Source organism: Streptomyces sp. enrichment culture (assembly GCF_964273255.1).
GTDB lineage: Bacteria > Actinomycetota > Actinomycetes > Streptomycetales > Streptomycetaceae > Streptomyces.
In genome coordinates this window covers 5526161-5640307 of record NZ_OZ186835.1, presented here as the reverse complement: position 1 = coordinate 5640307, position 114147 = coordinate 5526161, and the positions used below count along the sequence as shown (strand labels likewise).

Sequence of the window (114147 nt, the reverse complement as noted above, 5' to 3'; positions counted from 1 at the left end):
CGGGGTCCCTGTCCCGCGAACCGGTCCCCGGCGCGGCACTTCACCGGGTACGGGGCACACAAGGACGGTGACGCATGGCCGACGGCGCCATGACCGCGACGTTCCTCGCCGTGATCGGCGGGGCGTCGCTGCTCGCCGTCACGGCGCGCCGGCTCCGGCCGAGCGACCGGCTGCCCTCGCTGGAGGGCTGGGCGCTCGCCGACCGCAGCCTCGGGGCCGGCTGGACCTGGCTGCTGCTCGGCGGCACCGTCTACACCGCGTACACCTTCACCGCCGTACCGGGACTGGCGTACGGCAACGGGGCGCCGGCGTTCTTCGCGGTGCCGTACACGGTGATCGTCTGTCCGCTGGCCTTCGTGCTGCTGAGCCGGCTGTGGAGCGTGGCCCGCCGGCACGGCTACGTCACCGCGGCCGACTTCGTGCGCGGACGCTACGGGTCGCCGCCGCTGGCCCTGGTGGTGGCGCTGACCGGGATCCTCGCGACGATGCCCTACCTGGCGCTGCAACTGCTGGGGATCCGCGCGGTGCTCACCGCCGGCGGGCTGTACCCGCACGGCGCCACCGGCGACCTGGTGATGGTGGCGGTCTTCGCCGGCCTGGCGGTGGCGACCTACCGGCACGGACTGCGGGCGCCCACCGTGATCGCGGCCCTGAAGGCGGTCGCGGTGTTCGTCTCGCTCACCGCGGTGTGCTGGCTGGTGCTGCGGCGGTTCGGCGGGCCCGGTGCCGTCTTCGACGGTGCGGCCCGCGCGCTCGGCGGGACGGACACGGCCCACTCGCCGCTGGTGCTGACCCCCGGGCAGCAGCCCGCGTACGCCACCCTCGCGCTCGGCTCCGCGCTGGCCCTGCTGATGTACCCGCACGTGCTCACCGCAGGGTTCGCGGCCGACGGGCCGCGCACCCTGCGCAAGGTGTCGGCGAGGCTGCCCGCCTGGACCGCGCTGCTGGCGCTCTTCGGCTTCCTGGGCATCGCCGCCCTCGCCGCCGGGGTGCGCGCCCCCGAGGGCGGCGCGGAGGCGGCCGTGCCGATGCTCGTCGACCGGCTGATGCCGGGACCGCTGGCGGGGCTGGTGTTCGGCGCGATCGTGGTGGGCGCGCTGGTCCCGGCGGCGGTCATGTCGATCGCCGCGGCGACGAGCTTCGTGCGCAACGTGTACGTGGAGTACGTGCATCCGACGGCCACCCCGAAGCGCCAGGTGCGCATCGCGAAGGCGGTGTCCCTCACCGCGAAGCTGGGCGCCGTGGCGTTCGTGTTCGGGCTGCGCGACCAGGACGCCGTCAACCTGCATCTGCTGGGCGGGGTGTGGATGCTCCAGGTGTTCCCGGCGGTGGCCGTCGGCCTGTACACACGCTGGCTGCACCCGCGGGCCCTGCTCGCCGGGTGGACCGCGGGCATGGCCGCCGGGACCTGGCTGGTGGTGCGCGAGGGGTTCTCCTCGATCGTGCCGCTCGGCCCCGGCGGCGGGCCGGTGGAGATCTACGCCGGGGTCGCCGCCCTGCTGCTGAACCTGACCGTCGCGGTGGCCTGCACCCCGGCGCTGCACCGCCTCGGCGTCCCGCGCGGCGCGGACGCCACCGACCTGCCGCCCCGCCCGATGGCCGGGCGGCGCCCGGAGACGGGAGCCGACACCACGTGAGACGCCGGCCGCAGTCCCCCGACACCCTGCCGCCCGCCCCGGCGGTCCCTCCCCCGGCGCCGCCCCCGACGGCGGTCCGCGGGCAGCCGCCCGCCCAGGCCGCCGATCCGGCCGACCGGGAGCGGGAGGCCGGGGTGGCCCGCCTCTTCGAGGCCCACTACTCCTCCATGCTGCGGCTGGCCGTGCTGCTGGGCGCCGACGACCCGGAGAACGTGGTGGCCGAGGCGTTCTACCAGCTCTACCGCAAGTGGCGGCGGCTGAAGGACGTGGGCGCGGCGGAGGCCTGTCTGCGCTCCACCGTCTGCGACCTGACCCGGACGCGGGTGCGGCACCTGCAGGTGGTGCGCCGCGTCGTGCCGCAGGCCCCGCCGGACGACACCGTCGCGTCCGCCGAGAACACCGCGCTGCTCCGCGACGACCAGCGGGTGCTGATCGACGCGCTCCGGCGGCTGCCCACCCGGCAGCGCGAGGCGCTGGTGCTGCGGCACTGGCTCGGGCTGAAGGAGAGCGAGATCGCCGCCGCGATGGGCATCACGCGCGGCTCCGTGAAGACGCACACCTCGCGCGGCATCGCCGCGCTGACCCAGGCGATGGAGGCCCGGCGATGAGACATCGAGACGCGACCGGGCCGCGTGGCACCGGTGCGGACCGTACGCACCACGACCGGCCCGAGCCCTGCCCGCCCGGCGCCGACCGCACCGAACGGGAGCTGCGCGACGCCCTCTCGGCGCTGGCCGGGGGCGTGCTGCCCGACCCGGACGCGTACCGCACGGCGCGCGGGGCGTGGCTGCGCCGGGAACGCCGCCGCCGGCTCGTCCTCACGGTGCTCGTCGCCGTCGTCTTCGCGCTGGCCGTCCTGATCGGGCTGTGGGTGCTCAACCAGGCGCCCGCCGAGCCCGGGGTGATCTTCTCCGGCGACGGCTCCCCGTCCGCCGACGGCCCGTCACTCCCCCGGCTCCCGACCTGATTGCGGCCCGGGGAGGCCGGGAACCCGCACCTCGTGCACCGTATCGAGGACTACGCGCTCATCGGCGACGAGCAGACCGCTGCCCTGGTGGGCATGGACGGCTCCATCGACTGGCTCTGCCTGCCCCGCTTCGACTCCGCGGCGTGCTTCGCCCGGCTCCTCGGCGACGAGGACAACGGGCACTGGCGCATCGCCCCCGTGGGGGCGGAGCGCTGCACGCGCCGCGCCTACCGGCAGGACACCCTGGTCCTGGACACCGAGTGGGAGACCGACGGCGGCACGGTCCGGGTCACCGACCTGATGCCGCAGCGCCACCGGGCCCCCGACGTGGTGCGGATCGTGCAGGGGGTGAGGGGGGAGGTCACCGTGCGCAGCGTGCTCAAGCTGCGCTTCGACTACGGCTCGGTCGTGCCCTGGGTGCGGCGGGACGACGGGCACCGGGTGGCGGTCGCCGGGCCCGACTCGGTGTGGCTGCGCAGCGAGCCGGGGGTGCGCACCTGGGGCGAGGACATGAGCACCGTCTCGGAGTTCACGGTGAAGGAGGGTGAGCGGGTCGCGTTCGTGCTGACCTGGCACCCCTCGCACGAGCCGCGCCCGCCGCTCGTCGACCCGTACACCTCGCTGCGGCACAGCCTGGCGGACTGGCGGGCCTGGGCGTCGCGCTGCCGGTACCGCGGCCCGCACCGGGACATGGTGGTCCGGTCGCTGATCACGCTCAAGGCGCTGACCTACGCCCCCACCGGCGGCATCGTGGCCGCGGCCACCACCTCGCTGCCGGAGGACCCGGGCGGGGTGCGCAACTGGGACTACCGGTTCTGCTGGCTGCGGGACTCCACCCTGACCCTGAACGTGCTGCTGGCGGCCGGGTACCAGGAGGAGGCGGAGGCCTGGCGGAACTGGCTGCTGCGGGCGGTCGCGGGCGACCCGGCCGACCTGCAGATCATGTACGGCCTGGCGGGCGAGCGGCGGCTGCCGGAGTTCGAACTGCCCTGGCTGTCCGGCTTCGGCGGCGCCACGCCGGTACGGGTCGGCAACGAGGCGGTCAACCAGCTCCAGCTCGACGTGTACGGCGAGGTGATGGACTCCCTGGACCTGGCCCGCCGTTCGGGCCTGTCCGCGCAGCCCGACGTGTGGGCCCTGCAGACCGTGCTGATGGACTTCCTCCGCACGGTGTGGCAGCAGCCGGACGAGGGCCTGTGGGAAGTGCGCGGCGGACGGCGGCACTTCGTGCACTCCAAGGTCATGGTGTGGGTCGCCGCGGACCGCGCGGTGCGCGCCCTGGAGGACGACCCGGACCTGCACGGCGATCTCGACGGCTGGCGCGAGCTGCGCGACCGGGTGCACCGGGAGGTGTGCGAGAAGGGTTTCGACACCGAGCGGAACACCTTCACCCAGTCCTACGGTTCGCGCGAGCTCGACGCGGCGCTGCTGCTCATCCCGCGGGTGGGTTTCCTGCCCCCCGACGACCCGCGGGTGCTCGGCACCATCGAGGCGGTCCGGGCGGACCTCGGGCGGGACGGGCTGCTGCGCCGGTACACGCCCGCCGCGACGACCGCGGTCGACGGGCTGCCGGGTGACGAGGCCACCTTCCTGGTGTGCTCCTTCTGGCTGGCGGACGCCCTGCACATGACCGGCAGGACGCGGGAGGCGCGCGAGCTGTTCGAACGGCTGCTGGGGCTCGCCAACGACGTCGGTCTGCTGTCCGAGGAGTACGACACGGTGGGCCGGCGGCAGCTCGGCAACGTGCCGCAGGCGTTCAGCCACATCGGTCTGGTGAACACCGCTCTCGCCCTGTTCGGCGAAGAAGCGGACGAGGCAGGATAGGGCCATGGATCTTGGACTGAAGGACCGGGTGTACGTCGTCACCGGGGCGACCCGCGGGCTGGGCCACGCCACCGCGCGCGAGCTGGTCGCCGACGGCGCGAAGGTGGTCGTCACGGGCCGGGAGGAGAAGAACGCCGCCGAGGCGGCCGCGGCCCTGGGGCCGAACGCGGTCGGTGTGGCCGTCGACAACGCCGACCCCGAGGCGCCTGGGCGGCTGGTGGCGACCGCCCGCGAGCGGTTCCACCGCCTGGACGGCATCCTCGTCAGCGTGGGCGGACCGCCGCCGGGGTTCGTCGCGGACACCACCGACGAGCAGTGGCGGGCGGCCTTCGAGTCGGTCTTCCTGGGCGCGGTGCGGCTGGCCCGCGCGGCCGCGGCGGAGCTCGGCGAGGGCGGTGTCATCGGCTTCGTGCTGTCCGGCTCGGTGCACGAGCCGATCCCGGGGCTGACCATCTCCAACGGCCTGCGTCCCGGGCTCGCCGGGTTCGCCAAGTCCCTCGCGGACGAGCTGGGCCCGCGCGGCATCCGCGTGGTGGGCCTGCTGCCCGGGCGGATCGACACCGACCGCGTGCGCGAGCTGGACGCCCTGTCCGCCGACCCTGAGGCCACCCGCCGGGCCGCCGAATCGCGCATCCCGCTGCGCCGCTACGGCACTCCGGAGGAGTTTGGCCGCACGGCGGCGTTCGTGCTGTCCCCGGCGGCGTCGTACCTGTCCGGCGTGATGCTGCCGGTGGACGGCGGCGTGCGGCACGGGTTCTGACCCGCCGCACCCTCCCCCGCGGCGGGCCCGGTCAACTCACCCGTTCCGCCCCGTGCTTGACGGCGCGCAGGCGGACCTCGGCGGGGAGCGCGGCCGTGCCCGCCGAGGTGCGGGCGTGGGTGAGGGCGCCGGTGGTCAGGGTGTCCAGGGCGGTGCCGGGGTCGACGTCGGGTTCCAGCAGCAGCCGTACCCGGGCGGCCGGCGCGTGGGGCCGGCCGGTGAGCCGCACCCGTGCCTGGTGGACGCCGTCCACCTGGCCGGCGTCCCGGACCAGGGCGTCCTCCAGGGCGTGCCCGCGCAGCGTCGCGCCCTCGCCGTCGCCGGTGTCGAGGAACACCTCGCCCAGCCGCCGCCGGCGCAGCGTCGCGACCAGCCACCACAGGGCGAGCAGGACGAGGACCGCGAGCGCGGCGATGACGGCCGGCCACCACCAGTCCTCCGCCCGCCACCGGGTCCGCTCCGACGCGTCCAGCAGCACGTCGTGCCGTCCGTCGTGGATCCACCAGGAGGGCGCCGGCGCTCCGAAGCCCACCGCCAGCACGGAGCCGCCGAGTGCGGCCAGCACGAGTCCCGCGATGCCCAGCAGCACCCGGTTGACGGTCGTGAGCACGGCTGTCACCCCTTCCGTCCGGGCCGTCGCACCCGCAGGGACAGCGCGGGCGGCCGGGCGAGCCCCAGCCCCCGGACCGCCTCGGCGAGCACCAGGTCCAGGTCGTGGCGGACGTCGTCCAGGGCGCGGAAGTGCGACACCGCGCGGACGTCGGCGCGGCGCCGCCCCACGCGGACCCGTACCGCCTGCACACCGGCCACCTCCATGGCGCGGTCCCGCAGGACCATCGCGGCCGCGTCCCGGTGCAGCGCGGCCCGCACGTCGGGGTGGGTGCGCCGCATCGGCAGCAGGGCGCGCAGGCCGGGGGTGAGTGCGAGCAGCAGCAGCCAGAGTCCGAGGGCCGCGGCGACCCCGGCGCCGATCCGCACCCAGAGGTCGTCCAGGGGGCGTTCGGCGAGCTGCCGGGCGAGTTCGCGGCGCCAGGCCATCGCGGGACGGCCGGCCCGCACCGCGGCCACGTCGTAGAGGAAGGCGCCCGCGACCACCAGCAGCAGGAGGGCCAGCAGGGCGGCCGGAACGCGGCGGGTGGACCAGAAGCGGCGGTGCCCGCCCGGCAGGTCCCGGTCCCCGGGGCCGGATCGTGCTCCCGGGTCGTGCCGTCCGGGGGTGACCGGGGCGGTGCCGGTGCCCGTCCCGGCGTCGTGGGCCCCGCTCACCGGGTCCTCCCCCGGGGCGCGCCGAGGGCCGCCGTCAGGTGCAACCGCTCCACCTGGACCGCGACCTCGGTGACGTGCAGGTCCACCAGGTCCGTCACCCGTTCGGTCACCCGGCGGCGCACCCGCGCGCAGCGGTCGCCGAGGTCGGCCGGGTAGTCGAGTTCGACGTGGACCCGGAAGCGGGCGGTGTCGTGGTGGACGACGACCGTGGCGTGGGGCGGGTCGGCGTCCGGCGGCAGCGGTCCGACCGCCTCGCGCGCCGCCCGGGAGGCGATCTTGGCGATCACCCGGTCGGCGATCCGGGTCGCACCGCGGTCGCCCGGGGCCACGGCGCCCGGGCCCCGGCCGAGCTCACCGGCGGCCGTGTTCGCGGCGGTCACCGGGGTCACCGGCGCCGTTCGTCACGGGGGCGGAAGAGGTCGCCCGGTTCCAGGTCTCCCTGGAGGAACCTCCCGACGACGAACCCCACCGCGCCCAGGGCCGCCACCAGCAGGAATGCTCCGAACCCGCCGAAGTATCCGGCGAAGCCCAGTGCCATGCCGGCGATCATGCCGACCACGGCCATGTTCATGGTGCGCTCCTCAGCTCCTCAGCCGTACCCCAGCCGTACCCGTCGCCGCCGCTCCCGTGAGCGCGGCCGTGCGTGTGCGCGCTGCCGCCGGGCGGGGCCGACGTGGCAGCGACCCTCGTGAACCAGCGCGCCCCGGTGACCACGCAGGGCCGGGGCCGCGCCCCGTCCCCGGGTGGGCGACCGTTCCCGCGTGCGCCCTCGGGCCCGCCCGCGCGGCCGACGCGCGTGCGCCGCCGTCAGCGGCCCGGGCCGGCCGCGCTCCGTCCCGCGTTCCTGCCCGGCCGCGGCCTCACTGAAGCCGGGACTCCGGCTCCTCGTCGTCCTCCTCGTCGGGCAGTTTGACGTCGCTCACCGAGATGTTGACCTCCACGACCTCCAGACCGGTCATCCGCTCCACGGCCGCCACGACGTTCTCCCGGACGTCCCGGGCCACGTCCTTGATGGACACCCCGTAGTCGACGACGATCTCCAGGTCGAGCGCGGTCTGCACCTCGCCCACCTCGGCCTTCACGCCCCGGGTGACCGACTTCGACCCGCCCGGCACCCGGTCGCGCACGGCCCCGAAGGTGCGGGACAGCCCGCTGCCCATGGCGTGCACGCCCAGCACGTCCCTCGCGGCCATGCCCGCGATCTTCTCGACGACGCCGTCCGCGATGGTGGTGCGGCCCCGGCCGGCCGGGTCACCGCCGCCTCGCCGGGTGGGCTGCCCCTTGCGGGAGGTCTCGCCCGACGTCTTCTCCAGCTCGGCGGTCCTCGTGGAGCCGCCCTCGGTCATGTCCGTCATGCCGCGCGTCCTTCCGGTCGTGGTCCTCACGACCACCGTAAGCGCGGTTGCGTGGTCGCGCGCCAGGGATGCGGCAGGCTGGAGGAATGACGGCACAGCAATGGACGCGGGCGGTGCGGGAGCAGGTCGGGCTGGGCCGGTTCCTGCCCCTGGGCGGGCCCCACGACGGGGCATGGATCGCCGAGCGGGCCGCGGCGGCGGTCCTGCGGTCGGCGGTGCGGGACGTGGGCGGCGTACGCCTGGGCGCGCTGCGGATCGGACTCGCCGCGCCCGGACCGGCCGGTGCGCCGGTCGTGCCGGCGCCGCCGAGTGCCCTGCCGCCGGGCCCGCTGCGGGTGACGGCTCAGTGCACGGCCACGGCCGCGGAGCCGCTGCCCGTGACCACGGAGCGCCTGCGGAGGGCGCTGGCACGGGCCTGCGCCGAACGGGTGGGCCTGGTGGTCGGGGAGGTGGACCTGCGGGTCACGGACCTCCTGGAGGCACCGGCCGGCCCCGGCGACGCGACCGGCCCGGACGCGGGGGAAGGGCGGGACGCGAAGGCCCCGCCGTCCGTGCCGTCCCCGCCCGGGGCGGCCGGGGGCACCGACGGCGCCGGCGACGCGGCGGACGCGGGCGGCCCGGACGACGGCGACGAGCGGCGGGTGGCCGAGGCGGCGCTGGCCGTGCCGGGCGTCGCCCGGCTGGCCGGCTCGCCGGGCCGCGCGGTGCGGCTGACCTCGGTGCCGGGCGAGGCCGCGCTGCCGCACCGGCAGGTGCGGGTGGACCTCGCCGTGGGCGCGGGTCACCGTGCCCTGGACGTGGCGCTGGCCGTCCGCGCGGCGGTACGGGCGGCGCTGCCCGACCGTCCGGCGGTGGCCGTCCTGGTCACGGCCGCCGACTGAGCGGCGGCCGGAACCGGACGGACGGAGGCGTGACGGACGGAGCCGTGACCGGAACGGACGGAGCCGGAACCGCCCGGAGCCGGGCGGTTCCGGGCGGCGTCAGTCGCCGAGGCCGGCCAGATCGCGCAGCCGGCGGCCCTGGGCGGCGCGTTCGGCGACGCGCTGTTCCTCGTACGGGCGCTCCTGGGCGCCCCGCAGCAGCGCCTTGGTCTCGATGACGGCGTCCCGGGGCGCGGCCAGCAGGGCCGCCGCCAGGTCCTGGACGGCGGCGTCGAGTTCGCCGCCGGGCACCGCCAGATTGGCCAGGCCGGTGTTCACGGCCTCCTCGGCCAGGACGAAGCGGCCCGTCGCGCAGATCTCCAGCGCGCGGGCGTAGCCGACGAGCCCGACCAGCGGATGGGTGCCGGTCAGGTCGGGGACCAGGCCGAGGCTGGTCTCGCGCATGGCGAACTGCACGTCGTCGGCGACGACGCGCAGGTCACAGGCGAGCGCCAGCTGGAAACCGGCACCGATGGCGTGGCCCTGGACGGCCGCGATGGACACCAGGTCGCTGCGCCGCCACCAGGTGAACGCGTCCTGGTACTCGGCGATGATCGCGTCGAGCGCGGCCTCGTCGCCGCGCGCCATGTCGACGAACGACGGTTCGCCCTCGATGCCCTCGGGCGAGAGCATCTGCCGGTCGAGTCCGGCGGAGAAGGACTTGCCCTCCCCGCGCAGCACCACGACCCGGACGGAGCCCGGCAGCATCCGGCCCGCCTCGGTCAGGGCCCGCCACAGGGCCGGGCTCTGCGCGTTGCGCTTGGCGGGGTTGGTCAGCGTCACCGTGGCGATCGCGTCGTCCACGGTCAGCCGGACGCCGTCCTTGTCGAGTACCGGACCGAGGTCCTGGGCGGGCGAAGCCATGGGGCGCCTCCGATGGGTGCGGTCGTCGTGCGTACCGGGACGGCGGGACCCCGAGGATCCCGGACCGCGGCACGCCTAAGTGACTGCACAGTAACCACCCGGCCGGTCAGTCGCCCGACCGGGTGGTCACCCTCGGAACCGTGGCGCCGGGATCAGGCCGACGAGGCCTTCTTGCCCCGGGTCGCCCCGCCACGCCCTCGGAGCGTGACGCCCGACTCGCTGAGCATGCGGTGCACGAAGCCATACGAGCGGCCGGTCTCCTCGGCCAACGCCCGGATGCTTGCACCGGCGTCGTACTTCTTCTTCAGGTCTGCCGCGAGCTTGTCGCGCGCGGCGCCGGTCACCCGGCTGCCCTTCTTCAGAGTCTCGGCCACCCGTGCCTCCTCATGGGAAGTGCGCTCTGGTCTTCTCATGATCACCCCTACCGGGCCCGATGGCCACCCATTCGGCAAGGTCGATGGGACAAGGTTGTGACGACGGGAGCACGTCCCCACAACCGGAGGAAGTGATTCCGGGCGGCGCCGACGGCACCGCCGAACGGGTTCCTCCGCGAAGTTCCTGGTCAGAAGGGCGCGCCCGCCGGACCCCGCCCCATGCCGGACGCGACCGGGAAATCCGTGTAGGACACACCTCGGGATGAGGAGATCTCACACAGATGGTGGATCACCGATGGGCCGAATGATCCATGGGGAGTGGATCACGACCGACGGCCGGCCCCGCACCCGCGGTGCGTGACCGGCCGCTCACCGGGGGTGGCTCAGGCGAGGGCGACGAGATCCGCGTAGTCGGCGCCCCACAGGTCCTCGATGCCGTCCGGAAGCAGGATGATCCGCTCCGGCTGGAGCGCCTCGACGGCGCCCTCGTCGTGGGTGACCAGGACCACCGCGCCCTTGTACGTGCGCAGCGCGCCGAGGATCTCCTCGCGGCTGGCCGGGTCGAGGTTGTTGGTGGGCTCGTCGAGGAGCAGCACGTTCGCCGAGGACACCACCAGGGTGGCGAGCGCCAGACGGGTCTTCTCGCCGCCGGAGAGCACCCGGGCCGGCTTGTCGACGTCGTCACCGGAGAACAGGAAGGAGCCGAGCACCTTGCGGACCTCGACCAGGTCCATGTCCGGGGCCGCCGAGCGCATGTTCTCCAGCACCGTGCGGTCCTGGTCGAGGGTCTCGTGCTCCTGCGCGTAGTAGCCGAGCTTGAGCCCGTGACCGGGGACGACGGCCCCGGTGTCGGGCTGCTCGACGCCCGCGAGCAGGCGCAGCAGGGTCGTCTTGCCGGCGCCGTTGAGGCCGAGGATGACGACCCGGGAGCCCTTGTCGATGGCCAGGTCGACGTCGGTGAAGATCTCCAGCGAGCCGTACGACTTCGACAGGCCCTCGGCCATCAGCGGCGTCCTGCCGCAGGGGGCGGGCTCGGGGAAGCGCAGCTTGGCCACCTTGTCGGACTGGCGGACCTCCTCCAGGCCCGACAGCAGCCGCTCGGCGCGGCGGGCCATGTTCTGCGCGGCGACCGTCTTGGTGGCCTTGGCGCGCATCTTGTCCGCCTGGGCGTTCAGCGCGGCGGCCTTCTTCTCGGCGTTGGCCCGCTCGCGCTTGCGGCGCTTCTCGTCGGCCTCGCGCTGCTGCTGGTAGAGCTTCCAGCCCATGTTGTAGATGTCGATGGCCGCGCGGTTGGCGTCCAGGTAGAACACCTTGTTGACGACCGTCTCGACCAGGTCGACGTCGTGGGAGATCACGATGAAGCCGCCGCGGTAGGTCTTGAGGTAGTCGCGCAGCCAGATGATCGAGTCGGCGTCGAGGTGGTTCGTCGGCTCGTCGAGCAGCAGGGTGTCGGCGTCGGAGAAGAGGATGCGGGCGAGTTCGATGCGGCGGCGCTGACCGCCGGAGAGCGTGTGCAGCGGCTGGCTCAGCACCCGGTCGGGGAGGTTCAGGGCGGCGGCGATGGTGGCGGCCTCGGCCTCGGCGGCGTACCCGCCCTTGGTGAGGAACTCGGTCTCCTGCCGCTCGTACTGGCGCAGCGCCTTCTCCCGGGTGGCGCCCTGGCCGCCGGCGATGCGCTGCTCGTTGTCCCGCATCTTGCGGATCAGCACGTCCAGGCCGCGCGCGGACAGGATGCGGTCCCGCGCGAGGACGTCGAGGTCGCCGGTGCGGGGGTCCTGGGGCAGGTAACCGACCTCGCCGGAGCGGGTGACGGTGCCGGCGGCGGGGATGCCCTGGCCGGCGAGGACCTTGGTGAGGGTGGTCTTGCCGGCGCCGTTGCGGCCGACCAGGCCGATGCGGTCGCCCTTGGCGACGCGGAAAGTGGCGCTCTCGAGAAGGACACGGGCACCGGCGCGCAGCTCGATGCCGGAGGCGGAGATCACGGTCAGACTCCTGGGCGTTGGGGCCCCGGCTCGGTCGGAGTCACGAGCGGGGAGGGTGGCGGTGGGCTGCTGAGGACGGTTCCGCCGTCTAATGCGCGAGGAGAATGGCCATGCGGGCCATTCTAACGGGGCGTGGCAACCGCTTTTTCTGCGTCCGGGTGTTACGGGAGGGCGCGCCCGGCGGGCCGCGGGGCGCTGTCAGTGACGGGTGTCACACTGGACGGCGGATCAGGAGAAGTGGCACAACCGGCAGCGAGACACGAGGAAGTGATCGCCATGGCAGGCACCGACGCAGCACGTCCGACCATCGTCCCGACCCTGCTGTACGCGGACGCGAAGGCGGCCGTCCGGCAGCTCACCGAGGCCTTCGGGTTCCGCGCGCTGGCGGTCCACGAGGGCGAGGGCGGCACGGTGACGCACGCGGAACTGGCCCACGGCAACGGCGTGGTGATGCTCGGCTCCAAGGGGCGGGGCGGCGCGTTCGACACCGCGATGAAGGACGCCGGACCGGCCGCGGCGTACATCGTCGTGGAGGACGTGGACGGGCACCACGCCCGCGCGGTGGAGCAGGGCGCGGAGATCCTCATGCCCCCGACCGACCAGGACTACGGCGCGCGCGACTACATGGCCCGCGACCTCGAGGGCAACATCTGGAGCTTCGGCACGTACGCGCCCGAGGTCACGCACTGACGCACCCCGCTCCCGGCCCCCGCGAGGGGGCCCGAGGACCGGCCGGCCGGGCCGGAACGGCCCGGTGGCGTCAGCCTCCGGTGTGCACCTGGAAGGCGGCGCGGCGGACGGCCTTGGCCAGCGCCGGGTCGGGGTGCGCGGCGGCGAGCGCGACCAGGACCTGCACGGTGCGCGGGTGTCCGACCGCCCGGACCTCCTTGAGCAGCGCGGGCACGGTCGGCTGCACCGCGGACTCCAGGTGCCGCACCAGCAGCGGCGCCTCACCGTGGTCGGCGACGGCGGCGGCGGTGTCCACCCACAGCCACGTCGCCTCCTCGCGGGTGAGGACCTCGTGGGCGTCCTCCGGGTCGGCGCCGTCGTGCTCGGCGAGCCACAGCAGCGCGTAGGGGCGCAGCGCCGGGTCGTCGAGGGCGGCGCGGACCTCGGGCTCCGCGGGGGCCCCGACCACGCGCAGCGCCTCGAAGGCGAGGCCGCGCAGCAGGGCGTCCTCGCCGCGGGCGGCGCCGATCAGCTCCGTGACAGCACTGCCGACGGGGCGGGCGGCCAGCCAGGCGCGGTACTCGGCGCGGGCGGCGTTGGGGCGCAGCTGGGCGCAGCCGCGGAGCATGTCCTCGGCGCCCTGCTCGATGTTGCCGGCGGGGCTCTGGGCGGCCACGCAGATCTGCTCCAGCTTGACCCAGACCGCCCAGCTGCCGAGGGCGGTGAGCGTGGCCTGTCCGTCGCCGTAGGTGAGGGCGCCCACGGAGGCGAGGGCGCGCAGCGCCCAGTCGAGGAGGGGCTCCAGCGGCGCGGGCGCGGCGGCGGGGGGTTCGGGTGCGGCGGGGGCGAGGCGGAGCCCGTGGGCCGGGGCACCGCCGGGCTCGTCCGGTTCGGCGCGGTCGGCGTAGTCGATCTCGCAGCGCGCGGTGCGCAGTTCGGTCACCCGCTGCTGGAGCAGGTCGAGCAGCTGGGGCACGGGGACGGGGCCGGCGGAGAGCTGGAGGAAGGAGAGCACCTGCGGCATGGCCGAGACGACCTCGGCGACGGCCGCGGGCTCCTGGTCCGCGGGCTCCGGGACGGCGAGCGACCAGGCGTCGAACAGCGCCACCCAGCCGCGCAGCACCGCGCTGTCGTCACGGTTCCAGGCGCGCAGCCGCCAGCCGGGGCGGGCGCTGCCGCCGTGCACCTCGACGAGGCCGGCGAGGCGGGCGGTGTCCCAGTCGGCGCGGACCTGGGCCGGGGTCAGGCCGAGGTCTGCGGCGGCGCGTTCGGCGCTCGCGTCGGAGAGGGTGGCCTTGCCGTCGTCGGTGGGGCTGCCCCGGCCGGGGCCGAGGGCGGTGTCCGCCCAGCGGGCCACGCGGGCCGCGCCGGCCAGACCGGAACGCGCCATTCCGGCCAGTTCCGAGCGGGCGGGCGTGCCCTCCGGAGGGCGCGGCGCGGGGCGGCGCGGGCGCCGTTGGTTCATCACTGCGGGGGCGGCGGCCAGGGGACGTGGGCCAACGAGTCGAAGCCTGGAGTCGCGCGGGATACGGGACGTCACGGATGCAGTCTTGCGGGTGACGGTCCGAAATCCCAAACGGAGGGCGGCGAGCGGTGCCGCGGGAGGCCGACACACGGGCGCGCGCGGGCGGTCGAGGGGCGATATCAGGCCAGTCGTACGGCTTCGAACGGTGTGGTGCGCACCGGCCGGGACGGGTCGCCCGGCCGGTTTGCCCGGCCGGGCGGCCGGCGCCCCGCGCGCGTCACGCGAAGGGGGTCATGAACGGGGTGAGGAAGCGGCGCAGGGACTCCTCGTAGGCGGCGGGGCCGGCGTTCCACATCGCGCCGTGGGGCGCGTCCGGGACGGTCCGCAGGGTGACCGTGTTCGGCTGCGCGGAGGCGAGCCGGCGGGAGAGCGACCAGGGGGCCACGGTGTCGCCGGGCCCGTGGAAGATCACGGTGGGCACCGTGACCCGGTCCAGCCGGACCGCTCCGGCGCGGCGGTCGCCGTAGAGGCCGGTGCGGCCCTGAGCGGCGCGGACCGCCAGCGGCAATAGGGCGCCGGGGGTGTGCCGGGCGGTGGCCAGAGAGCGCAGGGTCGTCTCCCAGCTGAGCACCGGGGAGTCCAGGACGAGCCCGGCCACCCGTTCGCGCAGGCCCGAGCGGGCGCCCGCGCGCAACGCCATGGTCGCGCCGGTGGACCAGCCGTGCAGCACGACCTGCCGGGCGCCGCGGTCCACGGCGTACCGGATCGCCGCGTCCAGGTCCCGCCACTCGGTCTCGCCGAGGTGGTTCAGGCCGTCCGGCGGGCGCGGGGCGCCGCGGTCGCCGCGGTAGGCCGGTACGAGCACGGGGAAGCCGAGGCGGTGCAGGAAGTCCAGCAGGTTCAGCGCGTGCTCCCGGCCGGCCCCGAGGCCGTGCACGGCGATCACCCAGGTGTCGCGGGGGCCGGGCACGAACCAGGCGGGCAGGGGGCCGAGTTCGCCCGCGAGCGAGACGTCGGTGTGGTCCAGTCCGAGCGCGGACCCGGGGTCGCCGAGGTGCAGGTGCGGGACGAGGCGCACCCGGTTGCCGGGTTCCAGGGAGCCGCGCGCGACGCCCTCCAGCCGCCGGACGACGGTGTCGGCGGTGTCCGACGCCCCGTCGAGCACGGGGCCTACGACGGCGTGGACGCCCTCCCCGGACAGGCCGTACCGGCCGGGCCGGAGTGCGGCGAGGTGCCGGGTGAGGGCGACGCGGCCCGCGGCCGTGCCGTGCACGGTGAGCCGGGGTTCGGTGGGCAGGGGTCTGCCCGCGGGTGTCCTCAGGGCGGCATCGCTGGCGAGTCGGCCGGCGGCCACCGCGGCGGCGCCGGCCCCGATCACGGCGGTGACGGCAGCGGCCGTCGCTCTGACAGTGCGCACCCGTCCAGTGTCCTGGCCGACCGCGCCCCGGGCCAGTGGGCGGGGCGTTGCGGGTGACCTCCCGCGGCCGACGGCCCGCCGGCCGGGCGGGTCGGCGGCCGGGCGGGTCGGCGGCCGGGCGGGCCCGTCGGCCCGTGCCGCCGGTGGCCGCCGCACCGGCCCCCGCACCGCCACGACCCCGGGCAGCCGTCCGGCCGGCCGCTCACCCCGGCTGCCCGTATCCCCGCAGCCGCTCCCCCACCTCGGCCACCTGCTCCGGGGTCAGCAGCGACGGGGTCAGGTGGGGGACGGACGAGGCGGTGAGCCACAGGCGGCACATCCACTCCAGCTGGGCGGTGCGGTCGTAGGCCTGATCGAGGGTGGCGCCGTGGGTGAGGGTGCCGTGGTTGCGCAGGAGGCAGCCGGAGCGGTCCCGAAGGGCCCGCAGCGCGTGGGCGGCCAGCTCGTCGGAGCCGTAGGGGGCGTACGGGGCGACGCGGACGGCGCCCCCGAGGGCGGCGGCCATGTAGTGGACGAGCGGGAGCTCGTCGACGAGCGTGGAGACGGCCGTCGCGTGCACGGCGTGGGTGTGGACCACAGCGCGGGCGCCGGTCGTCCGGTACACCGCCAGGTGCAGGGGCAGTTCGCTGGTCGGGACGAGCGAGCCGCGCACCTGGCGCCCGTCCAGGTCGACGCCGGTCAGGTCCCCAGGGGTCAGCCGGTCGTAGGGAACGCCGGACGGGGTGACGAGGACGATGTCGCCGACCCGCACCGACACGTTGCCGGAGGTGCCGACGACGAGCCCGTCGGCGACCGTCCGGCGGGCGGTCGCGACGAGTTCGGCCCACGCGCGGGCCTCGGTGTGACGCATGTCACCCTGCCGCTCGGCGTCCTTTTCATCCGTTGTGTTCCGTCCGTCACGCACCGGTTCCTCAGTCATGGCGCGATCCTGTCAGGCCCGCTCCGGCCCCTCGCCCCAGGCGGGACAACGGTCGACGAACGGCGTGCGGACGGAGGGCTTTCGGAGGGTCACGCAGAGCGGCCGTACGGCGGAGCGGCACCCCCCTCTTCCGGTCACCGCGGCGCCCGTCCCAGTTCATCTTCCGTTCACCCGGGTTACTTACGTTCGACGCGCCAATGACCTCGAACGATTGCCTGGGTAAATGGAAAGCTTCTCGCTGATCCTCGCGATTGTGGTGGTGACCGCACTCGCGTTCGATTTCACGAACGGTTTCCACGACACCGCGAACGCGATGGCAACGACCATTTCGACCGGTGCCATGCGCCCCAAGACGGCGGTCGCCATGTCCGCCGTGCTGAACCTTGTCGGTGCTTTTCTCTCGGTGGAGGTCGCCAACACGATCTCCAAGGGCCTCGTCGACGAGGCCGGCATCCGTCCCGAGGTCATCTTCGCCGCTCTGGTCGGCGCGATCCTCTGGAACCTCCTCACCTGGCTGGTCGGCCTGCCGTCCAGCTCCTCGCACGCCCTCATGGGCGGTCTGATCGGCGCCACCGTCGCCTCGGCCGGCCTGGGCGCGGTGCACGGCGACGTGCTGGTCACCAAGGTTCTGATCCCCGCGATCGCCGCCCCGATCGTGGCCGGTGTCGCGGCGATGTACGCGACCAAGCTGACCTACCGCATGGGCAAGAAGGCCAACGGCAAGGCGGCCGAGAAGGGCTACCGCGCCGGGCAGATCGCCTCCGCCGGCCTGGTCTCCCTGGCCCACGGCACCAACGACGCCCAGAAGACGATGGGCATCATCACCCTGGCCCTGGTCTCCGGCGGTGTGCTGGTCCCGGACTCCGACCCGCCCCTGTGGGTCATCGTCTCCGCGGGCGTGGCCATCGCGCTCGGCACCTACCTCGGCGGCTGGCGCATCATCCGCACCATGGGCAAGGGCCTCACCGACCTCCAGCCGCAGCAGGGCTTCGCCGCCCAGACCAGCGCCGCGACGGTCATCCTGGCCTCCTCGCACCTCGGCTTCTCCCTCTCCACCACCCACTCCGTCTCCGGTGCCGTGATGGGCGCGGGGCTGGGCCGCAAGGGCGGTGTCGTCCGCTGGTCGACCGCGACGCGGATGTTCGTCGCCTGGGGCCTGACGCTGCCCGCCGCCGCCATCGTCGCGGCGATCGCCGAGTGGATCTGCGGCTTCGGTGCCTGGGGCACCGGCCTGGTGGCCGCCTTCCTCGTCCTCTCCAGTGCGGCGATCTGGAAGATCTCCCGGCGCGAGGTCGTGGACCACACCAACGTCAACGACACCGACGACCCCGGCACCGGCGCCTCGGCCGACGAGCCGGCCGGTGTGGTGACCACGGCCATGGCCGCGGTGACCCCGCCCCCCGCGGGCGCCCTGGCCGAGGACCTCTCGGCCACCATCCCGGCCCAGGCGACCGCCTCCGTCGCCGACCCGGCCGCCCCCGCGGCCCCCGCGGCCCCGACCACCGTCTGACCGCGACCCGGTACGAAGGAAGTAGAGCACCATGGAAATCGACTGGGCGGCCCTCGGTTCCGTCTTCGGCGTCAGCCTCGTGGTCACCGTCGCCCTGGTGGGCCTGTTCACCCTCGGCATCGCCGGCCTGTCCCGCCGTGACCAGGCCGCCGAGCAGGGCCACTCCGCGGCCCTGGCGGTCACCGGCGCGTACACCTGCTTCGCCGCCTGCGCGGCGGCGGTGGGCTACGGCATCTACCTGATCATGGCGTGAGCACCGCCTGATCGCGCTGTTCCGCCCGGCGGGCGGTCGTGGGCCCCGGCCCGCGGCCGCCCGCCGTCGTGTTCCGCCCCGGGCCCCGGGGCGGGCGGCCGCGTCCCGTGTGTGCCTCGGCACACTTCAGTCCCGCAGGTCAGCGGCAAGTTGACGGGTGTTCGGGGCCCGTGGTGGACTGCCGGGGCCAACACGGCGGCAGGAGAGGAAGCCGGTGCGACTCCGGCGCGGTCCCGCCACTGTCACCGGGGGTCGACGCCCCCGGGAGCCAGGAACTCTCGCCGCCGGTCTCGTCGAGCCAGGGCGCGGACACCCTGAGTGAGGACACATCGCCATGCGCGGCTGCCAGTCGAGGTCGACCCTTCCCTCCCCGCCCCCTGCCGGGGCCGCCCCCTCCGGAACCGTCACCGGCTGAACCCGTGCGTGCCGATCGCGTGTTCGCGTACGGCGCCGCCGCCGGCCTCCTCGGCGACCAGCTCCTCGGCGATCCCCGCCGCGGGCACCCGGTCGCCGCGTTCGGACGGGCCGCGGCCGCCGTGGAACGAGTGCTGTGGCGGGACCACCGGGGCGCGGGCGCCCTGCACACCGCCGTCTGCGTGGGCGGGACCGTGGCCCTCGGCGGCCTCGCGGCCCGCCGCGTCCGCTCCTCCCCCGCCGCCTCCGTCGCCCTGACCGCCGCCGCCACCTGGGCCGTCGTCGGGGGGACCTCGCTGGCCCGGGAGGCGCGCGCCGTCGGGCGGGCGCTCCAGGACGGGGACGTCGAGGCCGCCCGCGCGCGGCTGCCGCACCTGTGCGGGCGGGACCCGCAGGCCCTGGACGCCGACGGGATCGCCCGCGCGGTGGTGGAGTCCGTCGCCGAGAACACCTCCGACGCCGTGGTGGGGGCCCTGGTCTGGGGCGCCGTGGCGGGGGTGCCCGGACTGCTCGGCTTCCGGGCGGTCAACACCCTGGACGCGATGGTCGGGCACAGGTCCCCCCGTCACCTGCGCTACGGCTGGGCGTCCGCCCGGCTGGACGACGTCGCCGGCTGGCCCGGCGCGCGGCTGACCGCCGCCCTCGCCGCGGCCGCCGGCCCCGACCCGCGGGGCGCCGTGCGGGCCTGGCGGGACGACGCCGGACGGCACCCGAGCCCCAACGCCGGGCCGGTGGAGGCGTCGTTCGCGGGCGCCCTCGGCGTCCGGCTCGGCGGGACGCTCTCGTACGCCGGGCGGGTCGAGCACCGGCCCGTCCTCAACGGCGGCGGCAGACCGGTGACCGTGCCGGACATCGACCGGGCGGTACGGCTGTCCCGGCGGGTGGGCTGGCTGGCACTGGGCGTCGGCGCCGCCGCACGGCTCCTGGTGAGGGGACGCAGGCCGTGAGCGGGCTCGGGGGCGGTCTGCTGGTCGCCGGGACCACGTCGGACGCGGGCAAGAGCGTGGTGACCGCGGGCATCTGCCGCTGGCTGGTCCGGCAGGGGGTGCGGGTGGCGCCGTTCAAGGCGCAGAACATGTCGCTGAACTCCTTCGTCACCCGCGAGGGGGCGGAGATCGGCCGGGCGCAGGCCATGCAGGCGCAGGCGTGCCGGATCGAGCCGACCGCGCTGATGAACCCCGTGCTGCTCAAGCCCGGCGGGGAACGGAGCAGCCAGGTGGTGCTGCTCGGCAGGCCGGTCGGCGAGCTGAGCGCCCGCGGCTACCACGCCGGGCGCCAGGAGCGGCTGCTCGGCACGGTGCTGGACTGCCTGGAGCAGTTGCGGGGCACGTACGACGCGGTGATCTGCGAGGGGGCCGGCAGCCCGGCCGAGATCAACCTGCGCCGCACGGACATCGTCAACATGGGCATCGCGCGGGGCGCGCGGCTGCCGGTGCTGGTGGTGGGCGACATCGACCGGGGCGGGGTGTTCGCCTCCTTCTTCGGCACGCTGGCCCTGCTGTCCCGCGAGGACCAGGACCTGGTCGCCGGGTTCCTGGTGAACAAGTTCCGGGGCGACGTGTCGCTGCTGGAGCCGGGCCTGGACATGCTGCACGGCCTGACCGGGCGGCGGACGTACGGCGTGCTGCCGTTCCGGCACGGGCTCGGCATCGACGAGGAGGACGGCCTGCGGGTGTCGCTGCGCGGTGCCGTGCGGGAGTCCGCGGTGTCCGCGCCGGTCGGCGAGGACGTGCTGCGGGTCGCGGTGTGCGCGGTGCCGCTGATGTCCAACTTCACCGACGTCGACGCGCTGGCCGCCGAACCGGGCGTGGTGGTGCGGTTCGTGGACCGGCCGGAGGAGCTGGCCGACGCCGACCTCGTCGTGGTGCCCGGCACCCGCGGCACGGTGCGGGCCCTGCGCTGGCTGCGCGAGCGCGGCCTGGCCGACGCCCTGCGGCGGCGTGCCGCCGAGGGGCGTCCGGTGCTGGGCGTCTGCGGCGGCTTCCAGATCCTCGGCGAGCACATCGAGGACGACGTGGAGAGCCGGGCCGGGCGGGTGGAGGCGCTCGGGCTGCTGCCGGTACGGGTGCGGTTCGCGCGGGAGAAGACCCTGGCCCGGCCGTCCGGTGAGGCCCTGGGCGAGCGGGTCGAGGGGTACGAGATCCACCACGGGGTCGCCGAGGTCACCGGCGGCACGCCCTTCCTGGACGGCTGCCGCTCCGGGCAGACCTGGGGCACGCACTGGCACGGCTCGCTGGAGTCGGACGGCTTCCGGCGGGCCTTCCTGCGCGAGGTGGCGGCAGCGGCGGGGCGGCGTTTCGTGCCCGCTCCGGACACGTCGTTCGCCGCGCTGCGCGAGGAACAGCTCGACCGGCTGGGCGACCTGATCGGACAGCACGCGGACACGGACGCCCTGTGGCGGCTCATCGAGTCGGGCCCGCCCGGCGGGCTGCCCTTCGTCCCGCCGGGAGCACCCGCGTGAGCGCGGCACCGGGCGGGGGAACACACCCGCACGCGCACCCGCGACGGCACGAGCAACAGCAACGACTCCCGTACGGACACGGACCCGACGGCGGACGCGTCGGCGACTCGGAGGGCGAGGACACGTGAGCATTCCCTTTCCGTTCACCGCGGTGGTGGGGCAGGACGACCTGCGGCTGGCGCTGCTGCTGAACGCCGTCTCCCCGGCGGTCGGCGGTGTGCTGGTGCGCGGGGAGAAGGGCACCGCCAAGTCCACGGCGGTGCGCGCCCTTTCGGCGCTGCTGCCGCCCGTGGCGGTGGTGCCGGGCTGCCGCTTCTCCTGCGACCCGGCGGCGCCCGCCCCCGACTGCCCGGACGGCCCCCACGAGGCCGGCGGCGGCAGCCGGCGGGCCGCGCGCATGGTGGAACTGCCCGTCGGCGCCTCCGAGGACCGGCTGGTGGGCGCCCTGGACATCGAGCGGGCGCTGGCGGAGGGCGTGAAGGCGTTCGAGCCGGGCCTGCTGGCGGACGCGCACCGCGGGATCCTGTACGTGGACGAGGTGAACCTGCTCCACGACCACTTGGTCGACCTGCTGCTGGACGCCGCCGCGATGGGCGCCTCGTACGTCGAGCGGGAGGGCGTGTCCGTGCGGCACGCGGCGCGTTTCCTGCTCGTGGGGACCATGAACCCCGAAGAGGGCGAGCTGCGGCCGCAGTTGCTGGACCGGTTCGGGCTGACCGTCGAGGTGGCCGCCTCCCGGGAGCCCGACGAGCGGGTGGAGGTCGTACGGCGGCGGCTCGCCCACGACGACGACCCTGCCGCCTTCGCCGCCCGGTGGGCCGACGAGGAGGCGGCCGTGCGGGCCCGGATCGTGGCGGCGCGGGAGCTGCTGCCGTCGGTGCGCCTCGGGGACGGGGCGCTGCGGCAGATCGCGGCGACCTGCGCGGCCTTCGAGGTGGACGGCATGCGGGCGGACATCGTGATGGCCCGCACCGCGACCGCGCTGGCGGCCTGGGCGGGGCGGACGGACGTGCTCGCCGAGGACGTGCGCCGGGCGGCGCTGCTGGCGCTGCCGCACCGGCGGCGGCGCAACCCGTTCGACGCGCCGGGGCTCGACGAGGACAAGCTCGACGAGACGCTGGAGGAGTTCGGCGACGACGAGCCGGATCCGGGCCCGGACGGACCCGACGGCGGCGGGGGCGGTGGAGGCGGCGGGCAGCCGCCGGCCGGTGACGGTCCGCAGGACGGTGAGGTCCCCGCGCAGGGCGGGGCCGGTGACGGCGAGGACCCCGCCGGGCCGCCGCCCGGTGGTGCGGGCGCCGGCGAACAGGCCCCGGCGACGGCGTCGGAGCCGTTCCGGACGAAGGTGCTGAGCGTGCCCGGCATCGGCGAGGGGACCGCCGGGCGGCGGTCCCGGGCGCGCACGGAGCACGGGCGCACGACCGGGGCCCGGCGGCCCCGGGGCGCGCTGACGAAGCTGCACCTGGCGGCGACCGTGCGGGCCGCGGCCCCGCACCAGCGGGCCCGGGGCCGGTCGGGGCCGGGGCTGGTGGTACGCCGGGACGACCTGCGGCAGGCGGCGCGCGAGGGCCGGGAGGGCAACCTCGTGCTGTTCGTGGTGGACGCCTCGGGGTCGATGGCGGCCCGGCAGCGGATGGGCGCGGTCAAGGGCGCCGTGCTGTCGCTGCTGCTGGACGCCTACCAGCGGCGGGACAAGGTGGGCCTGGTGACCTTCCGGGGCTCGGGGGCGGACGTCGCACTGCCGCCGACCTCGTCGGTGGACGCGGCGGCGGCCCGGCTGGAGTCGCTGCCGACCGGGGGCCGCACGCCGCTGGCGGCCGGTCTGCTCACGGCGCACGACGTGCTGCGGGTGGAGCGGTTGCGGGACCCGGCGCGGCGGCCGCTGGTCGTCGTGGTGACCGACGGGCGGGCCACCGGCGGGCCCGAGCCGGTCGCGCTGGCCGGGCGGGCGGCCCGGCTGTTCGCGGCCGACGGCGTGGCGTCGGTGGTCGTGGACTGCGAGACGGGACCGGTGCGGCTGGGCCTCGCGGGGCAGCTCGCCGGGGAACTCGGGGGCAGCGCGGTGACGCTGGACGACCTGCGGGCGGACGCGATCGCCGGGCTGGTCAGGGATGTGCGTGAGGTACGGGACGCCCGTGGGAACGGGACGAGGAGGGCAGCGTAGTGCCGCAGGGACAGCCGAGTGTGGTGCCGGACGACGGTCTGACGACCCGTCAGCGACGCAACCGGCCGCTGGTGATGGTGCACACCGGGGTCGGCAAGGGGAAGTCGACGGCCGCCTTCGGGCTCGCGCTGCGGGCGTGGAACCAGGGCTGGCCGGTCGGGGTGTTCCAGTTCGTCAAGTCGGCGAAGTGGAAGGTCGGCGAGGAGCGGGCGCTGCGGGTGCTGGGCGCCACCGGCGAGGGCGGGAGCGTCGACTGGCACAAGATGGGCGAGGGCTGGTCCTGGGTGCAGCGGGACGCGCAGCTGGACAACGAGGCCAAGGCTCGGGAGGGCTGGGAGCAGGTCAAGCGGGACCTGGCCGCCGAGCGCTACCGGCTGTACGTGCTCGACGAGTTCGCGTACCCGCTGCACTGGGGCTGGGTCGACGCCGACGAGGTGGTGGAGGTGCTGCGCGGGCGCCCGGGGACCCAGCACGTGGTGATCACCGGGCGCAACGCGCCGCAGGCGCTGCTGGACTTCGCCGACCTGGTGACCGACATGTCGAAGGTCAAGCACCCGATGGACGCCGGGCAGAAGGGGCAGAGGGGCATCGAGTGGTGAGTGCGTCCCCGTCGGTGCCCCGGCTGGTCGTCGCCGCGCCCGCCTCCGGCAGCGGCAAGACGACCGTGGCCACCGGGCTGATGGCCGCGCTGGCGGGGCGGGGGCTCGCCGTGTCCCCGCACAAGGTGGGGCCGGACTACATCGACCCCGGCTATCACGCGCTGGCCACCGGCCGGGCGGGCCGCAACCTGGACGCCTATCTGTGCGGACCGGAGCGGATCGCCCCGCTGTTCGCGCACGGGGCGCGCGGCTGCGACATCGCCGTGGTCGAGGGCGTGATGGGCCTGTACGACGGGGTGTCCGGGCAGGGCGAACTGGCGTCCACCGCGCAGGTGGCGAAGCTGCTGCGGGCGCCGGTGGTGCTGGTCGTCGACGCCTCGTCGCAGTCGCGGTCGGTGGCGGCGCTGGTGCACGGCTTCGTGAGCTGGGACCCCGGGGTGCGGGTCGGCGGGGTCGTCCTGAACAAGGTGGCCTCCGACCGGCACGAGGCACTGCTGCGGGACGCCCTGGAGGCGGTCGGCGTGCCGGTGCTGGGGGTGCTGCGGCGGGCCGCGCGGGTGGAGACCCCGTCGCGCCACCTGGGGCTGGTGCCGGTGGCCGAGCGGGGGGCCGCGGCCCTGGACGCGGTCGCCGCGATGGCGGCGCAGGTGGCGGCCGGGTGCGACCTGGAAGGGCTTCTGGCGCTCGCCCGCAGCGCGGGGGCGCTCCCCGGCGCGGCCTGGGACCCCCGGCGGGCGCTGGACGCCGCCGCTCCGGCCGCCGGTCCCGCCGCGTCCGGGGAGGCGGGACCCGCCCGGCCCGGGCGCGCGGGCCGTCCGGTGCGCGTGGCGGTGGCCGGCGGCCGGGCGTTCACCTTCACGTACGCCGAGCACGCCGAACTGCTCACCGCCGCCGGTGCGGAGGTGGTGCCCTTCGATCCGCTGCGCGACGAGCGGCTGCCCGACGGCGTGGACGGCCTGGTGATCGGGGGCGGGTTCCCCGAGGTGCACGCGGCTGAGCTGTCGGCCAACGAGCAGCTACGCAAGGACGTGGCCGCCCTCGCCCTCGGCGGCGCGCCGGTGGCGGCCGAGTGCGGGGGTCTGCTGTACCTGTGCCGGGAGCTGGACGGTCTGCCCATGTGCGGGGTGCTGGACGCCTCGGCGCGGATGACGGGCCGGCTGACGCTCGGCTACCGCGACGCCGTGGCCCTGACCGACAGTGCCCTGGCCGGGGCGGGGACGCGGATGCGGGGGCACGAGTTCCACCGGACGGTCGTGGAGCCGGGTGCCGGGCCCGCGCCCGCCTGGGGCATGCGGACGCCCGAGCGGCGCGTCGAGGGGTTCGTGCGGGACGGTGTGCACGCCAGCTACCTGCACACGCACTGGGCGGCCGAGCCCGGGGTCGCCCGGCGGTTCGTCGAGCGGTGCCGGGCGTGGTGAGCGGGCGCGTGCGCCGGCCCGTCGGCGCACGCCTGCCGGGCGGGCCCGTGGTGGGCGGCGCGTCGTGAGCGGGCGCGGGAGGACGGGCCGGGGCCCCGGGACGGCGGCGGGGGCGGGGCCGCGGGCGGGGTCGTCCGCGCCGGGGGCCGGTGTGCTGCGGCGGTCGGTGGGCGGCGGCGGTCAGTGGGCGGTGCCCGCCACCAGCCAGATGAACAGCACGCCCAGGACCGTGCACAGCAGGGTCGAGCGGGCCGGGTGGGTGTGATGGGCCTCGGGCAGGATCTCGGCCGCCGCCAGGTAGAGCAGCGCGCCGGCGAACAGCCCGAGGTAGCCCCCGAGCACGGGCTCGGGGAGTGTGAAGAACAGGGTGGAGGCGGCGCCCAGCACGGGTGCGGCGGCGTCCGCGACGAGCATGCCGAGCGCCCGGCGGCGGGCGTTGCCGTACACCCGGGTGAGCGTGTACGTGTTGAAGCCGTCCGCGAAGTCGTGCGCGATGACCGCCACCGCGACGGCGGCGCCCATCCCCCCGCCGACCTGGAAGGCGGCGCCGATCGCCACCCCGTCCATGGCGCTGTGCCCGACCATCGCGGCGGCCGCCGTGAGCCCCACCTGGGGGGTGCGGCCGTGGTGCTCCTCCGCGCCGTGCGCGGCCTGCCGGTGCGCGAGCAGCCGCTCCACCAGGTGGGCCAGCAGGAAGCCGCCCACGAACAGCAGCAGTCCGGCGGGCACCCCGTACACCTCCCGCCCGGCGGCCTCCAGGGCCTCCGGGAGCAGTTCCAGGCCCACGACGCCGAGCATCAGTCCGCCGGCCAGGCCGAGCACGAGGTGGCGGCGGTCGGTCACGCGGTCCGCCGTCCAGCCGCCGGCCAGCGTCATCAGGAACGCGCCGAGCGCGACGAGTACGGGCATGCGCCCTTCGTAGCGGATCCGGTGCGCGGGGCGCACGCGTGACGGCGTATGTCGCCCGGCGTCGTGACCGGGAGCAGGAGAGGACGACCCCCATGGCCGAGGCCAGCACGGTGACCGGACCGCCCGCCGACGTCGTGGTGGGCGTGGGCGCGTCGACGGGTGTCGACGCCGCGGAGGTGCTCGCGCTGGTGGAGGGCTGCCTGCGGGAGGCTGGGCTGCCGGTGACGTCCGTCGCCGAACTGGCCACCGTCGACGCCCGGGCCGACGAGCCCGGTGTCGTGGCGGCGGCGCGGCGGCTCGGGGTGCCGCTGGTGGCCCGCGGTGCCGGGGAACTGGCCCGGGTGGCGGTCCCGCACCCGTCGGCCGTCGCGCTGGCCGCGGTCGGCACCCCGTCGGTGGCGGAGGCCGCCGCGCTGGCGGGCGGCGGTGTGCTGCTGGTGCCCAAGCGGGTGTCGGCGCCGGAGAACGGGCGGCCGGCCCGGGCCACGTGCGCGGTCGCCCGGCGGCCGGCGGCTCCCGGCAGGCCCCGGACCGGCGCGGGCACCCCGGTGACGGTCCCGGGCGGTGCCCCCGGCACCATCACGGGCATGGACACGCACACGCCGTCGCGCACCGCCCCGCCAGCCGCCCCGCCCGTCGTCCCGGCGGCCGCCCCTCCCGTCGTCCCGCCCGTCCCGTCGGCGGCGTCGCCCTCCGCCGGTGCCGCGCACGACCTGCGGCACCACGGAGACGCCGAGGTGCGTGACGGCGGGGCCGCCCTGGTCGACCTCGCCGTGAACGTGCGCGCGGACACCCCTCCGGCCTGGCTGCGCGAGCGCGTCGCCGCCTCGCTGACCGGGCTCGCCGCCTACCCCGACGGGCGGGCGGCGCGGGCGGCGGTGGCCGCGCGGCACGGGGTGCCGGTGGAACGGGTGCTGCTGACGGCGGGGGCGGCGGAGGCGTTCGTCCTGCTGGCGCGCGCGGTGCGGGCCCGCCGGCCGGTGGTGGTGCACCCGCAGTTCACGGAACCGGAGGCCGCCCTGCGGGACGCCGGGCACACCGTGGAGCGGGTGCTGCTGCGGGAGGCGGACGGGTTCCGCCTGGACCCGGCGGCGGTGCCCGAGGACGCGGACCTGGTGGTCGTCGGCAACCCGACCAACCCGACGTCGGTGCTGCACCCGGCCGCCGTCCTCGCCGGGCTCGCCCGTCCCGGCCGGACGCTGGTGGTGGACGAGGCGTTCATGGACGCCGTACCGGACGAGCGGGAGGCGCTGGCCGGGCGGACGGACGTGCCGGGGCTGGTGGTCCTGCGCAGTCTCACCAAGACGTGGGGGCTGGCCGGCCTGCGGATCGGCTACGTGCTCGCCGCGCCGGAGACCGTGGCGGCGCTGGAGCGGGCGCAGCCGCTGTGGCCGGTGTCGACCCCGGCCCTGGTGGCGGCCGAGGCGTGCGTGGGCGCCGACGCCCTGGCGGAGGCGGAGCGCGCCGCCCTGCGGGTGGCGGCGGACCGGGCCCACCTGGTCGCGGGACTCGGGCGGCTGGCCCCCCACGGGGTGCGGGTGGTGCCCGGTGCGCAGGGCCCCTTCGTCCTGGTCCGGATCCCGGACGCGGCCGCGGTACGGGAGCGGCTGCGGGACCTGGGCTACGCGGTGCGCCGCGGCGACACCTTCCCCGGCCTGGACCGGGAGTGGCTGCGGCTGGCGGTGCGGGACCGGGACACGGTGGACGGCTTCCTGTCGGCGCTGGAGCGGTCGCTGACGGCGACCTGAGGGGGCGCAGGACGGGGCGCGGCGGCCGAGCCGCGGGTGCCCGGGCCCGGCAGAACGGGCCGCGGCCGCAGCGGACGCGGGACCGCGGACGTCCGCCACGGCCCGGCGCCCGCCGCCCGGTAGCCGATGCGGCTCCCCCGCCGTGCCTCCGACGCCGGACGTGCCCGTCCCGGGGACGGGGACGGGCACGTGAACGGCGGCCGGGTGACGGCGACGAGGGCGGCAGCGGCGGGGCGACCGGGGCGGGCGGGCCTGCGCGGGCGGGCCGCGACCGGAACGGGCCGCGGGACCGCGGACGTCCGCCACGGCCCGGCGCCCGCCGCCCGGTAGCCGATGCGGCTCCCCCACCGTGCCTCCGACGCCGGACGTGCCCGTCCCGGGGACGGGGACGGGCACGTGAACGGCGACCGGGCGACGACGACGGGGACGGCAGCCGGCGGGGCGGGCGGGCCTGGGCGGCGGTGTCGGGGCGGACCCGCGCGTGCGGGTCCGCCCGGCCCGCCCCGGCGCTCCCGGATCCGGCGCGTCAGGTGCGGCGGCCCCGGCGGGAGACGGCGACCGCCGCGCCGCCCGCCGCGAGGAGCGCGACCGCTCCGCCCGCGATGTACGGCGTCGCGGAGTCACCGCCGGTCTCGGCCAGGTTGGCCCCGTCCTTGCCCTCCTCGGGGGCGGCGGCCTCCTTCGCCGGAGCCCCCTGCGGTCGCACCTCGGCGGCCTCCTCGTTGCCGGGGGCGGCCTTCTCGCCGGTGTCCGGCGCCGCCTCCTGCTGCTCGGCCGCCGCCGGGGCCTCGCACCTGGCCTCGGCGAGGGTGACCGTGCCGTCGACCTCGGCGACGTTCAGCTTCGCCGGGTTGACGGCCACCTGGAGCCGCAGTGCGGTGGCGGCGGCGGTGCGGGAGGTGGTCTCGGTCTTCGACAGCTCCAGCCGGACCTCGCCGACGCCCGGCACCCGGACCTCGGTGGTGCCCTCGGAGGTCAGCGTGACGCGCTTGCCCAGCACGGTCACCGAGCCGGGCAGGGTCGCCGAGGCGAGCGGGGTCCTCCCGGCCTCGCAGACCGCCTTGGAGGTGACCTTCTCCAGTTCGATCAGCGACAGCAGGGGCAGGCCGGGCACGTGGACGCGGGCCTTGGCGAGCGTGGTGGACGCCTCCGCCCGCGTCCCCTCCACCGTCGCCTGCGCGTCGGCCACTTCGGCGCGCAGCACGCTGAAGGGCTTGCCGCCGTCGACGCCGTCCAGGGTGGCGGTCAGGGCCGTCTTCCGCGCACTGTGCGGCGCCTCCACCGCGTTGAGGGAGACGGCGAGCGGGGCCTGCACGCTCTTGTTGAGCAGGGCCACGTCGAGGCCGGTGCGCAGGACGGCGGCGCTCGCCGAGCCCTGGTCGCCGGTGGCGTGCGCGGTGCCCGCTCCTGCCAGCGCCGCGGGACCGGCGGCGAGGACGGTGGCAGCGGCGACGACGGCCCAACGGCGTGCGGGCATACGGAGATTGATGCTGTTCAAGGTGGTGGGACCCCCATGAGACTCGGGTGGGACCCCGAAAGAATCTCCACACCGGCCCCGGGCCGTCAGCAAACCTCGGACACTTCACCCCTTCGGGGATGTTTAGCGGATCCATTCGATTACGGGAGTACGACTGTTCCCCGGCCGGGGTCCGCGTACGCCCGTGCGGGCGAGCGCGGGGTGGTGAACGGTGGCGCGTCACCGGCGGGACGGAGCGGGACGGAGGCCCCCCGGGGGCGACCCTGTGCGTCCCGCGCCCCGGTGCCGGACACCCTCTAGGCGACCACGTTCCCGTCGAGCACCACCCGGAGCGGGTCCCTGAGGGTCCGGACGTCCTCGCGCGGGTCACCGGCGTAGACGACCAGGTCCGCCGGGGCGCCCTCGTCGAGGCCGGGGCGCCGGAGCCAGTCGCGGGCGGCCCAGGTGGCGGCCGCCACGGCGTCGGCGGGCGGGATGCCCGCGCGGACCAGTTCCCCGACCTCCTCCGCGACCAGGCCGTGCGGGAGGGTGCCGCCCGCGTCCGTGCCGACGAAGACGGGGATCCCGGCGTCGTAGGCCGAGCGCACGGTCTCGTAGCGGCGCTCGTGCAGCCGGCGCATGTGGGCCGACCAGCGGGGGAACTTGCTCTCCCCGCCGTCGGCGAGGTCCGGGAACGTGGCGATGTTGACCAGCGTCGGCACGATCGCGACGCCCCGTTCGGCGAACAGCGGGATGGTCTCGTCGGTCAGGCCCGTCGCGTGCTCGACGCAGTCGATCCCGGCCTCGACGAGGTCCCGCAGGGAGTCCTCCGCGAAGCAGTGCGCGGTGACCCGGGCGCCCAGCCGGTGCGCCTCGGCGATGGCGGCCTCGACGGCGCCGCGCGGCCAGCAGGCCGACAGGTCGCCCAGGTCGCGGTCGATCCAGTCGCCGACCAGCTTGACCCAGCCGTCCCCGCGCCGGGCCTCCTGGGCGACGTACGCCACCAGGTCCTCGGGCTCGACCTCCCAGGCGTAGCCGCGGATGTAGCGGCGGGTGCGGGCGATGTGCCGGCCGGCCCGGACGATCTTCGGGAGGTCGTCGCGGTCGTCGACCCAGCGGGTGTCGGAGGGCGAACCGGCGTCCCGCAGCAGCAGGGCACCGGCGTCGCGGTCGGTGAGCGCCTGCTTCTCGGCCACCTCGTCGGGGACGGCACCGTGCCGGTCGAGGCCCACGTGGCAGTGCGCGTCGACGAGTCCGGGCAGCGCCCAGCCCTCGACGGTGCGCACGTCGCGGGCGCCCGCGGGGCGGTCGTAGGTGATCCGCCCGTCCACCACCCACAGCTCGTCGTGGACCCGGTCCTCGTCCGGCCCGGCGAGGATCCGCCCCTTCACGTGCAGCACCGCGCGTTCGCTCATGCCCCGCACCCTAATCAGGGCCGCCGGGCGGGAGAAACCCCCGGCAGGGAGGGCCGTGGAGTGCGGTTACAGTCGATGACGCCCCCTGGTGCGCCGTACCCGCGTCCCCGTGCCGTACGCGTGCCGTCCGCGAAGTGAAGAGAGCACCGCAGTGACCCATCCCCTCCTCGGCCTGGCCCCGCTGAGCGCCGCGCGTTTCGCCTCCATCGAGGACCGGGTGGCGCGGCTGCTGGGCACCCGGCAGGACGTCGTGATCATGCAGGGCGAGGCGCTGCTGCCGCTGGAGGCCGCGATCCGCGGGACCGCGGGCCCCTCGACGACCGCCCTGAACGTCGTCACCGGCCCCTACGGGCAGACGTTCGGCGACTGGCTGCGGGACTGCGGTGCCACGGTGATCGACCTGGCGGTCCCGTTCCACACGGCGGTGACGGCCGGGCGGATCCGCGAGGCCCTGGCGCGGAACCCGGAGATCGACTTCGTGTCCCTGGTGCACGCCGAGGCGGCGACCGGGAACACCAATCCGGTCGCGGAGATCGGCCCGGTGGTCCGGGAGCACGGCGCGCTGTTCTACCTGGACGCGGTGGCGTCGGTCGGGGCGGAGCCGCTGCTGGTGGACGCGTGGGGCGTGGACCTGTGCGTGATCGGCGCGCAGAAGGCGATGGGCGGTCCGGCCGGGGTGTCGGCGGTGTCGGTGAGCGAGCGGGCCTGGGCGCGGATGGCGGCCCATCCGGGAGCACCGCGCCGCTCCTACCTGTCCCTGCTGGACTGGAAGGAGCGCTGGGTCGACGCCGGCCGCCGGGCGCTGCCGCACGCGCCGGCGCAGCTGGAGATGCTGGCGCTGGAGGCGTGCCTGGCGGAGATCGAGGCGGCCGGCCTCGACACGGTGACGGCGCGGCACGCGGCGGCCGCCGCGGCCACCCGGGCGGGGGCGCTCGCGCTGGGCGGCGGTCTGGAGCCGTACGTGCACGACGCGGCGGAGGCGGCCCCGGTGGCGACGACGCTGCGGACCCCGTCGGGGACGTCGGCCTCGGAGCTGGTGGCCCGTGCGCTGGCCGCCGATCCCGGAGTGCCGCTGAGCGCGGGCGGCGGGGCGCTGGCCGAGGAGATGATCCGTGTGAACCACTACGGGCCGGACGCCACGCCGGGCGTGGTCCGCGCCGCGCTGACGGCGCTGGCGACCGCGCTCACCGAGCGGGGTGTCACGGTGCGCCTGGACGAGGCGCTGCGCGCGGCCGAGGAGGCGGGCCGCTCCCGGCGGAAGGAGTGAGCAGGCGGACCGGCGCCGTGGGCCGCGGTCCTTCCGGAGCGTGGCCGCGCGGTGACCGGAACGTGAATCGGAGGGATAATAGGAAATGCTGAACACGCAATCTCCAGCGCATTCTCCTGCTTATACCGTGATTACATTCCAGAGCAGCTTCCCATCTTCTTCTGCCCGCTTTTCCCGGGCCTAAACGCAACGATTCCGAGAACGGAAAACGACGTATTCCGGACACCGGTCACCGGAGTTACATACTTGTGACCGGCTTCACAGGTCGTCGGATTTGCGACGTATTTCCGGGATGAATCGGGGCATCTCGCCCAGAGCTCGCGCGTCCCTACACGCCCGCGTGATAACACAGATCAGGCCCATACGTAACCCCGTCGGGCGATGCAATTTTGAATTTCCCTCGGTAAATTCAATTCGCATGACTGCCGCACAAGCAGACCTGCAAATCGACCGCCCGACCGTGGCGGACGGAGCCGTGCTGTGGCGGATAGCCAGGGACTCGAAGGTCCTCGACCTGAACTCGTCGTACAGCTATCTGCTGTGGTGCCGGGACTTCGCCGCCACCTCGGCCGTCGCTCGCGACGAGAGCGGCGAGCCGATCGGCTTCGTCACCGGATACGTACGCCCCGACAGCCCGCACACCCTGCTCGTCTGGCAGGTCGCGGTCGACGGGGCGCACCGCGGCCGGGGCCTGGCCGCGGCGATGCTCGACAGCCTCGCCGCGAGGACCGCCGCCGAGCGCGGGGTGACGACCGTGGAGACCACCATCACGCCGGGCAACACCGCTTCCGAGCGCCTGTTCACCGCGTTCGCCGAGCGCCACGGCGCTGGGCTGGAGCGCGAGGTGCTGTTCGAGGCCGGCCAGTTCCCCGACGGCCCGCACGACCCCGAGGTGCTGTACCGCATCGGACCACTCACGTCCTGACCGGCCCGACCGGCCCGCCGGCCGGTCCACGGAGCCGACCGATCCGATCCCCTTCCGACCGTCGATCGCGGCCGCCCGCGCGGCCCGGTCGATCCGGCGCGCCCGCCCGGCCCCAGCGGCCGGCCGGCCCGCCGGCCGCCCGACTCCCTCTGACCTCCCACGCCACCGAGGAGCGATTCGTCGTGACCATCACCCAGCCCGACCTGAGCGTCTTCGAGACCCTTGAGTCCGAGGTGCGCAGCTACTGCCGCGGCTGGCCCACCGTCTTCGACCGTGCGCACGGCAGCCGCATGTACGACGAGGACGGCCACGAGTACCTCGACTTCTTCGCCGGAGCCGGCTCACTCAACTACGGCCACAACAACGCCGTCCTGAAACGCGCCCTGATCGACTACCTGGAGCGGGACGGCGTCACGCACGGCCTGGACATGTCGACCACGGCCAAGCGGACCTTCCTGGAGTCCTTCCAGAACTGGATCCTGCGCCCGCGCGACCTGCCCTACAAGGTCATGTTCCCGGGCCCGACGGGCACCAACGCCGTGGAGTCCGCGCTGAAGCTGGCCCGGAAGGTCAAGGGCCGCGAGGCGATCGTGTCCTTCACCAACGCCTTCCACGGCATGTCGCTGGGCTCGCTCGCCGTGACCGGCAACGCCTTCAAGCGGGCCGGCGCGGGCATCCCGCTGGTGCACGGCACCCCGATGCCCTTCGACAACTACTTCGAGGGCCAGGTCCCGGACTTCCTGTGGTTCGAGCGGATCCTGGAGGACCAGGGCTCCGGCCTCAACAAGCCCGCCGCGGTGATCGTCGAGACCGTGCAGGGCGAGGGCGGCATCAACGTCGCCCGGCCCGAGTGGCTGCGCGCCCTGGCCGATCTGTGCGAACGCCAGGACATGCTGCTGATCGTCGACGACATCCAGATGGGCTGCGGCCGCACCGGCGCCTTCTTCTCCTTCGAGGAGGCGGGCATCACGCCGGACATCGTCACCGTGTCCAAGTCGATCAGCGGCTACGGCCTGCCCATGGCGCTGACCCTGTTCAAGCCGGAGCTGGACGTCTGGGAGCCGGGCGAGCACAACGGCACCTTCCGCGGCAACAACCCCGCCTTCGTCACGGCCACCGCCGCCCTGGAGGCGTACTGGGCCGACGGGTCCGCGATGGAGAAGCAGACCCGTTCGCGCGGCGAGCAGGTCGAGCAGGCGCTGATCTCCATCACCGAGGAGAACCTCGCCGACGTCAAGGAGTACCGGGGCCGCGGGCTGGTCTGGGGCATGGAGTTCCACGACAAGGAGCGCGCCGGGAAGGTCGCCCAGCGGGCGTTCGAGCTCGGGCTGCTGGTCGAGACCTCCGGCCCCGAGAGCGAGGTGGCCAAGCTGCTGCCGGCCCTGACCATCACGCCGGACGAGCTGGACGAGGGTCTGACGACGCTCGCCCGCGCCGTCCGCGAAACCGCCTGACCCACACACACCACAGCCTAGGAGGCATCGCAGAACCGTGATCGTCCGTTCGTTCAAGGAGATCGAAGGCACCGACCGGCACGTGAAATCGGCGTCGGGCACGTGGGAGAGCAAGCGCATCGTCCTGGCCAAGGAGAAGGTCGGCTTCTCCCTGCACGAGACGATCCTGTACGCGGGTACGGAGACCGACATGTGGTACGCGAACCACATCGAGGCCGTCGTCTGCACGCAGGGCGAAGCCGAGCTGACCGACCGGGAGACCGGGAAGACGTACACCATCACGCCCGGCACCATGTACCTCCTGGACGGCCACGAGCGGCACACGCTCAAGGTCAAGGAGGACTTCCACTGCATCTGTGTCTTCAACCCGCCCGTCACCGGACGGGAGGACCACGACGAGAACGGCGTCTATCCGCTGCTCACCGAGGAGGTGTGAGGTTCACATGACCACCGCGACCACTCCCGACACCAAGGTCCCCGACCTCTACCCGACGCGCGGGGCCACCGAGGTGCTCACCCCGCGCCAGGACCCGGTTGTCTGGGGCGCCCCGGACGCGCCCGGGCCGCTCGCCCCGGCCGAGCTGGGGTCGTTCGAGCGGGACGGTTTCCTCGCCATCGACGAACTGATCGGCGCGGACGAGGTGGCCGTCTACCGGAACGAGCTGAACCGGCTGGTGAACGACCCGGACATCCGGGCCGACGAGCGGTCGATCGTGGAGCCGAAGTCCAAGGAGATCCGCTCGGTCTTCGAGGTCCACCGGATCAGCGAGGTGTTCGCGCGCCTGGTGCGCGACGAGCGCGTCGTCGGCCGGGCCCGGCAGATCCTCGGCTCGGACGTGTACGTCCACCAGTCGCGGATCAACGTCAAGCCGGGCTTCGGGGCCAGCGGCTTCTACTGGCACTCGGACTTCGAGACCTGGCACGCCGAGGACGGTCTGCCCCGGATGCGGACGGTGTCCGTGTCCATCGCGCTGACCGAGAACTTCGACACCAACGGCGGCCTGATGATCATGCCGGGGTCGCACAAGACGTTCCTCGGCTGCGCCGGGGAGACCCCGAAGGACAACTACAAGAAGTCCCTGCAGATGCAGGACGCGGGCACCCCGTCGGACGAGGCGCTCACGTCGATGGCGGCCGAGCACGGCATCAAGCTGTTCACCGGCAAGGCCGGCTCGGCGACCTGGTTCGACTGCAACGCCATGCACGGCTCCGGGGACAACATCACGCCGTTCCCGCGCAGCAACGTGTTCATCGTGTTCAACAGCGTCGAGAACACGGCGGTGGAGCCGTTCGCGGCTCCCGTGCGGCGTCCCGAGTTCATCGGGGCGCGCGACTTCACCCCGGTGAAGTAGGCGGTACGCCGGTGCGCTGACGCGGCCGGCACCCGGGACTGCGGGCCGGGCCCCCTGGTGTGGGACTGGGGGGCACCGGCCCGCTGCCGTGCGGTCAGCCGGTCAGGGCGTCCAGCAGCCGGTCCACGTCACCGGCCGTGTTGTAGAGGTGGAAGGACGCCCGCAGGTGGCCCGCGCGGTCCGACACCTGGATGCCGGACTCCGCCAGCTCCGCCTGCCGGTGGCCCAGCCCGGGCACCGACACGATCGGTGAGCCGGGCGCGGGCACCGGCGTGTGCCCGGCCTCGGCGAGTCCCGCGCGGAACCGGCCGGCCAGGGCCAGGTCGTGGGCGCGTACGGCGTCCACCCCCAGCTCTCCGACGAGTTCGAGGGAGGGGCGCAGCCCCGCGAACGCGAACAGCGCCGGGCTGGCGTCGAACCGCCGGGCCGAGCGGGCGAGTTCGGTGACCGGCCCGTAGCAGCTCTCCCAGGGCACCTCCGCCGCGACCCAGCCCGCCTGCACCGGGCGCAGGTCGCCGAAGTCCTCGGGCACCACGAGGAACGCCACGCCGTGCGGGCCGAGGAGCCACTTGTAGGTGATGGAGACGCTGTAGTCGAAGGCACCGGCGTCCATGTCCAGCCAGCCGGCGCCCTGGGAGAAGTCGACGTACGTGCGGGCCCCGTGGGCGCGGGCCGCCTCGCGCAGCGCGGGCAGGTCCGCGATCCGGCCGTCGGCGGACTGCACGGCGCTGACCGCGACCAGGGCGGTGTCCGGCCGCACGGAGTCGGCGAGCCGTTCCAGGGGCACGGCCCGCACCTTCAGGTCGCCGCGGACGTGGAAGGCGTTGACGACGGACGCGAAGTCGTCCTCGGCGGTGAGCACATCGGCGCCCGGCGGCAGCGAGGCCGCGACCAGCGCGGTGTACAGGGCGGCCGTGCAGCCCGTGGCGACCCGCTCGACGGGGACCCCGGCCAGCAGGGCGTAGGCCGCGCGGGACGCCTCGACGTCCTCGTACAGGGGGGCGAGGGACCGGCCCCCGGCCCGCATCCGGGCGGCCTCGGCGAGCGCGGTCACGGTACGGGACGGCAGGAGGGCGTTGCTCGCGGTGTTGAGGTAGGTGTTCTCCGGGGTGAACTCGGCGCGGACGAGGCTCTCGAAGGTCTCCATCCGTCCACTGTGCGGCGTCCGGATCTCCCCGTCCATCACCGGTTCCCGCACGGTGCCGCCAAGCATCGCTCATGCGTGGGTCCTGACCTGCGCGGTCCGGCCCCCGCGGCGCGCGCGGGTGCCGGACGATTCGGCGCGGGTGCCGGACGGTTCGCGCGGGTGCCGGACCGTTCGCGCGGCTGGACGATCGTGCGGGCCGGACGGTTCGTGCGGCCGGGGCGGGGTCCCGGAGGCGGAGCCCACGGAACCGGAGAGGCCGCGGCCCCGGCGAGCCGCGGAGGCCGGAGGCGCCGTGGTGGCGGGGCCGGTGCGGGGCGGCTTCCGGTCGCGGGTCAGTGCTGCGGGACCTCGCACCCGTCCGGGCCGCAGACGGCGCCGTCCGCGTCGTCGTCCTCGCCGGCGACGACGCGCAGGGGCGTGCGGTCACCCCAGGCCTGGGTCAGCGCGCGGGTGAAGACCTCGACGGGCTGGGCCCCGGAGACGCCGTAGGCGCGGTCGAGGACGAAGAACGGCACGCCGCGGGCCCCGAGCTGTGCGGCCTCGCGCTCGTCCTCGCGGACCTCTTCCGCGTACGCCTCCGGGTCGGCGAGGACCTCGCGGGCGCCGTCCGCGTCGAGCCCGGCGTCCACGGCCAGGCCGACGAGGCGCTCGTCGTCGTCGAAGACGGACCGCTCCTCGGCGAAGTTGGCCCGGTACAGCGCGTCGAGCAGTTCGGACTGACGGCCCCGGGCGCGGGCGTGGTGCAGCAGGCGGTGCATGTCGAAGGTGTTGCCGTGGTCGCGGTCGCGGGTGCGGTAGGGCAGCCCCTCGGCGGCGGCCTGGGCGGCCAGGTTCTCCTCGCCCGCCTGCGCCTGTTCCTCGCTCATGCCGTACTTGCGGGTGAGCATGGTCAGCACCGGCTCGATGTCGTCCTTGGCCCGGCCCGGGTCCAGCTCGAAGGAGCGGTGCACGACCTCGACGTGGTCCCGGTGCGGGAAGGCGGCCAGTGCCTTCTCGAAGCGGGCCTTGCCGACGTAGCACCAGGGGCAGGCGATATCGGACCAGATCTCGACACGCATCGGGCAGACACTCTCCACGTCGTACGGGCTACGGGCTACGGGCTACGGAAACGCACTCCCTCCGTGGCCCCGGAACGGAGACTCTCCGTCGACCCCGTGAACATTCAATCGGTCGGGTTCATTCCCGCTCCGGGCCCCGCCGTGCCGCCGTCCCGGGCCGGTGCGGGCACGGAGAGGCGCAGGTGGAGGTGGTGGTCGTCGGCGGCGGGCGGGTGCCGAGGGTCGGGGTTCCAGCCGTGGCGGGCGTAGAAGCGGCGGGCGCGGTGGTTGCCGACGTGCACGTCCAGCACGGCGCTCCGGCGGCCCTCGGCGTGCCACTGTTCCGCGCAGGCGCGGTGCAGGGCGGTGCCGATGCCGCTGCCCCAGCGGTCCGGCTCGACGTGGAACTGGAACAGCTTGACCGTGTCCGCCGGGCCGCCCTCGGGGGCGCGGAAGGACGCGATCCCCACCAGGTGCCCGTCCCGCACCGCGCACAACACGGTCGCGTCGGGCCGGCCGATCGTCTCCCGCCAGCGGGCCGGCCAGTCGGTGCCGTCCTGCGGGAGGCCGTCGGGGTAGTACGTCGACCGGGCCCGGTGGTGCAGCGCTGCGACGTCCCCGGCCTCGGCGGTCAGCGCCGTCCTGACGATCAGCGGGAGCGCGGCGGTCCGGTGCGGTTCGATCATGAAGGGGAGGACGCGCCGTGGCCCGCGGTGGTTGCGCGCCCCGGCCGCCCCACGGGGCCCGGAGGGGCCCACGCCCCGGAGCCGCCCGTGCCCGGCGCGGCCCGTGCCCGCCGAGGCCCCTCCGCGGCCCGTGTCCCGGGCCGGAGTGCCGGGCGTCAGCTGCCGTCGCGCAGGTCCTCCGGCCAGTGCGGGCGGAACTCGAGGTGGTCGAAGGTCACCGCGCAGCCCTCGCCCATCGGGGACTGGGTCATGAAGCCGGTCAGAGCCGCCCCCGACCGGTCCGCGTCACCGAGGGTGAACAGCCGGACGAAGGTCCACCGCTTCCCGTCCCGGGAGGCGTGGAAGGCGAAGGCGCGGCCGGTGCGGCTCACCCGGAGCCACACCGAACTGCCGTCCACGGTGAAGGAGTTGGCGTCGTCGGAGTGGCCCCGGGTGACCACCGTGCAGACGGTCGGGACGTCCGGGGAGTACTCCAGGCACAGCTTGGCCCAGGCCCGCTCCCCCACGTGGACGTAGAGCACACCCGCGTCGAAGGCCGCGGCGAAGCCCACGGTGACGCGGGCGATCAGCTGGAAGTCGCCCTCGGGCGCGCCGAGCAGACGCGGCGCGTCGGCGGCGGGGTCCAGGGCCTCGTCGGTGGGCGGGACGAACCGGTCCTGGCGCGGGCCGGCCCATCCGGTGAGGACACCGTCCTCGTGGGACCAGGCGCCGTCGGGGCCGTAGGTGCGCAGCGGGAAGGGGAGTTCGGGCAGAGTCAGGTCCATCGCCGGAGTCTCTCAGGTCCCCTCCCCCGCCCGCCGCGCGGAGGTCAGCGCTCCAGTGTCCCGTTGAAGCGGCGCGGCAGCCCGAGCGGGTTGTCGTCGCGCAGTTCCGGCGGCAGCAGGGCCTCCGGGGTGTTCTGGTACACCACCGGCCTGAGCCAGCGCTCGATGGCGGTGCCGCCGACGGACGTGGAGGTGGAGGTGGTCGCCGGGTAGGGGCCGCCGTGGTGCTGGGCGGGGGCCACGGCGACTCCGGTGGGCCAGCCGTTGACCAGGACCCGTCCGGCCAACGGGGTGAGTTCCGCCAGCAGTTCGGCGCCGCGGCCCTCGCCGCGGGCCTCCTCCTCGGACAGCTGGACGGTCGCGGTGAGGTTGCCGGGCAGCCGGGCGAGCACGGACCGCACCTCGGCCTCGTCCTCGTACCGGGCGACCACGGTGACCGGGCCGAAGCACTCCTCCAGGAGCACGTCGTGCGGGCCGTCGGCGGCGAGCCGGCCCGCCGGGACGGTGAGGAAGCCCGCGCTGACGGTGTGCTCGCCGCCGGCGCCCGGGGTCACCGGGGTTCGCACGTCGGGCAGTTGGGCCCGCTCGGTGACGCCGGCGACGAAGGCGTCCCGCATGCGGTGGTCGAGCAGGACGCCGGCCTCGGTGGCGCTGACGGCGTCGGTCAGCGACTTCACGAGCCGGTCGCCCGCCCCGCCCGCCGGGACCAGCACGAGGCCGGGCTTGACGCAGAACTGGCCGACGCCCAGGGTCATGGACCCGGCGAGGCCCGCGCCGATCGACTCGGCCCGCTCGGCGGCGGCGGCCTCGGTGACGACGACCGGGTTCAGGGAGCCGAGTTCGCCGTGGAAGGGGATGGGGACGGGGCGGGCGGCCGCCGCGTCGAAGAGGGCACGTCCGCCGCGCACCGAGCCGGTGAAGCCCGCCGCCGTGACCAGCGGGTGCCGGACCAGTTCGACCCCGGCGTCGAAGCCGTGCACCAGTCCGACCACGCCCGCGGGGATGCCGTGCCGGGCGGCGGCCCGCCGCAGCACCGCGGCGACCAGCTCGGACAGGGCCGGGTGGTCGGGGTGGGCCTTGACGACGACGGGGCAGCCCGCCGCGAGGGCGCTCGCCGTGTCGCCGCCCGGGACGGAGAAGGCGAAGGGGAAGTTGGAGGCCGAGTAGACGGCGACGACGCCCAGCGGCACCTTGTAGCGGCGCAGGTCGGGGACGGGCGGCGTGGCGGTGTCGTCGGGGTGGTCGACGACCACGTCGAGGAAGGCCCCCTCGTCGACGATGCCGGCGAAGGCCCGCAGCTGGTAGCAGGTGCGGGCGAGCTCGCCGGTGAGGCGGACGGGGCCGAGCGCGGTCTCGGCGTCCGCGGTCTCCACCAGGGCGTCCCGGGCCGCCTCCAGTTCCTCGGCGGCGGCGCGCAGGAAGGCGGCGCGCACGGTGCGGTCGGTCAGCGCTCCGCGCGCCTCGTGCGCGGCCCGGACGGTGGTGTCCACCTCCTGGGCCGTGGCCTCCACCGCGACCTGCTCCCGCTGCTTCCCGGTTCGCGGGTCGACACTCCACACTGGTGCTGCTGCCACCGCGGATCCCTCCACTTGACTGCCGCTCGCGCTGCCGCAGTAGGTACGTCATCGGGCCGACGGCGTTCGACCTACGGGACGTTCGATATACTGAACGCCGTCCATGATGATGAATTGCTGTCGAAGACTATAACTTCGACCGTCGCGGTGAACGAAGGGGTCGAGGGCGATGACGGCTGGCGAGGCGGGCGGCGGGACCCAGGTCAAGTCCGCCGTGCGGACCGTCGAACTGCTGGAGTACTTCGCCGGACGCCCCGGCATGCACTCCCTCGCCGCCGTGCAGGAGGCCGTCGGCTACCCCAAGTCCAGCCTGTACATGCTGCTGCGCACCCTGGTGGACCTCGGCTGGGTGGAGACCGACGCGACGGGCACGCGGTACGGCATCGGCGTGCGGGCGCTGCTGGTGGGCACCTCCTACATCGACGGCGACGAGGTCGTGGCCGCGGCCCGGCCCACCCTGGACCGGCTGGCGGACGACACCGCGGAGACCGTCCACCTCGCGCGGCTCGACGGCACCAACGTCGTCCACCTCGCCACCCGCCAGTCGCAGCACCACCTGCGCCCGTTCACCCGGGTCGGCCGGCGGCTCCCCGCGCACTCCACGGCGCTGGGCAAGGCGCTGCTGAGCACCTACCCGGACGAGCGGGTGCGCGAGCTGCTGCCCCCGACGCTGCCCGCCCCGACCGGGAACACCGTCACCGACCGGGAACGGCTCATCGAGGAGCTGCACCGGGTGCGCGAGCAGGGCTTCGCCGTGGACCGCGAGGAGAACACCGTCGGGCTGCGCTGCTACGCCGTGGCCATCCCGTACCGCACGCCCGCACGGGACGCGATCAGCTGCTCGGTGCCGGTCGCCCGGCTCACCCCCGCCCACGAACAGACGGTCAAGGACGCCCTGTTCGACGCCCGCGACCGGCTCACGCTCGCCACCCGGAGGCTCTGAACCATGGACGTGTCCCTGCGCCCGGTGCACGACAGCGACCTGCCGGTGTTCTTCCGTCAGCTCAACGACCCGGAGGCCCTGCACATGGCGGCCTTCACCCCCGAGGACCCGGCCGACCGGGACGCCTTCGACGCCCACTGGGCCCGCATCCGCGCCGCGCGGGACGTGATCCCGCGTGCGGTGCTGGCCGACGGCGACGTGGTCGGCAACGCCGCGGTGTACGGGGAACCGGGCGAGCGCGAGGTGACGTACTGGGTCGACCGCGCGTACTGGGGCCGGGGCATCGCCACCGCCGCGCTGCGGGCCCTGCTCGCCGAAGTGACCGAACGCCCGCTGTACGCGCGGGTGGCCGCGGACAACGCGGGGTCGCTGCGGGTGCTGCGCACGTGCGGCTTCGAGGTCTCGGAGCGGGTCTCGGGGTACGCCCCCGCGCGCGGTGCGGAGATCGAGGAGCTGGTCCTCACGCTCGGCGCGTGAGGAAATCGCGTCCGCCCGGGCGGACGAGTCAACCTCCGGGCCCCGGTGACCGTCTACAGGAGCGGGCCGCCCCCCTCCCCCCGGGGGCGGCCCGTCCCGCGTTCCGCGGGGGCTGCTTCACGCCCGGCAGCTGCTCGACCGGGTCGATCGCGAAGTACACCACGCACAGGGCCGAGGTCCCCCACAGCAGCCAGTGCACCTCCCGGGCCCGGCCGAGCACGGTCTTGACGACCCCGTGGGCGAGGAAGCCCGCGCCGATGCCGTTGGTGATCGAGTAGGTGAACGGCATGACGGTGGTGGTCAGGAACGCCGGTACGGCGATGGCGTAGCGGTCCCACGCGATGTGCCGGACCTGGGTCGTCATCAGGAAGCCGACGGCGACCGGGGCCGGCGCCGCCGCCTGGAGCGGGACGACGGTGAGCAGCGGGGTCAGGAACAGGTCCGGGGCGAACAGGCCGCCGGTGACCAGGTGGGCGAAGCCGGTGCGGGCGCCCTCGCCGACACCGGCCGCCGACGGATCGCGCGGACCCCCGTGCGGGCCCCCGGCAGGCCGGCCCGCCCGCCGGGGGCCGCTCACAGGACCGCGTCGAGCCAGGCGTACACCTCCCGCTGCATCGCCGTGTCGAAGACGTGACCGCGCCCCGGCCAGGTCCTCAGGGTCAGCCGGTCCGCGGCGCCCTGCGACCGCCAGACGGCCCGGAGTTTCCGGTACGCCGCCCGCACGCCGTCGGCGGGGAACAGGGCGTCGTGCTCGCCGTGGAAGAACAGCATCGGGCGGGGCGCGGCGATGCTCGCCACGTCCGGGATGTCGAGGTGCCGGGACAGCCCCGGGTGGAGCATGTGGAACGCGGACTGCCCGCGCAGGGTGTTGTTGCCGGGCACCATCATCTCCTTCAGCCCGGTCATCCAGCACACGCTCGCCGCCGCCGCGACGCGGTCGCTGAGCGCGGCGGCCTGCCAGGCCCGGTAGCCGCCCATGGAGAAGCCCAGCACGGCGATCCGGTCCGGGTCCACCGTCCCCAGCCCGGCCAGGAACGCCACCGCGCGCTGGTCCTCGCGGGCGTGCAGCCCGGCGAGGGAGGAGCCGAGCTGGAACAGGTTGGCGGCCAGGGCCTGTTGGCCTTCGTAGTCGAGGGGTCCTCGTTCGCCCCAGCCGAAGGAGTCCGGGCAGAGCACGACGTATCCGCGCCGGGCGAGTTCGTCCCCGACGAAACGGCCGTCGAAGTACCGGCCGGCCCATTCCCGGGCGGAGGCCAGCCGGGTGTCGTCGTACCAGGGGCGGACGGCCTTCTCCTTGCCGATGTCGAACCGGGAGCCGTGGTCGTGCAGCAGCAGCACCGCGGGGAACGGCCCGCGGCCGTGCGGGGTGAGCAGGACGGCGGAGGCACGGGCGGTGCGGGACAGCGAGAGAGTCACCCGCTCGCGGGTGCAGCCGTCGCCCGGCGGTCCCGGGGTGAACTCGGGGGCGTGGGGCACGTCGTCCTGGGCGGGGACGAGGAGGTGCCGCTCGACGGTGGCGCGGGCGGCCCGGCGCCACCGGGCGACGTCGCGTTCCGGTGAGGTGCCCCAGGCGAGCGGGAAGGTGAGCCCGTCCCTGAGGGACGGCAGGACACCGGGCGGGCCGGGCACGGCGGCACCGGTTCCGGCGCCCTGCCGGGCGGTCCCGGTCCCGTCCGGGCGGGTCACCGGGGCCACCGGGGGCGCCGGCCGCCGAGGGACCCGGCGGGGGTGGGCGCGGCGGCTCCGACGCGGGTGAGCCGGGAGCGGGTGGCGGGGACGGCGGGCAGGAGGCCCCGCCGGGACAGGGGTGGCGCGGGGGCGGGTGCGGGCATGCGGATGCTCCTCGGGGTCAGGCCGGACCCGGGGCGGCGCGCCTCCCGCAGTGGGGGTGGGAGCGCGCCGCCCCGGGCGCTTGTCGGGACGGGTCAGCGCAGGCGGCCGGCGCCCGCCCCCCGGGCGACGAGCGCGGGGACGGCCTGCGGCGGGTGGACCTGGGCGCGCAGGGCGGGGGTCCAGCCGGCGCCGGACCGCAGCGGGGTGTCGGGGAAGGCGGCGTTGTGCGCGGCGACCAGGTCGACGCGCCTGCCGTTGACCAGGTTGTTCCGTGCGGTGAGCGGGGCGTCGTTCCACCGCTTGAGGAGCTGGCCGGGGCCGATGCCCCTGGCCAGGGTGAACGCGTTGTGTTCGGCGACGAGTCGGGACTCCTTGCCGATGCCGAAGGTGTAGGAGTGGCCGGCGCCGGCCACGAAGTGGTTGTTGTAGACGTCGACCTGGCCGAAGCGGACCCGGGGTGCGCGCTCCTTCAGCCCGGAGAAGAGGTTGTGGTGGAAGGTCGCCTTCAGCCTGCCCCGGTCGTCGGCCGCGGCGGACTCGCTGTCGCTGTTGCCGATGAGGATGGTCTTGTCGTGCTCGGTGAACACGTTCCAGGAGGCGGTGATGTGGTCGGCGCCCCGGACGATGTCCAGTTCGCCGTCGTGCTGCTGGTAGAGCATCCCGAAGTGGGTGGGGGCCTGGCTGTCGGGGTGGTCGCCGTCGGTGAAGGTGTTGTGGTCCAGCCAGACGTGGGTCGAGCCGTGGACGACGGCGGTGTCGTACTCGGAGTTCCAGTTGCCCGTGGCGCCGTCGGTGGGGTCCCACTGCGGGAAGCAGTCGACCGGGCTCTCCAGCGTGAGGTTGCGGACGATGACGTTGCTGACACCCTTGATCTGCAGGCTGGCACCCTTGATGCCGGCGTCGCGGCCGATGCCGATGACGGTGGTGTTCGAGGGGATCTCGGCCTTGACGGCACGGTCCTGGTTGCGGGCGGAGGCCCGGCGCAGCCCTTCCGGACTGTCGTCGGGTTCGCCGCTCAGGTCCGTCTCCAGGCCCCAGGTCTCGGGGGCGTACCGGTCGAGGTAGGCGTCGAAGTCGTACCCGGGGGCGGCGAACGACGCGCAGCCGCGGGAGACCGCGTCGATGGTGCCCTCGACCCTGACGATGCTGGGTGCGCTGCCGGCGTCCGCCAGGGCCGCCCGGAACTCGTCCCAGGTCCGGACGGTGTACACGTGGGCTGCGTCGGCGGCGGCGCCTCCGGTGGTGCCGGGGCCGTGGGAGGCCCAGCCGTCCCCGGCGGGCAGGACCTGGCGGGCGAGGTCGCGCCCGTGGCCGGGGTGGGCCTGGGCGGCGGTGCCGGTCAGGCCCAGCACGAGGACGGTGCAGCCGGCCAGCGAGACGGCTCTCATCATGGCATGCCCATGCCACGTCTTACGGTTCATGGTGCGGCTCTCCTTGGGGTGACGGGGTGTTACGCGGTCGGCTCCGGCCGGGTGATCCACGCCTCGGGGATCACCTCGTCCGGCCGGCGCACGTCCCGCGGCGCGAGCACCCGGGTGCGCAACGGCTCCCGGGCCGCCGGCCGGGCACGGCGATCGCGCCCGGCGGACCGACGTGCGGGGGTCCTGCTCCTCGGCGGCCGGCACGGGCGCCGCCGTGCGGCAGGGGACGCGGAACGGTGCACGGGTCGGAGGGCCGGCGGGCCGGCGGGGAACGGCCCGGGCGGCAGGGCGCCGCCGGGGCCGTCCCCTCCGGGACCGCCGCCGGGCTCAGCCCTTCTGCTCGTCCCACTCCGCCTGGGCCTCGTTGAGCTGCTCGGCGAGCGTGCTCAGGAAGTCCTCGGCGCTCAGGTCCCCGAGCAGGACCTTCTGGAAGTTCGGCTCGTTGTCGGCCTTGGAGATGGTGTTCCAGTCGGGCAGGTAGTACGGCAGCTGCACGATGGTCGTCGACCCGTCGGTCAGCGCCTCGGCGGCGAGCTTGGTGGGCTCGGCCTCGGCGATCCAGGGGTCCTTCGCCGCGTCCAGGTGCGCCGGGACCTGACCGGCCGACTCGTTGAACTTGGAGCCCGACTCGTGCGAGGTGGCGAACTCGATGAACGTCCAGGCCGCCTCCTTGTTCCTGGAGCTCTTGAACAGGCCCAGCCCGTCGACCGGGTTGGAGACCTGGACGCGCTTGCCGTCGGGCCCGGTGGGCTGCGGGATGCCCCGGAACCTGTCGGTGCCGAGCGCCTTCACGTGGTCCTGGTAGGAGCCGAGGTTGTGGTTGAGCATGCCGATGGTGCCCGAGTCCCACTGCGCGACCATCTTGGTGAAGTCGTTGTTGAGGTCGGCGGCCGGGGTGACCTTCTTGAACAGGGCCGCGTACTTCTCCAGCGCGGCCACGTTCTTCGGGTCGTCGACGGTGGTCCTGGTGCCCGTGGAGTCCCAGAACGAGGTGATGCCCGACTGCCCGTACATCGCGTCCAGGGCCTGCGCGATGGAACCGGCGCCGCCGCGGATGGTGTAGCCGAACTTGTTGCTGCCCTTGTCGGTGAGCTTCTCGGCGGCCTCGAAGAAGCGGTCCCAGGTGGTCGGCTCCTGAAGGCCCGCCTTCTCGAAGAGGTCGGTGCGGTAGTACAGGACGCCGTTGTTGGCGGAGGTGGGGATCGAGTACAGCTCGTCGTCGCCTCCCCCGGCGGCCCGCAGCGACTCGACCATGTCCTTGTTGAGCTTGCCGTCCAGGGACGACTTGCCCAGCCGGTCGTCCAGCGGGTCGAGCGCCCCCTGCGCGGCGAAGCCGGCCAGCATCGAGGCGCTGATCCCGCCGACGTCCGGCAGGCCGCCGCCCTGGATGGCGGTGTCGACCTTGGACTGGTACTCGGTGGAGGCGATGCCGACGTACTCGACGTCGATGTCCGGGTGCGCCTTCTCGAAGTCGGCGATGATCTCCTTCCAGATGTCCGTGCGGACACCGCCGTTGTTGTCCCAGAAGACGATCCTGCCCTTGCCGCTGCCTTCGGCGCCCTTGTCCCCGGCCGCCCCGCTGCCGTCGTCCCCGCAGGCGGTGGCGGTCAGGGCGAGTACCGCCCCCAGGGCGACGGCGGCCGGCATGCGGCGCCCGCCTGTGCTGCTGCTGCGCTTGGTGATCCTCATTGATCGGCTCTCTTCCGCGTCTGGATCCGAGGGAACTTGACGGTGTGGGGGGTCGTTCGGGACCGCGGCGGCCGTCAGCCGCGCGGGTGGGACGGGGTGCTGATCCGGAACCGGGTGAAGCGGGCCGTGCCGGCGGGCCCCTGCCCGGCGGGCGCCAGGGCGACCAGACCGAGCAGGGCGCCGACCCAGCGCCAGGGGGTGGCGGCGAAGACCTGCCCGAGGGGGCGGAACCCGTCGCCGGTGTCGTAGGAGAAGCGGCAGCGCGCCCGCGCGCCGACCTCGACGCGCAGCCTCGCCCGTGCGCCGGGGGCGGGCCGCGGGTGCGCGGCGTCCCGTTCGGCGTCGGCGGCCGGCTCGGCGAACCGGTGGACCAGCCGGGCCGTGCCGTCCGGGGCGCGCTCCAGTCCGGTCCAGGCGTAGGCGTCGCCGAGGACGACGAGCCCGGCCCGCGCTCCCGGCTCCCGGCTGTCGAGCGCGAGGTCCACCTCGACCGTGCACGGCGAACCGGGCAGCCGCTGCGTCAGGACGTGACCGACGCGGCGCAGGTCGTGGCCGTCGGCGGAGCGGACGCAGGTCAGGTGGAGTCCGTCGCCGTCGTGGCCGGCGGTCAGGCCCTCCCGGGGGTTGGCGGTCCACTGCCACTGCAGGCCGTACCGTCCGCCGGGGAAGTCGTCGTCGGTGGCCGGCGCGGCGGGCGGCTGCGGGGGCAGGTCCGGGCGGCGGTGCACGGCGACGGGAGCGCCGTCGTCGCCCGGCACCGGCCAGCCCGCGCGGTCCCAGCGCATCGGCTGGAGGTGGACGACCCTGCCGTACGCGCCGCGCTGCTGGAAGTGCAGGAACCAGTCCTCGCCCGCCCGGGTGCGCACCCAGGCGCCCTGGTGCGGCCCGTTGACGTCGGTGTCCTTCTGCTCCAGGATCACCCGCTCCTCGTACGGGCCGTCGAAGGAGCGGGAGCGGAAGGCGCCCTGCCAGCCGGTCTCCACTCCCCCGGCCGGCGCCAGGATCCAGAACCAGCCGTCGTGGCGGTGGAGTTTGGGCCCTTCGAGGGTGAACCAGCCGGGGAGGCGGTCGCCGTCGACGAGGGTGCGTCCCGCGTCGAGGAGCCGGGTGCCGTCCGGGTGCATGCGGTGGCCGGTGAGGCGGTTGTTGATCCCGGACCGGGACCGGGCCCAGGCGTGCACGAGGTACGCCTCGCCGGTCTCCTCGTCCCACAGGGGGCACGGGTCGATCAGTCCCCGGCCCGCCTTGAGCAGCCGGGGGCGGGTCCATGGACCGGTGACGGCCGGCGCGTTGACCTGGAGGATGCCCCGGTCGGGGTCCCCCCAGAAGATCCAGAACCGGTCGTCGTGGTGGCGCAGGGCAGGAGCCCACACGCCGCCGTCCATGCGCGGCACCGCGAAGGCGTCCTCGGGTTCGAGGCGCTGCAGGGCGTGGCCCACCAGGGTCCAGTTCACGAGGTCCCGGGAGTGCAGCAGGGGCAGGCCGGGCACGCGGCCGAAGCTGGAGGCGGTCAGGTAGTGGTCGTCGCCGACGCGGACGACGTCCGGGTCGGACCAGTCGGCGTCCAGGACGGGGTTGCGGTAGACGAGGGCCGGGGCGTCGGCGGCGTCCCGGGCGGCGGAGGCGGCTCCCGGGCCGGGGGCCGAAGGCCCGGGAGCCGTCGGGCCGGGAGTCGTCGGGCCGGGAGTCGTCGGGCCAGGGGCCGAAGGGTCAGGAGTCGTCGGGTCAGGAGTCGCCGGGCCGGGGGGCGTCATCGGCTCACCGCCCTGCGGGCCAGCGCGGCGGCGTCCTCGCGGCCCGGCCGGCCGTCCACGACGACGGTGACCACGCGGCGGGTGACGGTCTCGCCGGGTGCCAGGGGGAGCCGTGCGGCGTGGGCGAGGGAGGAACCGACGCCCGGGTAGCCGGCGCCGCGCACGAACCACGGGTCGCGGCGGGTGGCCTCGTCCGCCGCGGCGAAGACCAGCGTCCAGGCGGACCCGGCCAGGGCCAGCCAGTCGGCGCACCGGCCGTGCACCGCGCTCTCCCCGTCGGCGTCGGCGGTGAACACCTCCGGCGGCGCCTGCTCCTTGACGGCCCGCCAGAAGAAGCCGCCGTAGGCCGCGCCGGGCCGCCCGTTGGTGGCCGGGCTGCCGAGGGAGAGCGGGCCGCCGGTGACGTTGGTGAGCGCGAAGGTCAGGTCCAGCGCCCAGGCGGACTCGCTGAGCGCGGTGGCGGCGACCGTGCGGCGCTCGCGCAGCAGCTCGCCCGGGGCGGCCATCCAGCTCAGTTCCTCGGTGAAGCCGGCGGGGCCGCGGTGCGCGAAGGAGACGTGGCGCTGGGCGCCGTGGTTGTCCAGCTCGGTCGGCCCCCGGTCGCGGACGAAGGTGCGCCCGCCCCAGAAGTTGTGCCCCTCGACGTCGGGAACGGCGACACCGACGCCGAGGTGGTGCAGGTGGTCGGCGGGACTCAGTTCGGTGACGACCGTGCCGGCCAGGGTGGTGACGGGGTGCAGGTACGGCCGCGGCGAGAGACGGGCCGGCAGCGCGGACCGGACGGCGTACCGCGCCACCGGCCGGTCCGCGACGCGCAGGACCAGGGAGTCGTCGCCGAGGTCGCCGGTCATCGGGGGCTCACCGCCTTCGGACGTGCCCCGGCCGGGCGGGCCCAGGGCGCGTCCAGCTCGGAGTAGAGGGAGAGGGTCTCGGCGGCCCGTGCGACGAGGGCGTCGACGCCGGGAACGGCCCGGCGGTCCTCACCGGGGACGCGGTGCCAGGCCGTGTCGGGCAGCGCGACCGGGTCGGGGGCCCGCCGGATCGCCTCGACGACCTTCATGAAGCCGCCGGTGTCCTCGGGGGTCACCAGCAGCGGGGCGCCGGCGTTGAGGTGGGCGACGAGGTTCTCCAGCAGGTCGGTGCGGGCGAACTCGAACTCCTCGGGGCCGTGGTCCGCGCGCTGGAGCAGGACGCGGTCCTGCTTGTACCAGAAGGTGATCCGGCCGCGTTCGCCGTGCACCAGGACGTACGGTTCGCCGGCCCGTTCGGCGCACAGGGTCGCCGCCACCGTGACCGGCAGGCCGTCCGCGGTGGTGACGCGGACGCAGGAGGTGTCGTCGGACTCGATGTCGTTGGCGCGCAGCAGTTCCGTCTCGATGCGGGCGACCTCCCCGGCCCGCCCGCCGCCGGCGAGGGCGAGCGCGGTGGCGACGGCGTGGGCGAGCGGGTTGGTGAGCGCGCCGTCCACCACGTCCGCGCCGTCCAGGCGCCTGCGGCCCGCCCAGGGCGCGCGCCGGAAGTAGCCCTCCTCGCGCACCCAGGCGCCGGCTCCGCCGATGCCGGTGACCCGCCCGATCAGCCCCTCCGCGACCATGGCGCGGATCGCCGGCAGGGCGTGGGAGCCCAGCGACTGGAAGCCGATCTGGCAGGCGACGCCGGCGGCGGCGACCCCGTCGGCCATCCTGCGGAACTCGGCGTAGGAGGGCGCGGGCGGCTTCTCCAGCAGGATGTGCGCGCCCCGCCGGGCGGCGGTCAGGGCGAGGTCCGTGTGGGTCGGGATGGGGGTGCAGATCACCGCGATCCGGGCGCCCGTGGAGGCGAGCAGGCCGTCCAGGTCGGCGGACTGCTCGGGGAGTTCGCCGTCGGCCTCGTAGGCGGTGAGCGGGTGCGGGTCGCACAGGCCGGCCAGCCGCACCAGGCCGCGGGCCTGGAGCCGCCGGATGTTCTCCAGGTGCCAGCGGCCGTGGCCGCGGACCCCGGCGAGGACGAGGGGCAGGGGTGTGGTCGGGGGCGTCGTCATCCCTTCACCGCCCCTGCGCTGAAGCCGGTGATCAGCCACTTCTGGATGAAGGCGAACACGAGCACCACCGGCACGGCCGCGACGATGCCGCCCGCGGCCAGCGCTCCGAGGTCGACGCTGTCCGCGCTCATCAGGGTGTTGAGGCCGACCGGGATGGTCTGCTTCTCCTGGTTGTTGAGGAACATCAGGGCGAACAGGAAGTGGTTCCAGGAGTGCACGAAGGCGAAGGAGCCGACGGCGATCAGCCCGGGCCTCAGCAGGGGCAGGACCACCAGGCGGAACGCCCTGAACCGGTCGCAGCCGTCGACCCAGGCGGCCTCCTCCAGCGAATAGGGCACGTTCTTGATGAAGTTGCTGATGAGGATCATCGACAGGGGCAGCTGGAAGACCGTCTCGGCGATGATGACGCTGCCCAGCGAGTTGATCATCTGCAGTTCGGCGAAGATCTCGAACAGCGGGACCAGCAGCAGCGCGCCGGGCACGAACTGCGAGCAGAGCAGCGCCAGCATGAAGGCCCGTTTGACGCGGAAGTCGAACCGGGCCAGGGCGTAGCCGCCGGCCAGGGCGACCAGGGTGGTCATGAACAGGGTGGCGATGCCGACCAGCACGCTGTTCTGGAAGAAGGTGCCGAATCCGCGCTCGGTCCACACCTTCTCGAAGTGGGCGCCGGTCATCGGCCAGGGCACCAGCGAGGTGGAGCCCGCCGGGCGGAGCGCGAACAGCAGGATCCAGTAGAAGGGGACCAGGGTGAAGACGAGGTAGATCCCGAGCGGCAGGTAGATCTGCCAGCGGGGTGCTTCGTCCCAGGCGCGGCGCCGCCTGGCCGGCCGGGGCGGCTCGGGGAGGGCGGGCGCGGAGACGGGGGCGGCCGGGACGGCCTCTTTGGTGATCACTTGCTTTCGCCTCCGAACTTGCTCAGCCGCAGGTAGACGATCGAGCAGAAGAGCAGGATCACGAACGCGACCGTGGTGAGGGCGGACGCGTAGCCGAAGTCGTGGGCGTCGACGGAGGTGTTCGCGATGTAGAGCGGCAGCGTCGTGGTCTCCCCGGCGGGTCCGCCGCCGGTGAGGGTGTAGAGGAGGTCGACGTTGTTGAACTCCCACACCGCGCGCAGCAGCGTGGACAGGATGATGGCGTCCTTCAGGTGCGGCAGCGTGATGTGCCAGAACTGCTTGAGGCGGCTCGCCCCGTCGACCTCGGCGGCCTCGTAGAGGTCCTTCGAGACGGACTGGAGGTCGGCGAGGATGAGGATCGCGAAGAAGGGCACCCCGCGCCAGAGATCCGCGACGACGGCGGCCGGGAAGACGGTGGCGGTGTCGGACAGCCAGCTCGTGCCGTACTCCCCGATCCCCAGGTCCGCGAGGTAACGGGTGATGCCCGTCTGGGAGTTGTAGAGCAGCACCCAGATCGCGGAGGTGAGCACGCCGGAGACGGCCCACGGGGAGAAGACCAGGGCCCGCCCGATGCCGCGGCCGACGAAGGTCTGGTTCACGATGAGGGCCAGGGCGAGGCCGAACAGCAGCTGCAGGCCGACCTCGACGACGACCCACTTGGCGCTGAAGACGAGGGTGTCCCAGAACAGCGGGTCCTCGGTGAAGAGGTGGACGAAGTTGTCCATGCCCGCGAAGCCGTTGCGCCAGGGCTTCGTCGGGTTGTAGTGCTGCACGCTGTAGTAGAAGACGCTGATGACCGGGTAGGCGATGAAGCCCAGCATGAGCAGGGCGGCCGGCGCGATCAGCAGGTACGGGAGCCTGCGGGGCGTGGCGGAGGCACGGCGCCGCCGGGGTGGCGCGGGCGGTTTCGCCACGGCTGCGGCTTGGGCCATGACTGTTCTCCGTTCTCGGTACGTCGTCGTGCGGGTCGTACGGGTCGTACGGGTCGTACGGGTCCTTCCGGTGCTGCGGCCGACGGCCGGCCCCGGGTGCCGGCGGTGCCGGGGAGCGGCCTGGGGTGCCCGGGGGTGGTGCCTGGGGTGGTGCCTGGGGGTGGCGCTTCTCAGGTGGCTGGGTGCGGGTGGCTCGTGCCGGGTGGCCGGGTTCGAGGGCTGTGACGGGGCGCCGGCCGGCAGAAAGCGCTTTCCAAGCGGGCGTGGGACTGCCGGCCGGGCCGCGGCGGCCCCCTCAGCCCGCGTAGGGGTCCGGCACCGTGCCCGGACGGGCGAGGAACTCGAAGTCGCAGCCGGTGTCGGCCTGGGTGATCTGCTCGTTGTAGAGGGCGCCGTATCCGCGCTCGTAGCGGGCGGGCGGCGGCGTCCAGGCCGCCCGCCGGCGGGCCAGCTCCTCGTCGCTCACGTCGAGGTGCAGCGTCCGGTTCGCCACGTCCAGGGTGATCAGGTCCCCGGTGCGCACCAGGGCGAGCGGTCCGCCGACGTAGGACTCGGGCGCGACGTGCAGCACGCAGGTGCCGTAACTGGTGCCGCTCATCCGGGCGTCGGAGATGCGGACCATGTCCCGCACGCCCTGCTTCAGCAGGTGGTCCGGCAGCGGCAGCATGCCGTACTCGGGCATGCCGGGTCCGCCCTTGGGGCCGGCGTTGCGCAGCACCAGCACGTGGTCGGCGGTGATGCCCAGCTCCGGGTCGTCGATGGTCCGCTGCATCTCGCGGTAGTCGTCGAAGACGACCGCGGGGCCGGTGTGCTTCAGCAGGTGCGGTTCGGCGGCGATGTGCTTGATGACGGCGCCGTCCGGGCAGAGGTTGCCGCGCAGCACGGCGACCCCGCCCTCCGCGGCGACCGGGTTGTCGCGGGTGCGGATGACGTCGTCGTCGTGCACGCGGGCGCCGGCGAGCTGCTCGCGCAGGGTGTCATGGCAGACGGTGGGCCGGTCCAGGTGCAGCAGGTCGGGGATCCGGGAGAGGAACCCGGGGAGGCCGCCGGCGAAGTGGAAGTCCTCCATCAGGTGGGTCCGTCCGCCGGGCCGGACGTTGGCCAGCACCGGGACGGTGCGGGCGATGCGGTCGAAGTCGTCGAGGGTCAGGCCGACGCCGGCACGCCCGGCCATGGCGATCAGGTGGATGACGGCGTTGGTGGAGCCGCCGAGCCCGAGGACGGTGGTGACGGCGTCCTCGAACGCCTCCGCGGTGAGGATGTCGCTCAATGTCCGGCCCCGGTGGACCAGGCCGACCGCGGTCATGCCCGCCCTGGCGGCCATCCGGTCGTGCCCGGAGTCGACCGCCGGGATGCTGGACGCGCCCGGGACGGTGACGCCGAGGGCCTCGGCGGCGGCGGTGAGCGTGGACGCCGTCCCCATGGTCATGCAGTGACCGGGGGAACGCGCCAGGCCGCTCTCCAGCTCCTGCATCTCGCAGTCGCCGATGATCCCGGCCCGCCTGTCGTCCCAGTACTTCCACATGTCGGTGCCGGAGCCCAGGGTCTCGCCGCGCCAGTGCCCCGGGAGCATCGGCCCGGCCGGCACGAACACGGTGGGCAGGCCGACGCTCGCCGCCCCCATCAGCAGGGCGGGCGTCGACTTGTCGCAGCCGCCCATCAGGACGGCGCCGTCGACCGGGTACGACCGCAGCAGCTCCTCCGTCTCCATGGCGAGGAGGTTGCGGTAGAGCATGGGGGTCGGCTTCTGGAAGGTCTCGCTGAGCGTGGAGACGGGGAACTCCAGCGGGAAGCCGCCCGCCTGCCAGACGCCCCGCTTGACGGCCTGGGCCCGGTCGCGGAGGTGGACGTGACAGGGGTTGATGTCGGACCAGGTGTTGAGGATGGCCACGACCGGCTTGCCCAGGTGCTCCTCGGGGAGGTAGCCGAGCTGGCGGGTGCGGGAACGGTGGCTGAAGGACCGCAGCCCGGACGCCACGCCGCTGCCGTACCACTGGTGGCTGCGCAGCTCCTCGGGCCGCTTGCGCGGCGGCCCGGCCGGGGTGTCGGCGGGGGTCGGGGGACGGTTCACCGGTGTGCTCATATGGACCATCCGGCGGCGATGGCGGCGACCTCGGCGCGCTCGCTCTCGGGCAGGGGCTTGCTGGGCGGGCGCACCTCGCGGCGGCACAGCCCGAGGGAGGCGAGGGCCTCCTTGACGACGGTGACGTTGTTGGCGGAGCCGTCGGCCGCCCGCATCTCCTCGAAGCGGCGGATCTGCTCCCAGACCTTCATCGCGGCGGCGTGGTCCCCCGCCCGCAGCGCCTCGATCATGTTGAGCGAGACCGACGGGGCGACGTTGACCAGGCCGGAGGTGAAGCCGGTGGCGCCCGCGGAGAAGTAGGAGGGCGCGTACGGTTCCGCGAGCCCGGCCACCCACACGAACCTCTCCAGCCCCGCGTCCCGCGCGAAGGCGGCGAACCGGGCGGCGTCCGGCACCGCGTACTTCACGCCGATGACGTTGGGGCAGGCGTCGGCCAGTTCGGCGAGACGGGCGCCGGGGAGCCGGTCGTTGCGGACGTAGGGGACGATCCCCAGGTCGGGCACGGCCGCGGCGATGGCCCGGTGGTAGTCCACCCAGCCGCTCTGCGAGACGTAGGGGTGCACGGGCTGGTGCACCATGACCATCCGCGCGCCGAGCCGCTGGGCGTGGCGCGCGGAGGCGACGGCGGTCGGCACGTCGTGGCCGACGCCGACCAGGACGGACGAGCCGTCGCCCGCCTCCTCGACGGTCAGTTCGGCGACCAGGCGCCGCTCCTCGGGGGTGAGGGCGTAGAACTCGCCGGTGTTGCCGTTGGGGGTGAGGGTGGTGATGCCGGCGTCGAGGAGGCGGCGCACCAGCGACCGGTAGGTGGCCGGTGCCACGGTGCCGTCCTCCGCGAACGGGGTCACCGGGATCGCCACCACGCCGGCCAGGGCCGCCCGTTGGGTCTCGAACGTCGAAGTCATGCCAGACCGTCCTCTTCCTGGGCTCCGGGGCCTGCCGCGGCGGTGACGTCCGCCGCGGGGAAGGCCCGTCGCACGAACGACGCGATGTGGGTGTGCAGGGCGCGCGCGGCACCGTCCGCGTCCCCGCCGAGGGCGAGGCGCAGGATCTCGCGGTGCTCCGCCGCCTCCCGGTCCCAGGAGGGGTCGGCGGCCCAGGCCACGGTGGACACCAGGGCGGCCTGGTCCCGGACCTCGTCGAGCATCCGGCCGAGCAGCGGGTTGCCGCACGGCAGGTAGAGGGCACGGTGGAACTCACGGTTGGCCAGGGAGCGTTCGGCGGGGTCCGTGGCGTCGTCGGCACGGGTCAGCGCCGCGCGGGCGGCATCGAGCGAGGCGCCGCGCCGCACCGCGCGGCGCAGGGCCTCCGGTTCGAGGAGCAGCCGCACGTCGTAGACCTCGCGGGCCATGTCCGCGTCGACCGTCCGCACCGTGACGCCCTTGTACTGGTTCATCACGACCAGACCGGTGCCGGCCAGCGTCTTGAGCGCCTCCCGCACGGGGGTCTTGGACACCCCGAACTGCGCGGCGAGGTCGGTCTCGACGAGGGCCTGACCCGGACTCAGCAGGCCGGTCAGGATGCGTCGTTTGATCTCCTCCAGCACGTACTGCGTGCGGGAGGGGATCGGGGTGGGCACAGAGGTCATGCGCGCCTCTCGGATCTCGCGTATCGCGTCTCATATATGACGTACGAAGTACGACGCGTTGAAGGTAGGAGGGGGCCGCGGCCGCGTCAATGGTTCGGACAGAAAAGGCTTTCGGAAATCGCTTCCCCGGTGGGACGGTCCGGCGCGGCGGCCGGTGACGGGGCCCGGCGGAGGGAGAGGAAGCCGCAGGTCAGGGGCGGGATCGGGGGCTGGGCGGGGACGGCGCGGGCGCAAGGGGGCGCGGGCGGAGGGGGCGCGGACGGAGGGGGCGGGGGCGGAGGGGGCGGGGTGCCGCCGAAGGGCGGCAGGGGCGGGGCGGTGGCACGCAGGACCGGGCTGCCGGGAGGCGTGACCGGACGCGGGAGGACGCGGAAGGGCGCGGAAGGGCGCCGGGGCACGAGCGACCGGGACCGCGGCCGCCGCGTCGCGGCCCGGCTCCGCGGCGGCGTGCGGACCGCCGTCGGGAGCGGCGAGACGACTCGCGCCGTCGGGCTGCGCGGGACGGCGGCGGGGCGGCCGGGGCCGTCCGGGGCGGGACGGCGGCGGGGCGGCGACCGGGAGCGGAGGCGGGGGGCCGAGGCGGAGGGCGGAGGCGGGGGCGGCCGGGGCTCGTCGGCGGCGGGGCGGCGACCGGGGGCCGAGGCGGAGGGGGGCCGAGGCGGGGGGCGCGGCGGAGGGCGGAGGCGGGGGCGGCCGGGCCCGTCGGGGGCGGGACGGCGACGGGGGCGGGGGCGGCCGAGCCCGCCCGGGACGGCGGTCGGCCCGCCCCGGGCACCGGCCGCCGCCCCCGGACACCGCCGGCCAGGGACGGTCACCGCTGGACACCACCGGGCACCGCCGGACAGCGACAGACACCGCTCGGGCCGCGGCTTCGGGCGGCGCGGGATGCCGCCGCCGTGGCCCGCCTCGGGCGGCCCCCGAGACGCCGCGGCACCCGCCGCTCACCGTCGCGGGTCCCCCCGCGCGACCGTCGCGGGTCTCCCGCGCGACCGTCGCGGCCGGTTACGGCCGCACGCCGCTCCCCGGGCGGGTCCAGTGCGGGTCGCGGCCGCTCAGGGCCACCGTCCGGTCCAGCAGCGGGGCGTCGGCGGGGACGGGCACGACGGGGCCGAAGATCCCGTTGCCCGCCCCGCCGGACTCCTCGGCGGAGTCCCGCAGGAAGGCGTGGGCGACGGCGAGGGCGGCCGGATCGGGGGTGTACGCGCGGCCGGTCGCACGGGCGAGGTCCCAGCCGTGGACGAGCAGTTCGTCGACGGCCACCGCGCCGGCGACGTCGCCCGGCAGGTCCACCCCGCCGGCCCGGGTGGCGCCGCTCCACGCGCGCGGGTCCCGCCACGCCTCGGCGAGTTCGTGCAGCGCCTCGGCCAGGTCCCGGCGCCAGTCCGGCCCGATGCCGGGCAGGGTGCTCCCCGGGTCGGTGTCGGTGGTCCCGCCCAGGTCCTTGCGGGCCGCGTCGCGGAAGGCGACGGCCAGCCCGGTCAGATGGCCGAGCAGGTGGCTCACCCGGTAGTCGGGGCAGGGGGTGGAGTCCGCCAGCTGGTCGTCGGTGACGGCCTCGGCCAGGCAGGCCACGATCCGTGCCTGCGGTCCGAGGTCGAGGGGGATGTCGGTCATCGGATGCTCCTGGTGCCGGCCGTGCAGGGCCGTGTCGCCGTGCAAGGCCGTGTCGGCGGTGTCGGCGGCGTCGGGGTCCCGGCACCGCCCTCGGGAGGATGACCGGTTCCGGGGCCCGGACTCATCGCCCGCGGGACCCCGCGTCCCCGGCAGATGCCCGATGCGCGCCGGGGGGCCTCAGTCCCACGATGAGCCGGTATGACGACGACCGAGGGAACGGGCCGGACGGCGGGCGGCCGGGGCGGGAGCGCGGCACGCGTGCTGCGGGAGCGGAACGCCGGGCTCTGCCTGGCCGGGGCGGTGGTGTCGGGCTTCGGCACGTCCGCGCTGTGGCTCGTCTCCGGGATCTGGGTCAAGGACCTGACCGGATCGGACGCGCTGGCGGCGCTGTGCACGGCGGCCCTGTGGGCCCCCGTCCTGGCGGGTCCGCTGCTGGGGGCACTCGCCGACCGGTGGCGCCGCAAGCCGGTGCTGATCGGCGCCAGCCTGCTGCTCGCGGCCCTGCTGCCGGCCCTCCTGGGCGTGGACGCACCGCACGGCGTGTGGCTGCTCCACGCGGTGCTGTTCGTGTACGGCGCGGTGGGCGTGGTGCACGACGCGGCCGAGTCGGCGCTGGTCGCCACCGCCGTCGACGGGTCCCTGCTCGGCGACCTCAACGGCCTGCGCACGACCGCCGACGAGGGGATGAAGCTCCTGGCCCCGCTGGCGGGCGCGGGCCTGTACACCGCGTGCGGCGGGGCGGGCGTGGCCCTGCTGGACGCCCTCACCTTCCTGCTCGCGGCAGGCCTGTACGCGTTGCTGCGGGTGCGGGAGGAGCGGCCCGCCCGGGGCTCGGCGGGCGGCCGGCGGCAGACCGTGGCGGGCGCCCGTCACCTGTGGTCGCATCCCGGGCTGCGTCCCCTGGTGGCGGCGGGGGCGGCCACCATGCTGTGCGCGGGCCTGAGCGGAGGGCTGGTGTACGCCGTCGTCGAGGACCTGGGCCGCTCCCCCGCCTACGCCGGTGTCCTGTACGCCGCGCAGGGCGCGGGCTCGGTGGTGCTCGGTCTGCTGGCCGGGCCCGCCGTGCGGCGGTGGGGCGAGCGGCGGTTCGCGGCCTGCGGCGTCGGGCTGCTGGGGGCAGCGGTCGCGCTGCGGGCCGTGCCGGACGAGCACGCGGCACTGGCGTGCAGCCTGGCGATCGGGGCGGGGCTGCCCGCCGTGCTGGTGGCGGCGCTGACCGCGGTGCAGCGGGAGACGCCCGGCCCGCTGCTGGGCCGGGTCACCGCCACCGCCCACACCCTGGTGTTCACCCCGAACGTGCTCGGTCTGGTGGGCGCGGCGGGCCTGGTCGGACCGTTCGGCCACCGGGCGCCACTGGTGGTCGCGGGGCTGGTGCTGGTGGGGGTGGCGGCGGCACTGGCTCACAGCCGGGCGAGCGCCGAGCGGACCGCCGCGAGGTCGTCGTCCGACGCCAGCCCGGCGTGATAGAGCCTGAGTTCGTCGGCCCCCAGCGAGCGGGCCCCGGCCGCGTCGGCGGCGAGGGTGCCGGGGCTGCCGCCCATGCCGGAGACAATGGTGAGGTTGGCGGCGAGCACCGTGCCGGCGCGGCGCTCGCGTGCGAAGGGGGCCAGGAGGCCGGGGCCGCCGGTGCAGGGCACCACCACGCCGTCGGCCACGGACAGGATGTGGGCGGGGTCGACGCCGGCGTCGGCGCCGCAGTGGTACGACACCGGGTCGGCGTGCAGCAGCACCCGGAAGCCCTCGGGGGCGGCGGCGCGCACCGCGTGGACGGCGTCCTCCTGGAGGCTGCGGGCGGTGGTGTCGCGCCAGGCGCGGGTGGCCTCCGCGGGGTCGTCGCCGAGGAGGTCGCGCACGCCCGCCCAGCCTCCGTCGGAGGGGGCGCCCCGCCACACCGGTTCGAGGGCGGTGCGCACGGCGGCGGCCAGGGCGTCGGCGTCCTGCCCCCGGGTGCCGTAGCCGTCCCGGCAGACGGGGCAGAAGCAGAGGGACATCAGGTACTGGCCGGCGTCGCCGAGGGCGACGCCGCCGGTCTTGTCGTGGGCGTGCAGGTGGGCCAGGCCGTACCAGCCGAGGGACTCCAGCTCGGTGCCGCGCGCCCCGGGGCGGACCGCGGCCTCCGCCGCCAGGCCGGTGAGGTAGGCGCGGGTGGCGGGCCGGGCGATGCACGGGGCCCAGGGGTAGCGGTCGCCGTAGGCGTTGACCACGGAAGTCTCCGGGTGCTCGGCGCCGAGGCGGGAGTTGTGGGCGAGGACGACCCAGGTGTGCACCTCGACCCCGGCGCCGGCCAGCGCTTCGGCGGCCTCGCCGAAGGCGTCGCCGGGCGCCCAGTCGCCGGCCCGGTGGGGCCGCAGGGTGCGTCCGGACCAGTGCGGGCCCGGCGGGTAGAGGACGGCCGCGTACTCGGCGGTGACCACGCGGTGCCGGGGGTGACGGGGCGTCAGGGCGCGGGTGGAGTGGTAGGCCGAGGCGAGCGTCACCTGCCCGACGCCGAGCCCGGCGATCCGCTCGGGGGCCCGGGGGTCGCCGTTGACGTCCCACGGGTAGACGAATGCCGACGCTTTCACGGGCGGTCCTCCTCGGGCCTCGGCGAGCGCATTCAGCGGGCCGCCGCATGTCCATGTGGCTGAACGCAATCACGCTAGGACGCCGTTCGACGGCCGGTCAAGCGCCCCTCCCTCCCTCCCAACGCCGTTCAGGAGCAGGCCAGAGAGCCGGGGCGGACCCTTGACGGGCCGGGCGCCGACTTCTAGCTTGTCCACACTCATGAATGACGTGTGCACCTGTGCACGGCCGGCGAGGCAAGGAGACCCCGAGGATGCCCTCTCCCCGCACCGTTCTGCTCACCGGCGCCGCCGGCGGGATGGGCACCCTGATGCGGGACCTGCTGCCCGCCCACGGGTACCGGCTGCGGCTGCTGGACCTGCGGCCGGTCGAGGGCGAGCCGGAGGCGATCGTCGCCGACCTCGCCGACCGGGACGCCGTCCGGGAGGCGGTCCGCGGCGTGGACGCGATCGTCCATCTGGCGGGCATCTCGCTGGAGGCTCCGTTCGAGAAGATCCTCCGCGCGAACATCGAGGGCACCTACCACCTCTACGAGGCCGCCCGCGAGGAGGGCGTCCGGCGGATCGTGTTCGCCTCCTCCAACCACGCCGTCGGCTTCACCCCCCGGCCGCGCGGCGACGACCCGCTCGTGCCCGTCGGCACGCCGCACCGCCCCGACACCTTCTACGGCCTGTCCAAGTCCTTCGGCGAGGACCTCGCGCAGCTCTACTGGGACCGGCACGGCCTGGAGACCGTCTCCGTCCGCATCGGGTCCTGCTTCCCCGAGCCGACCAGCGTGCGGATGCTGTCGCTCTGGCTGAGCCCGGCGGACGGCGCCCGCCTGCTTCACGCGGCCCTGACCGCCGAGGATGTCGGCCACACCGTCGTGTACGGCTCCTCCGCCAACACCCGCCTGTGGTGGGACCTCGGTCCCGCGCGGGCGCTCGGCTACGCACCTCAGGACGACTCGGAGCCGTACGCGGCGCGGCTCCTCGCCGAGCAGGGCGCCCCGGACGACGACGACCCGGCCCACGCCTGCCTCGGCGGCCACTTCGTCACCGACCCGCCCCTCTGGCCGCACTGAGCCGACGGCACTGACGGCGCGACGGCCCGCCCGGCAGTACGACGGGGGCCCGCCCCCGCAGCACCGATGGGCCCGCCCCACCACACCACGACGGCCCGCCCCCCACAGCACCGCAGCGGCGCCCGTCCCCACCCCGGACACCACGGCGGCGTCCCGCCCTCGCGGCGGCGCAGCCGCACACCGCCTGCGCCGGCGGACGGATCGCACCCGCCGCGAGGGCGCCGCGCGACCGGACGGAATCGGGCCACCAGGCCCGCCCGACGGCGGAAAATGGTCACCTCCGGCGGAGGGCGGGCACCGAACGGGCCCGCCCTCCACCGCATTCGGGCACGCACGCCGCCCGTTCTCACGTTCCGCGCCGCCCCCGTGCAGGTCCGAGGCGGGCACAGCCCGAACCGAACGGGCACAAGCGGGCAGGAACGAAGCCATGACAAGCCTGGTCAGAACCGTGGGCCCGCTGTACAACATCCTGCAAGGGCCGCACCGGGCCCGAACGGGCAGCGAGATCAGGAAGCAGGTGGTCGGCCCATGGGGCAGTGGACGGCCGAGGAGCGCCAGCGCGAGATCGTGCGGCTGGCGCGCGCCACCGGCTCGGTCGACGTCACCGCACTCGCCGCCGATCTGGGCGTGGCCAAGGAGACCGTGCGGCGGGATCTGCGCGCGCTGGAGGACCACGGTCTGGTGCGCCGCACCCACGGCGGTGCCTACCCCGTGGAGAGCGCCGGCTTCGAGACCACCCTCGCCTTCCGCGCCACCAGCCACGTCCCCGAGAAGCGCAGGGTGGCGGCCGCCGCCGCCGAACTCCTCGGGGACGCCGAGACGGTCTTCATCGACGAGGGCTTCACCCCGCAGCTCATCGCCGAGGCCCTGCCCACCGACCGGCCGCTCACCGTGGTCACCGCCTCCCTGCCGGTCGCGGGCGCGCTCGCCGAGACCGGCACCCTCTCCGTCCTGCTCCTCGGCGGCCGGGTGCGCTCGGGCACCCTCGCCACCGTGGACCACTGGACGACGAGGATGCTCTCCGGCTTCGTCATCGACCTGGCGTTCATCGGCGCCAACGGGATCTCCCGCGAACACGGCCTGACCACACCCGACCCGGCGGTCGGCGACGTCAAGGCCCAAGCGGTCCGGTCCGCACGGCGCGTGGTGTTCGCGGGGGTCCACACCAAGTTCGGGGCGGTCAGCTTCTGCCGGTTCGCCGAGGTCGGCGCCCTGGAGGCGATCGTCACCAGCACCCTGCTCCCCGCGTCCGAGGCGCACCGTTACGCGCTGCTCGGCCCCCAGGTCGTCCGCGTCTGACGGCCGGACCCACGATCCACGCACTCCGCCACCACCACACCCCACACCGTCCCCGCAGTACGCCCGCCCCACCCCGCAGGGCACCCCCGTCCCCCACAGCCCTCCGCACATACCGACATTTCCTGGAGTACCCATGCGCACCCAGAGCCGACGCTCGCCGCGGAACCTCCTCGCCGCGGTGGCGACCGTGACGCTGATCGCTCCGCTCGCCGCCTGCTCGGGCGCCGGCGGTTCCCAAGGATCCTCCGGCGGCGACTCCATCAACGTCCTGATGGTGAACAACCCGCAGATGGTGGAGCTGCAGAAGCTGACCGCCGCGAACTTCACCGAGGACACCGGGATCGAGGTGAACTTCACCGTGCTGCCGGAGAACGACGTCCGCGACAAGATCAGCCAGGACTTCGCCAACCAGGCCGGGCAGTACGACGTCGCCACGCTCAGCAACTACGAGATCCCGATCTACGCCGAGAACGGCTGGCTGCACGCCCTGGACGACCACGTCGCCAAGGACGCCGCCTTCGACCAGGACGACATCCTCCCCCCGATGACCAAGGCGCTCACCGCGGAGGACGGCAAGCTGTACGGCGAGCCCTTCTACGGCGAGTCCTCCTTCCTGATGTACCGCAAGGACGTCCTGGAGAAGGAGGGCCTGACCATGCCGGACAAGCCCACCTGGAAGCAGGTCGCCGACATCGCCGCGAAGGTGGACGGCTCCAGTGCCGGCATGAAGGGCATCTGCCTGCGCGGGCTGCCCGGCTGGGGCGAGGTCATGGCCCCGCTGACCACGGTCGTCAACACCTTCGGCGGCACCTGGTTCGACGAGGACTGGACGGCCCGGCTGGACTCCAAGGAGTTCAAGGAGGCCACGCGGTTCTACGTCGACCTGGTCCGCGAGCACGGCGAGGCCGGCGCCGCCCAGTCCGGGTACGCGGAGTGCCTGAACAACATGACCCAGGGCAAGACGGCCATGTGGTACGACGCCACCGCCGGGGCGGGCTCCCTGGAGGCCGACGGCTCCCCGGTCAAGGGCAAGATCGGTTACGTGCCGGCGCCGGTCGAGAAGACGGACAGCTCGGGGTGGCTCTACACCTGGGCGTGGGGCATCCAGAAGGCGTCCAAGAACGCCGACAACGCCTGGAAGTTCATCTCCTGGGCCTCCGGCAAGGAGTACGAGAAGCTGGTCGGCGAGAAGGTCGGCTGGTCCAACGTGCCGGCCGGCAAGCGCGCCTCGACGTACGACATCCCGGAGTACCGCGAGGAGGCCGCCGCCTTCGCGGACGTCACCCGGGACGCCATCGCGGGCGCCAAGCCCGAGGACCCGGGCGTGCAGCCCCGGCCCGCGCCCGGCATCCAGTTCGTCGGCATCCCCGAGTTCACCGACCTGGGCACCAAGGTCTCCCAGGAGATCAGCTCCGCCATCGCCGGCCGGCAGTCCGTGGACAGCGCGCTGAAGAAGTCGCAGAAGCTGGCCGAGGCCGTCGCCGAGAAGTACGAGGCGTCATGACCGTGACGTCCCCGGAGCGGGCCGCCGCCACCGTCCCCGGACGGCCGGCGGCCCCCCGCCCGAACCGTATGCGCGCCTGGGCCACCCGGGCGCCCCTGATGCCGGCGCTCATCTTCATGATCGTCGTCACCCAGCTGCCCTTCGTGGCCACCCTGGTGATCTCGTTCTTCGACTGGAACGCGCTCTACCCGGACCAGCGCAGCTTCGCCGGCTTCGCCAACTACGGCGAGGTGCTCACCGACCCGGACCTGCGCAGGTCGGTGTGGACGACCGTCCTGCTCACCGTCACCGTGGTGCTGGTGAGCCTGCTGCTCGGGCTGCTGCTCGCGCTGCTGCTGGACCGGCGCTTCCGCGGCCGGGGCGCCGTGCGGACGATGCTGATCGCCCCGTTCCTGCTGGTGCCGATCGCCGCCGCGCTGATGTGGAAGCACCTGCTGTTCAACCCGGAGTACGGGCTGTTCAACGGCATCCTGAACGCCGTCGGCGGGGACGGGGCGCCGCAGCCGGACTGGATCTCCGAGATGCCGCTGATGGCGGTGGAGGCCGCGCTGATCTGGCAGTGGACCCCGTTCATGATGCTGATCCTGCTGGCCGGGCTGCAGAGCCGCGACCCCCAGCTCGTCGAGGCGGCCCGGATGGACGGCGCGAGCGACTGGCAGGTGTTCGTCCACATCACGCTGCCCCACATGCGCCGCTACCTCGAACTCGGCGTGCTGCTCGGCTCGATCTACATCGTGCAGAACTTCGACGCCGTGTTCACCCTCACCTCCGGCGGCCTGGGCACGGCCAACCTGCCGTACACGATCTACCAGACCTTCTACCAGGCGCACGAGAACGGTCTCGCCTCCGCGGCGGGCGTCATCGTCGTCCTCGGCTCGCTCGTCCTGGCGACCTTCGCGCTGCGCGTGGTGTCGTCGCTGTTCCGTGAGGAGGTGTCCCGCTGATGGCCACCGTCACCCCCGCCGCCCCGCGGCAGCGCCGGGCGCCCGGCAGGGTCCGGGGGGCCGCCGCGGGCGTCGCCGCCTGGCTGGCCGGTCTCGTCTTCGTCGCGCCCCTGCTGTGGATGGTGCTGACCTCCCTGCACTCGGAGGCGGACGCGGCGACCAACCCGCCGTCCGTGGCGGCCACGCTGACCCTGGACGGCTACCGCGAGTTCTTCGGTCTCACCGGCGGTGCCAGCCCCTGGCCGTCGCTGATCAACTCCATGACCGCCTCGCTGGTCTCCACCCTGCTGACCCTGCTGCTCGCGCTGCCCGCCGCCTACGCGCTGTCCATCCGGCCGGTGAAGAAGTGGACCGACGTCCTGTTCTTCTTCCTGTCCACCAAGATGCTGCCGCTGGTGGCCGCGCTGCTGCCGATCTACCTGTTCGCGAAGAACACCGGCATGCTCGACAACATCTGGACGCTGGTCGTCCTCTACACCGCGATGAACCTGCCGATCGCGGTCTGGATGATGCAGTCGTTCCTGTCCGAGGTCCCGGTGGCGATCATCGAGGCCGCCCAGATCGACGGCGCCCGGCTGCCGACCGTGCTGGGCCGCGTGGTCGCCCCGATCGCCCTGCCCGGCATCGCGGCGACCGCCCTGATCTGTTTCATCTTCAGCTGGAACGAGCTGATGTTCGCGCGGGTGCTCACCGGCGTGGTCGCCGAGACCGCCCCGGTCTTCCTCACCACCTTCATCACCAGCCAGGGCCTGTTCCTGGCCAAGGTGTGCGCCGCGTCGCTCGTCATCTCCCTGCCGGTGCTCGCCGCGGGGTTCGCCGCCCAGGACAAACTCGTCCAGGGCCTGTCGTTGGGAGCCGTGAAATGAAGGCCGCCGTCATCGAGTCCGTGGGCCGGGCCGTCGTCGCCGAGGTCCCGGACCCGACGCCCGGGCCGCGCGACGTCGTCGTGGAGGTCGCGGCCTGCGGGTTGTGCGGCACCGATCTGCACATCCTCCAGGGCGAGTTCGCGCCCGAACTGCCGATCGTGCCGGGGCACGAGTTCGCGGGCGAGGTGGTCGGTGTCGGCTCCGCGGTCACGGAGGTGTCGGTCGGCGACCGGGTCGCCGTCGACCCGTCCCTGTACTGCCACGAGTGCCGCTACTGCCGTGTCGGCCACAACAACATGTGCGAACGCTGGGGGGCGATCGGCGTCACCACGGCCGGCGGCGCCGCGCAGTACGCGGTGGCCCCCGTGGCGAACTGCGTGAAGCTCCCCGAGCACGTGCGCACCGCGGACGCGACCCTGATCGAACCGCTGTCCTGCGCGGTGCGCGGCTACGACGTCCTGCAGTCCCGCCTCGGCGCCCACGTGCTGATCTACGGGTCGGGCACGATGGGCCTGATGATGCTGGAGCTGGCCAAGCGCACCGGCGCGGCGAGCGTCGACGTGGTGGACGTGAACCCGGCCCGGCTGGAGACGGCGGTCCGGCTGGGCGTCTCCGCCTCCGCCGCCAACCCCGACGAGCTGGACCGCCCGCAGGGCTGGGACCTGGTCATCGACGCGACCGGCAACGCCGGGGCGATCCAGGACGGCCTGGAGCGGGTGGCGAAGGCCGGAACGTTCCTGCAGTTCGGGGTGGCCGACTATGCGACCCGTGTGACCATCGACCCGTACCGCATCTACAACCACGAGATCACCATCACCGGCTCGATGGCCGTGCTGCACAGCTACGAGCGCGCGGCCGAACTCTTCGCCAACGGCGTGCTGGACCCCGAGGTCTTCATCAGCGACCGGGTCCCCCTGGACCGCTACCCGGAGGCCCTGGAGCAGTTCGCGTCGGGCGTCGGCCGGAAGATCGTGGTGGTGCCCTGACCACAGGGACTGCCGGGGCGGACGGGCCGGGTGCCGGGACGGCGGAGGAAAACCGCTGGGCCGCCCCGCCCCGGCCGCCCTACCCTCCGGTCATGCCCCGACCTCACGGCTTCGCCTACACCGACCACGCCAACGGCAGCGTGGACATCACCCACCACAACCGCCACGCCACCACCCTGAACGGCGACCGGGCGGCCCGTTTCCTCACCGAGGTCACCACCTCCCCCGACCCCCAGCTGGTCATGGCCCGCTGGACCGGGAACTACCAGCACGGCAACGAACGCACCGCCCGCAACCACCCCCGCAACCGCCGCTGACCCAGGCCGGAAACCGCCTGCTCCATTCGGGCCACGGGTAAGGGAACGGCAAAACCGCCCCGCTCGTTCACCGGTCATGACAGCTATGACCCCCGGCTCGAACATCCCCCTCCCCACCGCCCGCGTGACGGTGGACGTCGCCGCTCCGGTGCGGCTCGACGTATCGGGCCTGCTGCTCACCGCCGACGGCAAGGTGCGCTCCGACGACGACTTCATCTTCTACAACCAGCCCTCGGGCCCCGGCGTGACCTACCGTTCCGGCGGCGGCACCGCCCCCGACGCGATCACGGTCGACACCACCGCCCTCCCGCCCGGCATCGAGAAGATCGTCATCACCGCCAGTCCCGACGCCCCCGGCCAGACCTTCCAGGGCATCGAACCGACGGCCACCCTCCGCGGCGCCGACGACCAGGCGGTCCTGGCCACCTTCACCCCGCCGCGCCTGGGCGCCGAGACCGCCCTGGTGGTCGTCGAGATCTACCTGCGCAACGGCGCCTGGAAGGCCCGCGCCGTCGGCCAGGGCTACGCCAACGGCCTGGCCGGCATCGCCACCGACTTCGGCGTCTCCGTCGAGGAGCCCGCCGCCCCCGCCCAGCCCGTGACCCCGCCGCCCGCCGCCGTCCAGCCGCCGCCGGCACCGCCCGCGCCGCCGGTGGCCGCCCCGCAGGCCCCGCCCGCGCCCGCCGCTCCCCCGGCCCCGCCCGCGCCGGCGCCCGGCTCGGGCAAGATCAACCTGGACAAGGGCCGGGTCAGCCTTCAGAAGAACCAGACGGTCTCCCTGATGAAGGGCGGCCGCCCGCTGCTCTCCCAGGTGCGGATGGGCCTCGGCTGGGAGCCGGCGTACCGCGGCAAGGACATCGACCTGGACGCCTCGGTCATCGCCTACGGTCCGCAGCGCAACCACATCGACAGCTGCTACTTCGGCAAGCTGCAGATCCTGCACGGCGCGATCCAGCACTCCGGCGACAATCTCACCGGCGAGGGCGCCGGGGACGACGAGGTGATCACCGTCGACCTCGGCCGGCTCCCCCAGGAGGTCTCCGGCCTGGTCTTCACCGTCAACTCCTTCTCGGGGCAGAAGTTCACCGAGGTCGCCAAGGCGTACTGCCGTCTGCTGGACGGCACCACCGGTGAGGAGCTGGTCCGCTTCGACCTCACCTCCGCCGAGCCGCAGACCGGCGTGATGATGGCGAAGCTGATCCGCCAGTTCTCCGGCGAGTGGGAGATGACCGCCATGGGCGACTTCGTCAAGTCCCGCACGGTGCGCGGCATGGTCAAGCCGGCCGCCCAGGCCCTGTAGCCGCCGGGGCCGCGCGGCCACCGCCGCCGGCCCGCCGACGTCCCCGCCCCGGTGTTCCCCTCCCCGGGGCGGGGACCCGTCTGCCGCCGGCCGGTCCCGGGCTCGGGGCCGTCCCGTTCATGCCCGGGGCCGGGGTGCTCATGCCGGGGGCCGGGGCGCTCATGCCGGGGGGCGGGGCGCGAGGCCCTCCACCAGGAGACCCACGTACCGGCGCAGTTGGCTGCCGTCGCCGTCCGCGAGTTCGGAGGCCGCCGCCACCCCGTGCACCAGCCGCAGCACGTCGACCGCCCCGACGTCCGGGCGCAGCTCCCCCGCCCGTCGCGCCGCTCGGACCAGCAGTTCCGCCGCGTCCAGCAGCGGGTCGCAGCAGCCCGGCCCGCCGTCCGGGCCGCTCCCGACGGCCGGACCCAGCAGCGCCCGCAGGCCGCGGATCCGGATCATCCCGGCGCCGAGTTCGTCCAGCCACGCGCGCAGGGCGGGGCCGGGCGGCAGGCGCTCCGCGAGGTCGCCGGCCCGGGCCGCGAGGGCGTCGATGCGGTCGGCGTACACGGCCTCCAGCAGGGCCCGCCGGGTGGGGAAGTGCCGGTAGAGGGTGCCGGAGCCGACGCCGGCCCGCTTGGCGATGTCGTCGAGGGAGGCGCCCTCGCCCTGGGCGGCGAACGCCTCGACCGCCGCCGCGAGCAGCCGCTCGCGGTTCCGCCGGGCATCGGCCCGCAGGGGCCTGACCTGTGCCACCGGCCCTCCCTGGTACGCCGCGGGTCCCCTCCGCCCTCACCCTATCGAGGGGCGCGGAGGGGCCCCGGGGCCTGGGCGCGGGCCGGCGGACCGCCGACGTGACTCAGAACAGGGCGCTGTAGGCGTTCAGCGCGGGCTGCCCGCCGAGGTGGGCGTAGAGGACGGTCGAGTCGCGGCCGATCTCGCCCCGCGCCACCAGATCGACCATCCCGGCCATGGACTTGCCCTCGTACACCGGGTCGGTGACCATCCCCTCGGTCCGCGCGGCGAGCCGCATGGCGTCCAGGGTCGCCTCGTCCGGTATCCCGTAGGTCCCGGCGTGGTACCGCTCGTCCAGTTCGACGTCGTCGACGGTCAGCTCCGCCCCGACGCCGATGAGCCGTCCGGTGCGGTCCGCGATCCGGGCGATCTGCTCCCTGGTGCGGGCCGGGTCCGCCGAGGCGTCGATGCCGATCACCCGCCGGGGACGGCCGCCCGCCTCCTGAAGCGCCCGGAACCCGGCGACCATGCCCGCCTGGGTGGAGCCGGTGACCGAGCACACGACCACGGTGTCGAAGAAGACGCCCGCCGCCCGCTCCTGCTCCGCCACCTCGTACGCCCAGCCGGCGAAGCCCAGCCCGCCGAGCGGGTGGTCGGAGGCTCCGGCCGGGATGGCGTACGGCCTGCCGCCCGACTCCTCGACCTCCCGCAGGGCCTGCTCCCAGCTCTCCTTGAACCCGATGCCGAACCCGGCCCGCACCAGCCGTACGTCCGCCCCGGCGAGCCGGCTGATCAGGATGTTGCCGACCTTGTCGTACACGGCGTCCGGCCAGTCCACCCAACTCTCCTGCACCAGGACGCACTTGAGCCCGGCGCGGGCGGCGACGGCGGCCACCTGACGGGTGTGGTTGGACTGCACGCCGCCGATGGAGACGAGGGTGTCGCAGCCCTGGGCGAGGGCGTCGGCGACCAGGTACTCCAGCTTGCGGGTCTTGTTGCCGCCGTAGGCCACACCCGAGTTGCAGTCCTCGCGCTTGGCCCAGAGTGTGGCGCCGCCGAGGTGGGCGGTGAGCCGTTCCAGCGGGTGCACCGGCGAGGGTCCGAACAGCAGCGGGTAACGCGCGTGGGAGGCGAGGGACATGAGGGGTCCTTCCACTCGGGCCGTGCCGGGCCGGCAGGGCCGGGTCAGGGGGTGTCGGCGAGCTGCTCCAGGCCCCGCCAGATCTCGGCGGTGATGCGCACCGCCCCGTCCGTGTCACTGCTCGCGCAGGCGTCGATCAGCCGGTCGTGCAGCCCGGCCGAGCGGCAGGCACTGCCCTCGCCGAAGCGCTGCCGCTCCAGCCGCCGGATGAGCGGGGTGTACCGGGCGACGGTCGCGGCGGCGGCCCGGTTGCCGCTCACCCGGACCAGGACGTCGTGGAGGGCGTCGTCGGCGAGCAGTGCGGCGTCCACGTCCCCGGCGTGCACGGCCGCCGCGAACCGGTCGTTGGCGGCGCGCATCGCGTCCGTGTCGGCCTTCCGCAGGCGCGGCACCGCGACCCGGGTGACCAGTTCGTGCAGGGCACCGACGACGGCCGCGGCGTCCCGCACGTCGGCGGCCACCAGGGGGGTCACGCGGGTGTAGCTCTGCGGCTTGCGCTCCAGCAGTCCCTCGTCGATCAGCCGCGAGAACGCCTCCCGCACCGGTGCCCGGGACAGGCCCAGCCGCTCGGCGAGGTCGGCGTCCCGTACGACGGCCCCGGGTTCGATCTCGCCGGCCACGATGGCGTCCCGGATCGCCGCGTGGGCGCGGTCCCGGAGGAGGGTGCGGGAGACGGGGCGCAGGGCGTTCATGACTGAAATGTTAGATGTCAGCCTGTCGGCGCACAAGGCCGTGCCCCCCGCACGGGACGCGGGGGGCACGGCCGGGGTGGAGCACCGTCCGGCCGGGAGGCGGCCGACGGTGGGAACGCCGGGGGCGGGGACCGGCGCCGCGGTAGGGGGCGACCGCGGCGCCCGGGTCAGCCGCCGTGCTGGGAGCGCGCCTTGAACGCCGCCTTGCGGGCCTCCTTGGCGATCTTCTTGTCCGGGTGCAGCCGCCCCATCGCCTCCAGGACGTCCGCCGTGGCCGGGTGGTCCACGCGCCAGACGGTGTCGAAGAAGCCGCTGTGCTGGGCCGCCAGGCCCTCCACCAGGGCGCGCAGTTCCTCGGAGTTGCCCTCGGCCGCGAGCTGGGCGGCCACGGTGTCGATGGTGAGCCAGAAGATCATGGCCTCGGAGGGCGGGGGCACGTCCGCCGCCCCGTGCTCGGTCAGCCAGACGCGGGCCAGACCGCCGAGTTCGGCGTCGTCCAGCACCTCCCGCAGGGCGGGTTCGGCGGTCCCGCCGACCAGCGCCAGGGCCTGCTGGCAGCGCAGCCGCCTGAGCGGCGCCCCCTCGTCCGCGCCCCGGGCCGCCGCGAGCAACTCGCGCGCCGCCGTGAGGGGTTCACGCCGGGTCAGCCACTGCTCGGTCTCCGCGTGGGCCGCCGCCGGGGGGAAGACGGCGGTGCCGTCGAGCAGCGCGTCGGCCCCCTTGTCGGCCAGGTCGCCGACCGCGGGTGCGTCGAACCCGGCCTCCAGCAGGCGGGCGCGCAGCCCGTACAGGCCGAGCGGGGTGAGCCGCACCATGCCGTAGCGGGAGACCTCGGTGTCGTCCACGGGCGCCGCCGGTTCCTCGTCGGCGTCGGCCATCAGCGCCTCGTCCACCGGCTGGTACTCCACGAGTCCGGCCGGCTCCAGCATCCGGAACTGGTCGTCCAGGCGCATCATCGCCTCGGAGACCTGCTCCAGGACGTCGTCGGTGGGTTCGCCCATGTCGTCCGGCAGGATGACGGACGCGGCGAGCGCGGGCAGCGGCACCGCGGCCGGCTCCACGCCCTCGTCCCCGACCGTCAGCAGGTACAGGTTGCCGAGGACGCCGTCGAGGAACGCCGCGTCGGCCTCGGGGTCCCAGTCGAGCGAGGAGAGGTCCAGCTCGCCGGAGCCCTCGTCGGCGGCGATGGCGTCGACGAGTCCGCCGAGGTCCGGGACGCTCGCGTCGGCGAGCACGGTCTCCAGGGCGGCGAGCCACACCTCCAGCACCTCGTGCGGGGAGCCGCCCCCGGTGACCGTGCCGAGGTCGGCACCGGCCGCGACCGTGCCCTCCTCCTCGTCGGTCACCTCGACGAGCCCGGCGTCCACGGCGGCGCGCCAGGCCTCCGCGGCTTCGGCGGCCGCGTCGTCGCCGGTCAGCCCCAGCTCCTCGGCGGCGGCCGGCACCTGCTCCTCGACGAGTCCGCCGCCCGCGTCGACCCGGGTGGCGGGACCGGCCCAGCGGGCGAGCCGGACGGCCCGGGACAGCAACGGGGTGGACAGCGCGTCGCGCGCCAGCTCCGCTTCGGGGTGCAGCCGCGCGGGCGGCAGGGTGGAGCTGTCTGACATCGGCTGGATCTCCTAGCGCGCCTGGTGAGGACTCAACCGCTCAGCCTAGACGGATGTGCACCCATGCCGCCCGCTTCATCCCCCTGTCGCCGGACGTACATGGCCGAAACCTTGACAAGTGGCGTGGCCAGGCTGGAGATTGACGCGCGTAGAAATCGGCGGACAGGTGTTCACCGGAACCGCGGGGACCCCGGCGCACCCGTCGGTCCTCCACGTGCGTCGGACCGCCCTTCGGGTGCGGTCCGCGCCGTCGCCGTTGTCCCCGCTGTCCCCGTCGCCTCCGCCGTCCTCGTTCCACCCTCGTCCCGGCGCTCCACACGTCCCCGGAGGGAATTCCGTTGCCGATCACACCGTCCGCGCGTCTCGCCGCGCTCACCGTCGCCGCCGTCTGCTCGGCGGCGACGACCGTCGTCCTCAGTTCACCGGCGCACGCGGACTCCGTGCGCATCCACGACATCCAGGGCGACACCCGGATATCCCCGCTCGTCGGCCGTCAGGTCGCCGATGTGGCCGGAATCGTCACCGGCGTGCGCACCTACGGCTCGTCCCGCGGTTTCTGGATCCAGGATCCGCGGCCGGACGCCGACCCGGCCACCAGTGAGGGCGTGTTCGTCTACACCGGCTCGACCCCCGAGGGCGTCGCCGTGGGCGACGCCGTCACCGTCTCCGGCACGGTGACCGAATACGTCCCCGGCGGCCTCGCCTCCGGCAACCAGTCGCTGACGCAGATCAGCCGCCCCACGGTCACGGTGACCTCCAGCGGCAACCCCGTTCCGGCGCCCTTCACCCTGGACGCCCGGTCCGTGCCGGCCGCCTACACCCCCGCCGGGGACCCGGCCGCGGACGGCTCCGTCAACGCCCTCCGGCTGCGCCCGTCCCGCTACGCCCTGGACCGCTACGAGTCCCTGGAGGGCATGAACGTCCGGGTCGCCGACGCCCGGGTGGTGGGCGCCACCGACCCGTACACCGAGCTGTGGGTCACGGTGAAGCCGTGGGAGAACCGCAGCGCGCGGGGCGGCACGGTGTACGGCTCCTACGACGACCAGAACACCGGCCGACTGCAGATCCAGTCGCTGGGCAGCGCCGCGGAGTTCCCCGACGCGAACGTCGGCGACCGGCTCGCCGGCACCACCTCGGGCCCGCTGGACTACAACCAGTTCGGCGGCTACACGCTGGTCGCCGAGGAACTCGGCACCCTCCGGGAGCGGGGCCTGGAGCGCGAGAGCACCCGCAAGCAGCGGGCGGGCGAACTCGCCGTCGCCACCTACAACGTGGAGAACCTCGACCCCTCCGACGACACCTTCGCCGCGCACGCCGCCGCGATCGTGGACCACCTGCGCTCGCCGGACATCGTGGCCCTGGAGGAGATCCAGGACAACAGCGGCGCCACCGACGACGGCACGGTCGCCGCGGACCTGACCCTGACGAAGCTGATCGAGGCCGTCGAGGCGGCCGGCGGGCCCCGCTACGCGTGGCGTTCGGTGGACCCGGCGGACAAGGCGGACGGCGGCCAGCCCGGCGGTAACATCCGCCAGGCGTTCCTCTACAACCCGAAGCGGGTCTCCTTCACCGACCGGCCCGGCGGCGACGCCACCACCCCCGTCGGCGTCACCAAGGTCCGCGGCAAGGCGGCCCTGACGCACTCCCCGGGCCGCATCGACCCGGCCGCCGCCGCGTTCGAGGACAGCCGCAAGCCCCTGGCCGGCGAGTTCGTCTTCCGCGGCCGGACGGTCATCGTGATCGCCAACCACTTCGCCTCCAAGGGCGGCGACCAGAGCCTGACCTCGCAGTACCAGCCGCCGGCCCGCAGTTCGGAGACCCAGCGCCACCTCCAGGCGCAGGCGGTGCACGACTTCACCGCCGAGGTCCTGAAGACCGAGAAGAACGCGCGCGTCGTCGCCCTGGGCGACATCAACGACTTCGAGTTCTCCCGGACGACGGAGATACTCCAGGGCGACGGAGTGCTCTGGCCGGCCATCAAGTCCCTGCCGAGGAACGAGCGGTACTCCTACGTCTACCAGGGCAACAGCCAGGTGCTGGACCAGATCCTGATCAGCCCGTCGATCCGCCGTGGCCGCACGTTCAGCTACGACAGCGTGCACATCAACGCCGAGTTCCACGACCAGATCAGCGACCACGACCCGCAGGTCCTGCGCTTCAGGCCGTGAGCCGGGGCCGTGTGCGGGGGCCGCGGGCGCCGCGAGCAGGGGTATGGGCGATGCCCGTGGGCGGAGGCCGGGGCACCAGGCGGTGAACGGAGGCGGCCGTGGCACGAGGCGGCGAACGCAGGCCGTGGCATGAGGCGATGAACGGAGGCGGCCGGGGCACGAGGCGATGACGCCCGGCCGTCGCATGAGGCGATGACGCGCGGCCGTCGCAGCAGCGCCGACGCGGACGGCCGTGCTCCACGGCACTGACGGCACACGTCGGGCCGGCCGGGGTTCCGTCCGGCCGGCCCCGGGCCGCGTCCCGCGCGGGACGCGGCCCGCTCAGCGGTGACTGCTCTGGCGGCGCAGGACGACCCCGGCGGCCACGACCGCCCCGGCCGCCGCCCCCGCGATCAGCACCGGACGCGGGTGCCGGCGCCCGTCACGGACCACGTGCGTGGCACTGCTGCGCAGTTGCACGGACATCGCCCCGGCCTTGTCCCGCAGGTCCTCCGCCCTGGCCCGGGCCCGCCCCTTGACGTCCATCTTCCCGGCCAACTCCTCCACGGTGTCGCCCAGTTCGTGGCGGGTCCGCTCGATCTGCCGACGCAGTTCGTCCGGCCCCTTGGCGCCCCGTGCGGCGGCTTCACCCCCCGCGGTGGAACCGGAGCCGGCCCCGCCCGCGCCCGTCACGTCCTGTGTCATCGGTGTGCCCTTCCCTTGATCTCCTCCACGTCGGCCTTCACGCTGCCCAACGCCTCCTCGGGCGTGGCCGGGGTGGCCCGGCGCAACTGCGCGCGTCCGGCCACGGCCAGCACCCCCGCGACGGCGAACAGCACGACCGTGACGATCAGTGCCGCCAGCCAGACGGGCAGCACCAGCGCCAGCGCCGCCGCACCGGTGCCGGCGAGCGCGAGCAGACCGGCGTAGGCGAAGGCTCCCGCCGCTCCCAGCATGCCGCCGCCCCGCCCGGCCCGCTTGCCCTTGGCGGCCAGCTCCTCCTTCGCCAGGGCCACTTCCTGCCGGGCGAGCCGGGAAAGCTGTTCGGTGGCCTGTCCGACGAGCTCACCCACGCTGTGCTCGTCGCGAACCGGCCGGTGGTTGATGGTTCCGGTCACAGGGGTCCGCCTCCTCTCGGTAGGAAGGCACCCGAGTACCCGCCCCGCGCCCCGACTACGCCTGGCCCCGCATCGCGCCGACCACGCAGCAGTGCTTACACATACCGGCAAGCACAGGTAAGGGGAACTTCACCGTCCACGGGTCGGGACTGGGACCCATGACTCCCACGGCCCACAGGCCTCCCCTGCCTCCCTCCCGGACGCCTTCGACGCGGGCGACACCTCCCGCGCGGCCCCAGCCTGCAGCACGCGGTGCTCCCGATGACCGGTGCGATGACGGCGGGCGGCCTCCCCGGCACCGTCACCGCCAAGGCCCTGCTCCACACCCTCGGTCTCCCGGCGGGCCCGCCCCGTGTGCCACGGCGCCCCGCCGCCCGGGACCGGCACACCGGACGGCATTCCGCCTCCCGGCCCCGCCTCCGAGGACCTCCCGCTCCGGGCTGCCGGCGCCCTCGGCAGCCACTCGGAGAGCGTCTCCGAGCCCCCAGGCCCCAGCCTCCCGCCCTCGGCCCACGGCTCCCGGCCCTCAGCCCCTGGTGCCGCCGCCACCTCCCCACCCCGCAACGCTCATCCGCCCCGCCCCGCCCCGCCCGCGACACGCGCGAGCGCCCTCCCGGGCGTCGTGGGGACGCGGGAAGGGCGCTCGGCGATGACCGACGCCGACAGCCACCGGGAACCCGGCAGCAGGCCGAGGGCGTCGATCCGAAGGCGTCGGACGGCAGGCGGCCGCAGCTCACGGCCGCCGCCGGTCAGTTGTGGCTGTGCAGCACCTCGTTCAGGCCGCCCCAGTTGGCGTGGTTGGGCCGGGCCTCGACCGTGCCGCTGACGGAATTGCGGCGGAAGAGGATGTTGGACGCGCCGGACAGGACGCGGGCCTTGACGATCTCGCCGTCGGGCATGGTGACGCGGGTGCCCGCCGTGACGTACAGGCCGGCCTCCACCACGCACTCGTCGCCGAGGGCGATGCCGACGCCCGCCTCGGCGCCGATCAGGCAGCGCTCGCCGATGGAGATGATCACGTCACCGCCACCGGACAGCGTGCCCATGGTGGACGCGCCGCCGCCGATGTCGGAGCCGTCGCCGATGACCACGCCGGCCGAGACGCGGCCCTCGATCATCGAGGTGCCGAGCGTGCCGGCGTTGAAGTTGACGAAGCCCTCGTGCATGACCGTGGTGCCGGCGGCGAGGTGCGCGCCCAGGCGGACCCGGTCGGCATCGGCGATGCGGACGCCCTTGGGGGCCACGTAGTCCGTCATGCGCGGGAACTTGTCGATGGACGTGACGGTCAGGTGCAGGCCCTCGGCGCGGGCGTTGAGGCGCACCTTCTCGACGTCGTCCACGGCGACCGGGCCGAGGGAGGTCCAGGCGACGTTGGCGAGGCAGCCGAAGATGCCGTCGAGGTTCAGCCCGTGCGGGCGGACCAGGCGGTGGGAGAGCAGGTGGAGGCGCAGGTAGGCGTCGTGGGCGTCGACCGGCTTCTCGTCGAGCGAGGAGATGACCGTGCGGACCGCGACCACGTCGACGCCGCGGCGGGCGTCCGGGCCAACCGCCGCGGTGGCGCCCCCGCCGAGGAGTTCGGCGGCGCGCTCGGCGGACAGCCGCTCGGTGCCGGACGGGCCCTCGGCCGACGCGGCGGTCAGTTCGGGCGCGGGGTACCAGGTGTCGAGGACGGTGCCGTCGGCGGCGATGGTGGCGAGGCCGGCGGCCACTGCGCCGGAGGGGCTCTGAGCAGTCGTGTCGGTCATGAGGGCAACCTAACCGGCCGGGGCCCGGCGAGGCGAACCGGTGGGCCCGCCGTCTCGGGTGACGGTCCGCCGACCGGCCCCGGACGTTGCCCAGGGCGTCATGCCCGGACGTCAGCCCATGGCATCAGCTCCAGGGCGTCGCCCCCGGATGTCAGCCCACGGCATCGGCTCCAGGGCGTCAGTAGCGGGGCCCTCCCGAACCTCACCCCCGGCCGTCCTCGCCGGGGTGCGGCGCGCCGGGCGGGATGATCCGGGCCAGCGCCTCGCGGGCGAACGCCTCGTCGTAGGGCGTGTCCGTCAGCAGCACCTGGAGGCAGATGCCGTCCAGCAGGGCGACCACGGCGCGGGCCGTGACGGGGTCGACGCGGTGGGCGAGTTCGGCGACGACGCCCTCGCTCCACTCGGCGGCGACCGGGCGCAGGGCGGGGCGGCGCAGGGCGGCGAGGTAGAGCTCGTACTCCAGCTCGACGCCGGTGCGTTCGCCGGCCAGCCACTCCCCCATCACGGAGGCGAGTTCGGCCGCCAGGTCGGTGCGGGGGTCGCGCAGGCCGGGGTGGGCGGCGACCACCTTGGCGAAGCCCTCGTTGGCCTGGCGCAGGGCGGCGACCAGCAGTTCGTCGAGGGTACGGAAGTGGTAGGTGGTGGAGCCGAGCGGGACGTCGGCCTCGGCGGCCACGGTGCGGTGGGTCAGCCCGGCGATGCCGTCGCGGCCCACGACGCGGATGGCCGCGTCGATGATCCGCTGCCGGCGTTCGGGGTCGTAGCGCCGGGCCATCAGTGCGCGCCCCCCAGGTTGAGCACCACCACTCCGACGATGATCAGGCCGATGCCGACGGCCTTGACCACGGTCAGGCCCTCCCCGAGGAAGGCCACGCCGATGGCGGCGATGGCGGCGGTGCCCACCCCGGCCCAGATGGCGTAGGCGGTGCCGATCGAGAGGGTGCGCAGGGTCTGCGCGAGGAGGCTGAAGGAGATCACGTAGCCGATCAGGGTGAGCAGCGACGGCCAGAGCCGGCTGAAGCCGTCGCTGTACTTCATGGCGGTGGTGGCACCGACTTCGGCGGCGATGGCCCCGGCCAGCAGCAGATATCCCATGTGTACAAGCGTACCCATCGATGTGGACGTGCGTACACACTTCGGCCGACGAACGGCCGGACGAAGGCGCGTCCGGACACGACGACGGCCCCCGGCGGGATCGCCGGGGGCCGTCGTGCGGTGGGTGCGGTCGTGCGCGGTGTGCGGGGGTCTCAGACGTTGAAGCCGAGCGCCCGCAGCTGCTCACGGCCGTCGTCCGTGATCTTGTCGGGGCCCCACGGCGGCATCCAGACCCAGTTGATGCGCAGCTCGTTGACCAGGCCGTCCGTGGCGGACTTGGCCTGGTCCTCGATGACATCCGTCAGCGGACAGGCCGCCGAGGTCAGGGTCATGTCGATGGTCGCCACGTTGGATTCGTCGACGTGGACGCCGTAGATCAAGCCGAGGTTGACGACGTCGATGCCCAGTTCGGGGTCGACGACGTCCATCAGGGCCTCGCGGACCTCTTCCTCCGAGGCCGGTTTCATCTGCACGGTCTCGCTCATGCCGTTGTCCTTTCGGCGTCGGAGCCCAGAGCCTGGGCCGTCGCGTCCTTCCACGCCATCCAGCTGAGGAGGGCGCACTTCACCCGGGCCGGGTACTTGGAGACCCCGGCGAACGCGACCGCGTCCTCCAGGATCTCCTCCATCGCGTCGTCCGGCTCGATCTTCCCCTTGGACTGCATCAGTTCCAGGAAGGTCTCCTGGACCCGCCGCGCGTCGGTCAGATCTTTGCCGACCAGCAGTTCGTTCAGCACGGAGGCGCTCGCCTGGCTGATCGAGCAGCCCTGCCCCTCGTAGCTGACGTCCCGGACGGTCGTGCCGTCGTACTTGACCCGGAGGGTGATCTCGTCACCGCACGTCGGGTTGACGTGGTGCACCTCGGCGTCGCCATCCCGCAAGCCCCGCCCGTGCGGGTTCTTGTAGTGGTCCAGGATGACTTCCTGGTACATCGAATCCAGCTTCACGCCCAGCCAGCCCCTCAGCCGAAGAAGTTCCGTACGTGCTCCAGTCCGTCGACCAGAGCATCGATCTCGGCCGGCGTGGAGTACAGATAGAACGACGCTCGCGTGGTCGCAGGAATTCCGTACCGGAGGCAGACCGGGCGGGCGCAGTGGTGGCCGACCCGGACCGCGAGGCCCTGTTCGTCGAGGACCTGGCCCACGTCGTGCGGGTGGATGTCCCCGAGGGTGAAGGAGATCGCCGCCGCGCGGTCCTCGGCCGTGGCGGGGCCGATGATGCGCAGGTCGGGGACCTCGCCCAGCCGTTTGACGGCGTACTCGGTGAGCGCGTGCTCGTGGGCGAGGATCTTGTCCATGCCGATGGCCTGGAGGTAGTCGATCGCCGCGCCGAGGCCGACCGCCTGCGCGATCGGGGGGGTGCCCGCCTCGAACTTGTGCGGGGCGGGCGCGTAGGTCGACGAGTGCATCGACACGGTCTCGATCATCTCGCCGCCGCCGAGGAACGGAGGCAGGTCCTCCAGCAGTTCCTGGCGGCCCCACAGGACGCCGATGCCGGTCGGACCGCACATCTTGTGGCCGGTGAAGGCCACGAAGTCGGCCTGGAGCGCCTGCACGTCGACCGGCATGTGCGGGGCGGCCTGGGAGGCGTCGATGCAGACGAGCGCGCCGACCTCCTGGGCGCGGCGGACGATCGCCTCGACCGGGTTGAGGGTGCCCAGGATGTTGGAGACCAGCACGAAGGAGACGATCTTCGTCTTCTCGGTGATGACCTCGTCGATGTTGGACAGGTCGAGCCGGCCGTCGTCGGTCAGGCCGAACCACTTCAGCTTCGCTCCGGTGCGCTGCGCGAGCAGCTGCCACGGCACGATGTTGGAGTGGTGCTCCATCTCCGTGATGACGATCTCGGTCTCGTGGTCCACGCGGTAGGGCTCGTCGGCCCAGCCGAGCATGTTCGCCACGAGGTTGAGCGACTCGGAGGCGTTCTTGGTGAAGATCACCTCGTCGCGGCTGGGCGCGTTGACGAACGCGGCGACCTTGTCGCGCGCGCCCTCGTACAGCGCCGTGGCCTCCTCGGCGAGCACATGCACACCGCGGTGGACGTTGGCGTTGTGGCGCTCGTAGTACTCACTGAGTGCGTCCAGCACCTGGCGCGGCTTCTGCGAGGTCGCCGCGTTGTCCAGGTACACGAGCTTCCGGCCGTCGTGGACCTGACGGTCCAGGACGGGGAAGTCCTTGCGGATCGCCTCGGTGTCGAGGAGGCCCGGCAGCAATGTCACGCGGATGCGCCACCCTTCGTGTATGCCTCGTAGCCCTCCGCCTCCAGCTTGTCGGCCAGCTCGGCACCGCCGGACTCGACGATACGGCCGTCGGCGAACACGTGGACGTGGTCGGGCTTGATGTAGCGCAGGATGCGCGTGTAGTGCGTGATGAGCAGGGTGCCCACGTCACCGGACTCGCGGACCCGGTTGACGCCCTCGGACACGATGCGCAGGGCGTCGACGTCCAGGCCGGAGTCGGTCTCGTCGAGGACGGCGACCTTCGGCTTGAGCAGCTCCAGCTGGAGGATCTCGTGGCGCTTCTTCTCACCGCCGGAGAAGCCCTCGTTGACGTTGCGCTCGGCGAAGGACGGGTCGATGTTGAGGCGCTCCATGGCCTCCTTGACCTCCTTCACCCAGGTGCGCAGCTTGGGGGCCTCGCCGCGGATCGCGGTGGCGGAGGTGCGCAGGAAGTTGGAGACCGAGACACCGGGGACCTCGACCGGGTACTGCATGGCGAGGAACACGCCGGCGCGGGCGCGCTCGTCGACGGACATCTCCAGGACGTCCTCGCCGTCGAGGGTGACGGAGCCGCTGGAGACGGTGTACTTGGGGTGACCGGCGAGCGCGTAGGCGAGCGTCGACTTGCCCGAGCCGTTGGGGCCCATGATGGCGTGCGTCTCGCCCTGCTTCACGGTGAGGTCGACGCCCTTGAGGATTTCCTTCGTGGCGTTGTCGGCCTCGACGGTGACGTGCAGGTCTCGGATTTCAAGCGTTGCCATGGGTGCCTCAGGACTCCTGGGTGACGGAGACGAGCACGTCGTCCCCTTCGATCTTTACGGGGTATACGGGAACGGGGCGGGTCGCGGGGAGGGCGTCGGGCTTGCCGGAGCGGAGGTCGAAACGCGAACCGTGCAGCCAGCACTCGATGTGGCAGTCGTCCACCTCGCCCTCCGACAGGGACACGTTCGCGTGCGAGCAGATGTCGTTGATCGCGAACACCTCCCCGCAGGTCTGCACGATGGAGACCGGCGTGCCGTCGAGTTCCACCCGCTTGGGGGTGTCCTCCTCCAGCTCGCTCAGCCCGCAGGCGCGTACGAAGCTCATCCGACCGCCGCCTCCAGCTCCTCCTCGATCTTGGCGATCAGGCGCTCCTCGAGGTCGGCGACGCCGATCTGCTGGACCAGCTCGGCGAAGAAGCCGCGCACCACCAGGCGGCGGGCGTCCTTCTCCGGGATGCCGCGGGCCATCAGGTAGAACAGCTGCTCGTCGTCGAAGCGGCCGGTCGCGGAGGCGTGGCCGGCGCCGACGATCTCGCCGGTCTCGATCTCCAGGTTGGGCACGGAGTCGACCCGGGCGCCGTCGGTGAGCACCAGGTTGCGGTTCATCTCGTAGGTGTCGGTGCCCTCGGCCGCGGCCTCGATGAGGACGTCGCCGATCCACACGGCGTGCGCGTCGTCGCCCTGGAGCGCGCCCTTGTAGACGACGTTCGACTTGCAGTGCGGGACGTTGTGGTCGACCAGGAGGCGGTGCTCCTGGTGCTGGCCGGCGTCGGTGAAGTACAGGCCGAACAGCTCGGCCTCACCGCCGGGGCCGGCGTAGGCGACCCGCGGGTGCAGCCGGACGACGTCGCCGCCGAAGGTGACGACGACCGACTTGAAGGTGGCGTCGCGGCCGACCAGCGCGTTGTGCTGGGCGGCGTGCACGGCCTTGTCGTCCCAGTCCTGGACCGAGACGACGGTCAGCTTGGCGCCGTCGCCGAGCACGAACTCGACGTTGGCGGCGAGCACCGCGTCGCCGGTGTGGTCGATGACCACGACGGCCTCGGCGAAGGCGCCGAGCTCGATGACCTGGTGGGCGTAGGCGGTGCCGCCCTCGCCGTGCACCGCGATGCGGATCGGCTCGGTGAGGACGGCCTCCTTGGGCACGGTCACGACCGAGGCCTGCTCGAAGGCGGAGTACGCCTGGGCGGCGACGCGGTCCACCGGGGTGCCGGCGCGGCCGAGCCGCGCGTCGTCCCGGCCGACCGTCTCGACGACGACGCCCTCCGGAGCCTGGACGGCGACCTTGATGCCGCCGTCGGCGGTGGCGGTGCCGTCGTGCAGCCCGCGCAGCCGCTCCAGCGGGGTGAACCGCCACTCCTCCTCGCGGCCGTGGGGGACGGGGAAGTCCGCCACGTCGAAGGACGGGGGAGCGCTCATGCGGGTGGCGACGGTCGACTCGGCGGCCACCGCGATCGAACCAGCGGTCGCGGAACCGACCGGGATGTTAGGAGCCTCAGCCATGGCTGTCGTAGTGCTCGCTTTCCTTTGCGTAAGGGGGCTTGACGGAACGGCGCCGGTGGCTAGCCGACCGCGCCTTCCATCTGGAGCTCGATCAGCCGGTTGAGCTCGAGGGCGTACTCCATCGGCAGCTCCTTGGCGATCGGCTCGACGAAGCCGCGCACGATCATGGCCATCGCCTCGTCCTCGCTCAGACCGCGGCTCATCAGGTAGAAGAGCTGGTCCTCGGAGACCTTGGAGACGGTCGCCTCGTGGCCCATGGACACGTCGTCCTCGCGGACGTCCACGTAGGGGTAGGTGTCCGAGCGGGAGATCGTGTCGACCAGCAGCGCGTCGCAGAGCACGTTGGACTTGGAGCCCGGGGCGCCCTCACCGATCTCGATCAGACCGCGGTAGGAGGTGCGGCCACCGCCGCGGGCCACCGACTTGGAGACGATGTTGGACGAGGTGTTCGGGGCCATGTGGACCATCTTGGCGCCCGCGTCCTGGTGCTGGCCCTCGCCGGCGAAGGCGATGGACAGGGTCTCGCCCTTGGCGTGCTCGCCCATGAGGTAGACGGCCGGGTACTTCATCGTCACCTTGGAGCCGATGTTGCCGTCGACCCACTCCATGGTCGCGCCCTCGTAGGCCACGGCGCGCTTGGTGACCAGGTTGTAGACGTTGTTCGACCAGTTCTGGATGGTCGTGTAGCGGCAGCGGGCGTTCTTCTTGACGATGATCTCGACGACCGCGGAGTGCAGCGAGTCCGACTTGTAGATCGGCGCGGTGCAGCCCTCGACGTAGTGCACGTAGGCACCCTCGTCGACGATGATCAGGGTCCGCTCGAACTGGCCCATGTTCTCGGTGTTGATCCGGAAGTAGGCCTGGAGCGGGATCTCCACGTGCACGCCCGGCGGCACGTAGATGAAGGAGCCGCCGGACCACACGGCCGTGTTCAGCGCGGCGAACTTGTTGTCACCGGCCGGGATGACCGTGCCGAAGTACTCCTTGAAGAGCTCGGGGTGCTCCTTGAGGGCGGTGTCGGTGTCCAGGAAGATGACGCCCTGCTCCTCCAGGTCCTCACGGATCTGGTGGTAGACGACCTCCGACTCGTACTGCGCGGCGACACCGGCGACCAGGCGCTGCTTCTCCGCCTCCGGGATGCCCAGCTTGTCGTAGGTGTTCTTGATGTCCTCGGGCAGGTCCTCCCAGGACTGCGCCTGCTTCTCCGTGGAGCGTACGAAGTACTTGATGTTGTCGAAGTCGATGCCCGACAGGTCCGAGCCCCAGTTCGGCATGGGCTTCTTCTCGAACAGGCGCAGGCCCTTGAGGCGGAGCTTGGTCATCCACTCCGCCTCGTCCTTCTTCGACGAGATGTCCTTGACGACGTCCTCGTTGAGACCACGCTTGGCAGCAGCGCCGGCCTCGTCGGAGTCGGCCCAGCCGTATTCGTACTTGCCCAGGCCTTCGAGCTCGGGGTGGGCAGTCTCCGTGGGGAGAGTCATGCGGGGTTCCTCCCGGACGTGCTTGCAGGTGCGTGGTGGGAATTCTTGGGGATGTACGTCGTGCAGACGCCGTCGCCGTGCGCGATGGTCGCCAGCCGCTGCACATGCGTACCGAGAAGTTCGGCGAAAAATTCCGTCTCGGCCTCGCAGAGCTGCGGGAACTGTTCGGCGACGTGCGCGATGGGGCAATGGTGCTGGCAGAGCTGCTCGCCGACCGGTGCGCTGCGCGCCGTAGCAGCGTACCCGTCCGCGCTCAGCGCCCTGGCCAGCGCCTCGGTCCGCTCCTCGGGGGGAGCGGCCTCGACCGCGGCCCGGTACGTGTCCGCCTGGGCGGCGATCCGGGCGCGGGCGAACGCGGTGATCGCGTCGCTGCCGCCCTCCTGCTCGCCGATCCAGCGCAGTGCGTCCACGGCCAGCTTGTCGTAGGACTGGTCGAACGCGTCCCGGCCGCAGTCGGTGAGCGCGAACACCTTGGCCGGGCGCCCGCGCGTGCGCGCGCCGTAGACCCGTCGTTCGCGTGCCGCCACGACGTTGTCCGTGACCAGGGCGTCCAGGTGGCGGCGCACGGCCGCCTGGGTGAGCCCGAGGCGCTCGGCCAGCTCGGCGACGGTCGACGGGCCGTGGTCCAGGATGGACCGGGCGACGCGGTTGCGGGTGGACCGCTCACCGGTTGCCAGTTCCTCGTGGGGAGCCTCGCCAACGTTTTTCACAACACCATTGTTGCGTAATTCATCCGGCCCGGGCAAGCCGCGTCCGGATCATGTGCTGGTGCGCTGCATCACTTAGGCAAACCTAAGCCGACCTGCGGAAACGATCTTTGATCGATCACATGCGGTGGTCCGCCGCCCCCGCCGCCGGTCCGCCGAAGATCCTCCCGCACCGCTCCCCGCACCCCCGGACCGGGGCGCCCGGCGCCCTCCCTAGACTCGTGACCCATGCGAAGCGAGCCCGTGGTCCAGGTCCAGGCCCTGGTGAAGCGGTACGGCCCGAAGACCGCGGTGGACGGCCTCGACCTGGTGGCCGGGCAGGGTGTGACCGCCGTGCTCGGACCCAACGGCGCGGGCAAGACGACCACGGTCGAGACCTGCGAGGGCTACCGGCGGCCGGACTCCGGCACGGTGCGCGTCCTGGGCCTCGACCCGGTGCGCCAGTCCGCCCTGCTGCGGCCCCGGATCGGCGTCATGCTCCAGTCCGGCGGCGTCTACTCCGGCGCCCGCGCCGACGAGATGCTGCGGCACGTGGCGAAGCTGCACGCCCACCCGCTGGACGTGGACGCCCTGATCGAACGGCTCGGGCTCGGCTCCTGCGGACGGACCTCCTACCGGCGGCTCTCCGGCGGCCAGCAGCAGCGGCTCGCCCTCGCCATGGCGGTGGTCGGACGCCCCGAGCTGGTGTTCCTCGACGAGCCGACCGCCGGCCTCGACCCCCAGGCCCGCCGCGCCACCTGGGACCTGGTGCGCGACCTGCGCGACGACGGCGTCTCCGTCATCCTCACCACGCACCACATGGACGAGGCCGAACAGCTCGCCGACGACGTGGCGATCATCGACGCGGGACGGGTGATCGCCCAGGGCTCCCCCGAGGAGCTGTGCCGGGGCGGCGCCGAGAACACCCTGCGCTTCAGCGGGCGCCCCGGCCTGGACGTGGCCTCGCTGCTGAAGGCCCTCCCCCCTGACACGACGGCCGACGAACCGGCCCCCGGCTCCTACCGGGTGCTCGGCAAGGTCGACCCGCAGCTGCTGGCCACCGTCACGTCCTGGTGCGCGCAGAACGGGGTCATGCCGGACCGGATCTCGGTGGAACGGCACACCCTGGAGGACGTCTTCCTGGAGTTGACGGGCAAGGAGCTGCGCTCATGACGGCGACCGGCACACCGACCGGCCGGGGGTCCGGGGGTCGCCCCCCGGGACAGCACGGCCTGGAGCTGACCGGCAAGGAGTTGCGCTCATGACGGCGACCGGTACCTACGCGCCCCGGCCGGGTGCGGCCCCGCTGCCGCGGATGATCGCGGCGCAGGCGGTGCTGGAGACGAAGATGCTGCTGCGCAACGGCGAGCAACTGCTGCTCACCGTGGTGATCCCGACGCTGCTGCTGGTGCTGTTCAGCACGGTGGACATCGTCGACACCGGCGAGGGGCGGGCCGTGGACTTCCTCGCCCCCGGCATCCTGGCGCTCGCCGTGATGTCGACGGCGTTCACCGGGCAGGCCATCGCGACCGGCTTCGAGCGGCGCTACGGGGTGCTGAAGCGGCTCGCCGCGTCCCCGCTGCCCCGCTGGGGCCTGATGACCGCCAAGTCGCTGTCCGTCCTGGTCACCGAGATCCTCCAGGTGCTCCTGGTGGCCGTGATCGCCCTCGCCCTGGGCTGGTCGCCGCGGGGCAACCCGTTCGCGGTGTTCCTGCTGCTGGTGCTGGGCACCGCCGCCTTCTCCGGGCTCGGCCTGCTGATGGCGGGCACCCTGAAGGCGGAGGCCACCCTCGCCGCGGCCAACCTGGTGTTCCTGCTGCTGCTGATCGGCGGCGGGGTCGTGGTCCCGCTGGAGAAGTTCCCGGACGCCGCGCAGGGCGTGCTCGGCCTGCTGCCGATCTCCGCCCTGTCGGAAGGGCTGCGGGACGTCCTGCAGCACGGGGCCGGGATGCCCTGGGGCAGCCTGGCCGTGCTGGCCGGGTGGGCGGTCGCGGGGCTGGCCGCCGCGGGGAGGTTCTTCCGCTGGGAGTGAGGCCGCGCGAGCGCGCCCGCGGTGGACCGGCCGGGACCTCCCGCCACCCCCGACCCTCGTGAAAGCGTGCACAAGCCGCGGCCTACGATGGACCCGTGCCAAACGTGACCCGCGCCGACGCCCAGAGCGCCCTGCGCAACCCGCTCGCCTTCATCGCCGCGCGCTGGACCCCGGATCCCCGGACCGTCCGGCGGGCGGCCCTCGCCGCGCTCGTCATGTCGGTGGTCATCGTGGTCACCGGCGGGGCCGTGCGGCTGACGGGCTCGGGCCTCGGCTGCCCGACCTGGCCCAAGTGCACCGACGACTCCATCGCCGCGACCCGCGAGATGGGCGTGCACGGCGTCATCGAGTTCGGCAACCGTCTGCTGACGTACGTGCTGTGCGCGGCCGTCGGCTGGGCGATCGTGGCCGCGCGGTCCGCGAAGCCGGTCCGGCGGGGCGTGACCCGGCTGGGCTGGGTGCAGTTCTGGATCGTCATGGGCAACGCGATCCTCGGCGGGATCGTGGTCCTGGTCGGGCTGAACCCGTACACGGTCGCGGCGCACTTCATGCTGTCGTCGGCGCTGATCGCGGTGGCCACGGTGATGTGGCAGCGGGTCCGCGAGGGCGACGGGGAGCCCCGGCCGCTGGTCGGCAAGGCCGTGCAGCAGCTGGTGTGGTCCCTGGTGGCCGCCGCCGTGCTGCTGATCGCCGTCGGCACGGTGGTGACCGGTGCGGGGCCGCACGCGGGCGACTCCAGCGAGGTCGAGCGGATGCCGCTGGACTGGGAGATGGTGAGCAAGCTGCACGCCGTCCTGGCGTGGGTCGTGGTCACGCTGACGTTCGCGCTGTGGTTCGTGCTCAAGGCGGTCGACGCGCCGAAGGGGCCGCTACACCGCACGCGTGAGCTGTTCGTCATCCTGCTGCTGCAGGGGGCCATCGGCTACGTCCAGTACTTCACCGACCTCCCCGAGGTCCTGGTCGGCCTGCACATGTTCGGCTCGTGCGTGATGTGGATCTGGGTCGTGCGGCTGCTGCTGTCCCTGCGGGAGCGCCCCGAGGAGGCGGTGACCGGTCTGCCGGGCCCGTCCGCCGAGGCCGCGCTGACGAAGGCCTGACCGGACGCCCCTCCGGCGGGGCCCCGGAAGGTCCGAGCGAGCCGGTCCGAGCGGGCCACCCGGATCCGAGCGGGCCGGGGCCGGGGCGGGCCGGTCAGGTGAGGCCGTAGACCCGCCGCGCGTTCCCCTCCGCCAGCAGGGCCGCCACGCGCTCCGCGTCCGCGGGCGCCCACGCGCCTTCGGCGACCCAGCCGCCGAGCACCCGGCCGAGCGCCTCCCGGAACAGCCGGGCGCCCACCACGTGCAGTTCCGGCAGTCCGCGGGCGCCGCTGGAGAAGAGGATCTTGCCGAACGGGGCCAGTTCCAGGATCTCCGCGAGCACGGTCGCCGCCCGGGCCCCGGTGCGCACCAGGGCGGCCCCGGTGTCGGCGTAGACGTGCGGGAACACCCCGGCCAGGTGGGCGGCGTGCCGGTGGTACGGGTAGCCGTGCAGCAGCACCAGGTCGGTGCCGAGGCCGGCGGTGGCCCGGACGAAGTCGCCGAGCAGCACCGGATCGGTGCGGTCCAGGGCGCCGGGCGCGCCGAGCCCGGCGTGCAGCTGCAGGGGCCGGCCGGAGGCGACGGCGCTCCACAGCAGGTGCCGCAGCAGCACCGGGTCGCTCAGCTCGTCGCCCGCCCGGCGGCCGGCCAGCCAGCGGCCCGCCGCGGCCCGCACCTCGCCCGGCCCGGGCGGCTCGGGACACAGGGCCGGGCCGTGCCGCAGACCGGCGACGGAGGCGAAGGCGACCGCGTGCGCCGCCGCGCCGTGCACGGACTCGGCGAGGTTGGCGAGGAAGGACGCCACGGTGCCGGAGGTGTCGGCGACCTGCTCGGCGAGCTGCTCCAGGCGCACGATCTCGTGGGCGGCGGCGCCCCCGGCGGTGGCCAGTTCGGCGGGGCCGGTGAGGTCGCCGGGCAGGCCGGTGTCGACCAGGTAGGTGGTGATGCCGCTGCCCCGCAGCAGCCGGCGCCCGGCCTCGGCGACGCCCAGTTCGCGGCGCCGGGCGAGGTACCGGGCGGGCGGGCAGTGCGGCTCCAGGCCGAGCAGCGGCGGGCACCAGCGGCGCACGGCGAAGCCGGTCTGGGTGTCGAAGAGGGTGGTGCCGGGGGCGGGCGGGCCCTCGGTGCGCGCCAGCTGGGCCTCGAAGGTGCCGAGGCCCAGCTCCGTGCGCAGCACGCCGTGGCAGTACTGGTCCACCAGGGACGGCGTGTCGATCATCCGGGCTCCCCGCGACGGACCGTGCGCTCCCCACCGACCCGTCGCCGGGTCCCGCGCTCCTACGGTCCTAACGGGTGAGGGCGCCCTCAGGTGTTGCTCGGGCCGCCCACCTGGATCCCCGCCATGCGGGACCACTCGTACGGGCCGGTCCGCACCCGGGCGGCGAACTCGCCGTCGAACTCCTCATGGACCGTGATGCCGGCCTTCTCGACGGCCTTCCGGGCGATCTCGGTGGAGGGGGCCACCAGGTCGCCCCAGTCGCCGTTCTCGGCGACCAGGACGATGCGGGCGCCGCGTTCGCCCAGGTACGCGACGTGGCCCTCGGTCGTGCCGTGGCGCTTGGCGAAGCTGGTGATCTGCTGGGCGATCCGGTCCGCCTTGCGTGCGGCCTTCTGCGCGGCCTTCGGGTCCGCCTGCTGCGTGTCTGCCATGGTCAGGATGCTACCGACGGGTAGATCGAACGGCGACGGGCGGGGTCCGTGGCCTTGGCCACTGCACCCCGCCCGCCGGGCGTCCGGGAGCTGATCGCTAGCGCAGGAAGGGATCCACGGCGATCGCGACGAACAGCAGGGAGACGTAGGTGATGGACCAGTGGAACAGGCGCATCTCCTTGAGCTTGGCGCCCGTCACCTCGGCCTTGGCCCGGTTCAGCAGCGCGTGCGCCTCCCACAGCCACCAGCCGCCGGCAGCCAGGGCGACCGCGGTGTAGAACCAGCCGGTGTAGCCGAGCGGGGTGAGCAGCAGGGAGACGCCCACCATGACCCAGCTGTAGAGGACGATCTGCTTGGCGACGGCCTTGTTGCCGGCGATGACCGGCAGCATCGGCACGCCCACCCGCGCGTAGTCCTCCTTCACCTTCATGGACAGCGGCCAGTAGTGCGGCGGCGTCCAGAAGAAGATGACGAGGAAGAGCACGACCGGCGCCCAGGACAGCGAGTTGGTGACCGCGGACCAGCCGATCAGCACCGGCATGCAGCCCGCGATGCCGCCCCACACGATGTTCTGCGCGGTGCGCCGCTTCAGGATCATCGTGTAGACGACGACGTAGAAGAGGAGCGCGCCGAGGGCGAGCCAGGCCGACAGCCAGTTGACGGTGAGGCCGAACAGCAGGGTGGAGACGACCGCGAGGCCGATGCCGAAGACCAGGCACTCGCGCGGGCTGACCATGCCGGTCACCAGCGGCCGCTGCGCGGTGCGGTCCATCAGGGCGTCGATGTCGCGGTCGATGTACATGTTGAGCGCGTTGGCGCCGCCCGCGGAGAGGTAACCGCCCACACAGGTGAGCAGCACCAGGGTCAGGTCGGGCACGCCCTGCTGCGCCAGGAACATCACCGGAACCGTGGTGATGAGGAGCAGCTCGATGATCCGCGGCTTGGTGAGAGCCACGAATGCCATCACACGGGCCCCGAACGGCCGACGGGCCGGGCTCTGGCTGGCCCCCAGTACTCCCGGTGGACGGGATTCAACGGCCGTCACGCACACCCCTACAGAGACATCCCAGCGAGCCTCGGCGTGTGAAGCCGCGGTAAAGGCCCGCGCGTACCACGCCACTCTAGACGTTGCCCAGACCCCGGCCTTCGCGGGGGTGGGCTCGTGTTGGACGGCGCCGCCGGAAGGGGTGGCGCGGGGCTCCCCGAGGTGCGGATCCGAGCTCGATTGAGCACCCGGATGAGCGGCTGCGTATTCATCTGCCGAATGCCGGTGCTTCCCGGTCGGGAGGCGGATCCCGAGGAGGCCCGGCAGTCTGGAATGGCTCGGAAAATCGCACGTACTACGGGGGTAGGCTCGACCACGCCGGTGGGAAATCACCGGCATCCGATCATGTGGAGAGGAGCCCTGACTCAGGGTGAGCACCAAGCCGACCACCACAGACCTCGAGTGGACCGAACTGGACCAGCGGGCCGTGGACACCGCCCGCGTCCTGGCCGCCGATGCCGTACAGAAGGTTGGCAACGGCCATCCGGGTACGGCGATGAGCCTCGCGCCCGCTGCGTACACCCTCTTCCAGAAGGTGATGCGCCACGACCCGGCCGACGCGAACTGGGTCGGACGCGACCGTTTCGTGCTGTCCGCCGGCCACTCGTCCCTGACCCTCTACACCCAGCTGTACCTGGCCGGCTTCGGCCTGGAGCTGGACGACCTGAAGTCCTTCCGCACCTGGGGCTCGAAGACCCCGGGCCACCCGGAGTACGGACACACCACGGGCGTGGAGACGACGACCGGCCCGCTGGGCCAGGGTGTCGCCAACGCGGTCGGCATGGCGATGGCCGCCCGGTACGAGCGCGGCCTGTTCGACCCGGAGGCGCCGCAGGGCGAGTCCCCCTTCGACCACTACGTCTACTGCATCGCCGGTGACGGCTGCCTCCAGGAGGGCATCTCCGCCGAGGCGTCCTCGATGGCCGGGCACCAGAAGCTGGGCAACCTGGTGCTGCTGTGGGACGACAACCACATCTCCATCGAGGGCGACACCGAGACGGCCGTCTCGGAGGACACCTGCAAGCGGTACGAGGCGTACGGCTGGCACGTGCAGCGGGTGGCCCCCAAGCCGGACGGCGACCTGGACCCGCACGCGCTCTACGACGCGATCGAGGCGGCGAAGAAGGTCACCGACCGGCCGTCCTTCATCGCGATGCGCTCGATCATCGCCTGGCCCGCGCCGAACGCGCAGAACACCGAGGCCGCGCACGGCTCGGCGCTCGGCGAGGAGGAGGTCGCGGCCACCAAGCGCGTGCTGGGCTTCGACCCGGAGCAGAGCTTCGAGGTCTCCGACGAGGTCATCGCGCACACCCGCAAGGCCCTGGAGCGCGGCAGCCGCGCGAAGGCCGAGTGGGAGAAGTCCTTCCAGGAGTGGCGTTCGGCCAACCCGGAGCGCGCGGCGGAGTTCGACCGGGTCGCGGCCGGTGAGCTGCCCAAGGGCTGGGAGGACGTCATCCCGGTCTTCGAGCCGGGCAAGGGCGTCGCCACCCGCGCCGCCTCCGGCAAGGTGCTCCAGGCGCTCGGCGGGGTGATCCCGGAGCTGTGGGGCGGCTCGGCCGACCTGGCGGGCTCCAACAACACCACGATCGACAAGACGTCGTCCTTCCTCCCGGCGGACAACCCGCTGCCCGAGGCGGACCCGTACGGCCGGACGATCCACTTCGGCATCCGCGAGCACGCCATGGCCGCTCAGATGAACGGCATCGCGCTGCACGGCAACACCCGGATCTACGGCGGCACCTTCCTGGTGTTCTCCGACTACATGCGCAACGCGGTGCGGCTGTCGGCCCTGATGCACCTGCCGGTGACGTACGTGTGGACGCACGACTCCATCGGCCTGGGCGAGGACGGCCCGACCCACCAGCCGGTCGAGCACCTGGCCTCGCTGCGCGCCATCCCCGGTCTGAACGTCGTGCGCCCCGCGGACGCCAACGAGACCGCGATCGCCTGGCGGGAGATCCTCAGGCGCTGGACCAAGGAGTTCGGTGTGGGCGCCCCGCACGGCCTGGCGCTGACCCGGCAGGGCGTGCCGACGTACGAGCCGAACGAGGACGCGGCCCGCGGCGGCTACGTGATGTTCGAGGCCGAGGGGCCCTCCGGGCAGAGCGCCGAGCCGCAGCTGATCCTGATCGCGACCGGTTCCGAGGTGCACGTGGCGGTGGAGGCGCGCGAGCGGCTCCAGGCCGAGGGCGTGCCGACGCGCGTGGTGTCCATGCCGTCCGTGGAGTGGTTCGAGGAGCAGGACCAGGGGTACCGGGACAGCGTCCTGCCGCCGTCCGTGCGGGCGCGCGTCGCGGTGGAGGCCGGCATCGGTCTCACCTGGCACAAGTACGTCGGGGACGCCGGGCGCATCGTGTCCCTGGAGCACTTCGGTGCGTCGGCCGACGGCAAGGTGCTGTTCGAGGAGTTCGGCTTCACGGCCGACAACGTGGCCGCCGTCGCCCGGGAATCGCTCACCGCTGCTCAGCGCTGACGCTCATACACGACACGTAGGAGATGGAAATTCCATGACCGACGCACTCAAGCGCCTCTCCGAGGAAGGCGTCGCGATCTGGCTGGACGACCTGTCGCGCAAGCGCATCACGTCCGGCAACCTCGCCGAGCTGATGGACCAGCAGCACGTCGTGGGCGTCACCACCAACCCGACGATCTTCCAGAAGGCGATCAGCGAGGGCGACGGCTACGACACGCAGCTCACCGACCTCGCCGCCCGCAAGGTCACCGTCGAAGAGGCCATCCGCATGATCACCACGGCGGACGTCCGGGACGCCGCCGACATCCTGCGCCCGGTGTTCGACTCCACCGACGGCCGGGACGGCCGGGTCTCGATCGAGGTGGACCCGCGCCTGGCGCACGACACCCGGGCGACCGTCGCGGAGGCCAAGCAGCTGGCGTGGCTGGTGGACCGCCCCAACACCCTGATCAAGATTCCGGCGACCGAGGCCGGCATCCCGGCGATCGCCGAGACCATCGGCCTGGGCATCAGCGTGAACGTCACACTGATCTTCTCCCTGGAGCGCTACCGCAAGGTGATGGACGCGTTCCTGACCGGCCTGGAGAAGGCCAAGGAGCGCGGCCTGGACCTGTCGGAGATCCACTCCGTGGCCTCGTTCTTCGTGTCCCGGGTGGACACCGAGATCGACAAGCGGATCGACGCCCTGGGCACCGACGAGGCCAAGGCGCTGCGCGGCAAGGCCGCGATCGCCAACGCGCGCCTCGCCTACCAGGCGTACGAGGAGGTCTTCTCCTCCGACCGCTGGAACGCGCTGGAGCGTGCGGGCGCCAACAAGCAGCGTCCGCTGTGGGCGTCCACCGGTGTGAAGGACAAGGCGTACCAGGACACCATGTACGTCACCGAGTTGGTCGCGCCGAACACGGTCAACACCATGCCCGAGGCCACCCTGTTCGCCACCGAGGACCACGGCGAGATCACCGGCGACACCGTCTCCGGCACCTACGAGCAGGCCCGCGCCGACCTGGACGCGGTGGAGGCGCTGGGGATCTCCTACGACGAGGTCGTCCAGCTCCTGGAGGAGGAGGGCGTCGAGAAGTTCGAGGCGTCCTGGAACGACCTGCTGAAGTCGACCGAGGCGGAGCTGTCGCGCCTCGCCCCCTCGGAGGGCTGACACGTTGTCGAGCAGCAACCCGCTGCGTGACCCCGCGGACCGGCGGCTCCCGCGCATCGCGGGGCCGTCGGGCCTGGTCATCTTCGGCGTCACGGGCGACCTGTCGCGCAAGAAGCTCATGCCCGCGGTCTACGACCTGGCCAACCGCGGCCTGCTCCCGCCGGGCTTCTCGCTGGTCGGCTTCGCCCGCCGGGAGTGGGCCCACGAGGACTTCGCGCAGGAGGTCCACGACGCGGTCAAGGAGCACGCCCGCACTCCCTTCCGGGAGGAGGTCTGGCAGCAACTGATCCAGGGGATGCGGTTCGTCCAGGGCACCTTCGACGACGACGACGCCTTCGAGCGGCTGCGCGGCACCATCGAGGAGCTGGACAAGGCACAGGGCACGGGCGGCAACTTCGCCTTCTACCTGTCGGTGCCGCCGCGCTCCTTCCCGGTGGTCATCCAGCAGCTGAAGAAGCACGGCCTGGCCGACCAGACCGGCGGGTCCTGGCGGCGGGCGGTCATCGAGAAGCCGTTCGGGCACGACCTGAAGTCGGCCGAGGAACTGAACGCGATCGTCCACGAGGTGTTCGCCCCGGACCAGGTGTTCCGGATCGACCACTACCTGGGCAAGGAGACGGTCCAGAACATCCTGGCGCTGCGCTTCGCCAACACCATGTTCGAACCGATCTGGAACCGGTCGTTCGTCGACCACGTGCAGATCACCATGGCCGAGGACATCGGCATCGGCGGCCGGGCCGGCTACTACGACGGCATCGGCGCGGCCCGCGACGTCATCCAGAACCACCTGCTGCAACTGCTGGCGCTGACCGCGATGGAGGAGCCCGCCTCCTTCGGCGCGGACGCGCTGGCCGCCGAGAAGACCAAGGTGCTCGGTGCGGTGCGGCTGCCGAAGGACCTGGGCCGCGACACCGTGCGCGGCCAGTACGCGGCCGGCTGGCAGGGCGGCGCGAAGGCGGTCGGCTACCTGGAGGAGGACGGCATCGACGCCTCCTCCACGACCGACACCTACGCCGCGATCAAGCTGGGCATCGACAACCGCCGCTGGGCGGGCGTCCCCTTCTATCTGCGCACCGGCAAGCGGCTGGGCCGCCGGGTCACCGAGATCGCGGTGGTCTTCCAGCGCGCCCCGCACTCCCCCTTCGACACGACGGCCACCGAGGAGCTCGGCTCCAACGCGATCGTCATCCGGGTGCAGCCCGACGAGGGCGTCACGGTGCGCTTCGGCTCGAAGGTGCCGGGCACGTCGATGGAGATCCGGGACGTGTCGATGGACTTCGCCTACGGCGAGTCGTTCACCGAGTCCAGCCCGGAGGCGTACGAACGGCTCATCCTCGACGTGCTGCTCGGCGACTCCAACCTCTTCCCGCGCACGGAGGAGGTCGAGCTGTCCTGGAAGATCCTCGACCCGATCGAGGAGTTCTGGGACGCCCACGGCAGGCCGGCCCAGTACCCGGCCGGCACGTGGGGGCCCGTCGAGGCGGACGAAATGCTCGAGCGAGACGGACGGAGCTGGCGCCGGCCATGAAGATAGACCTCACGGACACCACGGCCAGCAAGATCAACAAGGCGCTGGTGCAGGGCCGCCGGGCGATCGGCACCCCGGCCGTCGGCATGGTCCTCACCCTGGTCATCGTGACGGACGAGGAGAACGCCTACGACGCGCTGAAGGCGGCGGGCGACGCCTCGCACGAGCACCCCTCGCGGATGCTGGTCGTCATCCGGCGCGTCTCCCGCTCGCCCCGCGACCGCACCCAGTCCCGACTGGACGCCGAGGTGCGGGTGGGCGCGGACGCCGGCACCGGCGAGACGGTGGTGCTCCGGCTGTACGGCGAGGTCGTGGACCACGCCCAGTCGGTGGTGCTGCCGCTGCTGCTGCCGGACGCCCCGGTGGTGGTGTGGTGGCCGGTCAACGCCCCGCTCGACCCGGCCGGTGACCCGCTGGGCGCGCTGGCCCAGCGCCGGGTCACCGACACCTACGCCTGCGAGCACCCGGTGCGGGAGCTCACCGCCCGTGCCGACGCCTACACCCCGGGCGACACGGACCTGTCGTGGACCCGCATCACGCCGTGGCGTTCGATGCTGGCCGCGGCGCTGGACCAGGTCGACTGCCGGGTGCAGCAGGTCGAGGTGGAGGGCGAGGAGTTCAATCCGAGCTGCGAGCTGCTGGCGATGTGGCTCGCGGACCGGCTGGACGTGCCGGTGAAGCGTTCGGTGTCGAGCGGGCCCGGCCTGACCGCGGTCCGCATGGACACCGACTGCGGGCCGGTGGTGCTGGACCGGGCGGACGGCTCGCTGGCGACGCTGTCCATCCAGGGCCAGCCCAAGCGCGCGGTGGCGCTCAAGCGCCGGGACACCGCGGAGCTGATCGCGGAGGAGCTGCGCCGGCTGGACCCGGACGACACCTACGCGTCGGCACTGCGGTACGGCATCGGGCGGCTGGACCAGGGCGTGTGCGCGGCGGACGGTGGCGGGCCCGCCGAACCCGCCGAGCAGGCCGAGCCCGCCAAAGGGGACGGGGACGGAGCGGTCCCCGCTCCCGTCGAGTCGGCTGCGAAAGCACCCGCGGCCCAGGCGGCGCAGGAAGCACCGGTGAAGAAGGCGGCGGCGAAATGAGGTCTGCATGAGTACGGCACCGCGGCTGGTCGTGCACCGCGACAAGGAGCTGATGGCGCAGGCGGCTGCGGCCCGGCTGATCACCGCGGTCGTGGACGCGCAGTCCGCGCGGGGCTCGGCGTCGGTCGTGCTGACCGGGGGACGCAACGGCAACGGTCTGCTGGCCGCGCTGGCGGCGGCCCCCGCGCGGGACGCGGTGGACTGGGGCCGGGTCGACCTGTGGTGGGGTGACGAGCGGTTCCTGCCCGAGGGCGACCCGGAGCGCAATGTCACCCAGGCCCGTGAGGCGCTGCTCGACGCGGTGCCGCTGGACCCGGAGCGGGTGCACGCCATGCCCGCCTCGGACGGCCCGCACGGTGACGACGTGGACGCGGCGGCCGCCGCGTACGCGCAGGAGCTGGCACGGGCCGCGGGCCCGGAGGGGCACGGCGCGGTGCCGGAGTTCGACGTGCTGATGCTGGGCGTGGGCCCGGACACGCACGTGGCGTCCCTGTTCCCGGAGCTGCCCGCGGTGCGGGAGACCGCGCGCACCGTGGTGGGCGTGCGCGACGCGCCCAAGCCGCCGCCGACCCGCGTCTCGCTGACCCTGCCGGCGATCCGGGCGGCCCGCGAGGTGTGGCTGCTGGCCGCCGGGGAGGACAAGGCGGAGGCCGCGGCCGTCGCCCTGTCGGGCGCGGACGAGGTCCGGGCACCGGCGGCGGGCGCCCGGGGCCGGGACCGCACCCTGTGGCTGCTGGACGCGGCGGCGGCGTCGCAGGTCCCGCACGCGCTCCTGACGGAGCCGGTGTAGCGGCCGTCGGGCACACGAGCGGAAGGGGCGGTGAGGATGTCCTCCTCACCGCCCCTTCCGCGTCGCGCGGGCCCGCTACTTGACCGAACCGGCCATGACGCCCTGCACGAAGTGCCGCTGGAACGCGAAGAACACGGCCACCGGCACGATCAGCGACAGGAACGCGCCCGGCGCCAGGACGTCGATGTTGCTGCCGAACTGGCGGATCTGCGACTGCAGTTCCACCGTCAGGGGCTGCGAGGAGCTGTCCGCGAACAGCAGCGCCACCAGCATGTCGTTCCACACCCACAGGAACTGGAAGATGGCCAGGCTGGCGATGGCCGGACGGCCCACCGGCAGCACCAGGCGGGTGAAGATCCGCCACTCGGTGCCGCCGTCCATCCGGGCGGCCTCCAGCATCTCCTTGGGCATCTCCGCGAAGTAGTTGCGCAGCAGGAACACGGCGAACGGCAGCCCGTACGCCACGTGGAACAGCACGACTCCGGGGATGGTGCCGAACAGCCCCAGCTGGCCGAAGAGTTTGGCGACCGGCAGCAGACCGATCTGCACCGGGACGACCAGCAGGGCGACCACGAGCAGGAAGACGGGCTCGCGGCCGGGGAAGTCCAGCCAGGCGAAGGCGTATCCGGCGAGCGCGGCGACGACCACGACCAGCACGGTGGTCGGCACCGAGATCAGCACGGTGTTCCAGAACGCCTGGGTCATGCCCGAGTTCTTCAGCAGCGCCGAGTAGTTGTCGAAGGACAGCTGCCCGGGCTCGGTGAACACCGTCCACCAGCCGCCCTTGGCGGTGTCCTCGGCGGACCGCATCGAGGACAGGAACAGTCCGGCCAGCGGGGTCATCCACACCAGGCCGATGACGACCAGGAAGGCCTGCACCACGGCGCTGCTCAGTCCGCGCCGGATCGCGTTCATCGCTGGCTCCTTCGGAAGCGTCGGACGTTGAAGACCATGGCGGGGATGACGAGCAGCAGCAGGAGCACGCCGAGGGCGCTGCCCAGCCCCTGGTCGTTGCCGCCGCCGAAGGAGACCAGCCACATCTGGGTGGCCAGTACGGTCGCGTCCTCCTGCACCGGCCCCGGAGCGATGATGTAGACGAGGTCGAAGACCTTCATCACGTTGATCACCAGGGTGACGAACACGACGGTGAGCACGGGCGCGAGCAGCGGCACGGTGATCTTCCGGAAGATCTGCCACTCGTTGGCGCCGTCCATCCGGGCGGCCTCCAGGGCGTCCCGCGGCAGGGCGGCGAGGCCGGCGCCGATCAGCACCATGGCGAAGCCGGTCCAGATCCACAGGTAGGCGCCGATGATGGCCGGGGTGACGAGGGTGGGGCCCAGCCAGGAGATGCCCTCGTAGGGCGGTGCGAAGTTGTCGGCGGGCAGCTTCAGGGTGTAGCCGCCGCCTTCGAGGCCGGTGAAGCGGAAGGATCCGTCGGCGGCGGTGGTGGTGCTCGCGACGGTCTTCCCGTCGCGGACCGCCTCGACCTTCATCCCGGGCAGTCCGCTCTCCCGGTCGTCGACCACGCCGGGCTCGCCTCCCCCGCCGGGGGTGAAGTCCAGGTAGACGACCCCGCTCACCTCGTCGGCGCCGGCCGTGCGGGCCGCCGCCTCGCGGGCGGGTTCGGCGTCGCCGGGCAGGTCCTTGGGGGCGATGCCGACCAGGCCGAGGGCCGCCGTGCCGCCGGGCGAGACGTCGGCGCCGGTGGCGTACGAGCCGTCCGGCTGCCGGGTCAGGCCCTCGTCGTCGCGGGGGCGGGCGTCCGGGTAGGACGAGGTGCCCTGGAAGGCGTCGTGGACGCCGACGACGGCCGCGTTGAGGACGCCCTTGTCGGGGTCCTCGTCGTAGGCGAGCCGGAAGATGATGCCGGCCGCCAGGAAGGACACCGCCATCGGCATGAACAGCAGCAGCTTGAAGGCGGTGGCCCAGCGGATCTTCTCCACCAGCACGGCCAGGATCAGGCCCAGTCCGGTGAGCAGGGTGGGGGCGACGACCACCCAGATCGCCGTGTTGCGCACGGCGGTGAGGGTGGTGGGGTCGCGGAACATCTCGGTGTAGTTGTCCGCCCCCACGAACTGCGAGCCGGAGGCGTCGAACAGGCTCCGGCCGATGGAGAACAGCACGGGGTAGACGACGAGCGCGCCCAGCAGGAGCAGTGCGGGCAGGACGAACAGCAGGGCGATGACCCGCCCCCGGCGGCGCGCGCGCCGGCTGCGCGCGCCGTCGGGATGCACGGGTGCCGGAGGCTTCGCCTCTTTCACCACGGTGGCGGTCACGGCGGTCAGTTCCCGTAGGCCTTGGCCGCGGCGGCCTCGAGCTCGGCGGCGGTCTTCGCCGGGTCGGCCGGGTCGCGCAGGAAGTCCTGCAGGATCTTCCACTCGCCGGCGCCCTTGGTGCCGCCGAAGGCGGCGGGGGCCTGGTCGGACATGTCGAAGCGGACCGAGTCGCCGGCGTTGATCAGGGACTCGGCGGTGGCGCGGGTGACGTCGTCGCCGTAGGAGGCGAGGTCCAGCTTCTTGTTCGGGGAGAGGAAGCCGCCGGCCTCGGCCCACACGGCCGCGGCCTCGGGGGTGGCGAGGTACTCCATGAGGGCCATGCCGGCCTCGGAGTTCTTGCCGTCCTTGAGCACGACGGCCGCGTCGCCGCCGCTGACCACAGGCGCCTTGCCGTCACCGACCGGCGGGAAGGGGAAGAAGTCGGCGTCGGTGCCGATGGTCCGGCCGAACTGGTCCTTGGCCACACCGGCGACGAAGTCTCCCTCGTAGACCATGGCGGCCTCGGCCTTGGGGCCGAAGACCTTCTCCACGGAGCCGGGGAAGTCGGTGTTCAGGGCGCCCTTCTGGCCGCCGGCGATGAGCTGCTTGTCCTTGAACAGCGTGCCGAGGGTGGTGAGCGCGTCGACCACGGTGGGGTCGGTCCACTTGATCTCGTGGGCGGCGAGGGCGTCGTACTTCTCGGGCCCGGCCTGGGAGAGGTAGACGTTCTCGAACCAGTCGGTGAGCGTCCAGCCGTCCTGACCGGCGACGGAGAACGCGGCGAGACCGGAGTCGGAGATCGTCTTCCCGTTCTCCAGCATCTCGTCGAAGGTCTTGGGCTCCTTCACCCCGGCCTGTTCGAGGGCTTCGGGGCTGTACCAGACGGTGGACTTGTGGGCGGCCTTGAAGTAGAGGCCGTACAGGGTGTCGTCGACGGTGCCGTAGTCGCGCCACACCTGGGCGAAGTTGTCCTCCACCGTGGAGCGGACGTCCTTGTCCAGCGGCTTGAGCCAGCCCTTCTCGGCGAACTGCTTGAGCACGCCGACCTGGGGGACCATCACGACGTCGGGGGCGTTGCCGCCCTCGATCTTGCTGCCGACGACGGTGGAGACGTTGTCGCCGGTGGACACGAACTGCGTCTTGGCGCCGGTCTTCTCGGTGAAGGCGTCCAGCACCTTCTGGAAGTTCTGCTGCTCGCTGCCGGACCAGACGCCGGCGACGGTGACGGTCTGGCCGTCGAGCGACTTGTCGCCGCCGCCGGCCGAGACCGGGTCGCCGCCGCCGCAGGCGGTGGCGCCGAGGGCGAGGACGAGGGCGGTGCATCCGGTGATCAGGGTGGAACGTCGTCGCATCATCGTTGATGTCCCTTCGGGATACGTGGAGACGAGGGAGACGGGAAGAGCCGGGGGGACGGCGGGTGTGGGGGGTCAGGTGCCGCTGATCCACCAGGCGGCGGTGGAGCCGGGCAGCACCCCGGGCGGGCACGGGCCGCTGGCGAGCAGCGGGGTGCCGTCGACCGGGGCGGGTACGGGGGCGGTGCCGAAGTTGACGGCGCAGACCAGGTCGTCGCCGCGGACGAAGGCGAGGACGCCGGGCTGGGTGTCCAGCCAGCGCAGCGTGCCGTCGCCCAGCTGGTCGAGGGCGGCGCGCAGCTGGAGGCCGTCGCGGTAGAGGTGCCAGAAGGACCGGGTGTCGGCGAGGGCGCGGTCGGTGGCGTACTCGGCGAACCAGTCCGGCTGCGGCAGCCAGGGCCGGGCGGCCTCGGTGCCGGAGGTGAAGCCGAACGGGGAGGCCTGGCCCGACCAGGGCAGCGGGACGCGGCAGCCGTCGCGGATCCGGGCGCGGCTGCCGGTGCGGCGGAAGATCGGGTCGGTGAGCACGTCGTCGGGCAGGTCGACGACCTCGGGCAGGCCCAGTTCCTCGCCCTGGTAGATGTAGGCGGCGCCGGGCAGGGCCAGCATCAGCAGGGCGGCGGCCCGGGCGCGGGCGGGGCCGAGGCCGCTGCTCTCCGGGGTGGGTTCGCCGTAGCGGGTGACGGTGCGGACCTGGTCGTGGTTGTTGAGGACCCAGGTGACGGTCGAGCCGGTGCCGGCGATGTCCTGCATGGCCTCGGAGATGACCTTGCGGAAGGCGTCGGCGTCCCAGGGGGCGCCCAGCAGGTCGAAGAAGAACGCCTGGTGCAGTTCGTCGGGGCGGACGTACTGGGCGTGCTCGCGAGCGGACGGCACGGACACCTCGCCGACCAGGAGGCGTTCGCGGCCGTCGCGGGCGGTGTACTCCTCGCACACCGCGCGCCAGTGCCGCCACACGTCGTGGACCTCGGGCTGGTTCCAGGCGAGCGGGTTGACCGAGTCGCGGGTGCGGGCGTCGGCCTCCGGGTCCGGGGAGTCGGGCAGCTCGGGGTGCTTGAACAGGCCGGCGGCGACATCGATGCGGAAGCCGTCGACGCCCCGGTCGAGCCAGAACCGCAGGGTGCGGTCGAACTCGGCCGCGACCTCGGGGTCGCGCCAGTTCCAGTCCGGCTGCTCGGGCGTGAACATGTGCAGGTACCACTGCCCGGGCCGGCCGTCGGGCTCGGTGACCCGGGTCCAGGCGGGCCCGCCGAACATGGCGTGCCAGTTGTTGGGCGGCTCGGAGCCGTCCGGGCCGCGGCCGTCGGCGAAGTGGAAGCGGGCGCGCTCCGGGCTGCCGGGAGCGGCGGCGAGGGCCTCGCGGAACCAGGGGTGCTCACTGGAGCAGTGGTTGGGGACAATGTCGAGCAGCACCTTGACGCCGAGCCGGCGGGCGGTGCCGACCAGGCGGTCGAACTCGTCGAGGTCGCCGAAGACGGGGTCGACGTCACAGTAGTCGGCGACGTCGTAGCCGTGGTCGTGCTGTGGCGAGGGGTAGAACGGGCTGAGCCAGATCCCGTCCACGCCGAGCTTCTTCAGGTACGGCAGTCCCGCCCTGACGCCGGCGAGATCGCCGATGCCGTCACCGGTGCTGTCCAGGAAGCTGCGGACGTACACCTGATAGATCACCGCGTCACGCCACCAGTGGTGCCTGTTCACCCCATTGACCTGTCTGTGAGGAGTGCTGTTCGTTATGCATGCATGTTAGGTAGGCGTGTCGGCGCGATGTCAATGAAATGTACGGAAGCTACCGAGGGGTTGACCTGCCCAAATAGGGATGTAATCGGGCAGGGCGGGCACATTTGAGATGCCCGCGTTACTTAACAAGTAACTAGGAGGGGGTGGCGGAGGGCCGCGGAAGGGCTAGCGGGAGGAGACGGCGGCCAGCTCGGCCGCCAGCCGGCGCACCGCGGCCTCGGGCGTCTGCCGCCCGGTCATCGCGTCGTGCACGACCGCCTGCACCACCAGGCTCACCTGGTCGTAGTGCGGGCTCTTGGGGCGCGGCGCGGCGGCCAGCACGCTCTCGCGCAGGGTCGGCAGGTAGGGGAACCGCCGGACCAGCTCCGGGTCGTCGTACAGGTCCGCCCGCACCGGGGGCAGGGCCCCCCGGGTGAGGACCTGGCGCTGCACGGACTCGCTGGTGAGATAGGCGATCAGGCGCGCGGCCGACTCCGGGTGCCGGGAGCTGCTGCTGACGGCCAGGTTGGAGCCGCCGAGCACGCTGGTCCCCGGCCCGTCCGGCCCCGGCAGCGGCACGGCGCCGACCTTCCCGGCGACCTTCGACCCGGGGGCGGAGGCGGCGACGTAGGCGTAGGGCCAGTTCCGCAGGAACAGCAGCCGTCCGTCCTGGAACGCCTGCTTGGACTCCTCCTCCTTGTAGGCCAGCGCCTCCTCGGGGATCCAGCCCGCGCGGACCCCGCGGGCGAGGAAGCCGATGCCCTCGCGGGCCGCGCGGGAGTTCACCGTGACCCGCTCGCCCTCGTCGCCGAGGATGGTGCCGCCCGCCGAGTAGACGGCCTCGGCCGCGTTGACGGTCAGGCCCTCGTAGGGCAGGAACTGGCCCGCGTAGCCGTCCAGTCCGTGCTTGGGCGCGAGCGTGCGCGCGGCCCGCTCCAGGTCGGCCCAGGTGCGCGGCGGCGCCACGCCCTCGGCGGCGAGGACGTCCTTGCGGTAGAGCAGCAGTCCGGCGTTGGTCACGTAGGGCACCGCGTAGAGCCGGTCGTCGTAGGTCGCCGTGTCGACGACCCGGGGCAGGAAGGTGTCCAGCGGGAAGCTCTCCGGCGGCAGCGGACGGATCCAGCCCGCCGCGGCGAACTCCGAGGTCCAGCTCACGTCGATGTTGAGCACGTCGAACCGCCCGCGGTCCCGGGACCGCAGGTCGGTGATCATCTGGGCGCGCGTCTCGTCGGCCGAGTCGGGCAGTTCGACGAGGGTGACCCGCTCGTCGGGACGGCTGCGGTTCCAGCCCTCCAGGAGGGGGCCGAGATAGCCGGTGAGGTCCCCCGCGGTGGCCAGCGTGAGCGGGCCGCGGCCGTCCCCCGGACCCTCGTCCGCCCGCGCCCCGGAGGCCACGTAGCCGGTGAGGACGACGACGAGGACGAGAAGGCCCCTACCCGCGGCATGGATCCACCGCATAGGTTCCTCCCTGTACACCGGCACCCGGTCACCTTCGTCCGGGAGTCAGAGGCCATGTATACCGGTTAGGTATGGGCGATACTAGGCCTGTCGTCACATTCCCGTCGTCCGCCCGCAGGGCGGCCGTGCGGCGTCAGGTGCGTGCTCTCGGCGTGCCGGGCCCTGAGCCTCGTACTGGATGTACTCGGGTCAGGGCCCGGTGCGGCGAGAGTGCGAGCATGGCGGCGCACGGCAGACGGGAAGGTGACGACAGGGCCCATGGCCTGCGGCACATTACCCACAGGAGGAGGAGAGCACGAGTGCGGCTGCCCCTCCTGGCGCTGCTCGCGCGCGGCCCGGCGCACGGATACGAGCTCAAGCAGGACCTTGAGCAACTGCTGGGCTCCGCGTACCCTCAGCCGAACGTCGGCCAGATCTACGTGACCCTCGGCCGCCTGGAGAAGTCGGGGCTGATCGAGGGCGAGGACGTCGAGCAGTCGAGCCGGCCCAACAAGAAGGTCTACCACCTCACCGACGCCGGGCGGGAGGCACTGGACGCCTGGTTCGAGGAGACCGCCGACGAGCCGCGGGTGCGGGACGAGTTCTTCATGAAGCTGGCCCTCGCCCCCCGGTCCGGTGCCGTGGACCAGGTCACCCTGATCAACAAGCAGCGGCGGCAGTACCTCAACACCATGCGGGAGCTGTCGAGGCTGGCCGCAGCCGAAGACCGGGACAACCGCATCGCCCACCTCCTGATCGAGGGTGCGATGCTGCACCTGCAGGCCGATCTCGACTGGCTCGAACGGTGCCAGGAAGAGCTGGAGGAGCTGGAGTGAGCGAGAGCACCGCTCCCGTGCTGCGCGCCGAACGCCTGGTCAAGACCCACCACGGCGAGGGCGCCCCGGCCCGTGCCGTGCGGGGCGTGGACCTGTCCGTGGACCGCGGCGAGTTCGTCGCGATCACCGGCCCCTCCGGAGCGGGCAAGTCGACGCTGCTGCACCTGCTCGGCGGGCTCCAGCGGCCGGACGAGGGCACCCTCTGGCTGGACGGCGAGTGCACCGACGGCTACGGCGAGGCCCGCTGGGCCGTGGAGCGCCGCAGGCGCATCGGGATCGTCTTCCAGTTCTTCAACCTGGTCTCCGACCTGTCCGTGGCCGACAACGTGGAGCTGCCGGCCCTGCTCGCCGGGGTGCCGCCCCGCAAGGCCCGGGAGGAGCGCGAGGCGCTGCTCGCCGAGCTGGGCCTGACGGGCAAGGAGCGCAGCATGCCGGGCGAGCTGTCCGGCGGCGAGCAGCAGCGGGTCGCGCTGGCGCGCGCCCTGGTCAACCACCCGCCGCTGCTGCTGGCCGACGAGCCTGCGGGCAGCCTGGACAGCAAGGGCACCCGCGAGGTGATGCGGCTGCTGTCCCGCTTCCACCAGCGCGGTCAGACCATCGTGATGGTCACCCACGACGCGCGGCTCGCGAGTGCCGCGGACCGGGTGATCAGCTTCTTCGACGGCCGGATCGCCGACGACGCCCGCCTCGACGGCCCGGCGCCGCGCGGCAAGGGCATCTCCGGCGTGCTGGAGCTCAAGGACTGACATGCCGCCGTCCGACCGCCGCGCGCCGAGGGGGTGAGACCCGTGCGAGCCACCCTGCGCTGGGCCCACTCCGATCTGCGCACGCACCGCGGCGAGGCGCTGTTCCTCGTGCTCGCCACCGCGGGCATCGTGGCGTCCCTGCTGCTGGCCACCGCGCTGTTCGGCTACGCCACCAACCCGTGGCAGCGGGTCTTCGCCCAGGCCCGCGGTGCGCACGTCACCCTGCACACCACCGCCGGGGCCGACGCCGGCGAGCTGGCCGCCCTGGACGGCGTGGACTCCGTCGCCGGCCCCTACCCGACCGAGCCGGTGACGCTCGCCTCGCGCGGCAGCCGGGCCTCCGTGGAGCTGCGCGGCACCGCCGAGCGGCCCGGCACCGGCCGCCCGCTGCTGGTCTCCGGCCACTGGCTGGACCCGGCCGTGCCGGACGGCGTGGTCCTGGAGAGCCGTCTCGCCCGGGCCCTGCTCACCGCGCCCGGCGACACCTTGACCGTGCCCGGCACGGACCGCACCCTGACCGTGGTCGGCGTCGCCGACAGCGCCGAGCCGCGCTACCGGCCGGGCGAGCAGCGGGGGGTGGTCTGGGCCCCGCCGTCCGCCCTGGCCGACCCGGACGGGCAGGTGATCGGGCTGCGCCTGGCCGACCCCGGCGACACCGGCTACGCGGTGCAGCGGGCGGTGACCGTGCTGGGGGCCGGGGCCATCGGCGAGGTGTCCACCTGGCAGCAGGCGCGCGCCGAGGCGCAGGGCGACAACCGGCTGCTGGGGCAGGTGCTCGGACTCTTCGGGCTGGGCGCGCTGGTGGCCGCCGGGTTCGCCGTGCACGGCGCCATCACCACCCGGATCCGGGGCCACCTGCGGGACATCTCCATCCTGAAGGCCATCGGCTTCACGCCGGGCCAGGTGGTGCGGGTCTTCCTCGTCCAGCACCTGCTCTACGCCCTGCTGGGCGCCGTCGCCGCCGCCGTCCTCATCGAGGCGCTGGGCGGGGCCGTACCGGGGCGCCTCGGGGACGCGCTGGCCGTCTGGCAGGGACTGCCCGGCCACACGGCGGCCCTGGCCGCCGTGCCGGCGGGGGCGGTGCTGTTCATCGGCGCGACCACGGGACTGGCCGCCTGGCGGGCCGGCCGGGTGCCCCCGGTGCCGGTGCCCCGGCCGGCCGCCCCGCCCGCCGGACGGCTGACGAAGGCGGCGCGGGGGGCGCTGGGGATGCGGGTGCCGCCGGCCCTGGTGCTGGGCTGGCACAAGGCGTTCTCGCGCCGTCCGCGCTCCCTCGGCACGATCGCGCGGCTGGCGCTGCCCCTGCTGCTGATCGTGGTGGCGATGAGCGCGTGGACCACCATCGACCGCTTCCACGCCACCCCCGAGCGGATGGGGCTGCCCGCGGCGCTGAGCGCCCGTGCGGACGCCGGCCTCGACGACGCCGGGGCCCGCGCCCTGCTGGAGCGCGACCCGGAGGTCGTCGCCGCGCACCCGGGGGTGGAGGTGGCCGCCCTGGTGCCAGGGCAGACCGCGACCATCGCCCTGCGCGGCCTGGGCACCCACGCGGAGCCCTACCCGTTCACCCTCGCCGAGGGCCGGGCCGCGCGCGGGCCCGACGAGGCGGTGGCCGGTCAGGGGCTGCTGGACCTGCTGCACGTCCGGGTGGGCGACTGGGTGCGGGTCACCGTCGGCGACCGGCCGCAGATCCTGCACATCGTGGGCCGCAGCATCGAACCGGAGAACGCCGGCCGGGTGATCTCCACCCCGCTGGACACGCTGCGCGCCAACGACCCCACGCTGCGGCCCACGCTCTACCAGCTGGAACTGGCCCCCGGGGCCGATCCCGGGACGGTCGCCGACCGGCTGACCGCGGCGGGCGACGGCCATCTCGACGTGCACGCGGTGGCGAACCCCGCGGACGGGCTGTCCCCGCTGCGGGCGGTGGTGCTCGGGCTGGTCGTGGTGCTCGCCCTGATCGGGCTGATCGAGGTGCTCACCGCGATCGGCGGTGCGGTGCGCGAGGGCGAGCGGGACCTGCTGGCCCTCAAGGCGATCGGTCTCTCCCCCCGGCAGATCACGGCCGTCACCGTCACGTCGACGGCCGCGACCGCCCTGGCGGCGGCGGTCGTCGCGGTCGCCCTGGGGCTGCCGCTGGCGCACTGGCTGATCGACGCCCAGGGGCGGTCGAGCGGGATCGGCGCCGGCATCGCCCAGGGGCCCTCCGCCGGCTTCCTGCTGGCCCTCGGGGCGGCGGCCGTCGTGGGTGCCGCGGCGCTGGCGGCCGTCCCGGCGGCGCGGGCCGCCCGCCGCCGGCTCGCGGACACCCTGAGCGCGGTCGCCTGATCGTCCGGCCTCCGCGGCTCGCGGTCACCCGGACGGGAGCGGGGCGGCCGGCCCGGGAGTCCGGGAGGCGGACCGGGGTCCGTCTCCCGGAGGCCCGGGTGCTCACTTCCGTCCGCGCAGCTCCCGGTAACGGTCGACGAGGTTCCGGGTGGAGGGGTCCAGACCCGGCACGTCGGCACCCTCGGTCAGCGCGGGTTCCACGCGCTTGGCGAGCACCTTGCCCAGCTCGACGCCCCACTGGTCGAAGGAGTCGATGTTCCAGACGGCGCCCTGCACGAACACCTTGTGCTCGTAGAGGGCGACGAGCTGGCCGAGCACCGACGGCGTCAGCTCGCGCGCCAGGATCGTCGTCGTGGGGTGGTTGCCGCGGAAGGTCTTGTGCGGCACCAGCTCCTCGGGCACCCCCTCGCCACGCACCTCGTCCGGCGTCTTGCCGAACGCCAGGGCCTGGGTCTGGGCGAAGAAGTTGGCCATCAGCAGGTCGTGCTGGGCCTTGAGTTCGCCGCTCAGCTCGGCGACCGGCTCGGCGAAGCCGATGAAGTCCGCCGGGATCAGCTTGGTGCCCTGGTGGATCAACTGGTAGTAGGCGTGCTGCCCGTTGGTGCCGGGCGTGCCCCACACGACGGGGCCGGTCTGCCAGTCCACCTCGCGCCCGTCGCGGTCGACGTACTTGCCGTTGGACTCCATGTCGAGCTGCTGGAGGTAGGCCGTGAACTTCGACAGGTAGTGCGAGTACGGCAGGACGGCGTGGGACTGAGCGCCGTGGAAGTTGTTGTACCAGATGCCCAACAGGCCCAGCAGGAGCGGGACGTTGGACTCGGGGGGCGCGGTGCGGAAGTGCTCGTCGACGATCCGGAACCCGTCGAGCATCTCCCGGAAGCGGTCCGGGCCGATGGCGATCATCAGGGACAGGCCGATCGCGGAGTCGTAGGAGTACCGTCCGCCGACCCAGTCCCAGAACTCGAACATGTTGGCGGTGTCGATGCCGAACTCGGCGACCTTCTCCGCGTTGGTGGACAGCGCGACGAAGTGCTTCGCCACGGCGGCCTCGTCCCCGCCCAGCCCGTCGAGCAGCCAGCTGCGCGCCGAGGTGGCGTTGGTGACGGTCTCGATGGTGGTGAACGTCTTCGACGCGATGACGAACAGCGTCTCGGCCGGGTCCAGGTCGCGGGTGGCCTCGTGCAGGTCGGCGCCGTCCACGTTGGACACGAAGCGCACGGTGAGATCGCGGTCGGTGTAGGCGCGCAGCACCTCGTACGCCATGGCGGGGCCGAGGTCGGAGCCGCCGATGCCGACGTTGACGACGGCGCGGATCCGCTTGCCGGTGTGGCCGGTCCACTCCCCGGAGCGGACCCGGTCGGCGAAGGCGGTCATCCGGTCGAGGACGGCGTGCACGGCCGGCACCACGTTCTCCCCGTCGACCTCGATGACGGCGTCGCGGGGGGCGCGCAGCGCGGTGTGCAGGACGGCGCGGTCCTCGGTGGTGTTGATCCGCTCGCCGCGGAACATGGCGTCGCGCAGGCCGGCGACGCCGGTGGCGGCGGCCAGCTCCCGTAGCAGCCGCAGCGTGTCGTCGGTGACCAGGTGCTTGGAGTAGTCGACGTACAGGTCGCCGACGCTCAGGGTGTACCCGGTGCCGCGGCCGGGGTCGGCGGCGAACAGTTCGCGCAGATCCACCTCGCCCAGCTCCTCGCGGTGCTTGGCCAGTGCGGTCCACTCCGGCGTCTGGTTGAGCCTGGTACGGCCGTCTGCGTTCATCTGGGACTTCAGCCTTCTTCCTTGCTGCCTGTGCGTACCTGCCCCGCTGCCCTTACCAACCTAATTGATCAGCGGTGGACGTGAGCTGTCGTGACGCCGTCGTCCGGCGCAACAAGGGGTACGTCCGGGCGGCTCCCGGGTATCAGCGCGGCGACGGACAGGGCGAAGAAGGCGGCGGCGAGCAGCGGCGGGGTGCGGGTACCCCAGGCGGCGGCTACGGCACCGCCGAGCAGCGCGCCCAGCGGCGCCCCCGCGACCGCGAGGGTGCGGTGGGCCGAGCTGACCCGGCCGAGCATCGCGGCGGGGCTGCGCTCCTGCATCAGGGTCGTGGTGTTGACGTTCCACACCATGCCCATGAAGCCGAACACGGCCAGGGCGGCGGTGAGGGCGCCGAGGTGGCGGACCGTGCCCATGGCGACGAGGGCGGCGCACTGCGTGGTGCCGGCCAGGAGCACGGCCCGGGTCCGCCCGAGGCGGTCGGACAGGCGCCCGTTGACCGCTCCCCCGGCGAGGCTGCCGGCCGCGTACGCGGTGAGGGCCACCGCGTAGCCGGTGTTCCCGGCGCCGAGCCAGTCGGTCACCACCACGACGAGGGTCGCGACGAGGGCGCCCATGCCGATGTTGCACAGGGCGGTGGCGGTGCACAGGGCGCGCAGCGTCCGGTCCCGGACCAGGGTGCGCAGGCCCTCGGCGATCTCCCGGCGCAGGGTGCTGCCCGCGGGTCTCGGGGCGCGGTCGGGCGGGGGGACGCGCAGGGTGGCGATCAGGGCGGCGGCCAGCAGGTAGGTGGCCGCGTCCACGGCGAACGGCGCGGCGGCGCCCGCGAGCAGCAGCACCGGCACGACGGGACCGCCCAGCAGGCCGCCGGCGAGGCGCTGGCCGGTCATCAGGCGGGCGTTGGCGCTGCCCAGGGACTCCCGGCCCACCAGGGACGGGAGCAGGGCGGTGGCGGCGTTGTCGAAGAGGGTCTGGAGGGTGGTGAGGGTAAAGGCGAGGGCGATCAGCAGCCCGATGGACGCCTGGCCCAGTCCGACGGCCAAGGCGAAGGCGGCGACCAGGAGGCCGCGCAGGGCGTCGACGGTCCACATGGCGCGCCGCTGGTCCACCCGGTCCGCGACCGCGCCGCCGAGCAGTCCGAAGACGATCCACGGGAGGTACCCGCAGGCGGTGACGGACGCGATGAGCAGCGGATCGTCGGTCAGGGTCACCGCGAGCAGCGGCAGGGCGGCCGTGCGCAGCGCGTCCCCGAAGCTGGAGAGCACGGCGGCGCTCCACAGGCGCCCGAATCCCCCGCGCCACCCCGGTGCGCGCGCACGCGCCGGCTCCCCCGTCGTCACTGCCGCTCCTCACGGTCCCCCGGTGCGTGTGCACCGGTACGACGGAACCGTAGGGGGTGCCACTGACAACCGGCCGCGAAGAACGGGCCGGGGAACGGTCGGGCGGCTGCCGGGACGGCTGCCGGGGAGGGCCGGGCCGGTGGGGGCTCGGTCCGTCCGGTCCGTCCGGTCCGGCCGGTGCGGGCCGAGCCGTCCGGCCGTCAACTGCTAGATCTCGCCCCGGAGTTTGGCGAGGGCCTCGGCGAGGATCGCCTCACCGTCGGCGTCGCTGCGCCGTTCCCGCACGTAGGCGAGGTGCGTCTTGTAGGGCTCGGTGCGCGGCGGGTCCGGCGGGTTGTCGCGGTCCTGCCCGGCCGGAAAGCCGCAGCGGGGGCAGTCCCAGGTGTCGGGGACCTGCGCGTCGCTCGCGAAGCTGGGCTGGGTCTCGTGTCCGTTGGAGCACCAGAAGGAGACGCGCAGCCGCGGCGCGGACTCGCCGCGCTCGGCCTCGCCCATCGGCCCCGCCCCGACCCGGCTTCCCCGGATCGCGTTGCCACTTGCCACGGTCGTAACTCCCTGCGTGATGGTGCCGCGAAGCGAGTCGGCGTTCCGCTTCACTGCGAGCGCCTCAGTTTACGTAAGGCCCAACGCGCGTCCAGTGATGGGAGTTACCGCCCCCGCATTCCAGACGCGAGCCCCATGATAGGCCGCGCGTGGCCGCGCGTACCGAACATGGGGCCTTACGTACCGAATGGGTACGGGGGGAGTCCGGACCGGTGTCCGGACGGTGGGCGTCGCTCAGTTGTTCATCTTCATCATGATGCCGAGCGTGACGATGCAGGCGAACCACAGCAGACCGACCACGACGGTGATCCGGTCGAGGTTGCGCTCGGCGACCGAGGAGCCGCCGACGGAGGACTGCATGCCGCCACCGAACATGTCGGAGAGGCCGCCGCCCTTCCCCTTGTGCATCAGCACCAGCAGCATCAGCAGCAGGCTGAAGACGATCAGGGCGATCGAGAACCCCATGACCACGACTGGACCAACTTCCTCGGATTCGGACGGACGACGCGGGGCCCGGCACGATGCCGGACCCCGCAAGGGTACGACGGATCGCCGTCAGCGCATACTCGCTGCCCGGCCCGCCGGTGCGCTCACTGGTCGCGGAAGCGGACGATCTTCACGAACTCGTCGGCGTCCAGCGAGGCACCGCCGACCAGCGCGCCGTCGATGTCGGCCTGCGCCATGATCTCGCCGACGTTGCCGGACTTGACGGAGCCGCCGTACTGGATACGGATCTTGTCGGCCACGTCCTGGCTGTACAGCTGGGCCAGCTTGCCCCGGATCGCGGCGCAGACCTCCTGGGCGTCCTCGGCGCCGCAGACCTTGCCGGTGCCGATGGCCCAGACGGGCTCGTAGGCGACCACCACGGTCTCGGCCTGCTCCGCCGGGACGTCCTTCAGACCGCCCTCGACCTGCGCGAGGGTGTGGGCGACGTGGTTGCCCGCCTCGCGGACCTCCAGCTCCTCGCCGACGCACAGGATGGGGGTGAGGCCGTGCTTGTAGGCGGCCTTGACCTTGGCGTTGACGATCTCGTCGGTCTC

Annotated in this window: 106 protein-coding genes, 1 pseudogene and 1 riboswitch (1 of these 108 running past the window's edge); of the genes and pseudogenes, 43 read left to right on the top strand and 64 right to left on the bottom strand. The window is 73.8% G+C overall.

What is annotated here, in order from left to right; genetic code table 11:
* The first annotated feature begins 74 nt into the window (after positions 1–74).
* The 5 genes from ACSU53_RS24545 to ACSU53_RS24525 are packed head-to-tail and all read left to right on the top strand — an operon-like array spanning position 75 to position 5188.
* On the top strand, positions 75–1637 hold the full coding sequence (locus ACSU53_RS24545; RefSeq protein WP_437031048.1) for a sodium:solute symporter family protein: 1563 nt from the start codon (positions 75–77) through the stop codon (positions 1635–1637).
* The gene (locus ACSU53_RS24540) at positions 1634–2245 is read left to right on the top strand and encodes a sigma-70 family RNA polymerase sigma factor (RefSeq protein ID WP_437031046.1); all 612 of its coding nucleotides are present in this window, start codon (positions 1634–1636) and stop codon (positions 2243–2245) included. Before ACSU53_RS24545 ends, ACSU53_RS24540 begins: the two co-directional genes overlap by 4 nt.
* Complete coding sequence (locus tag ACSU53_RS24535) at positions 2242–2604, top strand: hypothetical protein (RefSeq protein ID WP_437031044.1); 363 nt, start codon at positions 2242–2244, stop codon at positions 2602–2604. Before ACSU53_RS24540 ends, ACSU53_RS24535 begins: the two co-directional genes overlap by 4 nt.
* Before the next feature lie 33 nt (positions 2605–2637).
* A complete protein-coding gene (locus tag ACSU53_RS24530; protein WP_437031042.1) occupies positions 2638–4428 on the top strand; it encodes a glycoside hydrolase family 15 protein in 1791 nt (596 codons plus the stop codon).
* A gap of 4 nt (positions 4429–4432) precedes the next feature.
* Positions 4433–5188, top strand: a complete 756-nt coding sequence (locus ACSU53_RS24525; protein ID WP_437031040.1) for an SDR family oxidoreductase — start codon at positions 4433–4435, stop codon at positions 5186–5188.
* A 31-nt stretch (positions 5189–5219) separates the two neighbouring features.
* Here the strand turns inward: ACSU53_RS24525 and amaP are convergent, their stop codons facing one another.
* The 5 genes from amaP to ACSU53_RS24500 all read right to left on the bottom strand — a co-directional run bounded on the left by amaP (position 5220) and on the right by ACSU53_RS24500 (position 7809).
* A complete protein-coding gene (gene amaP, locus ACSU53_RS24520; protein WP_437031038.1) occupies positions 5220–5807 on the bottom strand; it encodes an alkaline shock response membrane anchor protein AmaP in 588 nt (195 codons plus the stop codon).
* Positions 5804–6454 (bottom strand): DUF6286 domain-containing protein, encoded by a 651-nt coding sequence (locus ACSU53_RS24515; RefSeq protein ID WP_437031036.1) that lies wholly within the window; start codon positions 6452–6454, stop codon positions 5804–5806. The genes amaP and ACSU53_RS24515 overlap by 4 nt, the downstream gene beginning before the upstream one ends.
* The gene (locus ACSU53_RS24510) at positions 6451–6834 is read right to left on the bottom strand and encodes a hypothetical protein (protein ID WP_437031034.1); all 384 of its coding nucleotides are present in this window, start codon (positions 6832–6834) and stop codon (positions 6451–6453) included. Before ACSU53_RS24510 ends, ACSU53_RS24515 begins: the two co-directional genes overlap by 4 nt.
* Before the next feature lie 5 nt (positions 6835–6839).
* On the bottom strand, positions 6840–7025 hold the full coding sequence (locus ACSU53_RS24505; protein ID WP_437031032.1) for a hypothetical protein: 186 nt from the start codon (positions 7023–7025) through the stop codon (positions 6840–6842).
* A gap of 289 nt (positions 7026–7314) precedes the next feature.
* Entirely contained in the window at positions 7315–7809 is a 495-nt protein-coding gene (locus ACSU53_RS24500) for an Asp23/Gls24 family envelope stress response protein (RefSeq protein ID WP_437031030.1), read from the bottom strand.
* Between the two features lie 86 nt (positions 7810–7895).
* Here ACSU53_RS24500 and ACSU53_RS24495 point away from each other — a divergent pair, with 86 nt between their 5' ends.
* Positions 7896–8690: a nucleopolyhedrovirus P10 family protein gene (locus ACSU53_RS24495; protein ID WP_437031028.1), complete on the top strand. Its 795-nt coding sequence runs from the start codon at positions 7896–7898 to the stop codon at positions 8688–8690.
* Between the two features lie 99 nt (positions 8691–8789).
* Here ACSU53_RS24495 and ACSU53_RS24490 read toward each other — a convergent pair whose 3' ends face one another.
* The 3 genes from ACSU53_RS24490 to ACSU53_RS24480 all read right to left on the bottom strand — a co-directional run bounded on the left by ACSU53_RS24490 (position 8790) and on the right by ACSU53_RS24480 (position 11949).
* Positions 8790–9593, bottom strand: a complete 804-nt coding sequence (locus ACSU53_RS24490) for an enoyl-CoA hydratase/isomerase family protein (protein ID WP_437031026.1) — start codon at positions 9591–9593, stop codon at positions 8790–8792.
* 152 nt (positions 9594–9745) lie between these two features.
* Positions 9746–9967: a helix-turn-helix domain-containing protein gene (locus ACSU53_RS24485; protein ID WP_030404458.1), complete on the bottom strand. Its 222-nt coding sequence runs from the start codon at positions 9965–9967 to the stop codon at positions 9746–9748.
* A 383-nt stretch (positions 9968–10350) separates the two neighbouring features.
* Complete coding sequence (locus tag ACSU53_RS24480; RefSeq protein WP_437031024.1) at positions 10351–11949, bottom strand: ABC-F family ATP-binding cassette domain-containing protein; 1599 nt, start codon at positions 11947–11949, stop codon at positions 10351–10353.
* A 276-nt stretch (positions 11950–12225) separates the two neighbouring features.
* On the opposite strand from ACSU53_RS24480, the gene ACSU53_RS24475 reads away from it, so the two are divergent.
* The gene (locus tag ACSU53_RS24475) at positions 12226–12639 is read left to right on the top strand and encodes a VOC family protein (protein WP_437031022.1); all 414 of its coding nucleotides are present in this window, start codon (positions 12226–12228) and stop codon (positions 12637–12639) included.
* A gap of 70 nt (positions 12640–12709) precedes the next feature.
* Here ACSU53_RS24475 and ACSU53_RS24470 read toward each other — a convergent pair whose 3' ends face one another.
* From ACSU53_RS24470 to ACSU53_RS24460, 3 genes are all read right to left on the bottom strand, one after another.
* Positions 12710–14158 (bottom strand): hypothetical protein, encoded by a 1449-nt coding sequence (locus ACSU53_RS24470; RefSeq protein WP_437031020.1) that lies wholly within the window; start codon positions 14156–14158, stop codon positions 12710–12712.
* A gap of 202 nt (positions 14159–14360) precedes the next feature.
* Positions 14361–15500 (bottom strand): alpha/beta hydrolase family protein, encoded by a 1140-nt coding sequence (locus tag ACSU53_RS24465; protein WP_437031018.1) that lies wholly within the window; start codon positions 15498–15500, stop codon positions 14361–14363.
* A gap of 202 nt (positions 15501–15702) precedes the next feature.
* Complete coding sequence (locus tag ACSU53_RS24460) at positions 15703–16350, bottom strand: class II aldolase/adducin family protein (protein ID WP_437031016.1); 648 nt, start codon at positions 16348–16350, stop codon at positions 15703–15705.
* Positions 16351–16642: 292 nt separating this feature from the next.
* Between ACSU53_RS24460 and ACSU53_RS24455 the strand changes: the two genes are divergently transcribed.
* The 7 genes from ACSU53_RS24455 (at position 16643) to ACSU53_RS24425 (ending at position 25238) form a co-directional block, all read left to right on the top strand.
* Positions 16643–17929 (top strand): anion permease, encoded by a 1287-nt coding sequence (locus ACSU53_RS24455; protein ID WP_437031014.1) that lies wholly within the window; start codon positions 16643–16645, stop codon positions 17927–17929.
* A 31-nt stretch (positions 17930–17960) separates the two neighbouring features.
* Complete coding sequence (locus tag ACSU53_RS24450; protein WP_437031012.1) at positions 17961–18182, top strand: hypothetical protein; 222 nt, start codon at positions 17961–17963, stop codon at positions 18180–18182.
* Between the two features lie 157 nt (positions 18183–18339).
* A riboswitch (cobalamin riboswitch) is annotated at positions 18340–18479 on the top strand.
* A gap of 122 nt (positions 18480–18601) precedes the next feature.
* Positions 18602–19543, top strand: coding sequence for a cobalamin biosynthesis protein (locus ACSU53_RS24445; protein WP_437031010.1), 942 nt, complete (start codon positions 18602–18604; stop codon positions 19541–19543).
* Entirely contained in the window at positions 19540–21057 is a 1518-nt protein-coding gene (locus tag ACSU53_RS24440) for a cobyric acid synthase (protein WP_437031008.1), read from the top strand. Before ACSU53_RS24445 ends, ACSU53_RS24440 begins: the two co-directional genes overlap by 4 nt.
* A gap of 124 nt (positions 21058–21181) precedes the next feature.
* On the top strand, positions 21182–23221 hold the full coding sequence (locus tag ACSU53_RS24435; RefSeq protein WP_437031006.1) for a putative cobaltochelatase: 2040 nt from the start codon (positions 21182–21184) through the stop codon (positions 23219–23221).
* Complete coding sequence (gene cobO / locus ACSU53_RS24430) at positions 23221–23820, top strand: cob(I)yrinic acid a,c-diamide adenosyltransferase (protein WP_437031004.1); 600 nt, start codon at positions 23221–23223, stop codon at positions 23818–23820. The genes ACSU53_RS24435 and cobO overlap by 1 nt, the downstream gene beginning before the upstream one ends.
* The gene (locus ACSU53_RS24425; protein WP_437031002.1) at positions 23814–25238 is read left to right on the top strand and encodes a cobyrinate a,c-diamide synthase; all 1425 of its coding nucleotides are present in this window, start codon (positions 23814–23816) and stop codon (positions 25236–25238) included. Before cobO ends, ACSU53_RS24425 begins: the two co-directional genes overlap by 7 nt.
* 180 nt (positions 25239–25418) lie before the next feature.
* Here ACSU53_RS24425 and ACSU53_RS24420 read toward each other — a convergent pair whose 3' ends face one another.
* On the bottom strand, positions 25419–26147 hold the full coding sequence (locus ACSU53_RS24420) for a ZIP family metal transporter (RefSeq protein WP_437031000.1): 729 nt from the start codon (positions 26145–26147) through the stop codon (positions 25419–25421).
* Positions 26148–26239: 92 nt separating this feature from the next.
* Between ACSU53_RS24420 and cobC the strand changes: the two genes are divergently transcribed.
* Positions 26240–27895, top strand: a complete 1656-nt coding sequence (gene cobC / locus ACSU53_RS24415) for an Rv2231c family pyridoxal phosphate-dependent protein CobC (RefSeq protein ID WP_437030998.1) — start codon at positions 26240–26242, stop codon at positions 27893–27895.
* 526 nt (positions 27896–28421) lie between these two features.
* Here cobC and ACSU53_RS24410 read toward each other — a convergent pair.
* Positions 28422–29372 carry an SCO1860 family LAETG-anchored protein gene (locus tag ACSU53_RS24410; RefSeq protein ID WP_437030996.1) on the bottom strand — a complete coding sequence of 317 codons (951 nt, stop codon included), beginning with the start codon at positions 29370–29372 and terminating at the stop codon, positions 28422–28424.
* Positions 29373–29668: 296 nt separating this feature from the next.
* Entirely contained in the window at positions 29669–30766 is a 1098-nt protein-coding gene (locus ACSU53_RS24405) for an amidohydrolase family protein (protein ID WP_437030995.1), read from the bottom strand.
* A 151-nt stretch (positions 30767–30917) separates the two neighbouring features.
* Between ACSU53_RS24405 and ACSU53_RS24400 the strand changes: the two genes are divergently transcribed.
* The 5 genes from ACSU53_RS24400 (at position 30918) to thpD (ending at position 35764) form a co-directional block, all read left to right on the top strand.
* Positions 30918–32033: a pyridoxal-phosphate-dependent aminotransferase family protein gene (locus tag ACSU53_RS24400; RefSeq protein WP_437030993.1), complete on the top strand. Its 1116-nt coding sequence runs from the start codon at positions 30918–30920 to the stop codon at positions 32031–32033.
* 418 nt (positions 32034–32451) lie between these two features.
* Entirely contained in the window at positions 32452–32958 is a 507-nt protein-coding gene (gene ectA, locus ACSU53_RS24395) for a diaminobutyrate acetyltransferase (protein ID WP_164336474.1), read from the top strand.
* Positions 32959–33140: 182 nt separating this feature from the next.
* Entirely contained in the window at positions 33141–34412 is a 1272-nt protein-coding gene (ectB, locus tag ACSU53_RS24390; protein ID WP_437030991.1) for a diaminobutyrate--2-oxoglutarate transaminase, read from the top strand.
* A gap of 37 nt (positions 34413–34449) precedes the next feature.
* On the top strand, positions 34450–34848 hold the full coding sequence (locus ACSU53_RS24385) for an ectoine synthase (RefSeq protein WP_164336476.1): 399 nt from the start codon (positions 34450–34452) through the stop codon (positions 34846–34848).
* 7 nt (positions 34849–34855) lie between these two features.
* Positions 34856–35764: an ectoine hydroxylase gene (thpD, locus tag ACSU53_RS24380; RefSeq protein ID WP_437030989.1), complete on the top strand. Its 909-nt coding sequence runs from the start codon at positions 34856–34858 to the stop codon at positions 35762–35764.
* A gap of 94 nt (positions 35765–35858) precedes the next feature.
* On the opposite strand, the gene ACSU53_RS24375 is transcribed toward thpD, so the two are convergent.
* The 5 genes from ACSU53_RS24375 to ACSU53_RS24355 form a co-directional block, all read right to left on the bottom strand.
* The gene (locus tag ACSU53_RS24375) at positions 35859–36911 is read right to left on the bottom strand and encodes an aminotransferase class V-fold PLP-dependent enzyme (RefSeq protein ID WP_437030987.1); all 1053 of its coding nucleotides are present in this window, start codon (positions 36909–36911) and stop codon (positions 35859–35861) included.
* A 332-nt stretch (positions 36912–37243) separates the two neighbouring features.
* A complete protein-coding gene (locus tag ACSU53_RS24370; protein WP_437030985.1) occupies positions 37244–37969 on the bottom strand; it encodes a DsbA family oxidoreductase in 726 nt (241 codons plus the stop codon).
* Between the two features lie 104 nt (positions 37970–38073).
* Complete coding sequence (locus ACSU53_RS24365; protein WP_437030983.1) at positions 38074–38634, bottom strand: N-acetyltransferase family protein; 561 nt, start codon at positions 38632–38634, stop codon at positions 38074–38076.
* 155 nt (positions 38635–38789) lie between these two features.
* Entirely contained in the window at positions 38790–39398 is a 609-nt protein-coding gene (locus ACSU53_RS24360) for a DUF1349 domain-containing protein (RefSeq protein ID WP_437030981.1), read from the bottom strand.
* Between the two features lie 44 nt (positions 39399–39442).
* Positions 39443–40972, bottom strand: a complete 1530-nt coding sequence (locus tag ACSU53_RS24355; RefSeq protein WP_437030980.1) for an aldehyde dehydrogenase (NADP(+)) — start codon at positions 40970–40972, stop codon at positions 39443–39445.
* Positions 40973–41141: 169 nt separating this feature from the next.
* On the opposite strand from ACSU53_RS24355, the gene ACSU53_RS24350 reads away from it, so the two are divergent.
* The gene (locus ACSU53_RS24350; RefSeq protein WP_437030978.1) at positions 41142–41915 is read left to right on the top strand and encodes an IclR family transcriptional regulator; all 774 of its coding nucleotides are present in this window, start codon (positions 41142–41144) and stop codon (positions 41913–41915) included.
* 3 nt (positions 41916–41918) lie between these two features.
* A complete protein-coding gene (locus tag ACSU53_RS24345; protein WP_437030976.1) occupies positions 41919–42392 on the top strand; it encodes a GNAT family N-acetyltransferase in 474 nt (157 codons plus the stop codon).
* A gap of 115 nt (positions 42393–42507) precedes the next feature.
* Here the strand turns inward: ACSU53_RS24345 and ACSU53_RS24340 are convergent.
* The 14 genes and pseudogenes from ACSU53_RS24340 to ACSU53_RS24275 all read right to left on the bottom strand — a co-directional run.
* Positions 42508–42906: pseudogene (locus tag ACSU53_RS24340) on the bottom strand (NCS2 family permease); the annotation flags it as partial.
* A 59-nt stretch (positions 42907–42965) separates the two neighbouring features.
* Entirely contained in the window at positions 42966–44078 is a 1113-nt protein-coding gene (locus ACSU53_RS24335; RefSeq protein WP_437030974.1) for a dienelactone hydrolase family protein, read from the bottom strand.
* On the bottom strand, positions 44075–44224 hold the full coding sequence (locus ACSU53_RS24330) for a hypothetical protein (RefSeq protein ID WP_437030973.1): 150 nt from the start codon (positions 44222–44224) through the stop codon (positions 44075–44077). Before ACSU53_RS24330 ends, ACSU53_RS24335 begins: the two co-directional genes overlap by 4 nt.
* Before the next feature lie 93 nt (positions 44225–44317).
* Positions 44318–45646, bottom strand: a complete 1329-nt coding sequence (locus ACSU53_RS24325) for a pectate lyase family protein (protein ID WP_437030971.1) — start codon at positions 45644–45646, stop codon at positions 44318–44320.
* 327 nt (positions 45647–45973) lie between these two features.
* The gene (locus ACSU53_RS24320) at positions 45974–47335 is read right to left on the bottom strand and encodes an ABC transporter substrate-binding protein (RefSeq protein ID WP_437030970.1); all 1362 of its coding nucleotides are present in this window, start codon (positions 47333–47335) and stop codon (positions 45974–45976) included.
* A 74-nt stretch (positions 47336–47409) separates the two neighbouring features.
* On the bottom strand, positions 47410–49089 hold the full coding sequence (locus tag ACSU53_RS24315; protein ID WP_437030969.1) for a family 43 glycosylhydrolase: 1680 nt from the start codon (positions 49087–49089) through the stop codon (positions 47410–47412).
* Positions 49086–49940 carry a PmoA family protein gene (locus tag ACSU53_RS24310; protein WP_437030967.1) on the bottom strand — a complete coding sequence of 285 codons (855 nt, stop codon included), beginning with the start codon at positions 49938–49940 and terminating at the stop codon, positions 49086–49088. Before ACSU53_RS24310 ends, ACSU53_RS24315 begins: the two co-directional genes overlap by 4 nt.
* Positions 49937–51109: a Gfo/Idh/MocA family protein gene (locus ACSU53_RS24305; RefSeq protein ID WP_437030965.1), complete on the bottom strand. Its 1173-nt coding sequence runs from the start codon at positions 51107–51109 to the stop codon at positions 49937–49939. The genes ACSU53_RS24310 and ACSU53_RS24305 overlap by 4 nt, the downstream gene beginning before the upstream one ends.
* A complete protein-coding gene (locus ACSU53_RS24300) occupies positions 51106–52002 on the bottom strand; it encodes a carbohydrate ABC transporter permease (RefSeq protein WP_437030963.1) in 897 nt (298 codons plus the stop codon). The genes ACSU53_RS24305 and ACSU53_RS24300 overlap by 4 nt, the downstream gene beginning before the upstream one ends.
* Complete coding sequence (locus ACSU53_RS24295; RefSeq protein ID WP_437030961.1) at positions 51999–52934, bottom strand: carbohydrate ABC transporter permease; 936 nt, start codon at positions 52932–52934, stop codon at positions 51999–52001. Before ACSU53_RS24295 ends, ACSU53_RS24300 begins: the two co-directional genes overlap by 4 nt.
* Positions 52935–53229: 295 nt before the next feature.
* Positions 53230–55005: an L-arabinonate dehydratase gene (gene araD, locus ACSU53_RS24290; protein WP_437030959.1), complete on the bottom strand. Its 1776-nt coding sequence runs from the start codon at positions 55003–55005 to the stop codon at positions 53230–53232.
* 8 nt (positions 55006–55013) lie between these two features.
* Complete coding sequence (locus ACSU53_RS24285) at positions 55014–55922, bottom strand: dihydrodipicolinate synthase family protein (protein WP_437030957.1); 909 nt, start codon at positions 55920–55922, stop codon at positions 55014–55016.
* Positions 55919–56605, bottom strand: a complete 687-nt coding sequence (locus ACSU53_RS24280; RefSeq protein ID WP_437030955.1) for a GntR family transcriptional regulator — start codon at positions 56603–56605, stop codon at positions 55919–55921. Before ACSU53_RS24280 ends, ACSU53_RS24285 begins: the two co-directional genes overlap by 4 nt.
* A 1002-nt stretch (positions 56606–57607) precedes the next feature.
* Complete coding sequence (locus ACSU53_RS24275) at positions 57608–58219, bottom strand: TIGR03086 family metal-binding protein (protein ID WP_437030953.1); 612 nt, start codon at positions 58217–58219, stop codon at positions 57608–57610.
* Positions 58220–58417: 198 nt separating this feature from the next.
* Here ACSU53_RS24275 and ACSU53_RS24270 point away from each other — a divergent pair, with 198 nt between their 5' ends.
* Positions 58418–59683, top strand: coding sequence for an MFS transporter (locus tag ACSU53_RS24270; RefSeq protein ID WP_437030952.1), 1266 nt, complete (start codon positions 58418–58420; stop codon positions 59681–59683).
* On the opposite strand, the gene ACSU53_RS24265 is transcribed toward ACSU53_RS24270, so the two are convergent.
* Complete coding sequence (locus ACSU53_RS24265; RefSeq protein WP_437030950.1) at positions 59620–60783, bottom strand: hypothetical protein; 1164 nt, start codon at positions 60781–60783, stop codon at positions 59620–59622. The genes ACSU53_RS24270 and ACSU53_RS24265 overlap by 64 nt on opposite strands.
* A 251-nt stretch (positions 60784–61034) precedes the next feature.
* Here ACSU53_RS24265 and ACSU53_RS24260 point away from each other — a divergent pair, with 251 nt between their 5' ends.
* The 8 genes from ACSU53_RS24260 to ACSU53_RS24225 all read left to right on the top strand — a co-directional run bounded on the left by ACSU53_RS24260 (position 61035) and on the right by ACSU53_RS24225 (position 69060).
* Positions 61035–61844, top strand: coding sequence for an NAD-dependent epimerase/dehydratase family protein (locus ACSU53_RS24260; RefSeq protein ID WP_437030948.1), 810 nt, complete (start codon positions 61035–61037; stop codon positions 61842–61844).
* A 528-nt stretch (positions 61845–62372) separates the two neighbouring features.
* The gene (locus ACSU53_RS24255) at positions 62373–63143 is read left to right on the top strand and encodes a DeoR/GlpR family DNA-binding transcription regulator (protein ID WP_437030946.1); all 771 of its coding nucleotides are present in this window, start codon (positions 62373–62375) and stop codon (positions 63141–63143) included.
* Between the two features lie 133 nt (positions 63144–63276).
* Entirely contained in the window at positions 63277–64647 is a 1371-nt protein-coding gene (locus ACSU53_RS24250) for an ABC transporter substrate-binding protein (RefSeq protein WP_437030944.1), read from the top strand.
* Positions 64644–65591 (top strand): carbohydrate ABC transporter permease, encoded by a 948-nt coding sequence (locus ACSU53_RS24245; protein WP_437030942.1) that lies wholly within the window; start codon positions 64644–64646, stop codon positions 65589–65591. The genes ACSU53_RS24250 and ACSU53_RS24245 overlap by 4 nt, the downstream gene beginning before the upstream one ends.
* On the top strand, positions 65591–66457 hold the full coding sequence (locus ACSU53_RS24240; RefSeq protein WP_164337372.1) for a carbohydrate ABC transporter permease: 867 nt from the start codon (positions 65591–65593) through the stop codon (positions 66455–66457). Before ACSU53_RS24245 ends, ACSU53_RS24240 begins: the two co-directional genes overlap by 1 nt.
* Positions 66454–67443, top strand: coding sequence for a zinc-dependent alcohol dehydrogenase family protein (locus ACSU53_RS24235; protein WP_437030939.1), 990 nt, complete (start codon positions 66454–66456; stop codon positions 67441–67443). The genes ACSU53_RS24240 and ACSU53_RS24235 overlap by 4 nt, the downstream gene beginning before the upstream one ends.
* 92 nt (positions 67444–67535) lie before the next feature.
* Positions 67536–67760, top strand: coding sequence for a hypothetical protein (locus ACSU53_RS24230; RefSeq protein WP_437030937.1), 225 nt, complete (start codon positions 67536–67538; stop codon positions 67758–67760).
* Positions 67761–67845: 85 nt separating this feature from the next.
* Positions 67846–69060 (top strand): TerD family protein, encoded by a 1215-nt coding sequence (locus ACSU53_RS24225; protein ID WP_437033379.1) that lies wholly within the window; start codon positions 67846–67848, stop codon positions 69058–69060.
* Between the two features lie 159 nt (positions 69061–69219).
* Here ACSU53_RS24225 and ACSU53_RS24220 read toward each other — a convergent pair whose 3' ends face one another.
* The 4 genes from ACSU53_RS24220 to ACSU53_RS24205 all read right to left on the bottom strand — a co-directional run bounded on the left by ACSU53_RS24220 (position 69220) and on the right by ACSU53_RS24205 (position 73214).
* Positions 69220–69795 (bottom strand): TetR/AcrR family transcriptional regulator, encoded by a 576-nt coding sequence (locus ACSU53_RS24220; protein ID WP_437030936.1) that lies wholly within the window; start codon positions 69793–69795, stop codon positions 69220–69222.
* A gap of 103 nt (positions 69796–69898) precedes the next feature.
* Entirely contained in the window at positions 69899–70915 is a 1017-nt protein-coding gene (locus ACSU53_RS24215; RefSeq protein ID WP_437030934.1) for a 1-aminocyclopropane-1-carboxylate deaminase, read from the bottom strand.
* A gap of 44 nt (positions 70916–70959) precedes the next feature.
* A complete protein-coding gene (locus ACSU53_RS24210; RefSeq protein WP_437030932.1) occupies positions 70960–71607 on the bottom strand; it encodes a GntR family transcriptional regulator in 648 nt (215 codons plus the stop codon).
* A 167-nt stretch (positions 71608–71774) separates the two neighbouring features.
* Positions 71775–73214: a hypothetical protein gene (locus ACSU53_RS24205; RefSeq protein ID WP_437030930.1), complete on the bottom strand. Its 1440-nt coding sequence runs from the start codon at positions 73212–73214 to the stop codon at positions 71775–71777.
* Positions 73215–73552: 338 nt separating this feature from the next.
* Between ACSU53_RS24205 and ACSU53_RS24200 the strand changes: the two genes are divergently transcribed.
* Complete coding sequence (locus ACSU53_RS24200; protein WP_437030929.1) at positions 73553–75382, top strand: endonuclease/exonuclease/phosphatase family protein; 1830 nt, start codon at positions 73553–73555, stop codon at positions 75380–75382.
* A 321-nt stretch (positions 75383–75703) separates the two neighbouring features.
* On the opposite strand, the gene ACSU53_RS24195 is transcribed toward ACSU53_RS24200, so the two are convergent.
* The 13 genes from ACSU53_RS24195 to ACSU53_RS24135 form a co-directional block, all read right to left on the bottom strand.
* Positions 75704–76066, bottom strand: a complete 363-nt coding sequence (locus ACSU53_RS24195) for a DUF3618 domain-containing protein (protein ID WP_437030927.1) — start codon at positions 76064–76066, stop codon at positions 75704–75706.
* Positions 76063–76479 carry a phage holin family protein gene (locus ACSU53_RS24190; RefSeq protein WP_437030925.1) on the bottom strand — a complete coding sequence of 139 codons (417 nt, stop codon included), beginning with the start codon at positions 76477–76479 and terminating at the stop codon, positions 76063–76065. Before ACSU53_RS24190 ends, ACSU53_RS24195 begins: the two co-directional genes overlap by 4 nt.
* Positions 76480–77228: 749 nt before the next feature.
* Entirely contained in the window at positions 77229–78224 is a 996-nt protein-coding gene (gene dapD / locus ACSU53_RS24185; protein ID WP_437030923.1) for a 2,3,4,5-tetrahydropyridine-2,6-dicarboxylate N-succinyltransferase, read from the bottom strand.
* A 202-nt stretch (positions 78225–78426) separates the two neighbouring features.
* Positions 78427–78999 carry a TetR/AcrR family transcriptional regulator gene (locus ACSU53_RS24180; protein WP_437030921.1) on the bottom strand — a complete coding sequence of 191 codons (573 nt, stop codon included), beginning with the start codon at positions 78997–78999 and terminating at the stop codon, positions 78427–78429.
* Positions 78999–79319 carry a DMT family transporter gene (locus ACSU53_RS24175; protein ID WP_437030919.1) on the bottom strand — a complete coding sequence of 107 codons (321 nt, stop codon included), beginning with the start codon at positions 79317–79319 and terminating at the stop codon, positions 78999–79001. The genes ACSU53_RS24180 and ACSU53_RS24175 overlap by 1 nt, the downstream gene beginning before the upstream one ends.
* A gap of 152 nt (positions 79320–79471) precedes the next feature.
* Positions 79472–79804 (bottom strand): metal-sulfur cluster assembly factor, encoded by a 333-nt coding sequence (locus tag ACSU53_RS24170; RefSeq protein WP_432053951.1) that lies wholly within the window; start codon positions 79802–79804, stop codon positions 79472–79474.
* On the bottom strand, positions 79801–80265 hold the full coding sequence (sufU, locus tag ACSU53_RS24165) for a Fe-S cluster assembly sulfur transfer protein SufU (RefSeq protein WP_362088897.1): 465 nt from the start codon (positions 80263–80265) through the stop codon (positions 79801–79803). Before sufU ends, ACSU53_RS24170 begins: the two co-directional genes overlap by 4 nt.
* A gap of 14 nt (positions 80266–80279) precedes the next feature.
* A complete protein-coding gene (locus tag ACSU53_RS24160; protein WP_164442981.1) occupies positions 80280–81536 on the bottom strand; it encodes a SufS family cysteine desulfurase in 1257 nt (418 codons plus the stop codon).
* Positions 81533–82297, bottom strand: coding sequence for a Fe-S cluster assembly ATPase SufC (sufC, locus tag ACSU53_RS24155; RefSeq protein ID WP_192231669.1), 765 nt, complete (start codon positions 82295–82297; stop codon positions 81533–81535). Before sufC ends, ACSU53_RS24160 begins: the two co-directional genes overlap by 4 nt.
* Positions 82298–82304: 7 nt before the next feature.
* Positions 82305–82622 (bottom strand): non-heme iron oxygenase ferredoxin subunit, encoded by a 318-nt coding sequence (locus tag ACSU53_RS24150; RefSeq protein ID WP_164337496.1) that lies wholly within the window; start codon positions 82620–82622, stop codon positions 82305–82307.
* Positions 82619–83800 (bottom strand): Fe-S cluster assembly protein SufD, encoded by a 1182-nt coding sequence (sufD, locus tag ACSU53_RS24145; RefSeq protein ID WP_164337495.1) that lies wholly within the window; start codon positions 83798–83800, stop codon positions 82619–82621. Before sufD ends, ACSU53_RS24150 begins: the two co-directional genes overlap by 4 nt.
* A gap of 59 nt (positions 83801–83859) precedes the next feature.
* The gene (sufB, locus tag ACSU53_RS24140; protein ID WP_164347657.1) at positions 83860–85281 is read right to left on the bottom strand and encodes a Fe-S cluster assembly protein SufB; all 1422 of its coding nucleotides are present in this window, start codon (positions 85279–85281) and stop codon (positions 83860–83862) included.
* The gene (locus tag ACSU53_RS24135; protein ID WP_437030915.1) at positions 85278–85991 is read right to left on the bottom strand and encodes a helix-turn-helix transcriptional regulator; all 714 of its coding nucleotides are present in this window, start codon (positions 85989–85991) and stop codon (positions 85278–85280) included. The genes sufB and ACSU53_RS24135 overlap by 4 nt, the downstream gene beginning before the upstream one ends.
* Positions 85992–86216: 225 nt before the next feature.
* Between ACSU53_RS24135 and ACSU53_RS24130 the strand changes: the two genes are divergently transcribed.
* The 3 genes from ACSU53_RS24130 (at position 86217) to ACSU53_RS24120 (ending at position 89096) form a co-directional block, all read left to right on the top strand.
* Positions 86217–87140, top strand: a complete 924-nt coding sequence (locus ACSU53_RS24130; RefSeq protein WP_437030913.1) for an ABC transporter ATP-binding protein — start codon at positions 86217–86219, stop codon at positions 87138–87140.
* An 88-nt stretch (positions 87141–87228) separates the two neighbouring features.
* Positions 87229–87999, top strand: coding sequence for an ABC transporter permease (locus ACSU53_RS24125; protein ID WP_437030911.1), 771 nt, complete (start codon positions 87229–87231; stop codon positions 87997–87999).
* Between the two features lie 104 nt (positions 88000–88103).
* Positions 88104–89096 (top strand): COX15/CtaA family protein, encoded by a 993-nt coding sequence (locus tag ACSU53_RS24120; protein WP_437033377.1) that lies wholly within the window; start codon positions 88104–88106, stop codon positions 89094–89096.
* A gap of 94 nt (positions 89097–89190) precedes the next feature.
* On the opposite strand, the gene ACSU53_RS24115 is transcribed toward ACSU53_RS24120, so the two are convergent.
* From ACSU53_RS24115 to ACSU53_RS24105, 3 genes are all read right to left on the bottom strand, one after another.
* A complete protein-coding gene (locus ACSU53_RS24115; protein ID WP_437030909.1) occupies positions 89191–90294 on the bottom strand; it encodes an amidohydrolase family protein in 1104 nt (367 codons plus the stop codon).
* Positions 90295–90380: 86 nt separating this feature from the next.
* On the bottom strand, positions 90381–90725 hold the full coding sequence (locus ACSU53_RS24110; protein WP_437030908.1) for a hypothetical protein: 345 nt from the start codon (positions 90723–90725) through the stop codon (positions 90381–90383).
* A gap of 97 nt (positions 90726–90822) precedes the next feature.
* Entirely contained in the window at positions 90823–91776 is a 954-nt protein-coding gene (locus tag ACSU53_RS24105; protein WP_437030906.1) for a heme o synthase, read from the bottom strand.
* A 364-nt stretch (positions 91777–92140) separates the two neighbouring features.
* On the opposite strand from ACSU53_RS24105, the gene tkt reads away from it, so the two are divergent.
* The 5 genes from tkt to pgl are packed head-to-tail and all read left to right on the top strand — an operon-like array spanning position 92141 to position 98802.
* Positions 92141–94243, top strand: coding sequence for a transketolase (gene tkt / locus ACSU53_RS24100; RefSeq protein WP_437030904.1), 2103 nt, complete (start codon positions 92141–92143; stop codon positions 94241–94243).
* Between the two features lie 34 nt (positions 94244–94277).
* Positions 94278–95396, top strand: a complete 1119-nt coding sequence (tal, locus tag ACSU53_RS24095) for a transaldolase (RefSeq protein WP_437030902.1) — start codon at positions 94278–94280, stop codon at positions 95394–95396.
* Positions 95397–95400: 4 nt separating this feature from the next.
* Positions 95401–96924 carry a glucose-6-phosphate dehydrogenase gene (zwf, locus tag ACSU53_RS24090; RefSeq protein WP_437030901.1) on the top strand — a complete coding sequence of 508 codons (1524 nt, stop codon included), beginning with the start codon at positions 95401–95403 and terminating at the stop codon, positions 96922–96924.
* The gene (gene opcA, locus ACSU53_RS24085) at positions 96921–98012 is read left to right on the top strand and encodes a glucose-6-phosphate dehydrogenase assembly protein OpcA (protein ID WP_437030899.1); all 1092 of its coding nucleotides are present in this window, start codon (positions 96921–96923) and stop codon (positions 98010–98012) included. The genes zwf and opcA overlap by 4 nt, the downstream gene beginning before the upstream one ends.
* A gap of 7 nt (positions 98013–98019) precedes the next feature.
* On the top strand, positions 98020–98802 hold the full coding sequence (gene pgl / locus ACSU53_RS24080) for a 6-phosphogluconolactonase (protein WP_437030897.1): 783 nt from the start codon (positions 98020–98022) through the stop codon (positions 98800–98802).
* A 75-nt stretch (positions 98803–98877) separates the two neighbouring features.
* Here the strand turns inward: pgl and ACSU53_RS24075 are convergent, their stop codons facing one another.
* From ACSU53_RS24075 to ACSU53_RS24055, 5 genes are all read right to left on the bottom strand, one after another.
* Positions 98878–99717 carry a carbohydrate ABC transporter permease gene (locus tag ACSU53_RS24075; RefSeq protein WP_437030895.1) on the bottom strand — a complete coding sequence of 280 codons (840 nt, stop codon included), beginning with the start codon at positions 99715–99717 and terminating at the stop codon, positions 98878–98880.
* Positions 99714–101078 carry an ABC transporter permease subunit gene (locus ACSU53_RS24070; protein WP_437030893.1) on the bottom strand — a complete coding sequence of 455 codons (1365 nt, stop codon included), beginning with the start codon at positions 101076–101078 and terminating at the stop codon, positions 99714–99716. Before ACSU53_RS24070 ends, ACSU53_RS24075 begins: the two co-directional genes overlap by 4 nt.
* 5 nt (positions 101079–101083) lie before the next feature.
* Positions 101084–102412 (bottom strand): ABC transporter substrate-binding protein, encoded by a 1329-nt coding sequence (locus tag ACSU53_RS24065; RefSeq protein WP_437030891.1) that lies wholly within the window; start codon positions 102410–102412, stop codon positions 101084–101086.
* Positions 102413–102484: 72 nt separating this feature from the next.
* Complete coding sequence (locus ACSU53_RS24060) at positions 102485–104107, bottom strand: glycoside hydrolase family 13 protein (protein ID WP_437030890.1); 1623 nt, start codon at positions 104105–104107, stop codon at positions 102485–102487.
* 204 nt (positions 104108–104311) lie between these two features.
* Positions 104312–105583, bottom strand: a complete 1272-nt coding sequence (locus ACSU53_RS24055; RefSeq protein WP_437030888.1) for an ABC transporter substrate-binding protein — start codon at positions 105581–105583, stop codon at positions 104312–104314.
* Positions 105584–105882: 299 nt separating this feature from the next.
* On the opposite strand from ACSU53_RS24055, the gene ACSU53_RS24050 reads away from it, so the two are divergent.
* The 3 genes from ACSU53_RS24050 to ACSU53_RS24040 are packed head-to-tail and all read left to right on the top strand — an operon-like array spanning position 105883 to position 109469.
* Positions 105883–106398, top strand: coding sequence for a PadR family transcriptional regulator (locus ACSU53_RS24050; protein ID WP_437030886.1), 516 nt, complete (start codon positions 105883–105885; stop codon positions 106396–106398).
* On the top strand, positions 106395–107144 hold the full coding sequence (locus ACSU53_RS24045) for an ABC transporter ATP-binding protein (protein ID WP_437030884.1): 750 nt from the start codon (positions 106395–106397) through the stop codon (positions 107142–107144). The genes ACSU53_RS24050 and ACSU53_RS24045 overlap by 4 nt, the downstream gene beginning before the upstream one ends.
* Positions 107145–107186: 42 nt before the next feature.
* Positions 107187–109469: an FtsX-like permease family protein gene (locus ACSU53_RS24040; protein WP_437030882.1), complete on the top strand. Its 2283-nt coding sequence runs from the start codon at positions 107187–107189 to the stop codon at positions 109467–109469.
* A 102-nt stretch (positions 109470–109571) separates the two neighbouring features.
* Here the strand turns inward: ACSU53_RS24040 and pgi are convergent, their stop codons facing one another.
* From pgi to tpiA, 5 genes are all read right to left on the bottom strand, one after another.
* Positions 109572–111227 (bottom strand): glucose-6-phosphate isomerase, encoded by a 1656-nt coding sequence (gene pgi, locus ACSU53_RS24035; protein WP_437030880.1) that lies wholly within the window; start codon positions 111225–111227, stop codon positions 109572–109574.
* 68 nt (positions 111228–111295) lie between these two features.
* A complete protein-coding gene (locus tag ACSU53_RS24030) occupies positions 111296–112564 on the bottom strand; it encodes an MFS transporter (protein WP_437030878.1) in 1269 nt (422 codons plus the stop codon).
* A gap of 207 nt (positions 112565–112771) precedes the next feature.
* Positions 112772–113107, bottom strand: a complete 336-nt coding sequence (locus ACSU53_RS24025) for an RNA polymerase-binding protein RbpA (RefSeq protein ID WP_078066843.1) — start codon at positions 113105–113107, stop codon at positions 112772–112774.
* Between the two features lie 234 nt (positions 113108–113341).
* Entirely contained in the window at positions 113342–113572 is a 231-nt protein-coding gene (gene secG, locus ACSU53_RS24020; RefSeq protein ID WP_203609785.1) for a preprotein translocase subunit SecG, read from the bottom strand.
* A gap of 125 nt (positions 113573–113697) precedes the next feature.
* Positions 113698–114147, bottom strand: the 3' portion of a protein-coding gene (gene tpiA / locus ACSU53_RS24015) for a triose-phosphate isomerase (protein ID WP_437030876.1). 327 nt of this gene lie beyond the right edge of the window; only the last 450 of its 777 coding nucleotides appear in the window; its start codon lies off the right edge, out of view — the gene reads right to left on this strand; its stop codon occupies positions 113698–113700.

Bases quoted from the DNA above. Each gene is read 5' to 3' on its own strand.
- ACSU53_RS24545 (WP_437031048.1), top strand. From the start codon at position 75: ATGGCCGACGGCGCCATGACCGCGACGTTCCTCGCCGTGATCGGCGGG.
- ACSU53_RS24535 (WP_437031044.1), top strand. From the start codon at position 2,242: ATGAGACATCGAGACGCGACCGGGCCGCGTGGCACCGGTGCGGACCGT.
- ACSU53_RS24525 (WP_437031040.1), top strand. From the start codon at position 4,433: ATGGATCTTGGACTGAAGGACCGGGTGTACGTCGTCACCGGGGCGACC.
- ACSU53_RS24505 (WP_437031032.1), bottom strand. From the start codon at position 7,025: ATGAACATGGCCGTGGTCGGCATGATCGCCGGCATGGCACTGGGCTTC.
- ACSU53_RS24500 (WP_437031030.1), bottom strand. From the start codon at position 7,809: ATGACGGACATGACCGAGGGCGGCTCCACGAGGACCGCCGAGCTGGAG.
- ACSU53_RS24495 (WP_437031028.1), top strand. From the start codon at position 7,896: ATGACGGCACAGCAATGGACGCGGGCGGTGCGGGAGCAGGTCGGGCTG.
- ACSU53_RS24490 (WP_437031026.1), bottom strand. From the start codon at position 9,593: ATGGCTTCGCCCGCCCAGGACCTCGGTCCGGTACTCGACAAGGACGGC.
- ACSU53_RS24475 (WP_437031022.1), top strand. From the start codon at position 12,226: ATGGCAGGCACCGACGCAGCACGTCCGACCATCGTCCCGACCCTGCTG.
- ACSU53_RS24460 (WP_437031016.1), bottom strand. From the start codon at position 16,350: ATGCGTCACACCGAGGCCCGCGCGTGGGCCGAACTCGTCGCGACCGCC.
- ACSU53_RS24455 (WP_437031014.1), top strand. From the start codon at position 16,643: ATGGAAAGCTTCTCGCTGATCCTCGCGATTGTGGTGGTGACCGCACTC.
- ACSU53_RS24450 (WP_437031012.1), top strand. From the start codon at position 17,961: ATGGAAATCGACTGGGCGGCCCTCGGTTCCGTCTTCGGCGTCAGCCTC.
- ACSU53_RS24420 (WP_437031000.1), bottom strand. From the start codon at position 26,147: ATGCCCGTACTCGTCGCGCTCGGCGCGTTCCTGATGACGCTGGCCGGC.
- cobC (WP_437030998.1), top strand. From the start codon at position 26,240: ATGGCCGAGGCCAGCACGGTGACCGGACCGCCCGCCGACGTCGTGGTG.
- ACSU53_RS24410 (WP_437030996.1), bottom strand. From the start codon at position 29,372: ATGCCCGCACGCCGTTGGGCCGTCGTCGCCGCTGCCACCGTCCTCGCC.
- ACSU53_RS24405 (WP_437030995.1), bottom strand. From the start codon at position 30,766: ATGAGCGAACGCGCGGTGCTGCACGTGAAGGGGCGGATCCTCGCCGGG.
- ectA (WP_164336474.1), top strand. From the start codon at position 32,452: ATGACTGCCGCACAAGCAGACCTGCAAATCGACCGCCCGACCGTGGCG.
- thpD (WP_437030989.1), top strand. From the start codon at position 34,856: ATGACCACCGCGACCACTCCCGACACCAAGGTCCCCGACCTCTACCCG.
- ACSU53_RS24375 (WP_437030987.1), bottom strand. From the start codon at position 36,911: ATGGAGACCTTCGAGAGCCTCGTCCGCGCCGAGTTCACCCCGGAGAAC.
- ACSU53_RS24370 (WP_437030985.1), bottom strand. From the start codon at position 37,969: ATGCGTGTCGAGATCTGGTCCGATATCGCCTGCCCCTGGTGCTACGTC.
- ACSU53_RS24365 (WP_437030983.1), bottom strand. From the start codon at position 38,634: ATGATCGAACCGCACCGGACCGCCGCGCTCCCGCTGATCGTCAGGACG.
- ACSU53_RS24360 (WP_437030981.1), bottom strand. From the start codon at position 39,398: ATGGACCTGACTCTGCCCGAACTCCCCTTCCCGCTGCGCACCTACGGC.
- ACSU53_RS24350 (WP_437030978.1), top strand. From the start codon at position 41,142: ATGACGGCTGGCGAGGCGGGCGGCGGGACCCAGGTCAAGTCCGCCGTG.
- ACSU53_RS24345 (WP_437030976.1), top strand. From the start codon at position 41,919: ATGGACGTGTCCCTGCGCCCGGTGCACGACAGCGACCTGCCGGTGTTC.
- ACSU53_RS24330 (WP_437030973.1), bottom strand. From the start codon at position 44,224: ATGCCCGCACCCGCCCCCGCGCCACCCCTGTCCCGGCGGGGCCTCCTG.
- ACSU53_RS24325 (WP_437030971.1), bottom strand. From the start codon at position 45,646: ATGAACCGTAAGACGTGGCATGGGCATGCCATGATGAGAGCCGTCTCG.
- ACSU53_RS24320 (WP_437030970.1), bottom strand. From the start codon at position 47,335: ATGAGGATCACCAAGCGCAGCAGCAGCACAGGCGGGCGCCGCATGCCG.
- ACSU53_RS24315 (WP_437030969.1), bottom strand. From the start codon at position 49,089: ATGACGCCCCCCGGCCCGGCGACTCCTGACCCGACGACTCCTGACCCT.
- ACSU53_RS24310 (WP_437030967.1), bottom strand. From the start codon at position 49,940: ATGACCGGCGACCTCGGCGACGACTCCCTGGTCCTGCGCGTCGCGGAC.
- ACSU53_RS24305 (WP_437030965.1), bottom strand. From the start codon at position 51,109: ATGACGACGCCCCCGACCACACCCCTGCCCCTCGTCCTCGCCGGGGTC.
- ACSU53_RS24295 (WP_437030961.1), bottom strand. From the start codon at position 52,934: ATGGCCCAAGCCGCAGCCGTGGCGAAACCGCCCGCGCCACCCCGGCGG.
- ACSU53_RS24285 (WP_437030957.1), bottom strand. From the start codon at position 55,922: ATGACTTCGACGTTCGAGACCCAACGGGCGGCCCTGGCCGGCGTGGTG.
- ACSU53_RS24280 (WP_437030955.1), bottom strand. From the start codon at position 56,605: ATGACCTCTGTGCCCACCCCGATCCCCTCCCGCACGCAGTACGTGCTG.
- ACSU53_RS24275 (WP_437030953.1), bottom strand. From the start codon at position 58,219: ATGACCGACATCCCCCTCGACCTCGGACCGCAGGCACGGATCGTGGCC.
- ACSU53_RS24270 (WP_437030952.1), top strand. From the start codon at position 58,418: ATGACGACGACCGAGGGAACGGGCCGGACGGCGGGCGGCCGGGGCGGG.
- ACSU53_RS24260 (WP_437030948.1), top strand. From the start codon at position 61,035: ATGCCCTCTCCCCGCACCGTTCTGCTCACCGGCGCCGCCGGCGGGATG.
- ACSU53_RS24255 (WP_437030946.1), top strand. From the start codon at position 62,373: ATGGGGCAGTGGACGGCCGAGGAGCGCCAGCGCGAGATCGTGCGGCTG.
- ACSU53_RS24250 (WP_437030944.1), top strand. From the start codon at position 63,277: ATGCGCACCCAGAGCCGACGCTCGCCGCGGAACCTCCTCGCCGCGGTG.
- ACSU53_RS24245 (WP_437030942.1), top strand. From the start codon at position 64,644: ATGACCGTGACGTCCCCGGAGCGGGCCGCCGCCACCGTCCCCGGACGG.
- ACSU53_RS24240 (WP_164337372.1), top strand. From the start codon at position 65,591: ATGGCCACCGTCACCCCCGCCGCCCCGCGGCAGCGCCGGGCGCCCGGC.
- ACSU53_RS24235 (WP_437030939.1), top strand. From the start codon at position 66,454: ATGAAGGCCGCCGTCATCGAGTCCGTGGGCCGGGCCGTCGTCGCCGAG.
- ACSU53_RS24230 (WP_437030937.1), top strand. From the start codon at position 67,536: ATGCCCCGACCTCACGGCTTCGCCTACACCGACCACGCCAACGGCAGC.
- ACSU53_RS24225 (WP_437033379.1), top strand. From the start codon at position 67,846: ATGACCCCCGGCTCGAACATCCCCCTCCCCACCGCCCGCGTGACGGTG.
- ACSU53_RS24215 (WP_437030934.1), bottom strand. From the start codon at position 70,915: ATGTCCCTCGCCTCCCACGCGCGTTACCCGCTGCTGTTCGGACCCTCG.
- ACSU53_RS24210 (WP_437030932.1), bottom strand. From the start codon at position 71,607: ATGAACGCCCTGCGCCCCGTCTCCCGCACCCTCCTCCGGGACCGCGCC.
- ACSU53_RS24205 (WP_437030930.1), bottom strand. From the start codon at position 73,214: ATGTCAGACAGCTCCACCCTGCCGCCCGCGCGGCTGCACCCCGAAGCG.
- ACSU53_RS24195 (WP_437030927.1), bottom strand. From the start codon at position 76,066: ATGACACAGGACGTGACGGGCGCGGGCGGGGCCGGCTCCGGTTCCACC.
- dapD (WP_437030923.1), bottom strand. From the start codon at position 78,224: ATGACCGACACGACTGCTCAGAGCCCCTCCGGCGCAGTGGCCGCCGGC.
- ACSU53_RS24180 (WP_437030921.1), bottom strand. From the start codon at position 78,999: ATGGCCCGGCGCTACGACCCCGAACGCCGGCAGCGGATCATCGACGCG.
- ACSU53_RS24175 (WP_437030919.1), bottom strand. From the start codon at position 79,319: ATGGGATATCTGCTGCTGGCCGGGGCCATCGCCGCCGAAGTCGGTGCC.
- ACSU53_RS24170 (WP_432053951.1), bottom strand. From the start codon at position 79,804: ATGAGCGAGACCGTGCAGATGAAACCGGCCTCGGAGGAAGAGGTCCGC.
- sufC (WP_192231669.1), bottom strand. From the start codon at position 82,297: ATGGCAACGCTTGAAATCCGAGACCTGCACGTCACCGTCGAGGCCGAC.
- ACSU53_RS24150 (WP_164337496.1), bottom strand. From the start codon at position 82,622: ATGAGCTTCGTACGCGCCTGCGGGCTGAGCGAGCTGGAGGAGGACACC.
- sufD (WP_164337495.1), bottom strand. From the start codon at position 83,800: ATGGCTGAGGCTCCTAACATCCCGGTCGGTTCCGCGACCGCTGGTTCG.
- sufB (WP_164347657.1), bottom strand. From the start codon at position 85,281: ATGACTCTCCCCACGGAGACTGCCCACCCCGAGCTCGAAGGCCTGGGC.
- ACSU53_RS24130 (WP_437030913.1), top strand. From the start codon at position 86,217: ATGCGAAGCGAGCCCGTGGTCCAGGTCCAGGCCCTGGTGAAGCGGTAC.
- ACSU53_RS24125 (WP_437030911.1), top strand. From the start codon at position 87,229: ATGACGGCGACCGGTACCTACGCGCCCCGGCCGGGTGCGGCCCCGCTG.
- ACSU53_RS24115 (WP_437030909.1), bottom strand. From the start codon at position 90,294: ATGATCGACACGCCGTCCCTGGTGGACCAGTACTGCCACGGCGTGCTG.
- ACSU53_RS24110 (WP_437030908.1), bottom strand. From the start codon at position 90,725: ATGGCAGACACGCAGCAGGCGGACCCGAAGGCCGCGCAGAAGGCCGCA.
- tal (WP_437030902.1), top strand. From the start codon at position 94,278: ATGACCGACGCACTCAAGCGCCTCTCCGAGGAAGGCGTCGCGATCTGG.
- opcA (WP_437030899.1), top strand. From the start codon at position 96,921: ATGAAGATAGACCTCACGGACACCACGGCCAGCAAGATCAACAAGGCG.
- pgl (WP_437030897.1), top strand. From the start codon at position 98,020: ATGAGTACGGCACCGCGGCTGGTCGTGCACCGCGACAAGGAGCTGATG.
- ACSU53_RS24075 (WP_437030895.1), bottom strand. From the start codon at position 99,717: ATGAACGCGATCCGGCGCGGACTGAGCAGCGCCGTGGTGCAGGCCTTC.
- ACSU53_RS24065 (WP_437030891.1), bottom strand. From the start codon at position 102,412: ATGATGCGACGACGTTCCACCCTGATCACCGGATGCACCGCCCTCGTC.
- ACSU53_RS24055 (WP_437030888.1), bottom strand. From the start codon at position 105,583: ATGCGGTGGATCCATGCCGCGGGTAGGGGCCTTCTCGTCCTCGTCGTC.
- pgi (WP_437030880.1), bottom strand. From the start codon at position 111,227: ATGAACGCAGACGGCCGTACCAGGCTCAACCAGACGCCGGAGTGGACC.
- secG (WP_203609785.1), bottom strand. From the start codon at position 113,572: ATGGGGTTCTCGATCGCCCTGATCGTCTTCAGCCTGCTGCTGATGCTG.